Source organism: Pseudomonas sp. 5P_5.1_Bac1 (genome assembly GCF_025466015.1).
Classification (GTDB): Bacteria; Pseudomonadota; Gammaproteobacteria; order Pseudomonadales; family Pseudomonadaceae; genus Aquipseudomonas.
Map to the genome: position 1 here is coordinate 111,279 of NZ_JANLNX010000091.1, position 113,493 is coordinate 224,771.

Annotated in this window: 103 protein-coding genes, 2 tRNA genes and 3 pseudogenes (2 of these 108 running past the window's edge); 50 read left to right on the forward strand and 58 right to left on the reverse strand. The window is 62.5% G+C overall.

The window, feature by feature from the left end:
- From NTD82_RS18915 to NTD82_RS18925, 3 genes are all read left to right on the forward strand, one after another.
- Positions 1–216: the 3' portion of a nuclear transport factor 2 family protein gene (locus NTD82_RS18915; RefSeq protein ID WP_262129782.1), read on the forward strand. Its footprint begins 174 nt before the window's first position; 216 of the gene's 390 nt are visible here — the last part of the coding sequence; its start codon lies beyond the left edge, outside the window; the stop codon is at positions 214–216.
- A 54-nt stretch (positions 217–270) separates the two neighbouring features.
- Positions 271–1,590 (forward strand): alginate export family protein, encoded by a 1,320-nt coding sequence (locus NTD82_RS18920; RefSeq protein ID WP_262129783.1) that lies wholly within the window; start codon positions 271–273, stop codon positions 1,588–1,590.
- A 102-nt stretch (positions 1,591–1,692) separates the two neighbouring features.
- Positions 1,693–2,373: a CatB-related O-acetyltransferase gene (locus NTD82_RS18925; RefSeq protein ID WP_262129784.1), complete on the forward strand. Its 681-nt coding sequence runs from the start codon at positions 1,693–1,695 to the stop codon at positions 2,371–2,373.
- Positions 2,374–2,427: 54 nt separating this feature from the next.
- Here NTD82_RS18925 and NTD82_RS18930 read toward each other — a convergent pair whose 3' ends face one another.
- Positions 2,428–2,880, reverse strand: a complete 453-nt coding sequence (locus tag NTD82_RS18930; protein ID WP_262129785.1) for a DUF2846 domain-containing protein — start codon at positions 2,878–2,880, stop codon at positions 2,428–2,430.
- A gap of 244 nt (positions 2,881–3,124) precedes the next feature.
- Between NTD82_RS18930 and NTD82_RS18935 the strand changes: the two genes are divergently transcribed.
- From NTD82_RS18935 to NTD82_RS18950, 4 genes are read left to right on the forward strand one after another with little or no spacing between them, the layout of a single operon-like run.
- Positions 3,125–4,246 (forward strand): AAA family ATPase, encoded by a 1,122-nt coding sequence (locus NTD82_RS18935; RefSeq protein ID WP_262129786.1) that lies wholly within the window; start codon positions 3,125–3,127, stop codon positions 4,244–4,246.
- Positions 4,243–4,677 (forward strand): hypothetical protein, encoded by a 435-nt coding sequence (locus NTD82_RS18940; protein WP_262129788.1) that lies wholly within the window; start codon positions 4,243–4,245, stop codon positions 4,675–4,677. The genes NTD82_RS18935 and NTD82_RS18940 overlap by 4 nt, the downstream gene beginning before the upstream one ends.
- Positions 4,677–6,500, forward strand: a complete 1,824-nt coding sequence (locus NTD82_RS18945; protein ID WP_262129789.1) for a hypothetical protein — start codon at positions 4,677–4,679, stop codon at positions 6,498–6,500. The genes NTD82_RS18940 and NTD82_RS18945 overlap by 1 nt, the downstream gene beginning before the upstream one ends.
- Entirely contained in the window at positions 6,493–9,414 is a 2,922-nt protein-coding gene (locus tag NTD82_RS18950; protein ID WP_262129790.1) for a bpX6 domain-containing protein, read from the forward strand. The genes NTD82_RS18945 and NTD82_RS18950 overlap by 8 nt, the downstream gene beginning before the upstream one ends.
- Before the next feature lie 96 nt (positions 9,415–9,510).
- Here NTD82_RS18950 and NTD82_RS18955 read toward each other — a convergent pair whose 3' ends face one another.
- The 5 genes from NTD82_RS18955 to NTD82_RS18975 all read right to left on the reverse strand — a co-directional run bounded on the left by NTD82_RS18955 (position 9,511) and on the right by NTD82_RS18975 (position 15,912).
- Positions 9,511–10,635 carry a Fic family protein gene (locus NTD82_RS18955; RefSeq protein ID WP_262129791.1) on the reverse strand — a complete coding sequence of 375 codons (1,125 nt, stop codon included), beginning with the start codon at positions 10,633–10,635 and terminating at the stop codon, positions 9,511–9,513.
- A gap of 108 nt (positions 10,636–10,743) precedes the next feature.
- On the reverse strand, positions 10,744–13,176 hold the full coding sequence (locus NTD82_RS18960; protein ID WP_262129793.1) for a TonB-dependent siderophore receptor: 2,433 nt from the start codon (positions 13,174–13,176) through the stop codon (positions 10,744–10,746).
- A gap of 111 nt (positions 13,177–13,287) precedes the next feature.
- A complete protein-coding gene (locus NTD82_RS18965) occupies positions 13,288–14,232 on the reverse strand; it encodes a FecR domain-containing protein (protein WP_262129794.1) in 945 nt (314 codons plus the stop codon).
- Positions 14,229–14,732 carry a sigma-70 family RNA polymerase sigma factor gene (locus NTD82_RS18970; protein ID WP_262129796.1) on the reverse strand — a complete coding sequence of 168 codons (504 nt, stop codon included), beginning with the start codon at positions 14,730–14,732 and terminating at the stop codon, positions 14,229–14,231. Before NTD82_RS18970 ends, NTD82_RS18965 begins: the two co-directional genes overlap by 4 nt.
- A gap of 115 nt (positions 14,733–14,847) precedes the next feature.
- A complete protein-coding gene (locus NTD82_RS18975) occupies positions 14,848–15,912 on the reverse strand; it encodes a DNA topoisomerase IB (RefSeq protein ID WP_262129798.1) in 1,065 nt (354 codons plus the stop codon).
- A gap of 370 nt (positions 15,913–16,282) precedes the next feature.
- Between NTD82_RS18975 and NTD82_RS18980 the strand changes: the two genes are divergently transcribed.
- Positions 16,283–16,597, forward strand: a complete 315-nt coding sequence (locus NTD82_RS18980; protein ID WP_262129800.1) for a DUF3077 domain-containing protein — start codon at positions 16,283–16,285, stop codon at positions 16,595–16,597.
- A 388-nt stretch (positions 16,598–16,985) separates the two neighbouring features.
- On the opposite strand, the gene drt3b is transcribed toward NTD82_RS18980, so the two are convergent.
- The 8 genes from drt3b to NTD82_RS19020 form a co-directional block, all read right to left on the reverse strand.
- Positions 16,986–18,908: an antiviral reverse transcriptase Drt3b gene (drt3b, locus tag NTD82_RS18985; RefSeq protein ID WP_262129802.1), complete on the reverse strand. Its 1,923-nt coding sequence runs from the start codon at positions 18,906–18,908 to the stop codon at positions 16,986–16,988.
- Positions 18,901–20,187 carry an antiviral reverse transcriptase Drt3a gene (gene drt3a / locus NTD82_RS18990; protein WP_262129804.1) on the reverse strand — a complete coding sequence of 429 codons (1,287 nt, stop codon included), beginning with the start codon at positions 20,185–20,187 and terminating at the stop codon, positions 18,901–18,903. The genes drt3b and drt3a overlap by 8 nt, the downstream gene beginning before the upstream one ends.
- A gap of 221 nt (positions 20,188–20,408) precedes the next feature.
- Positions 20,409–20,484, reverse strand: a tRNA-Thr gene (locus NTD82_RS18995).
- A gap of 425 nt (positions 20,485–20,909) precedes the next feature.
- Entirely contained in the window at positions 20,910–22,154 is a 1,245-nt protein-coding gene (locus NTD82_RS19000) for an SAM-dependent methyltransferase (protein WP_262129807.1), read from the reverse strand.
- Between the two features lie 91 nt (positions 22,155–22,245).
- Positions 22,246–22,935, reverse strand: a complete 690-nt coding sequence (locus NTD82_RS19005) for an ABC transporter permease (RefSeq protein WP_095155776.1) — start codon at positions 22,933–22,935, stop codon at positions 22,246–22,248.
- The gene (locus NTD82_RS19010) at positions 22,932–23,627 is read right to left on the reverse strand and encodes an ABC transporter permease (protein ID WP_262129811.1); all 696 of its coding nucleotides are present in this window, start codon (positions 23,625–23,627) and stop codon (positions 22,932–22,934) included. The genes NTD82_RS19005 and NTD82_RS19010 overlap by 4 nt, the downstream gene beginning before the upstream one ends.
- Positions 23,628–23,682: 55 nt before the next feature.
- Positions 23,683–24,435, reverse strand: a complete 753-nt coding sequence (locus tag NTD82_RS19015) for an ABC transporter substrate-binding protein (protein WP_095155778.1) — start codon at positions 24,433–24,435, stop codon at positions 23,683–23,685.
- Between the two features lie 13 nt (positions 24,436–24,448).
- Positions 24,449–25,222, reverse strand: a complete 774-nt coding sequence (locus NTD82_RS19020; protein ID WP_095155779.1) for an ABC transporter ATP-binding protein — start codon at positions 25,220–25,222, stop codon at positions 24,449–24,451.
- Positions 25,223–25,334: 112 nt separating this feature from the next.
- On the opposite strand from NTD82_RS19020, the gene NTD82_RS19025 reads away from it, so the two are divergent.
- From NTD82_RS19025 to ycaC, 3 genes are all read left to right on the forward strand, one after another.
- Positions 25,335–25,613, forward strand: coding sequence for a hypothetical protein (locus NTD82_RS19025; RefSeq protein WP_262129814.1), 279 nt, complete (start codon positions 25,335–25,337; stop codon positions 25,611–25,613).
- 217 nt (positions 25,614–25,830) lie between these two features.
- On the forward strand, positions 25,831–27,225 hold the full coding sequence (gene gabP / locus NTD82_RS19030; protein WP_262129815.1) for a GABA permease: 1,395 nt from the start codon (positions 25,831–25,833) through the stop codon (positions 27,223–27,225).
- Between the two features lie 196 nt (positions 27,226–27,421).
- Entirely contained in the window at positions 27,422–28,051 is a 630-nt protein-coding gene (gene ycaC / locus NTD82_RS19035) for an isochorismate family cysteine hydrolase YcaC (RefSeq protein ID WP_175652878.1), read from the forward strand.
- A 103-nt stretch (positions 28,052–28,154) separates the two neighbouring features.
- Here the strand turns inward: ycaC and NTD82_RS19040 are convergent, their stop codons facing one another.
- Positions 28,155–28,586, reverse strand: coding sequence for a hypothetical protein (locus NTD82_RS19040; protein ID WP_262129817.1), 432 nt, complete (start codon positions 28,584–28,586; stop codon positions 28,155–28,157).
- A gap of 57 nt (positions 28,587–28,643) precedes the next feature.
- Positions 28,644–29,078 (reverse strand): hypothetical protein, encoded by a 435-nt coding sequence (locus NTD82_RS19045; protein ID WP_262129818.1) that lies wholly within the window; start codon positions 29,076–29,078, stop codon positions 28,644–28,646.
- A gap of 120 nt (positions 29,079–29,198) precedes the next feature.
- On the opposite strand from NTD82_RS19045, the gene NTD82_RS19050 reads away from it, so the two are divergent.
- On the forward strand, positions 29,199–29,741 hold the full coding sequence (locus NTD82_RS19050; protein ID WP_095155784.1) for a hypothetical protein: 543 nt from the start codon (positions 29,199–29,201) through the stop codon (positions 29,739–29,741).
- Positions 29,742–29,745: 4 nt separating this feature from the next.
- On the opposite strand, the gene ppk2 is transcribed toward NTD82_RS19050, so the two are convergent.
- The 5 genes from ppk2 to NTD82_RS19075 all read right to left on the reverse strand — a co-directional run bounded on the left by ppk2 (position 29,746) and on the right by NTD82_RS19075 (position 34,728).
- Positions 29,746–30,798, reverse strand: coding sequence for a polyphosphate kinase 2 (gene ppk2, locus NTD82_RS19055; RefSeq protein ID WP_175652875.1), 1,053 nt, complete (start codon positions 30,796–30,798; stop codon positions 29,746–29,748).
- A gap of 183 nt (positions 30,799–30,981) precedes the next feature.
- Positions 30,982–31,057: transfer RNA gene (locus tag NTD82_RS19060), tRNA-Phe, on the reverse strand.
- A 91-nt stretch (positions 31,058–31,148) separates the two neighbouring features.
- Positions 31,149–31,421: an oxidative damage protection protein gene (locus NTD82_RS19065; protein WP_095155786.1), complete on the reverse strand. Its 273-nt coding sequence runs from the start codon at positions 31,419–31,421 to the stop codon at positions 31,149–31,151.
- A complete protein-coding gene (mutY, locus tag NTD82_RS19070) occupies positions 31,418–32,485 on the reverse strand; it encodes an A/G-specific adenine glycosylase (protein WP_095155787.1) in 1,068 nt (355 codons plus the stop codon). Before mutY ends, NTD82_RS19065 begins: the two co-directional genes overlap by 4 nt.
- Positions 32,482–34,728 (reverse strand): AsmA family protein, encoded by a 2,247-nt coding sequence (locus NTD82_RS19075; RefSeq protein ID WP_262129820.1) that lies wholly within the window; start codon positions 34,726–34,728, stop codon positions 32,482–32,484. The genes mutY and NTD82_RS19075 overlap by 4 nt, the downstream gene beginning before the upstream one ends.
- Before the next feature lie 320 nt (positions 34,729–35,048).
- Between NTD82_RS19075 and NTD82_RS19080 the strand changes: the two genes are divergently transcribed.
- From NTD82_RS19080 to NTD82_RS19110, 7 genes are all read left to right on the forward strand, one after another.
- Positions 35,049–36,710, forward strand: a complete 1,662-nt coding sequence (locus tag NTD82_RS19080; RefSeq protein ID WP_262129944.1) for an OFA family MFS transporter — start codon at positions 35,049–35,051, stop codon at positions 36,708–36,710.
- A 234-nt stretch (positions 36,711–36,944) separates the two neighbouring features.
- Entirely contained in the window at positions 36,945–37,538 is a 594-nt protein-coding gene (gene hisB, locus NTD82_RS19085) for an imidazoleglycerol-phosphate dehydratase HisB (protein ID WP_110972331.1), read from the forward strand.
- Positions 37,538–38,176 (forward strand): imidazole glycerol phosphate synthase subunit HisH, encoded by a 639-nt coding sequence (gene hisH / locus NTD82_RS19090; protein WP_095155790.1) that lies wholly within the window; start codon positions 37,538–37,540, stop codon positions 38,174–38,176. Before hisB ends, hisH begins: the two co-directional genes overlap by 1 nt.
- Positions 38,176–38,436 carry a DUF2164 domain-containing protein gene (locus tag NTD82_RS19095; RefSeq protein WP_262129821.1) on the forward strand — a complete coding sequence of 87 codons (261 nt, stop codon included), beginning with the start codon at positions 38,176–38,178 and terminating at the stop codon, positions 38,434–38,436. Before hisH ends, NTD82_RS19095 begins: the two co-directional genes overlap by 1 nt.
- 41 nt (positions 38,437–38,477) lie before the next feature.
- Positions 38,478–39,215, forward strand: a complete 738-nt coding sequence (hisA, locus tag NTD82_RS19100) for a 1-(5-phosphoribosyl)-5-[(5-phosphoribosylamino)methylideneamino]imidazole-4-carboxamide isomerase (RefSeq protein ID WP_095155792.1) — start codon at positions 38,478–38,480, stop codon at positions 39,213–39,215.
- A 10-nt stretch (positions 39,216–39,225) separates the two neighbouring features.
- On the forward strand, positions 39,226–39,996 hold the full coding sequence (hisF, locus tag NTD82_RS19105; RefSeq protein ID WP_095155793.1) for an imidazole glycerol phosphate synthase subunit HisF: 771 nt from the start codon (positions 39,226–39,228) through the stop codon (positions 39,994–39,996).
- A 100-nt stretch (positions 39,997–40,096) separates the two neighbouring features.
- The gene (locus NTD82_RS19110) at positions 40,097–40,825 is read left to right on the forward strand and encodes a substrate-binding periplasmic protein (protein ID WP_262129822.1); all 729 of its coding nucleotides are present in this window, start codon (positions 40,097–40,099) and stop codon (positions 40,823–40,825) included.
- Here the strand turns inward: NTD82_RS19110 and NTD82_RS19115 are convergent.
- From NTD82_RS19115 to gpmI, 4 genes are all read right to left on the reverse strand, one after another.
- Entirely contained in the window at positions 40,816–41,583 is a 768-nt protein-coding gene (locus NTD82_RS19115; protein ID WP_262129823.1) for a divergent polysaccharide deacetylase family protein, read from the reverse strand. The genes NTD82_RS19110 and NTD82_RS19115 overlap by 10 nt on opposite strands.
- The gene (locus tag NTD82_RS19120) at positions 41,583–42,917 is read right to left on the reverse strand and encodes a S41 family peptidase (RefSeq protein ID WP_095155796.1); all 1,335 of its coding nucleotides are present in this window, start codon (positions 42,915–42,917) and stop codon (positions 41,583–41,585) included. The genes NTD82_RS19115 and NTD82_RS19120 overlap by 1 nt, the downstream gene beginning before the upstream one ends.
- Before the next feature lie 89 nt (positions 42,918–43,006).
- Positions 43,007–44,305, reverse strand: a complete 1,299-nt coding sequence (locus NTD82_RS19125; RefSeq protein ID WP_262129824.1) for a murein hydrolase activator EnvC family protein — start codon at positions 44,303–44,305, stop codon at positions 43,007–43,009.
- Positions 44,306–44,447: 142 nt separating this feature from the next.
- Entirely contained in the window at positions 44,448–45,983 is a 1,536-nt protein-coding gene (gene gpmI, locus NTD82_RS19130) for a 2,3-bisphosphoglycerate-independent phosphoglycerate mutase (protein ID WP_262129825.1), read from the reverse strand.
- Between the two features lie 205 nt (positions 45,984–46,188).
- Here gpmI and NTD82_RS19135 point away from each other — a divergent pair, with 205 nt between their 5' ends.
- Genes NTD82_RS19135 through secB form a run of 3 tightly spaced genes read left to right on the forward strand, consistent with a single transcriptional unit; the run spans position 46,189 to position 47,390 of the window.
- Complete coding sequence (locus NTD82_RS19135; protein ID WP_095155799.1) at positions 46,189–46,605, forward strand: rhodanese-like domain-containing protein; 417 nt, start codon at positions 46,189–46,191, stop codon at positions 46,603–46,605.
- A gap of 1 nt (position 46,606) precedes the next feature.
- Positions 46,607–46,861, forward strand: a complete 255-nt coding sequence (gene grxC, locus NTD82_RS19140; protein ID WP_095155800.1) for a glutaredoxin 3 — start codon at positions 46,607–46,609, stop codon at positions 46,859–46,861.
- Positions 46,862–46,901: 40 nt separating this feature from the next.
- Positions 46,902–47,390, forward strand: a complete 489-nt coding sequence (gene secB, locus NTD82_RS19145) for a protein-export chaperone SecB (RefSeq protein ID WP_095155801.1) — start codon at positions 46,902–46,904, stop codon at positions 47,388–47,390.
- 70 nt (positions 47,391–47,460) lie between these two features.
- Here the strand turns inward: secB and trmL are convergent, their stop codons facing one another.
- Positions 47,461–47,916: a tRNA (uridine(34)/cytosine(34)/5-carboxymethylaminomethyluridine(34)-2'-O)-methyltransferase TrmL gene (gene trmL / locus NTD82_RS19150; RefSeq protein ID WP_095155802.1), complete on the reverse strand. Its 456-nt coding sequence runs from the start codon at positions 47,914–47,916 to the stop codon at positions 47,461–47,463.
- Here trmL and NTD82_RS19155 point away from each other — a divergent pair.
- The gene (locus NTD82_RS19155; RefSeq protein ID WP_095155803.1) at positions 47,915–48,355 is read left to right on the forward strand and encodes a hypothetical protein; all 441 of its coding nucleotides are present in this window, start codon (positions 47,915–47,917) and stop codon (positions 48,353–48,355) included. The two genes, trmL and NTD82_RS19155, sit on opposite strands and share 2 nt — an antisense overlap.
- A 294-nt stretch (positions 48,356–48,649) precedes the next feature.
- Here the strand turns inward: NTD82_RS19155 and ntrC are convergent, their stop codons facing one another.
- From ntrC to glnA, 5 genes and pseudogenes are all read right to left on the reverse strand, one after another.
- Positions 48,650–50,086, reverse strand: coding sequence for a nitrogen regulation protein NR(I) (gene ntrC, locus NTD82_RS19160; protein ID WP_095155804.1), 1,437 nt, complete (start codon positions 50,084–50,086; stop codon positions 48,650–48,652).
- Positions 50,083–51,168: a nitrogen regulation protein NR(II) gene (glnL, locus tag NTD82_RS19165; RefSeq protein ID WP_095155805.1), complete on the reverse strand. Its 1,086-nt coding sequence runs from the start codon at positions 51,166–51,168 to the stop codon at positions 50,083–50,085. The genes ntrC and glnL overlap by 4 nt, the downstream gene beginning before the upstream one ends.
- A gap of 255 nt (positions 51,169–51,423) precedes the next feature.
- The gene (gene aroQ, locus NTD82_RS19170) at positions 51,424–51,951 is read right to left on the reverse strand and encodes a gamma subclass chorismate mutase AroQ (protein WP_262129945.1); all 528 of its coding nucleotides are present in this window, start codon (positions 51,949–51,951) and stop codon (positions 51,424–51,426) included.
- Positions 51,940–52,344: pseudogene (locus NTD82_RS19175) on the reverse strand (cupin domain-containing protein); the annotation flags it as partial. The gene aroQ and the pseudogene NTD82_RS19175, both read right to left, overlap by 12 nt.
- 225 nt (positions 52,345–52,569) lie before the next feature.
- Entirely contained in the window at positions 52,570–53,976 is a 1,407-nt protein-coding gene (gene glnA / locus NTD82_RS19180; RefSeq protein WP_095155806.1) for a type I glutamate--ammonia ligase, read from the reverse strand.
- 329 nt (positions 53,977–54,305) lie between these two features.
- Here glnA and thiI point away from each other — a divergent pair, with 329 nt between their 5' ends.
- Together thiI and typA are read left to right on the forward strand one after the other, a co-directional pair.
- Positions 54,306–55,760: a tRNA uracil 4-sulfurtransferase ThiI gene (gene thiI / locus NTD82_RS19185; protein ID WP_262129826.1), complete on the forward strand. Its 1,455-nt coding sequence runs from the start codon at positions 54,306–54,308 to the stop codon at positions 55,758–55,760.
- Between the two features lie 129 nt (positions 55,761–55,889).
- Entirely contained in the window at positions 55,890–57,713 is a 1,824-nt protein-coding gene (gene typA, locus NTD82_RS19190; RefSeq protein WP_262129827.1) for a translational GTPase TypA, read from the forward strand.
- 230 nt (positions 57,714–57,943) lie between these two features.
- Here typA and NTD82_RS19195 read toward each other — a convergent pair whose 3' ends face one another.
- On the reverse strand, positions 57,944–58,348 hold the full coding sequence (locus NTD82_RS19195) for a YkgJ family cysteine cluster protein (RefSeq protein ID WP_095155809.1): 405 nt from the start codon (positions 58,346–58,348) through the stop codon (positions 57,944–57,946).
- Positions 58,349–58,559: 211 nt separating this feature from the next.
- Between NTD82_RS19195 and NTD82_RS19200 the strand changes: the two genes are divergently transcribed.
- The 3 genes from NTD82_RS19200 to NTD82_RS19210 all read left to right on the forward strand — a co-directional run bounded on the left by NTD82_RS19200 (position 58,560) and on the right by NTD82_RS19210 (position 62,766).
- Positions 58,560–61,010, forward strand: coding sequence for a glycogen/starch/alpha-glucan phosphorylase (locus NTD82_RS19200; protein ID WP_262129828.1), 2,451 nt, complete (start codon positions 58,560–58,562; stop codon positions 61,008–61,010).
- 141 nt (positions 61,011–61,151) lie between these two features.
- Positions 61,152–62,162 carry a class 1 fructose-bisphosphatase gene (locus tag NTD82_RS19205; RefSeq protein WP_095155811.1) on the forward strand — a complete coding sequence of 337 codons (1,011 nt, stop codon included), beginning with the start codon at positions 61,152–61,154 and terminating at the stop codon, positions 62,160–62,162.
- Between the two features lie 7 nt (positions 62,163–62,169).
- Complete coding sequence (locus tag NTD82_RS19210) at positions 62,170–62,766, forward strand: DUF924 family protein (RefSeq protein ID WP_095155812.1); 597 nt, start codon at positions 62,170–62,172, stop codon at positions 62,764–62,766.
- A gap of 154 nt (positions 62,767–62,920) precedes the next feature.
- On the opposite strand, the gene NTD82_RS29420 is transcribed toward NTD82_RS19210, so the two are convergent.
- Both NTD82_RS29420 and NTD82_RS29425 read right to left on the reverse strand, forming a co-directional pair.
- Positions 62,921–63,751 carry a methyl-accepting chemotaxis protein gene (locus tag NTD82_RS29420; protein WP_410017070.1) on the reverse strand — a complete coding sequence of 277 codons (831 nt, stop codon included), beginning with the start codon at positions 63,749–63,751 and terminating at the stop codon, positions 62,921–62,923.
- Between the two features lie 24 nt (positions 63,752–63,775).
- A pseudogene (locus tag NTD82_RS29425) lies at positions 63,776–64,912 on the reverse strand (cache domain-containing protein); the annotation flags it as partial.
- Positions 64,913–65,037: 125 nt separating this feature from the next.
- On the opposite strand from NTD82_RS29425, the gene bamE reads away from it, so the two are divergent.
- Together bamE and NTD82_RS19225 are read left to right on the forward strand one after the other, a co-directional pair.
- Positions 65,038–65,292, forward strand: a complete 255-nt coding sequence (gene bamE, locus NTD82_RS19220) for an outer membrane protein assembly factor BamE (RefSeq protein WP_095155814.1) — start codon at positions 65,038–65,040, stop codon at positions 65,290–65,292.
- Entirely contained in the window at positions 65,289–65,864 is a 576-nt protein-coding gene (locus NTD82_RS19225) for a lipocalin family protein (protein WP_095155815.1), read from the forward strand. Before bamE ends, NTD82_RS19225 begins: the two co-directional genes overlap by 4 nt.
- Before the next feature lie 46 nt (positions 65,865–65,910).
- Here the strand turns inward: NTD82_RS19225 and NTD82_RS19230 are convergent, their stop codons facing one another.
- Positions 65,911–67,275: a formimidoylglutamate deiminase gene (locus NTD82_RS19230; protein WP_262129831.1), complete on the reverse strand. Its 1,365-nt coding sequence runs from the start codon at positions 67,273–67,275 to the stop codon at positions 65,911–65,913.
- Positions 67,276–67,418: 143 nt separating this feature from the next.
- On the opposite strand from NTD82_RS19230, the gene hutC reads away from it, so the two are divergent.
- The 17 genes from hutC (at position 67,419) to NTD82_RS19315 (ending at position 87,495) form a co-directional block, all read left to right on the forward strand.
- On the forward strand, positions 67,419–68,129 hold the full coding sequence (hutC, locus tag NTD82_RS19235; protein ID WP_177431605.1) for a histidine utilization repressor: 711 nt from the start codon (positions 67,419–67,421) through the stop codon (positions 68,127–68,129).
- Positions 68,126–68,704, forward strand: a complete 579-nt coding sequence (locus tag NTD82_RS19240) for a HutD family protein (RefSeq protein ID WP_262129832.1) — start codon at positions 68,126–68,128, stop codon at positions 68,702–68,704. Before hutC ends, NTD82_RS19240 begins: the two co-directional genes overlap by 4 nt.
- Before the next feature lie 321 nt (positions 68,705–69,025).
- The gene (gene hutU / locus NTD82_RS19245) at positions 69,026–70,705 is read left to right on the forward strand and encodes a urocanate hydratase (protein WP_262129833.1); all 1,680 of its coding nucleotides are present in this window, start codon (positions 69,026–69,028) and stop codon (positions 70,703–70,705) included.
- Positions 70,706–70,830: 125 nt separating this feature from the next.
- The gene (locus NTD82_RS19250; RefSeq protein ID WP_262129834.1) at positions 70,831–71,799 is read left to right on the forward strand and encodes an ABC transporter substrate-binding protein; all 969 of its coding nucleotides are present in this window, start codon (positions 70,831–70,833) and stop codon (positions 71,797–71,799) included.
- 30 nt (positions 71,800–71,829) lie between these two features.
- Positions 71,830–72,681 carry an ABC transporter permease gene (locus NTD82_RS19255; RefSeq protein ID WP_262129835.1) on the forward strand — a complete coding sequence of 284 codons (852 nt, stop codon included), beginning with the start codon at positions 71,830–71,832 and terminating at the stop codon, positions 72,679–72,681.
- Positions 72,678–73,508 (forward strand): glycine betaine/L-proline ABC transporter ATP-binding protein, encoded by an 831-nt coding sequence (locus NTD82_RS19260; protein ID WP_095155822.1) that lies wholly within the window; start codon positions 72,678–72,680, stop codon positions 73,506–73,508. The genes NTD82_RS19255 and NTD82_RS19260 overlap by 4 nt, the downstream gene beginning before the upstream one ends.
- An 8-nt stretch (positions 73,509–73,516) precedes the next feature.
- Positions 73,517–75,040 carry a histidine ammonia-lyase gene (gene hutH, locus NTD82_RS19265; protein ID WP_262129836.1) on the forward strand — a complete coding sequence of 508 codons (1,524 nt, stop codon included), beginning with the start codon at positions 73,517–73,519 and terminating at the stop codon, positions 75,038–75,040.
- Positions 75,041–75,061: 21 nt separating this feature from the next.
- Positions 75,062–76,597, forward strand: a complete 1,536-nt coding sequence (gene hutH / locus NTD82_RS19270; protein ID WP_262129837.1) for a histidine ammonia-lyase — start codon at positions 75,062–75,064, stop codon at positions 76,595–76,597.
- A 13-nt stretch (positions 76,598–76,610) separates the two neighbouring features.
- The gene (gene hutI, locus NTD82_RS19275) at positions 76,611–77,816 is read left to right on the forward strand and encodes an imidazolonepropionase (protein WP_262129838.1); all 1,206 of its coding nucleotides are present in this window, start codon (positions 76,611–76,613) and stop codon (positions 77,814–77,816) included.
- Positions 77,817–77,827: 11 nt separating this feature from the next.
- Positions 77,828–78,628, forward strand: a complete 801-nt coding sequence (hutG, locus tag NTD82_RS19280; protein WP_262129839.1) for an N-formylglutamate deformylase — start codon at positions 77,828–77,830, stop codon at positions 78,626–78,628.
- Between the two features lie 108 nt (positions 78,629–78,736).
- A complete protein-coding gene (gene pip / locus NTD82_RS19285; protein WP_262129840.1) occupies positions 78,737–79,708 on the forward strand; it encodes a prolyl aminopeptidase in 972 nt (323 codons plus the stop codon).
- On the forward strand, positions 79,705–80,142 hold the full coding sequence (dtd, locus tag NTD82_RS19290; protein WP_095155828.1) for a D-aminoacyl-tRNA deacylase: 438 nt from the start codon (positions 79,705–79,707) through the stop codon (positions 80,140–80,142). Before pip ends, dtd begins: the two co-directional genes overlap by 4 nt.
- Positions 80,143–80,406: 264 nt before the next feature.
- Positions 80,407–82,140 (forward strand): glucan biosynthesis protein G, encoded by a 1,734-nt coding sequence (locus tag NTD82_RS19295; protein WP_095156102.1) that lies wholly within the window; start codon positions 80,407–80,409, stop codon positions 82,138–82,140.
- Positions 82,133–84,706 (forward strand): glucans biosynthesis glucosyltransferase MdoH, encoded by a 2,574-nt coding sequence (gene mdoH / locus NTD82_RS19300; RefSeq protein ID WP_262129841.1) that lies wholly within the window; start codon positions 82,133–82,135, stop codon positions 84,704–84,706. The genes NTD82_RS19295 and mdoH overlap by 8 nt, the downstream gene beginning before the upstream one ends.
- Before the next feature lie 186 nt (positions 84,707–84,892).
- A complete protein-coding gene (locus tag NTD82_RS19305) occupies positions 84,893–85,693 on the forward strand; it encodes a transporter substrate-binding domain-containing protein (protein WP_262129842.1) in 801 nt (266 codons plus the stop codon).
- Positions 85,694–85,805: 112 nt separating this feature from the next.
- Positions 85,806–86,768: an amino acid ABC transporter permease gene (locus NTD82_RS19310; RefSeq protein WP_095155831.1), complete on the forward strand. Its 963-nt coding sequence runs from the start codon at positions 85,806–85,808 to the stop codon at positions 86,766–86,768.
- Positions 86,761–87,495: an amino acid ABC transporter ATP-binding protein gene (locus NTD82_RS19315; protein ID WP_110972339.1), complete on the forward strand. Its 735-nt coding sequence runs from the start codon at positions 86,761–86,763 to the stop codon at positions 87,493–87,495. The genes NTD82_RS19310 and NTD82_RS19315 overlap by 8 nt, the downstream gene beginning before the upstream one ends.
- A 292-nt stretch (positions 87,496–87,787) precedes the next feature.
- Here the strand turns inward: NTD82_RS19315 and NTD82_RS19320 are convergent, their stop codons facing one another.
- From NTD82_RS19320 to ubiE, 15 genes and pseudogenes are all read right to left on the reverse strand, one after another.
- The gene (locus NTD82_RS19320) at positions 87,788–88,510 is read right to left on the reverse strand and encodes a DUF6708 domain-containing protein (RefSeq protein ID WP_262129843.1); all 723 of its coding nucleotides are present in this window, start codon (positions 88,508–88,510) and stop codon (positions 87,788–87,790) included.
- A 44-nt stretch (positions 88,511–88,554) separates the two neighbouring features.
- Positions 88,555–91,737 carry a T6SS effector BTH_I2691 family protein gene (locus NTD82_RS19325; protein WP_262129844.1) on the reverse strand — a complete coding sequence of 1,061 codons (3,183 nt, stop codon included), beginning with the start codon at positions 91,735–91,737 and terminating at the stop codon, positions 88,555–88,557.
- Positions 91,734–92,678: a hypothetical protein gene (locus NTD82_RS19330; protein ID WP_262129845.1), complete on the reverse strand. Its 945-nt coding sequence runs from the start codon at positions 92,676–92,678 to the stop codon at positions 91,734–91,736. The genes NTD82_RS19325 and NTD82_RS19330 overlap by 4 nt, the downstream gene beginning before the upstream one ends.
- Entirely contained in the window at positions 92,675–94,744 is a 2,070-nt protein-coding gene (locus NTD82_RS19335) for a type VI secretion system Vgr family protein (protein WP_262129846.1), read from the reverse strand. The genes NTD82_RS19330 and NTD82_RS19335 overlap by 4 nt, the downstream gene beginning before the upstream one ends.
- A gap of 270 nt (positions 94,745–95,014) precedes the next feature.
- Entirely contained in the window at positions 95,015–95,887 is an 873-nt protein-coding gene (locus tag NTD82_RS29430; RefSeq protein ID WP_371864286.1) for a methyl-accepting chemotaxis protein, read from the reverse strand.
- Positions 95,870–96,931 (reverse strand): annotated as a pseudogene (locus NTD82_RS29435) (methyl-accepting chemotaxis protein); the annotation flags it as partial. The gene NTD82_RS29430 and the pseudogene NTD82_RS29435, both read right to left, overlap by 18 nt.
- 147 nt (positions 96,932–97,078) lie before the next feature.
- Positions 97,079–97,786, reverse strand: a complete 708-nt coding sequence (locus NTD82_RS19345) for a 16S rRNA (uracil(1498)-N(3))-methyltransferase (RefSeq protein WP_262129849.1) — start codon at positions 97,784–97,786, stop codon at positions 97,079–97,081.
- Positions 97,783–98,574 (reverse strand): twin-arginine translocase subunit TatC, encoded by a 792-nt coding sequence (gene tatC, locus NTD82_RS19350; protein ID WP_262129850.1) that lies wholly within the window; start codon positions 98,572–98,574, stop codon positions 97,783–97,785. Before tatC ends, NTD82_RS19345 begins: the two co-directional genes overlap by 4 nt.
- Positions 98,571–98,972: a Sec-independent protein translocase protein TatB gene (gene tatB, locus NTD82_RS19355; protein WP_262129851.1), complete on the reverse strand. Its 402-nt coding sequence runs from the start codon at positions 98,970–98,972 to the stop codon at positions 98,571–98,573. Before tatB ends, tatC begins: the two co-directional genes overlap by 4 nt.
- 4 nt (positions 98,973–98,976) lie before the next feature.
- Entirely contained in the window at positions 98,977–99,255 is a 279-nt protein-coding gene (locus tag NTD82_RS19360; protein ID WP_175652836.1) for a twin-arginine translocase TatA/TatE family subunit, read from the reverse strand.
- A 25-nt stretch (positions 99,256–99,280) separates the two neighbouring features.
- A complete protein-coding gene (locus tag NTD82_RS19365) occupies positions 99,281–99,616 on the reverse strand; it encodes a phosphoribosyl-ATP diphosphatase (RefSeq protein ID WP_095155840.1) in 336 nt (111 codons plus the stop codon).
- A 1-nt stretch (position 99,617) separates the two neighbouring features.
- The gene (gene hisI / locus NTD82_RS19370; protein WP_110972287.1) at positions 99,618–100,010 is read right to left on the reverse strand and encodes a phosphoribosyl-AMP cyclohydrolase; all 393 of its coding nucleotides are present in this window, start codon (positions 100,008–100,010) and stop codon (positions 99,618–99,620) included.
- A gap of 72 nt (positions 100,011–100,082) precedes the next feature.
- Complete coding sequence (ubiB, locus tag NTD82_RS19375; protein ID WP_262129852.1) at positions 100,083–101,687, reverse strand: ubiquinone biosynthesis regulatory protein kinase UbiB; 1,605 nt, start codon at positions 101,685–101,687, stop codon at positions 100,083–100,085.
- Positions 101,684–102,307, reverse strand: coding sequence for an SCP2 domain-containing protein (locus NTD82_RS19380; protein ID WP_095155843.1), 624 nt, complete (start codon positions 102,305–102,307; stop codon positions 101,684–101,686). Before NTD82_RS19380 ends, ubiB begins: the two co-directional genes overlap by 4 nt.
- Positions 102,307–103,077, reverse strand: a complete 771-nt coding sequence (gene ubiE / locus NTD82_RS19385) for a bifunctional demethylmenaquinone methyltransferase/2-methoxy-6-polyprenyl-1,4-benzoquinol methylase UbiE (protein ID WP_095155844.1) — start codon at positions 103,075–103,077, stop codon at positions 102,307–102,309. Before ubiE ends, NTD82_RS19380 begins: the two co-directional genes overlap by 1 nt.
- A 128-nt stretch (positions 103,078–103,205) precedes the next feature.
- Between ubiE and NTD82_RS19390 the strand changes: the two genes are divergently transcribed.
- From NTD82_RS19390 to NTD82_RS19400, 3 genes are all read left to right on the forward strand, one after another.
- Positions 103,206–103,481, forward strand: a complete 276-nt coding sequence (locus NTD82_RS19390; RefSeq protein ID WP_095155845.1) for a polyhydroxyalkanoic acid system family protein — start codon at positions 103,206–103,208, stop codon at positions 103,479–103,481.
- A 198-nt stretch (positions 103,482–103,679) separates the two neighbouring features.
- Positions 103,680–104,099: a phasin family protein gene (locus tag NTD82_RS19395; protein ID WP_095156108.1), complete on the forward strand. Its 420-nt coding sequence runs from the start codon at positions 103,680–103,682 to the stop codon at positions 104,097–104,099.
- Positions 104,100–104,109: 10 nt separating this feature from the next.
- The gene (locus tag NTD82_RS19400; RefSeq protein ID WP_262129853.1) at positions 104,110–104,931 is read left to right on the forward strand and encodes a phasin family protein; all 822 of its coding nucleotides are present in this window, start codon (positions 104,110–104,112) and stop codon (positions 104,929–104,931) included.
- 124 nt (positions 104,932–105,055) lie between these two features.
- Here NTD82_RS19400 and NTD82_RS19405 read toward each other — a convergent pair whose 3' ends face one another.
- The 8 genes from NTD82_RS19405 to NTD82_RS19440 all read right to left on the reverse strand — a co-directional run.
- On the reverse strand, positions 105,056–105,670 hold the full coding sequence (locus tag NTD82_RS19405; protein WP_095155847.1) for a TetR/AcrR family transcriptional regulator: 615 nt from the start codon (positions 105,668–105,670) through the stop codon (positions 105,056–105,058).
- 13 nt (positions 105,671–105,683) lie between these two features.
- Positions 105,684–107,366 (reverse strand): class II poly(R)-hydroxyalkanoic acid synthase, encoded by a 1,683-nt coding sequence (phaC, locus tag NTD82_RS19410; RefSeq protein ID WP_262129854.1) that lies wholly within the window; start codon positions 107,364–107,366, stop codon positions 105,684–105,686.
- A gap of 122 nt (positions 107,367–107,488) precedes the next feature.
- The gene (gene phaZ / locus NTD82_RS19415; RefSeq protein WP_262129855.1) at positions 107,489–108,340 is read right to left on the reverse strand and encodes a poly(3-hydroxyalkanoate) depolymerase; all 852 of its coding nucleotides are present in this window, start codon (positions 108,338–108,340) and stop codon (positions 107,489–107,491) included.
- Positions 108,341–108,398: 58 nt separating this feature from the next.
- A complete protein-coding gene (phaC, locus tag NTD82_RS19420; RefSeq protein WP_095155850.1) occupies positions 108,399–110,078 on the reverse strand; it encodes a class II poly(R)-hydroxyalkanoic acid synthase in 1,680 nt (559 codons plus the stop codon).
- 351 nt (positions 110,079–110,429) lie between these two features.
- Positions 110,430–110,807, reverse strand: a complete 378-nt coding sequence (locus NTD82_RS19425; RefSeq protein WP_262129857.1) for a DUF971 domain-containing protein — start codon at positions 110,805–110,807, stop codon at positions 110,430–110,432.
- Positions 110,808–110,896: 89 nt separating this feature from the next.
- Complete coding sequence (hslU, locus tag NTD82_RS19430) at positions 110,897–112,231, reverse strand: ATP-dependent protease ATPase subunit HslU (RefSeq protein ID WP_262129858.1); 1,335 nt, start codon at positions 112,229–112,231, stop codon at positions 110,897–110,899.
- Between the two features lie 75 nt (positions 112,232–112,306).
- On the reverse strand, positions 112,307–112,837 hold the full coding sequence (gene hslV / locus NTD82_RS19435; protein ID WP_095155853.1) for an ATP-dependent protease subunit HslV: 531 nt from the start codon (positions 112,835–112,837) through the stop codon (positions 112,307–112,309).
- A gap of 225 nt (positions 112,838–113,062) precedes the next feature.
- A protein-coding gene (locus NTD82_RS19440) for a dihydroorotase (RefSeq protein WP_262129859.1) crosses the window boundary here: on the reverse strand, positions 113,063–113,493 show its end. It continues 841 nt past the right edge of the window; 431 of the gene's 1,272 nt are visible here — the last part of the coding sequence; its start codon lies off the right edge, out of view; it ends in the stop codon at positions 113,063–113,065.

Below are 113,493 nucleotides of genomic sequence, written 5' to 3' on the forward strand. Positions count from 1 at the left end.
CTCACCGCCCTGGTGACCGACTCCCGCGGTGCCTCGATCCGCATCGACCGCCTCACCGCGCTGGGCGACAGCGCCGCCTACACCTGGGTCACCTGGCGCGTGCTGCCGCTGCAGGGCGAGGCGTTCGCGATGAAGAGCCTGTTCGTCTGGTCGCTGATCGAGGGTCAGTGGCGGGTGATCGCCGACATGTATGCCGAGGGTGAGATCCCCGCCTGAAGCCCTGTCGCCGGCTCCTGCGGGAGCCATTCTCCTTCCTGTTCCGAGACCGTCATGATGCGAAAACAACAACTCCAGGCATCCGTCCCGCTGCTGCTGGCTCTTTCACCCTGGGCGCAGGCGATGACCCTGTATCAGGACGCCGACAGTGAAATCTCCGCCAGGCTGCAAGGCGCTGCCGGCCTCTTCCACAGCCGCGAAAGCTACGGCCAGACCGGCGAGCGTGAGCCCGGTAGCGTCAACTGGCAGGAAACCACGCTGCAATACGGCATCGACTTCAAGCACCGCACGACTGGCCTTGGCGAACTCCATGGCGCCTTCGACTGGGTCAGCAGCGCCACCTTCGGCGATGGCGATGCCGCCGGCTGGACGGTCGGCGACGAGCGCACCACGAAAATCGAAAACGCCTGGCTCGGCTGGCGCTCCGCTGATCTTTTTCCGGCCTTGGGCGAGAACGGCGTGGAGCTTTCTGGCGGGCGCCAGAACGTGGTGGTGGGTGACGGCTTCCTGATTTCCGGCGACGCCCTGAACATCGGCCGCGGCATGCTCGACGGCGCGGTCAACCGCGGCGGGGCCTACTACCTCACCGGCCGCAAGGCCTTCGATCAGACCGCCGTCCTGCGGTTGGGCGGCGACCAGGGCTGGCGTGGCGACCTGATGTGGCTAAAGTCCGACAACCCGGCCCAGGCCAGCCCTGAACTGGCGGTCGCGACCCTCGAACACATCGCTGCGCCCGCCACCTTCGGCCTGACCGCCATCAAGGTCACCGACACCGACGAGGCCTTGGCCGAACTGCTCTACCCCGAGCGCAAGGGCATGAAGCTTTACAGCGTCCGCGCCCAGGGCAACGCCGGTGTCAGCGACCTGTTCCTCGCCGCTGAACACGCCTGGGAGCGCAAGGACGCCGGCAACGAAAACGCCTGGTACCTCGAAGCCGGCTGGACCTTCTCGCAACTGCCCGGCAAACCCGGCGTCAACTACCGCTACAGCCGCTTTTCCGAAGGCTACGACCCGCTGTTCTACGGCAATGGCCGGGCGCTGGGGACCTGGTTCCAGGGCGAAGTCGCGTCCAACTATGCCGGCCCGTTCAACAGCAACACCCGCGTGCACCATCTCGGCGTCAAGGCCGCCGTTAGCGATAGCGTCAACGTGGGTGCGCTGTTCTATACCTTCGACACCCTCGACCCGAGCCTGGGCAATCGCGACGGTCGCGAGCTGGATCTTTACGCGGAGTGGGCTATCGACTCGCACTGGAGCCTGCTGCCGCTGGTGGGCTACTACAAACCCCGGCGCAGCGCGGAAGACGGCGGGAGCCAGTTGGAAACGTCGCGGGGCAATCTCTATGGGCAGGTGTTGCTGGTGTGGAGTTACTGAGCGCAACTGACGGCCCCCGGCTGCATTTCCCGACCTGAGCGACTACCATTACGCCCCCTCGCCGTCAGGTTGGGGGACGTTGAACAACAACAGGAGTCGGGGATGCCCCTCACTGATTGGTACTGGAACCGCTGGATCCGCCGCCAGGGCTGCAAGCTGGGTACTCGCTTGTCGAAGTTCCACAAAAAGTCCGTGCTCACCCTCGAAGACGGTGTGCGCATGGGCAACGTGCAGATTGCCAGCCATGCGCTGTCCATCGGTGCCCACACCTACATTCGCGGCGAAGGTCAGTTGCAGTTCGTCGGTGCCATCGGGCGCTTTTGCTCCATCGGCAACGGCGTGGTCATCGGCCAGGAAAAACACAACCATCCCACCGACTGGCTGAGCACCCATCCCTTCCAGTACACCGACACCGACTGGGAATACGATGCGCCGATCGAAATGACCACCATTGGTCATGACGTCTGGATCGGCCACGAGGCGCTGATTCTCGAAGGCGTGCATATCGGCACCGGCGCCATCATCGCCACCCGCGCTCTGGTCACTCAGGATGTTCCGCCTTACGCGGTGGTTGCCGGCGTGCCGGCGAGGGTGATTCGCTATCGCTATCCCGAAGAGATGATCGAGCGCCTACTGGCGACCCAGTGGTGGGAGCGGGATTTCGAAGCACTGAAGAAACTGCCGCTGAACGATCCGGCGGCGTGTCTGGAGAAGCTGGAAGGGCTTTCGCCGGCGACCTATCGGCGGCTGGAATTGAGGCGCAAGGGTGGGCGTCGAGTGTGACAGTCCGAGCCTTCGGACCTTGATTCGAAGGCTCGGATTACCGCGTCGAAAACCTTACTTCGACGCGGCCAGCTTGCAGCAATCTTTCAGATCACGCTGCGCCTGGGCTTCGGAGATTTGCTCCAGGCCAGCGCCACCCACGAATGCACCCATCTTGATGTACTGGCGCAGGTAGTAGTTCTTACCCGGCTCGGTAACCAGGGTGAGGGTGTTGTCGCTGAACTCGGATTCAGTGCCGATAACGTGTTTGCCTGGGGCGAGGAAGCGGTGGAAGTACACGCCTTTCGCCGTTTCGCCGATGAGTTCGCCGTCAACCGTCAGCGATTTCTTCAGTGCTTGTCCGGTGAAGCTGTCGCGGTAAATGTACAGGCCAGACTTGTCTGCAGGTGGCGCGGAGAAGGTCTTGAGCTGGGCGTCTGCTTCAGTGGAACCCATCGGTACGGAGGCGCAACCGGTGAGGATGGCGAAACCCAGAGCAGTGCCGAGCAGCTTGATGCTGTTACGCATTGAAAATCCTTTTAAAGAAGAGAATGAAGGCGCCGGAGCAGTGAGTGCTCCGGCGATATCATTCTGCCATACCGTTTGTTTTTATCGTGTTGCTGCTGTGGTTTTTTCGAGGGTTCATGAGCGGCGTCAATAGTTCAGGGCTTGGTTATCTGGGCAATCAGGCGCTCTATCACGGCATCTTCCTTCTTGTGATTACGCCTTTTCCTGAGGCAAGATTCTTCGTTTCAGCTCAGGGAAGATGCTTATGTCCGCGTCATTGCACAGCGCTGCCGCACAGATTCGTCAGGCGGTGCGGGTCGCCACCGAGGGGTTGGTGGGGCGGGAGCAACTGGCCGAGCTGATCGTGCTGGCAGCCGTCGCGCAAGAGCACATTCTGGTGGTCGGTCCGCCCGGCACCGCCAAGAGTGCGGTGGTGCGCCGGGTGGCGCAGTGTATGGGCGGGCGCTATTTCGAATACCTGCTCGGGCGCTTCACCGAACCCTCCGAACTGTTCGGCACCGTGGACCTGAAAAAACTGCGCGAGGGCACGGTGGAGACCGATGTCAGCGGCATGCTGCCCGAAGCCGATATCGTCTTCCTCGACGAAGTTTTCCTCGGCTCCACCGCGATCCTCAATACGCTGCTCGGCGTGCTCAACGAACGCCGCTTCCGTCGCGGTCACACACAGATCCAATGCCCGCTGCGGGTGTGCGTCGGCACCGCCAACGGCCTGCCGGACGATGAAGCGCTGGCGGCCTTCGGTGATCGCTTCCTGCTGCACCTGTTCGTCGACGCGGTGCCAGACAACCAGCTCGAAGCGATGCTGTCCGGCGGCTGGCAGTCCGAGCAACGCCCGGTCCAGCAACTGCTGGGGTTGAGCCAGCTGGATGTGCTGGGCCATGCGCTGAAAGATGTCGACCTCGCGCAGGTTCGTCCCGCGCTGGCCCAGGCCATCCGCCGCCTGCGCGAGGCCGGGGTGCAGTTGTCGGACCGGCGCATCGTCAAGTCCCAGCGCCTGATCGCCGCCGCCGCGTTGCTCAGTGGTCGCACCGAAGCCAGCGAAGCGGACCTGTGGCCGCTGCTGTACGTGCTGCCGACCAAGGAGATTCAGCAGCACGGTCGCGAGGTCCTGCGCGATCTGTTCGCCCAGTCCAGCAACAGCCATTTGTTCAGTGCCGTGGAAGAGGCGACATTGCAGCCGATGTCGCGGCTCAGCCGTCTCCTGGAAACCGCCGAAGACTACCTCGCCCGCCGCGAGCCACCTGCCAGCGCGCAACTGGAAAACCTGCTGCGGGAAATCGACGCCAACTTCAACAGCCAGACCATGCCGGCCCAACTACAGGACGTTCGTGGACGCGTGACCCGCCTGCTGACCAGCACTGTATGAATGCCCCGCTGATGAGCTGGGGCTGGCGACCGCGCTCCGAAGCGGCCGCGCCCCAGGCGGCGGTGGGCTGGGGCGATGCGGCGCGGCGCCTGCATGCGCGTCTGGCGACGTTGCCCGAAGAACAGGCGGCGCGGCTGCAAGCCACGGCCAATCGCGATGTGCTAGTGGTGTGTGGCGCGGCCGAGGATTTGCCCTGGGTCGATGGCGTTGAATATGCCGCCACCGATGAGCGCGCGCCCGGCCTGTGGCTGCCCACCAGTTGGGAACCCGACGTGCCGCTGGACCTGCTCGGCCAGGCGCTGTCGCGCGCCTTTTCCCGCGCGCCGCTGTTGCTCTGGCGTGAGCCGCAGGCGGTGGTTCCCCTTGATCGACAACTGCCGCTGACGTCGCAGCATGTGCAGCGCATCGCCGCGCACTGGACGGGCCGCTGATGCAATTACCTGACTCCCTGCAACCGTGGCGGCAATGGCTGACCTGGTTCGCCCCCGAGCACCTGCCGTTGTTCGCCGATCTGCTCGGGCGCCTCAACCCGATCCTCGGTCCGTGGCGCGGCCTGCAACAAGGCGGTGTGCCCGAGCCCGACGGCCTGGGCGACCTGCAGCGTCGCGGTTCCTACGAGCGCCTGCTGTCCAGCGAATGGCTGCTGGCGGGCGAGGTGCCGGAAGAATTCCTGCGCCGGGCGGTCTCCGGTGAGCACATGTTTCTCGCCCCGCAGTACCAGGCGCGGCAGGCCAGTCGCCTGATCGTGGTGCTGTTCGATGCCGGTCCGCTGCAACTGGGCGCGGCGCGGCTGGTGCATCTGGCCTTGTTGATGCTGCTCGCGCGCCGTGCGCAAGAAGCGGGCGCCGAATTGCGTTGGGGCATTCTTCAGGACGCGCCACAGTTGCGGCCCTTCGATGGCGCGGCGCAGCTCAAGGCGTTGCTCGCCGCGCGCACCTGGAACGTGGTCAGCGAGGAACACTGGCAGGCCTGGCGTCACTGGCTCGGCGAACAGTCGCAACAGGCCGGCGAGTGCTGGCTGGTGGGACAGCGCCTGCCCGCCAGCGACCGCCAGTTCTGCTCCCACCGCGTGCACCTGCACCGTAGCCTCGACGGCCAAAGCCTGACGTTCGAATTGCTGGCGGGCAGCCAACGCCGGGTGTTGCTGCCGATCCCTGATGAGGGCTCGGCGCTGCAATTGCTCAAGGGCCAGTTCGAAGGCGAAGTGGTTGCCGCACCGGTCAAAGGCGCCGTGCCGCGCGTCGCCCAGACCCTCGCGCCGATCATCTCCAGCCACGGCGGCCACGTGGCGCTCAGGCTGCTCGACCAACCCGGCATGGTGGTCATCAAGCTGCCGGCGCATAACCAGAAAAAGGGGCTGGAAGTTCGCACTTCGGTCTGGAGCGGCAGCTCGTCGCCGCTGGGGATCACCTTCCTCGGGCGCTCCATTGGCGCGGTGTTGAGCGAGGGGGATCAACTGCGCTTCTGGCACATGAGCGGCCTGAAAGCAGTGGACAAACCAAGCCGCGACCAACTGCAACTGCCGCCCGGCACCGCCACGCTGCTGCCCACCGTCTGGATTCGCAACAGCACCGCCAGCCGCCTGCTTCTGCTGGACAGCAAAGGCCATCTGGCGAGTTGGTCCATCGCGGGCAAAACCGATGCCGGGCCCGACAACGGCAAGACCCGCTACCTGGCAGACGACGTGATGGCGATGGCCAAGGTCGACGAGGACGCCATGGCCTACGTGCGCCGCGACGGCAGCCAGTTGTATGCCAGCGCCGTAGGTGTTTCGGGTGTCGTGGGGCCGTTCATGGTGGGCCCGGCCAAGGACGTCACCCAAGTGCTGTTCATCGCCGGCTGGCCGTGGCGCGTGGGCTTCGGCGGCTGCGCGTTGTGCTCGGTCGAGAACGGCAGCGAGCGCTGGACGGTGATGACCGCCAGCAGCTTCCCCGTGCGTTCGGAGCGCATCGAACTGGCCCCCGGCTGGAGAGGCATCGGCCTTCGACAGCGCAAGGAAGAACACCATTGCGCCCTGGTGCTGCTGGGCCCGAACCAGCGCAGCGTCGCCCTCTACGAGGAAGGGGAGCAGCGGATGCTGTTCACCACCAGCGAAGAAATCGTGCGCTACAGCTACTGCCCGATGACCGAGCTGATCGCCGTCCTCACCAGCGCCCGCGAGCTGTTGGTGTACTCGCTGGCGCAAGGCAGATTGCGGCTGCAGGTGAGCTGCAACCAGACACCGGAAACCACAAGGATGCTGTCGGGTGCTTGATGACAACGTGGCGTTGATTCGCCGCCCGGTGTTGACCGGGCACCAATTGATCGACGGCCTGTGGCTGCCCCGCGAACGCTTCGATGAACACGCGGCGGCGCGGCTGATCCTGAGCCAGTGGCAGACCGGCGCCAGTGCCTGGCGCTTTGTCGATGGCGACCTGTTGCGCTTGCGCCGGCCGCTGTCGGTGCACTGCGAAACCCTGACCGGCTGGCCGCTGATTCGTCAGGGCCGCGCCCTGTGTTCCGCGCTGCTCAGCCCCGAAGAAATCCGCACGATGCCAACGGCGGACCTCTGGCTGGTACGCGGTAGCCACGTCGAGGCCCTGCACCTGCGCGACGCCGAAGTGCTGTCGCCGGAGCAGTGGATCGATATCAGCGGCTACACCCTGCTGGACACCTACGACTGCCGTAGCACGCTGGCGGAACCGGATCTCGATCTGCTGACGCCGTCTGCCGACACGAGGGAAATCTTCGGCGACGCGCTGGCGCCGGTCAGCCCGGAGCGGGAAGGGGTGATGAACGCCCTGCAGGCGCGGCAGCAGAACGCGCAGGCCGGGCCGAAAGCTACCGCCGAGGCAGCGGGTAAAGATGAGTGGCAGCGTCCTGATTCGACATCGTCCGTCTGGCCGAAGCTGGGGGTGGCCATTGCGATCATCCTCGCCTTGCGCTGGTTGAGCGGTGGCGGCGTCAGCTCAGCGTCGGCCAACGACACGGACACCTGGAACGCGATTCTCAAGATGATCGCCGCGACGCTCATCGGTGCAATCGTGGTGACGCTGCTGTTGGCGGCGGTGCGCGCGTTGCTGCAACGCCGGCACAGCGCACAGCCGGCGTCACGTCCCCAATCGCCGGGAACGGCAGACGCACCGGCCAAGCCTCCAGCGCTTCCAGGCCGCGCGCGCCCAACACAATCCCGCCCCGCCTTGTGGCGCCGCCTGCTGACCCGCCTCACCCTCAATTCGCGCTTGTCGGCCCTCTACGGCAAACGCCAGGCCGACTACATGCGGCGCATGCTCGAGATGTTCGAGAGCGGCGATTTCCAGGAAGCCTTGCGTCACGCCATCCCCCTCGGCGACGAGCAGGGCAGCCGCGAACAGGCGTTCGGCGCGCCCAAACGCCGCGACGACCTCAGCCTCAACGGCCAACGCGGGCCGGCGCGAAGCATGCTCATGGACGAGGGCATGGACGATCACCTGCGGAAAATCTACCGTCACTCGTTCGAGCGCCTGGACCGCGAAGGCCGGGTCGACGAAGCGGCCTTCGTCCTCGCCGAACTGCTCAAGGCCCGCCAGGAAGCCCTCGACTATCTGGAAACCCACGGCCGACACACCCAGGCCGCTGAGCTGGCCCTCGCCTGGGACATGGCGCCGGCGATGATCGTGCGCCTGCTGTGTGCGGCGGGTGACTGGCAGCGCGCGATTCTCGTGGCCCGCCGCGACGACGCCTTTGCCGACGCCGTGGCCCTGTTGCAGGAAAAGTGGCCGGAGAGCGCCGACCGCCTGCGCCTGGAATGGGCCGAAGCCCTCACCGGCAAAGGCCTCTGGCTGCAAGCCGTGGACGTAGTCTGGAGCCTGCCCGCCGAGCGCGAGCGCGCCGCGCAATGGCTGCTCAACGCCGAAGCGGCGGGCGGCCAGTTGGCGATTGGCGCGCTGGTCAAACGCGCGATCCTGTTGCCCGACACGCTCGACGCCTACAGCGACTGGGTCGAGCAACTGCGCGACGATCCCAAGCGCCACGCCGAACGCGCCGTGCTGGTCCGAGCCCTGCTGGAGCACAAAACCCGCGGCGGCGCGCTGGCGTGGCTGGCCGGCGCCATCGCCAATGCCGTTGTCGCCGACCAGGCGGGCGGCCACGGCCAACTGACCCAGGATCAACTCAAGGCCCTGATCAAAATGAGCAAGGACAACCTCCTGCTCACCGACCTGCCCAACAAAGCCCCGCCGCACTCAACAGTGGTGCCGCTGGACAGCGTCGACGCCGTGCAGGAATGGACCGCCCCGGAGCTGGGCAGCCGACCGATCTTCGACGCCGTCCCGCTCGACGACCAACGCTACCTGATCGCCCTCGGCGAAGCCGGCGCGGCGGTGATCGACGCCCACGGCAAAACGGTCTTCCACTTCCCTGTGCCTGCCCAGGCCATCGTCATCGGCCACAGCCGTCAGGTCGCGCTGGTGGTTGCCAGGCGCAGTGACGTCTGGCGCGTCAGCAAGCTCGACCTGGTCAACCGCAGCGCCCTTGACCTTGGCGTCCTGCGTTTCGACGTCTTCGCCCGCTCGTTCGACGGCACCGGCTGGACCATTGGCCGCGACCACCAGTTACGTGTGGTCGACGCCGACCGCGACTTCACCACCCTGTGGCATGTCAGCGACTTGCCGGGCCGCGTGCTGGCGCTCAAAGAGGATGAACACAACGAATCCATCTGGCTGCACGGTGCCGACGGTAGCGGCCACGTGTGGCATTACCGCCTGCCTGAGCGGCGGCTGGCGGGCAACGATCCGCTGCCGGGGCTGAAGCATGAAAACAGCTTCTTGCTGCTGACGGCCAACGGCGACGTTACCGAAGTGGGCCTCAAACTCAAGCCCGGTGCTGACGCCATTCTGGTGCTGGAGCTCAAAGGAAATCGCAAAGGCTACCGACTGCCCGGTTTCGAAGAAAACACCCCGACAGAAGACCCGCTCAACCTCTACCTTTCCGGCCCGTGGCTGGTGGCCTGCTATGCCCTTGCCGGCGAAGACACCCGCGTTTACTTCACCCACCGCGGCAGCGACCAACTCTGCGCCCGCCTCGACTGGCCGGCGGCGGATGTGCAGGTCCGGTGCGTGGGGAGTGACTGGATGCTGTTTGATGGGCAGGGACGGCTGAGCCATATCAGCGTGGCGGAGGGGTGGCAGAGGAATGTGGTGGTGAATTGACAGGATGGCTTGACGCGGAACCTGTAGGAGCGGCTAACAGCCGCTCCTACAGAATTGAGGCTCAACTCATGCGATAGCGCCTGACCGCTGAATAGCTCACCCTTCCACAACCCGATACCGCGTACTCCGCCCCCCGCCTTCCAGTTTTTCCAGCAACCCCTTCTCCAGCAAATCCGCCAGATGCCGCGTCGCCGTCGCTTTGCTCACCTTCGCCACCGCCTGATACTGCGCGGCGCTGATGCCGTGTTCGAAGCCCTTGGCGCCGCCGTCCAGCAGTCGATTGAGCACCTTCAACTGCTCCGCCGACAGCGGTGTCAAACGATGCGCCTGCCAGAACCGCGCTTTGTTCAGCACGCGATCAATGGTTCCCAACGCCTGATTCATGGCCGCCAACAGCGTTTGTAGAAACCACATCAGCCATTCAGTGATATTCACCGTACCCTTCTGACTCTGTTCCAGGATGCGGTAATAGCCTGCGCGGTTGTCGAGAATGCTGGCGGACATGGCGTAGAAGCGGATCGCCTGCTGTTCGCCCTGGGCCAGGGCCAGGTCGGTGAGGGCTCGGGTCAGCCGGCCGTTGCCGTCGTCGAAGGGATGCAACGTCACGAACCAGAAATGCGCCACGCCCGCGCGCAGCAGTGGATGCAGCGCGTGCGAGTCACCATTGAACCAGTCGAGGAAACGCTCCAGTTGCGTTTCCAGCCCTTCGCGCGGCGGGGCCTCGAAATGCACTGTGGGCCGGTCCAGTCTGCCGGATACCACTTGCATCGGCTCATCGCCGCGCAACTGGCCTACCCGCAGCGAGCGCTGCGCCAGTGAAGCGTCCTGGTTCGGAAACAGCAGGTTGTGCCAGTGCAGCAGGCGTTCCTGCGTCAGTGGCTGTTCCGGGTGTTGGATGGCATTCAGCATCAGCTCGGCAAGACCTTCGCTACGCGCGCTGGTCTGGCTTGTGTCTACCTCATCCACGCCCAGGCGCCGCGCCAGGGACGAACGCACCGACCCCGCATTCAGGGTTTCGCCCTCGATGGCGGATGAGGTGATGATGTTCTGCAACAACGCATCGAGCATGCTTTGCCGGCTCTGCTCGTCGCCCACCGCCCCCATCTTTCCAGCCAGCAAGCCTTGCTCATGCACGCACTGGCGCAGCAACTCGCCGAGCTGATCCGCCTGCCAGTGAAAGGCCGGCCATTGCGGTTGTTGCCAGATCCAATGGGGTGTCATGGGAAACCTCTGAGCCGAATACGGAATCTATTCGGCTCATTTTGTGAGCCGAATAAGAAGTGTATTCGGCTCACACGGAATCACAAGGCCGCTTTTTACGCGTCGAGATCAGAAATCCCAGCGAGTCGTCACCATCACATTGCGCGGGTCGCCGTAGTAGGCCGTGTTATAGAACCCGATGTTGGTGTAGTAGTACTTGTCGAACAGGTTGTTGACGTTCAGCGTCGCGGAGACGTGGTCGGTCACTTGGTACTTGGCCATCACATCCACCAGCCAGTAATCCTCTTGGACGAAGTCTTCGTAACGGCTCTTCGGCCCGTTGTACACGTTCTGCCAGGCCTTGCCCTGCCAGCGGGCGCCACCGCCGATCGTCAGGCGGTCCAGTGGACCCTGCAGTTTGTAGGTGGTGTACAGGCTGACCTGATCTTCCGGCTCCCAGGTCGACACCTTTTCGCCATGCTCGTCGCGGATGATCTTGTGGGTGTAGCCGGCCTGGATCTGCCAGCCAGGCGCCAGTTCGCCGGACACCTCGGCTTCGTAGCCTTTGGTCTTGGCCTTGATGCCGCGGTTGGCGTATCCGATGCCGGGGGTGGTCGGATTGGCGTTGTATTCGGCGTCTGGCTCGGCGCGATTGGTTTCGTGCACTTCGAAATAAGCCAGGCTGGTGTTGAGCTTGCCGCCGAAGAACTCGCCCTTGATCCCCACTTCGTAGTTTTTGCCTTCGTCCGGTTCCAGCAGCTTGTTGGCGCTGTCGCGGTTGTACACCTGCGGCATGAAGATGTTGGTGTAGCTGGCATAAGCGGTGAACGTGTTGTTCAGGTCGTACGTCACGCCGGCGTAAGGGACGAGCTTACCGGTCTCGGTGGAGTGGTTGTCGCCGGTCAGCCAGTAGTTGGCCACACGGCTGCCGAGGAACACGTTCAGGTCGTCCGTGACATTCAGGCGCGTGGTCAGATAGCCTGCGGTTTGTCGCGTGGTTTCATCGATGACTTTGGTCGGCGTGTTCCAGTTCGGCTCCGGGAAGTTGCCGTCGAAGCTCCAGAAGTCGACCACACGACCGTTGGCGTGGGTCGGGTTGCCGTAGTCCTTGCCGCTCCAGTGCGAGTTCGACGCCGAAGCACCCACCACCAATTCATGTTCGCGGCCGAGCAGGTTGAACGGTCCGCTGGCGTAGATATCGCCGGAATCAGCGCGGGTATCGCCGGTGAACTTATTGGCGTACAGCGTCGAGAGACCGGTCGCGGGGAACGGACCAAGCTGGATCGCCCCCATGGGCGCGTCGTACCCGGTGTATTGATGGGTGTACTGGCCTTTCAGCACCCAGCCATTGGCGAAGTTGTGCTCCAGGGTCGAGAACACGCTCTGGGTGTACTGCTCCCAGCTACTCCACTTGGCGCCATTGTTGTACGAGCGCGACACATCGATGCGGTTGCCGCTGCGGTCGAACAGCGGACGACTGCCCGACCAGCCCGAGCCTTTCGGGTCGCTGTTCTGATAGTCGAAACCCACCGTCAGCAGCGTGTTTTCGCCCAGGTCCGCCTCCACGGTGCCGAAGTACACGCTGGTCTTGCGCTCATAGCGGTCCATGAACGAATGCTTGTCCTGATACGCCATCACGGCGCGGCCGCGCACGTTGCCGCTGTCGGTCAGCGGGCCGCTGACATCGACCTGGGAGCGGTAGTTGTCCCAACTGCCGGCGCCGAGTTCTACGCTCGCCTTGAAATCCTGGGTCGGCTTTTTGCGGATCAGGTTGATCGTACCGCCGGGCGCGCCGGCGCCGGTCAACAGGCCGGTCGCGCCCTTGAGGATTTCCACGCGATCGTAGATCGCCATGTCGCTGAGGGTCTGGCCGGATGAATAGGCCGAGTTGCGCAGGGTCGGGATCCCGTCGTACTGGAAGTTCTCGATCGAGAAGCCGCGGGCGTAGTAGTTGGTGCGCTCGCTGTCGAAGGTCGACACGGTAATGCCCGGTGTGTGGCGCATCACGTCATCAATCGAGTTGAGTCCGAAATCATTCATATGCTGGCGCGTGATCACGGTGATCGACTGCGGCGTCTCCCGCGGCGTCAGCACCAGGCGCGTGGCCGTGGCGATGGTGCCGGGGGTGTACGAACCGCTGCCTTCGGTGATGGTGCCCAACTGGTTCGACGTCACCTCGGTGGCGCCCAGCTCCAGCGCCGCCGACGCCTGGCTCGCGACCAGCACATAACCGCCGTTGCCCTGGCGCTCGGCCCGCAGGCCGCTGTTGCCGAGCAGGCGCGCCAGGCCTTCATCGACGCTGTACGCACCGTCGAGCCCGTTGGTGGTGAGGTTGCGCGTCTGTTCGGTGTCGAACGAAATCGTCACCCCGGCCTGCACGCCGAACTGGGTCAGGGCGTTGCCCAGCGGGCCGGCGCTGATCTGATAAGTGCCCTGGCTTTGCGCCATCGCCTGGGCCGGCAACAGGGCCAGGCCGGGCAGCGTGGCGAGGGACGCACCCAGCACCGCGAGGCGAACCGCGCGGCTTATCTTGGTCGTGGTGGTGAGGGGTGACTGACGCATGGATGATCCTTCCGTTGTAATGGCAGAAACTCGCTGTGATCGCGGCGTATGTCATTGACGGATGAGAATCAAAATCAGCAAGGTCGCGGACAGACTATTTGCAACAGCGGCTCAAACCGCCTCGATGCTGACCCAATAGCGCGTCAGATAACGGACCTGCACCGGCAGCGTCCGCCCGAGGTTTTCCAGGATCGTATCGCTGTCGTCGACGCGGAACGCGCCGGAAATGCTCAAGTCCTGAACCGCTGCTGCGCAGCGCAGCACGCCGGGGCGATAGCGCTCCAGTTCCGCGATGAAGTCGCCCAGACGCCAGTCGTTCACGCTGAGCATGCCCTGCGTCCAGGCGCTGGCGCCGGAGGGCAGCGCGCTGACCGCCTCGACGTGCGCAAAATCGAAACTCGCCTGCTGCCCGGCGTTCAGCCGCGACACCCGGGCGGGATCGTCGAGCGGACGCAGCTCGACCGCGTCCTCCAGCACCCCGACCCGCGTTCGCCCGTCCAGTTGCCGCACGCAAAAGCGCGTGCCGAGGGCGCGCACGCTGCCGTCGTCGGTGTGCACGATGAACGGGCGTTGGGCCGGGTCCTTGGCGGTCTGGATCATGATCTCGCCGCGGAACAACCGCACCAGCCGCTGCTGCCCGTCAAAGCGGATATCCACCGCGGAATTCACGTTCAGGTGCAACTGCGAGCCGTCTTCCAGTTGCAGCGCGCGGCGCTCGCCGAAGCCGGTGCGCTGCTGCGCGAGCATCGCCCGGTACGGCACCTGCTCGCTGGCCAGCAACGTGCCGCCGACGGCGATGAGCATGCCGAGCACTTTCACCACATCCCGCCGCTGAGCCTGCGCCGCGCTCAAGCCGGAGAGGGCGGCGTGCGGAGAGACCTGCGTCCATTGTTGCTGCAGCAATTCCACCCGTGCCCACGCCGCGGCGTGCTGGGGGCTGGCCCGCAGCCACGCCTGCCAGGCCAGGGTTCGCGCGTCGTCGTGGGCGCCGTCATTGAGCTGCACGTACCAGGTGGCAGCGGCCTCGAGAATCTTGAGGTCCGGCGCGGTGCTCATTCGGGTTCGACCAGCAGCAGGCAGCGGGTCATGGCGCGGATCAGATGATTCTTCACCGTGGTCACCGACACATTGAAGCGCTCGGCGGCGGCCACGTAGGTCAGCCCTTCAAGCTGCACCGCGAGAAAAATCTCCCGCGTGCGGCTGCCCAGCTCATCGAGCATCGCGTCGATCGACATCAGCATCTCGATGATCGACAGCCGCACCTCCGGCGACACCTCCACCGGCTCGGGCCGCAGCGCCAGGGCTTGCAGATAGGCCTGCTCGATGGTGCGACGCCGCGACTTGTCGATCAGCAGCGAGTTGGCGATGGCGCTCAAATAACCGCGGGGCTCGCGGATCGGCTCGGCATTGCGCGCCGTCATCACCCGGATAAACGTGTCCTGCGCCAGGTCGGCCGCATCGGCGGTGTTGCCCAGGCGAACCCGCAACCAGCCCTTGAGCCAACCGTTGTGCTCGCTGTACAGCCGATGAAGCGCCGAATGATCAAGTGCCGACATGGGGAGGGTGCCAGGACGTTAATGGTAATCGGTCGCATTATCTTGGCGAGGGGTGTTGTGCGCAAGGGCTGAATTTCCTTGCGTCGAGGCGGACCGCACAAAGCGGACCGGCGGTTCATGAGGCGGACGGCGGCCCCTTCACCTCAGCCATCCCGGCCTGCTCCGCGCTGGCCGACAGCTTTTCGAGAAAGCGCATCAGCAGGCTCTCTTCAGCGCGCAGCCCCTTGCGCGGCGTGGCCTGGCGCAGGCTGGCCAGTTCTCCGGCATGAAACGCCTGAAACAGCGCCGGGTGGATATAGCACTTGCGACACACCGCCGGCGTATTGCGCAGCTCGGCGGCCACTTCCCCGACCATCGCCACCACATGCTTTTTCGCCGTGGTTTCAGGCTCCCATTCCAGCTCGCGCAGCAGCGTCAGTGCCAGGGCGCTGCCTGCCCAGGTGCGATAGTGCTTGGCGGTGAACTCGGCGCCGGTCAGCTCGCGCAGGTAACTGTTGATATCGCTCGACGTCACACTGTGGCGCTCGCCGTTTTCATCCAGGTACTGAAACAGTTGTTGCCCGGGCAGCTCCAGACAGCACTTGATGATGCGTGCCAGACGCCGGTCATTCACGCTCACCTCATGCTCGATACCGCTCTTGCCGCGAAAGTGAAAACGGATCGTGCTGCCGCTCACCTCGACATGACGATTGCGCAGCGTGGTCAGCCCGTAAGAGCGGTTCTGCTCGGCATACCGGGCGTTGCCGATGCGGATCAGCGTGTCATCGAGCAACTGGATCACCGTGGCCAGCACCTTTTCCCGGCTGTGCAGCGGCAGGGCGAGATGCTGCTGCAAGGTTTCCCGCAGGGCCGGCAGCGCCTTGCCGAAGGCCAGCAGGCTGGCGTACTTGTCCGCGTCGCGCACCTCGCGCCAGCGCGGGTGATAGCGGTACTGCTTGCGCCCCCGCGCATCCCGGCCGGTGGCCTGGAGATGACCGTTCGGGTCGGCGCAGATCCACACATCCGTGTAGGCCGGCGGCACCGCCAGCGCATTGATGCGCGCCACGACCTTCGCATCGCGGATGCGCTCGCCCTGGCTGTCGAAGTACGCGAACTTGCCGCGCAGCTTGCGCCGGCGGATGCCGGGCAGGGTGTCGTCCACGTAGTGCAGACCGGCGGGAAGGGCTTGGGGATCGCTCACGTCGAGGGCCTGTGGGGTTTGGTGGGTGATACTGGATTAGCCCGGTTTGTGGGGGATTTAGTTCCGCGTGTTTCAACGGGACGGTTCGGGGGCAGGGTGTTCTTGCCTCGCTGGGGGATGGGCTGTAGGCTTCCGCGGTCGCTGCGTATCAGCGATCGGGTTTGGTCGCCCGTTGAACAAGGTGCAAACAGACACATCCCCCATGCATTCCGGCGCTTTGGCGTCAGACGCGTGCTATGGCGGCTGTGTGCGGGAGGCATTCGTGCCTACCGGGTTTGCCTCTTGTCCCGGTCGACCAACCCGTTGCACAGTCGTCACCAATCTGTTTGGTCGCGGAACGGTGATGACTCCATTCGAGAGGAGTTTCGCCATGAATAAAATTGTTCCAGATCCCCCAAGTGCCGTCCTCGGCAAAACGGCCGCCCTCGTCTTTGGGCAATGCAACGCCGGCCATCCCCCCATGTTCACCGTCCGCGCCGACATAGACGCAGAAGACGCCTTGGTCCACGCCTCGCTACTCATGCAAGGCATCTACGACACCCTCCAGCAAACCTTTGAAAGCGCAGACCTGCCCATCAGCAACGGGCTTCTGCTCGCGCCGATGCATTCGGCGGAAATGGCGAAAGGGTTGGTGGATGCAGTGTTGGACGGGATTGAGATGAGGCGGTTGGGGGTGAGTAGTTAAAAGCGCTGTGTGAAGGAAGAAGGCTCACCGGGAGGTGGGCCTTTTTGTTTGCGGCATACAGCTTCTGTTAAACCCCGGTGGGAGAATGCGACGGGCCGGAAGGTTTCACTTTGGGGATGGCGAGTGTTAAAAGCGGTAGCGATTTGCTGATAGATGTTTTGGGCAACTACATCGAGCCTAAATAGGCTTCTCACGCAGATTGATGTATTTGTGCAGGAGAGGGCGAATATTAAAAAAGCTGGGTAGATTTTCATCGTACCCAGCTTCACTTGGAAAGGCTATGTGTGTGTGCGAAATAAATTCCGCTCAAGAACCTCGTACCGCTGCAGTTACGCACCGAAGCTCCAGTATTGAGTGGCACTTAACCAAGTGAGGAAATGCTAGCTAATCAATATGTAAATTTCAAGCCCTTTTTTTCAATAGCGTGCTGTAAATTGATTCGGTCGCTCCAGTTTACGAACCAAGTCTTCGAAAGTGAGTTCAAATAGTCATTGATGCGTCCTTTGTTAGGCGCTTCAAGATTGTTCAAAAGAACAGTAAGGATTGATTTTTTATATTGGTCGGATATATAGGGGCAGGCCATACAGTCCAGTAGCAAGTGAGCGGTATTGGATTCTATGGCTCGTTTATCGTTTGAGATTGCAGTCTGAATTTTTGAAAGAATATTTTCTTTTAGCTCTGTATAGTTGACATTGTCTTTTATGTAGTGCAGGAAGGTTACTGAATCAAAATAGCAGCTATTTGGTTCTGACCCAATTTTTCCATAAAGGGATATTAGTGTTTGTGGAGGCAGCAGATATTCGCTCCCGAGAGTCGATAATAGAGTAATCAAATTTAGCGACTCGACTTTGCAGTCGTCTTTCTCGTCATAGGCCATCAACTCTAAAAACAACATACTCTCGTCCAAAATTTTCTTTTTTAAACTATGTTCGTGGTCGTAAGATAAGTTTCTAGAAATTTCAAGGCATGCCGCAGAAATCTGAATTACTAAATACGTCACCCTTACCCGTGGGCTCATAGATAGAATAAAAAATGAAAGTTCAATGATTACATATAGTAAGTTGAATGCACTATCTCTTGTTTTAGGATCGTGGCTAAAGTTGACTGAGCGAAATTTCTTAATTTTTTTGCTTATTCGACTCAAAGCTATGCCAGCGACGCCCGAATAGTCGGTAGCGTTAGAAAATAAGATTTGCTTGAACTCTTGAATGATGCGATTTGCATTCTTCGACGGAGAGCCGGTGTAGTGGATGTATAGTTCACCTTGTTCGTTTTCTAATATCTTACTCTCAAAAAAAGCATCCATAAAACTACGTGTTTCACTTTTCGCCACAGTCAAAGATGTCATGAACGGCGTGGTGAATGTTACAGTTTTGCTCTCATTTATATGTAGTTTGTAGGTTTCTAAATTTTCTTTGAATTTTTTGAATATATATCTACACGTTTCTTCTTTTTTTGAAAAGACAAAGTAGTCGTCCACGTATCTTTTCACTGTATAGTCTCGATCTATCTCGAGGTCTTCAGTTGATAGAGCTAAAATTGTGTCGTTATCTATACGTTGGAGAATTATTTCAGAAAATATGCGAGAGGTCTCCGGACCAATAATTATTCCATTAGTCTCTCCGTGATTAGAGTTTCTAATTATTTCGTCAAAACGCCCTTCAAAAGACATGCCGCTATGGTTGTTCTTGGCGTATTTTTTATCTTTAACTGCCCAGGCAATGGAGTGCGTATAAATAGAGCTAAAGCATTTCGATATATCAAATCTAATAAGAAAATTAAATTTTTTCTCTATTCTGTGGTACTCATAAGACTCATAGAATTTATATAGGAAATTGTATTTGCTGTATGAAAAGTATGAGCTTGCGTACGGAAGGTTTGCGCTCTCAGAATTATCAAGCACTTTGCTTTCGGAGAACGGATCATCTTTGATATGAGGAAGATCACGATCATAGAAAAAACCAGCGATCTTTACCGGTGCCCGAAGAGAAATTTTGCTCCTTGAGCAAAGCGATGTAATTAAGACGTCGTATTGACTATAAAAGTCCACGAAGTCAAGTTGTGATATGGGGTGCGGTAGACTTAGACTTCGTGCGCCTAAAGAATCTTTTTTAATTTTGTATGGAAGTGGTATCTTCCAGTGGTTTTGTGTTTTCTGCCACTTTTCTAAAAGATCGATTATGTACGAATTTTTACTTTTGATATTAGTGTAGAAGCCTTCATTGCTGAAAATTACTGGAACTTCATAAGGGATCGTTTCCGTCAGCAGAACTCGAGTACAGTCGCCCCTGTTGATCCTTGTTTTAGGCATTTTTCCAGCACTCCTTAATCGCGCTAAGCTTTTCTTCACTCATTTTGTAAGTTATTTTATTTTTAAATCCAGAGATAAATGAGAGTCGACCTAGTTCCGATCTTTGAGTATTAATTAAAACGTTTGAAAGTGCTTTTCCGAAAGGTCCTTTCTTGCTGTGTACAGCTTTTCTCAAATAAGTTGTTAGAGCTAGTAGTGCGGGATCGTTGTGGTTCAAAAGTGGGTAGTTGTAATATATTCCGCTTCTTATCTTGAATTCGCCCTTGATATTAAATTCGCAGTTGCCGGTTAAAAAAAGCAAGCGATTTTTTAGTAGTGAGAAATTTGGCGTTTTTATATGGTCAAGTAGAGCCAAGGTTATTCTGGTTTTTATTCTTTTGACTTTTCGAGAGGCTAGCGTAACAACAACATTTTTCGAACTGGTGTTTCTTGGGATTTTTGGTATGTCTGAAAATTTAAAATTGTATCCTAAATAGTCAAGAGTGATGTCTTTATTGGGGTCAGGTAAGCAATCGCATTTCACTCGACATCTGCAGTTATTTACACAGACGCATTTGATCTCGCATCTACAGTTGATAGGTAGAAATTTGCTTTTCTTCCTATGAGTCTTTAATCCATCAGGGAGATGTTTGTAGATCTCAAGCTTGTGGGTTATTAAAAAGTCTTTGTGAAGGAAAATTATTATGTCATCCACATACCTGGCGTAATAATATACACCGGGTTGGTTTTTGATAATGTGATCAAATTTCCGCATGTGGATTTCAGAGAGGGTCGAACTTATATTTATCCCTCTAGGAATATGTAGTGGAAATACGGGGTTGCTTCGTAAAGCATTAATTATTTTTTTTGAGGTCGGAGAGAGAAGAGTCTCCTGAGTTATTGGAAGTAAGACTCTATTTAAGTCCATGCTTTCAAAAAAACTTTTTATATCAAGTCTAACTATGTACAGGGGGTTCGGTTCTTTCAGTAAAACAAAAACCTGTTTTGTAATCTCTCGTCGATTGGATTGCTTTACGCCGTAAATTCGCTTAAGGTTGTCATTAAGTTTTCTAAGTATAATAGTTTCTTTGAGCTGTCTTATTCTGACAATTTTTTTGTTTTTAAGAATGGAAGATGAAAGGCTTTTAAATGTGAAATTTGAACTGTCAATTTCATAGCTGGTATTCGTAAGTATTGAGTGTTCGTCTTGTCCGTTATTTTGTTTTTTTAATTTTCGAACATCTCGTTTGCTATGAAGAAATTTTTTTAGGTTTTCTGGGGAAAAATTTTGGTTAAGCATCTTCGATCCCTGAAGTTGTTAAGTCCTTGAATTTTTGTGTAGAAACTTGGTCGTTAGACATCAAGTGCCGAAGATATCACAGCGTGCCACTATTTTGGCATCCTAAGAAAACGAAGAAGGCGTGTGACGAGGAAGTGTTTCAGGTTGAGGGCGATTTTTGGACGTAAAAAAACCCGCTCATTGGCGGGTTTTGGTGCTTCTTAAAGCTAAGAAGCCATGTGTGGTGCCGGCACCAGGAATCGAACCCGGGACCTACTGATTACAAGTCAGTTGCTCTACCATCTGAGCTATACCGGCAGTAGGGCCGCTATTATAGCGATCGGTTTGGATCTGTAAACCACTTCCTTGCAATCCTGTTCAAAGCCCCGTATTTCGGGGCTTTTGGCGTTTCTGGCGGGGCGTTTTGTGGGGGGCTTGTGCCCTTGGAAACCTGGATGCCGGTGTCGTTGGGTTTTGCGATGGCTGAGCGGGCTTTCGCGAGCAAGCTCGCTCCTACGGGTTTTGGGTGGGGAGGGGAGCGCGGGGTTTGTGGATAAGCTGATCTGAAGCACTCCCGCCTAATTCGCTTTAACGCTTATGCACAAACCACATCGACCCCTTGCACCCCATGCAAGCACGCGACCGCGTCACAGTGTCGCGCGACCAAATGGCTGTTTTTGCTGGCCTTTAGCAGATGATCCGGAAAGCCTCAAGTGGAAAAATCCGACGCGGGGGGATTTTTTTCAAACCTTGGTTGTGAAGTTGCTCACAGAGTTATCCACAGGTTGTTCCGCCAGCAGCATGAGGTTGCGCGGGGTGAGGGGGTGGGGGCAGAAGGTGCCGAGGCGGACGTTGTAGCCCTGTTCGCGCAGGTAGAGCGCGCGGTCGAGGACGAGCCAGAGTTCCAGGGGGCGGCGGAAGAGGTTGCGCAGCAGTTCGAGGTTGCGCACTTCGGCCAGGCGTTTCCAGCCGGCAGCTTCCAGTGCGTCCCAGTCCGGGGCTTCCTTTATAGGCAGGTTTTTGAGGTCGGCGAGGTCGCGGCAGTAGTCGGCGAAGGGCTTTTGTAGCCAGGCGCTGGGCAGTGAGGGGGTGGGCAGGTAGTCGTCGGTTTGGCGCAGTTGCCGTTGCAGGAGGTCGAAGCCGAGGCGGCGGGCCATGGACTGGTCGCGCTGGCGGCGGACGCGGCTGCCGGCGGTGACGGTTTCGCTCAGGGGCAGGCCGAGGTCGTCGAGGTCGAGTTGCAAAGCGGAGGCGCGGGCGGCTGTGGATAACGGCTGGTAGTGCGGGCCGGCGGTGCGGTTGTAGCAGCACGGGGCGATGGCCAGTTGCGGGCAGCCGGCGGCGCTGGCGAGTTGCATCAGGCGTACGTGGAGGTCGCCGCAGGCGTGCAGGGCCACGGGGGTGTGGTCGGCGCGGAGGCGGGCGGCGGCGTCTGTGGCCATGACGTCCTGGAGGTGGTGGCTCGCCGGCAGGTGGTGGTGCTGGCTGAGGTGTTCTCCTGCGGCAACCAGCGCGGGGTCATATTCCAGGCAGGTGAGGTGTTGGTCCGGGTTCAGCAGGCGGCGGCCGAGGTGGCCTTTGCCGGCGCACCAGTCAAGCCAGTGGCTCGGACGGCGGGCGAAGTCGAGGTGGCTGGCGAAGGCTTCGATCTGTTGCCATTTGCGGCCGGGGACGTCGGTGCTGAGGCGCGGCGTCGCCGGGGTGAGGGCGATTGTGGATAAGTCGCCGAGGGCGGACAGTGTCTGGGCTTCGGCGGCCAGTTGTGGATAAGGCGCGGGGGCCGGGACGGTGTGGGGCTGGTTGTGGGCGGATTCGGCCTGTTCGAGGGTGCGGGTGCGTAGCCATTCGGCGAGCTGCGGGTGGGCGGTTTCCCACGGCAGGTGCCGGGTGGTGAAGGGGCGCGGGTGCCAGAGGGCGTGGTGCTGGCGGAGGAAGTGGTCCAGGGCCTGGAAGCGGGGGAGGAGTTGGTCGTTTTCCAGGTGGGACATGGGGGTGGCCTGGTGGTGAGGGCGGCGGCTTGGGGGGTGTTCGCGAGCAAGCTCGCTCCTACAGTGGGGGCGAGCTTGCCAGCGATGGGCGTCAGCGGCCTTGTGCGGCGTCCACCCGCAACCAGCGTTCCAGTCCTTTGAAGCCTTGCACCAGCACGAAGGAGATGACCAGGTAGAACACGCCCGCGGCGAAGAAAATCTCTACCGGCATGTAGGTCCGGGCGATGATGGTGCGGGCCATGCCGGTGATGTCCAGCAGGGTGACGGTGCTGGCCAGGGCGCTGGCCTTGAGCATCAGGATCACTTCGTTGCTGTACGCCGGCAGGCCGATGCGCGCAGCGCGCGGCAGCATGATGTGGAGCATGGCGGTGGCGCGGGACATGCCCAGCGCCCGCGCCGCTTCGATTTCGCCCCGCGGGATGGCCTGCAGCGAGCCGCGCAAAATCTCGGCGATGTAGGCGGCGGTGTGCAGGGTCATGGTCAGCGCGGTACACCAGAACGGGTCGCGCAGGTACGGCCACAGCGCGCTGGCCTTGACCGCCTCGAACTGCGCCAGGCCGTAGTAGACCAGGAACAGTTGCACCAGCAGCGGCGTCCCACGGAAGAAGAAGATGTAGCCGTAAGGCAGGGCGCGCACGTACCAGTGCCGTGACGAACGGGCGATGCCCAGCGGAATGGCGATGATCAGGCCGAGAATGACGGCGATGGCCAGCAGCTCAAGGGTGAGCGTGGCGCCTTGGGCCAGGCGTGGCAGCCACTTGATGATGACTTCCCAATTCATGAGTTGGCCCTCGCGAAGCCGCGTGCGGCGCGTTTTTCCATGAAGTGCATGCCTGTCATCGCAAGGACGGTCAGGCCGAGGTAGATGAAGGCCGCCACCAGGTAGAAGGTGAACGGTTCCTTGCTGGTGGTCACGCCGTTCTGCGCCTGACGCATGATTTCTTCCAGGCCGATCACCGAGACCAGCGCGGTGTCTTTCATCAGGATCATGAACAGGTTGCCCAGGCCGGGCAGGGCGATGCGCCACATCTGCGGCAGGATCAGCCGCGAGAAAATGCGCCCTTTCGACAGGCCGAGGGCCATGCCCGCTTCACGGTGTCCCTTGGGGATCGCCAGCAGTGCGCCGCGGAATACTTCCGTGGCGTAGGCGCCGAAGCACAGGCCGAGGGCGATGACCCCGGCGGCGAAGGCGCTGAGTTCCAGCCCGGGCAGGCCGAGCAGGTCGCCCAGTTGGCTCATCAGGGCGACGGAGCCGAAATAGATGAAAAGCACCCAGAGCAGTTCGGGTACGCCGCGCACGATGGTCGAGTAGGTGCCGCCGATCCAGCGCAGCGGTTTGAGCGGCGAGGTCTTGGCCAAGGCGCCGAGCAGGCCGAGCACCAGGCCCAGGCAAAGCGCCGAGAGCGCCAGTTTGACGGTCACCAGCGTGCCGGCCGCGAGTGCCGGGCCGAATCCGTGTAGATCAATATTCATGGGCAGGAGTGTTCAAGGGACCGGCACCGCGCAAGGCGGTACCGGTCGGGGCGAATCAATAGATGCTGAACGGGAAGTACTTGTCGTTGATCTTCTTGTACGTGCCGTCGGCGATGATTTCTTTCAGCGCGGCGTTCAGCTTCTCGCGCAGCGGGTCACCTTTGCGTACGGCGATGCCGATTTCGTCGCTTTCCACCACGGGCTCGCCCTTGAACTCGTAGTTCTTGCCGGCATCGGATTTCAGCCAGTCGTAGTTCACGTACTTGTCAGCCAGCAGCGCGTCGACGCGACCGGAGGTCAGGTCGAGGTAGGCGTTTTCCTGGGTGTCGTACAGCTTCAGGGTGATGTCGCTGCCGTAGGTGTCTTCCAGCCAGGTGCCGGACAGGGTGGCGCGCTGGGTGCCGATGGTCTTGCCCTTCAGGTAGGACTTGTCGGTTTTGAAGTCGACGTTTTTCGGCGCGATGAACTGCAGCTTGTTGGAGTAGTAGCGGTCGGTGAAATCAACGGCCTGCTTGCGCTCGTCGGTGATCGACAGCGAGGAGACGATGAAGTCGTACTTCTTGGCCAGCAGCGACGGGATGATGCCGTCCCAGTCGGAGGTGACCACTTCACACTCGACTTTCAGCTTGGCGCACAGGGCGTCGCCGATGTCTTTGTCGAAGCCGACGACTTGGCCGCTGGCGTCCTTGCTGTTGAACGGCGGGTAGGCCGCTTCGATGCCCATCTTCAGTTTTTCGGCGGCCATGGCATTGGCCGAGAACACCAGCGTGGCGGCAGCGGCCAGGAGGAATTTCTTGTAGTTCTGCATGCGTGTTGCTCCGTTAGCGGTTGCTGGACATGAATTGCTTACAACGCGCCGAGGTCGGGTTTTCGAAAACCTGCTGCGGCGATCCCTGCTCTTCGATCAGGCCCTGGTGAAGGAAGACGACTTCACTGGACACCTGGCGGGCAAAGCCCATTTCGTGGGTCACCAGGAGCATGGTCCGGCCTTCATCGGCCAGGGCCCGGATGACGTTGAGTACTTCCTGGACCATTTCCGGGTCCAGGGCGGAGGTGGGTTCGTCGAACAGGATGACCTTGGGTTTCATGGCCAGGGTGCGGGCGATGGCCGCGCGCTGTTGCTGGCCGCCCGAGAGTTCGGCGGGGTAGCTGTGGCGCTTGTTGTGGATGCCGACCTTGTCGAGCAGCGCTTCGGCGTGCTCGATGGCCTCGGCCTTGCTCTGGCCGAGCACGCGACGAGGGGCCTCGATGATGTTGTCGAGGATGCTCATGTGCGGCCACAGGTTGAAGTTCTGGAAGACGAAGCCGATTTCGCTGCGCAGACGGTTGATCTGCTTGTTGTCGGCAGCCACCAGTTCGCCGTTGCGCGCGGACTTGAGCTTGAGCGACTCGCCTGCCACCAGGATTTCGCCCTGGTGCGGGTTTTCCAGCAGGTTGATGCAGCGCAGTAGGGTGGACTTGCCGGAACCGGAGGAGCCGAGGATGGAGATCACGTCGCCGTCGCGGGCGGTGAGGGAAATGCCCTTGAGAATTTCCTGGTCGCCGTAGCGTTTATGCAGGTTGCGGATTTCCAGTGCGGGCGTGGCCTGGGCCATGTGCGGTCCTCATTGATTCGGTGCGTTCTGCTGTTGGCGGCCTTCCTGGCGAGGCGCCACGCTAGCATAGCGCCCGGATCACAGCCAACAAGGTCGAGCAGGGTGGTCGGCCATGGGAAAGGCGGGTGTCGCATCGCTGCAGTGGACTGTCGCGCTGCTGTCCGCCGTTTCGCTTCGCGGGGCCGGAGCCATGATGAAAAAAGGCGCGATGGTGCCAGTTTTGGCCGCTGCTGGAAAGCCGTATTTGGTCGCGGCGATGGTTGGTAACACCTGGCTGGGGGTCTGGTTGCGCTTTTTGGTTGCACCTTTTTTGCGCTGTGATTTTGCAAAGGTGTTACCTGTGATTGGTTATGGCCCACCCATTTCTAATTGTAAGTGGGTATTTCAGTAATCACGCAAAGTCGGGCATCTTTGGCGACCTTTCGGCCAGTGACTGGCTGAAAGCACCGCAAGCCTTATGAATCGTGGTTACAGAGTGTTTCGGAATGGGCGGTCATCAAGCTGGCCCGCTGATTGCTATCAAGCTGCCACGAACCGCAGGGCGCCTCACGAGGGCATTGCGGCTCCAAAACGCGGGAAGATCCCCCATTCTTTGCAAAGGTAGTTTTATGAGCGGTACGCACAATTCCAATGACCTCGCTCAGGGGCTCAAGCAACGGCATGTGACCATGCTGTCCATCGCAGGCGTGATCGGCGCCGGTCTGTTCGTCGGCTCCGGCCACGCTATCGCCGCCGCCGGTCCTGCCGTGCTGCTGGCTTACGCCGCCGCGGGCACGCTGGTCGTGCTGGTGATGCGCATGCTCGGCGAAATGGCCGTGGCCTCGCCGGATACAGGTTCTTTCTCCACTTATGCCGACCGTGCCATCGGTCACTGGGCCGGCTTCACCATCGGCTGGCTGTACTGGTGGTTCTGGGTGCTGGTCATCCCGCTTGAGGCCAACGCCGCCGCAACCATCCTTAATGCCTGGTTCCCCGACGTGGCGATCTGGGCCTTCACCCTGGTCATCACCCTGTTGCTGACCGCGACCAACCTGTTCAGCGTGAAGAACTACGGTGAATTCGAGTTCTGGTTCGCCCTGCTCAAGGTCGTGGCGATCATCGGCTTCATCATTCTCGGCCTGGCGGCGATCTTCGGTTTCATGCCGCACAGCCAGGTCAGCGGCGTCAGCCACCTGTTCGACACTCAGGGCTTCATGCCCAACGGCCTCGGCGCCGTGCTGGGCGCGATGCTGACCACCATGTTCTCGTTCATGGGCACCGAAATCGTCACCATCGCCGCCGCCGAATCGAAAGACCCGGGCCGGCAAATCAGCAAGGCGACCAACTCGGTGATCTGGCGGATCTTCCTGTTCTACCTCGTGTCGATCTTCATCGTCGTGGCCCTGGTGCCGTGGAATTCGGGCGAACTGGCCGAAGTCGGTTCGTACCAGACCGTGCTGCAACTGATGGGCGTGCCGCACGCCAAGTTGATCGTCGACATCGTTGTTCTGATCGCCGTGACCAGTTGCCTGAACTCGGCGCTGTACACCTCGTCGCGCATGCTGTTCTCCCTGAGCAAGCGCGGTGACGCGCCGGCCATGGCCCAGCGCACCACCTCCAGCGGCACGCCGCACTACGCGGTGCTGCTGTCGACCGCGGCGGCGTTCCTGACGGTGTTTGCCAACTATGTGGCCCCGGCGCAGGTATTCGAATTCCTGCTGGCCAGCTCGGGCGCGATCGCGCTGCTGGTGTACCTGGTGATTGCCGTGTCGCAACTGCGCATGCGCCGTCAGCGCATGGCGCGTGGCGAGAAAATCGACTTCAAGATGTGGGCGTTCCCGGTGCTGACCTGGGCGACCATCTTCTTCATCGTTGGTGTACTGACCCTGATGCTGATCCGTCCGGATCATCGGGCAGAAGTGATCTCCACCGCTCTGCTGAGCATTGCCGTGGTTGCGGCGGGCCTGCTGGTGGCACGCAAGCGCAAGGCCGAGAAGGCTGGGGCGTTGGTGCTGGATAACTGAAGTTGTTGAAGTGAAAGAAGGCCGCGCAATGCGGCCTTTTTTATTGCCCTGAAAAACTACATGGGTCTCGTTCTATTTGAGGAACGCTAAAGCCAGTTTTCACTATCTACCGCGCCAAAGGTTCTGAATTTAATCTTCTCCCATCAACGCGAAACACCCCCCCTTACGAAGATCAGAACCTTTAGGAGCAACGACCATGACCGCATTCAAATACAACCGCCTGAACAAAGATGACGCCGCTGTCCTGCTGGTGGACCACCAGGCTGGCCTGCTGTCCCTGGTGCGCGATATCGAGCCAGACCGCTTCAAGAACAACGTTCTGGCCCTGGCGGATCTGGCCAAGTTCTTCAACCTGCCAACCATCCTCACCACCAGCTTCGAACAAGGCCCCAACGGCCCGCTGGTGCCGGAACTGAAAGAACTGTTCCCGGATGCCCCGTACATCGCTCGCCCTGGCCAGATCAACGCCTGGGACAACGAGGACTTCGTGAAAGCGGTGAAAGCCACTGGCAAGAAGCAACTGATCATTGCTGGCGTGGTAACCGAGGTGTGCGTGGCGTTCCCGGCGCTGTCGGCCCTGGAAGAAGAATTTGAAGTGTTTGTGGTGACCGATGCTTCCGGCACCTTCAACGAGATGACCCGCGATGCCGCTTTGAACCGTGTGAGTTCGGCGGGTGCGCAACTGATGACCTGGTTCGGCGTGGCCTGTGAGCTGCACCGCGACTGGCGCAACGATGTCGAAGGGCTGGCGGCGCTGTGCTCGAATCACATTCCGGATTACCGGAATCTGATGACCAGCTACAACGCGCTGACTGCTGGCAAGTAAGAAACTAATTGGGGCCCATCGCGAGCAAGCTCGCTCCTACAGATTCCGTGTAGGAGCGAGCTTGCTCGCGATGAGGCCCCATAGTTTTAACTGACGGGCCTCTTCACTGCTCGCCAGCCACCTCAGCCTCTATCTGCTTCGCCGCCTGCTCGTACGCTTCAACGAACTCCGGGCTCTGGATCCAGGCGGTGGCCGTCTCCTGATCCGCCTCGTCCAGCCAGTCGCGATAGGCGCAGAGCACGCCATAGATGTAATCCGCCGCAGCGTCCTCGCCGTAGGTGGTGACCACCAACGAGAGCAGCGAGTCCGCAAGGAATACGCTGCACATCTCGGTCAGGCTGGTTGCCTGAGCCTCCTTCATCCCCTCGAACAACTCGTCGTAGAGGCCGGCGCCCATGGCCGTCTCGAAAAACTCGTCGACGGAGGGCGGGGCGGAATCCTTGTTCTTCGAGACATTGTTGCGTGTGACGCGGTTTTGCTTGGCCTTGGTGGCCGCACGTTTGGCGCGTTTTTGCTGTTTGGTGTTGGAGGCCATGGAGGAGCTCCTTATTGCCGAATCTGGCGCGAGCGGTGGTGGGGGCGGGCGGTTTCGTCAGCCGAACTTCTTCTGCTTCGACACCATCTCCGAGGCCGCCACATACGCGTCCTGGAACTCATCACTTTCCAGCCACGCCATGGCCGCTTCTTCCTCGGTGCCATCCAGCCAGTTGCGATACGCACAGAAGACTTTGCAGATGTAGTCGCTGGCGTCGTCTTCCTTGTGGCCCTTGAGCACGAGGGTCAGCAGCGGGTCGACCATGAACACGGCGATCATCGCTTCCAGGCTGGTGTCCTGCGCCGTTTTCATTTTTTCGAACATGGCGGTGTAGCTGCCCGAGTCCATGGCCTTCTTGAACACCTGCTCGACGCTGGCGCTGGACCCCTCGCCGCCGCTCTTCACCGTCTGGCCGCTACGCACCATGCGGTTTTCGCGGGCTTTGCTGGCGGCGCGTTTGGCGCGTTTCTGTTGCTTGGTGTTAGAGGCCATCGGTGTTCCTTTGTGCGAAGTCAGTCAAATTCCGCGTATTGAATCGCAGTTGACCGGGAAACCCAAGCCGCGAAGCAGTGTCACAGGCGGGTTATCGGACAAACAGGAAGGGAATCCCGCATGAAAACCATCGTTGTGCTTAGCCTCGCCGCCACCGTCTTGAGCGGCTGCGGCAACATTGCCGCAGTCAAATCCTTCAACACGCAGTTTGCTTCGCCTGCCAGTGGCGAGACGGCGCGTCTGCGGGTGATGTCTGACGGGATGGTGCGCGGTGTGCCGGGCCTTGCGTGTGTGGATTGGTACAGCCCCGGTGCGGGTGTGATCATCGTGCCGAACGAAACCTTCGCCCAGCGCAACAATGAGAAACTCGGCATGCCTGCTGGCAAGCCAGTGCCGGCGGGGTGGGCCACCAGCGAGGTGCGTGTGGCCGCGGGCAAGCCGCTGACCCTGACCTTCCTCGATGGCGGCCGGGCGGTGAGTTATGACCAGAAGAGTACGTGCCTGGGCATGTTCACCTTCACTCCGCAGGCCGGTGCCGATTACGAGCTGGAGCTGCGTGGTTATCGCGGCTGCGGGGTGGACTTCACGCGGATCGATGGCGCTACGCCGGAGCCGGTGAAAGCCACCAAGGCCGAGTATTGCAGCGCCATTGCCAACTTCTGAGGCGTCAGCCCGGCAGTAGCAGCGAGCTGACCCGGCTTTGCAGTTGGGTGTCTTCTTCGTCGCGCAGGTCTTCTTCCTGCTCCCGCGAGGCACGGCCCACCAGCAGCGGGTCGGGTTCGTGGGCGACGCGGAAGTCCTTGCCGGGATAGTCGAGGGCGTTGAGGAAGTGACGGATGCAGTTGATCCGCGCGCGCTTCTTGTCGTCCGACTTGATCACCGTCCACGGCGCATCGGCGGTGTCGGTGTGGAAGAACATGGCTTCCTTGGCCGCCGTGTACTCGCCCCACTTGTCCAGCGACTTGATGTCGATGGGCGACAGTTTCCAGTGCTTGAGCGGGTCGTCGCGACGGGAAATGAAGCGGCGCAGTTGCTCCTCGCGGTTTACCGAGAACCAGTACTTGAACAGCAGGATGCCGCTGTTGCACAGCATGCGCTCCAGCTCCGGGGCCTGGCGCATGAATTCCAGGTACTGCAGCGGGGTGCAGAAATCCATGACCCGCTCGACGCCGGCGCGGTTGTACCAGGAGCGGTCGAAGAAGACCATTTCACCCGAGGTCGGCAGGTGCTGGATGTAGCGCTGGAAATACCACTGGCCCTTTTCCTGCTCGGACGGTTTTTCCAGGGCGACGATCCGCGCGCCGCGCGGGTTCAGGTGTTCCATGAAGCGCTTGATGGTTCCGCCCTTGCCCGCAGCATCGCGGCCTTCGAACAGGACGACGACGCGCTGGCCGGTTTCCCTGACCCAGTTCTGCACTTTCAGCAGCTCGATCTGCAGCGAGTGCTTGGCCTTGTCGTATTCGGCGCGGCGCATGCGGGTGCTGTACGGATAGGTGTGCGGAAGCTTGGCCGACGAACTGTCTTCACTGGTGCCGTGCGGGGCGGTAGCGACTTCGAGGGCGGCCGGGGTGTCCGCAGCGATGTCGGTTTCGACGATCGGGGCGGGCTTGCGAGGGCGGCGATGCGGGCGAGAGGTATTGGCTTTGTGTGGCGTGGTCTGATGCTGGCCTGCCCCGGATAACGGCTCTGGAAGCGGGAGGGCGGGGGATTCTTCACTCATGGGAGGGGCCTTCTGTTCCTTCGAATGTCCACCTGCCACCTTACATATTTTGCGTGATGGCATATTGATGTCGGTCAATGCGCCAGCGGTTTGTAGCGTTTTTCGCGTGTCGTGGGCGTGCGCTTTTTCGAGCACAAACAAAAAACCCCTGAATCTTTCGATTCAGGGGTTTTTACGTTGTCTTGGTGCCCAGAGACGGAGTCGAACCGCCGACACGAGGATTTTCAATCCTCTGCTCTACCGACTGAGCTATCTGGGCAACGGGGCGCATTAAAAGGCTTTTTCAGGATTGCGTCAACAAAATTTTGAAAAATTTATTCAATTAATACCGACGCTTACGTTTTACGGGGTCATTCGGCCGGTGGAACGTAGCCTTCGGCCTTTGCGTACTCCTCGCCAGAGAAGAACTTGTCCATCTCGCCCTGGATGAACTTGCGGTCTTCGCCGTTCATCATGTTCAGGCGTTTCTCGTTGATGAGCAGGGTCTGGTGCTTCTGCCAGTCGGCCCAGGCCTTCTGCGAGATGTGCTCGTAGATGTCCTGGCCTTTCGGGCCCGGGTACGGTGGGCGTTCGAGGCCCGGCAATTCTTCGTGGTACTTGCGGCACATTACGGTGCGGGTCATGACGACTCTCCTGCAATCAATACGTCGGCCGCGCGTTTGAGCAGCTTCTTGACCGGGGCAGCGAGGCCCAGGCGCGGCGGGGTGGCGAGGTTATACCAGAGCCAGTCAGCCTCGGCCACGTGCGAGCCCTGTTGGCCGACGCGTACCAGCCACGGCTCGATGGCCAACTGGAAATGGCTGAAGGTGTGGGTCAGGCCGCTGAGTGCGTGGCGGGTTTCGATGTTGAGTTGGTGCTGGTCGGCCAGGTGTTCGAGGTCGTCCAGATCGTCCAGCTCCGGCAAGCTCCACAAACCGCCCCACAGCCCGCTGGAGGGCCTTCGGTAAAGCAGGATGGCGCCCTCGTCGTTGGCGAGCATCGGCATCAGCGTGCGCTTTTGTGGCAGGGCCTTGCGCGGCTTGGGCAGCGGGTAGCGGATCTCCTGGCCGAGCATGTGCGCTTCGCAACCACGCTCCAGCGGGCACAGCAGGCAACTGGGCTTGCTGCGGGTGCAGAGGGTGGCGCCGAGGTCCATCATCGCCTGGGTGTAGTGGTTGACTCGCGCGTGCGGGGTGAAGCGCTCGGCCGTCGCCCACAGTGCCTTGGCCACTTTCGGCTCGCCCGGATAACCCTCTTGCGCGGTATAGCGGGCCAGCACGCGCTTGACGTTGCCGTCGAGGATCGGCGCGCGCAGGCCCATGCTGATGCTGGCGATGGCGCCGGCAGTGGACAGGCCGATGCCCGGCAGATCGGTGAGTTTTTCCACGTCACGCGGGAATTCGCCGCCGTACTGCTCGACGACGATCCGGGCGGTCTTCTGCAGGTTGCGGGCGCGGGTGTAGTAGCCCAGCCCCGTCCACAAGTGCAGCACTTCGTCCTCGGGCGCCGCGGCCAGGGCCTGGACGTCCGGCAGGGCGTCCATAAAGCGGCTGAAGTAATTGAGCACGGTGCTGACCTGGGTCTGTTGCAACATGATCTCGGAGACCCACACCCGGTACGGGTTGATGCCCTGTTGCCAGGGCAGGTCGTGGCGACCATGGCGGTCGTACCAATCCAGCACGGCGCTGGAAAACTGCTCGGGGTTCATCGTTTGAACAGGCCTTTGAGTGCGTCTTTCAGCTCGGGACTGACCTTGTCGCCAAGCTTCTCGTCGAGTTTTTCATTGAGTTTTTCGTTGATGCGGTTGCCCAGCACCTGGCCGGCCAGCTTGCCGACGCCATCCTTGTCCACGCGGCAGGCGCGGGCGCCGAGTTCCAGCGGACCACGGCAGCGCAGCGGGAATTCCAGGCCGGCGAAGCGATCGTTGACCTGGCAGGCCGGATCCGGCATGTCGCGCTTGTCGCCTTCGACGATGACGCCAATGCGGTAGTCCATGCCCAGCACGCGCAGGTCGAGGTCGCCGTTGCCGTTGACGGTCAGGCCGGGGATGCGGATTTTCAGGTCCGGGTTGCTGGCCACGCCGTTGCGCAGCACCAGGTTGCCTTTGAGCTCCTGGAATGGCGTGTCCTTGCCGCGCGGCTCGCCGCTCAGGGTTTTGCGGTTGAGCGTGGCGATGCCTTGGCAGAGCTGCTGTTCGAGGTTGGCATCGACCAGCACGCCGTTGTTGATGACGAAGCTGGCGTTGCCGTTGAGGGTGTCGATCAGGCCCTTCTGGCTGTTGCCGCTGGCGGTCAGGTCGCTGTTGAGGCTGAGCAGGCCCTTGACCGGCGGGTTGTCGCCGTCGTGCTTGATGAAGTGTTCCACCGGCACGCGGTTGATCTTGCTGGTCAGGCCGATCTGCGGCACCTGTGGACGTACGTCGAGGGTGCCGTGGGTTTCGAAGTCGCCGTTGTAGAGGCCGCCGCGCAGGGTTTCGAGGGTGATCAGCCCGCCCTGGCCGTTGGCCTTGAGTTCAGCGTCCTGGATCGGCAGCTTGTTCAGGGTCAGCTCGCCGAAGTTCAGGCTGGCTTGCAGGTCCAGTTCGCGCAGGCGGTCCACCGGCAGCAGCTTGTCGCTGCTCCAGGCAACCTGGGTCGGTGCGTCGGGCAGCGGCGTGGTACCGGAGCCGGCGAGGGCGCTGACTTCGTTGCCCTTGACCTCGGCCTGGCGCGCGGCGGTGGCGCTGGCGGCCGCTTCGCTCTTGGCCAGCAGGTAGCGGTCGGCGTTGAACGTGTCGTTCTTCAACTGGATGCGCAGGGCTTTCTTGGCGAAGTCCTCCACGGCCAGGCGGCCGGTGAAGGTGCTGGCGTCGAGCTTCATCGCCAGGTCTTCCAGGGCCAGGCTGTTCTTGCTGCCTTGCAGGTGGCCGACCAGTTCGAAGCTGGTCAGGGTGGTCGGGTCGTTCATTGCCGGCAGCTCGACGCCGACGCTGTCGAGGAACTTGCGCAGGTCGAGCTGGGCGATGGACAGGCCGCCGCTAATCTTCGGCTCTTTATCCAGCTCGCGCACGCTCAGTTCGCCGAGGGCGCGCAACTGGTTGGCGGAGAGTTTCAGGCCATTCCATTCGGCGACGTTGGCGGCCAGATCGGCAAGCAACTGGCCTTGTGCGGAGAAGGTCACGCTCTTCTGTTTCAGCGGTTCGCCGGACAGTTCGCCGGTGAGCTTCATGTCTTCGAACTGGTAGCGCTTGAGGGCGCGGTCGAAGCGTCCTTCGCCGGCGAGTTCGATGCGGGCGCGCAGTACCGGCTGGCTGGAACTGAGGAAGGCGGTCATTTTCAGCGGGATGTTGATCCCTTCATGAATGGCTTCGGTGCTCAACTGGATGCTTTCGGCGCTGAAGCTCTGGCCGCTGCGGGCGTCGCTGTATTGCACCCGGGCGTTGTTCACGGTGAGGCTGTCGATATCCAGTTTCACCGGACGTTCGCTGGCGGCCGGTTTGCTCTCGGTCTGCGCCGGCGCCGTGGTGGCTGGTGCCGTTTCAGCGGGCGCGGCCGGGGCGTTGGCGGGCAGCGGCTTGCCGATATCTTCCCAGTTGCCGTGGCCGTTTTCGTCGCGGACCAGGCTCAGGTTCAGCCCTTCCACACGCACATCGCTCATCTGCACTTCGCGGCGCAGCAGCGGCAGTACGCGCACCGACAGGCCGAGCATTTGCAGGTCGGCGAAGGGTTCGGTGGGCTTGTTCAGCGTGGCAATGCTCGCCTCGTGCAGCTCCAGGCCAAGCCAGGGGAACAGGCTCCAGCCGATGTCGCCATTGAGGGTCAGCTCGACGTGAGCCTTGTCGCGAGCCAGTTGGCGGATCTCGTCTTTGTAGTCGTTGGGATCGAAGAGGTGGGTCAGGGCGAAGCCGCCGGCCACCACGATCAGCAACAGCCCGAGAACCACCAGTCCCAGGATTTTGCCAAACGCTTTCATGGGCGAGTCCTTGTAGTCCGATGTCTGAAAATTCAGCCGCAGAGTATAGCCCTGTGGCGTTGGCCGCCGCGATTGCTCTGCGGCGAGGAGATTTCGACGGCGCTTGTCGGTGAAAAGTGTCAGTTGCGGCGAAAAACGCGATATCAGTTTGATAATGATTAGCCAGCTAAATGCTACTCTTTTGAGGTTCCCGGGTCTTGCTGCGACGGATTGTCGCGACGAGGCCGGCTGCCCTCAAAAAACGACTCGTTGCCTGCGTGCGCCAAAGTCGAGGGGTGTCCGGTTCGGCCCGCGAGCCATACCTATCCACGAGGGCAATAATAATGAGCAGCATCACCGCGGGGGCCGTGGGCGGCACGCCCGGCTTCCTTTCCAAGGAGCGCATCGTCGCTCGACCCGGTTTCAATCGTTGGCTGGTTCCACCAGCCGCCCTGGCAATCCACCTCTGCATCGGCATGGCCTACGGCTTCTCGGTGTTCTGGCTGCCGCTGTCCAAGGCGATCGGCATCAGCGCCCCGGTGGCTTGCGCGCCGGACATGGGCTTCTTCGCGCAGATGGTGTCTTCCACCTGCGACTGGCCGATCTCCATGCTCGGCTGGATCTACACGCTGTTCTTCATTTTCCTCGGCTGCTCGGCGGCGATCTGGGGTGGCTGGCTTGAACATGCCGGGCCGCGCAAGGCCGGTGTGGTGTCGGCGCTGTGCTGGTGCGGCGGCCTGCTGATTTCCGCGTTCGGGGTCTACACCCATCAGATCTGGCTGATGTGGCTGGGCTCGGGGGTGATCGGTGGTATCGGTCTGGGGCTGGGCTACATCTCGCCGGTTTCGACCCTGATCAAGTGGTTCCCGGACAAACGCGGCATGGCCACCGGCATGGCGATCATGGGCTTCGGCGGCGGTGCGATGGTCGGCGCGCCGCTGGCCGCGGCACTGATGAACCACTTCGCCAGCCCTGAAGGCGTCGGCGTCTGGCAGAGCTTCGTGGTGATGGCGGTGATCTACTTCATCTTCATGATCGGCGGCGCGCTGTCTTACCGCGTACCGCCTACCGGGTGGAAACCGGAAGGCTGGGTCGCGCCGGTGAAGAAAGCCAGCAACGCGATGATCACTCACCGCCACGTGCACGTCAGCGTGGCGTGGAAGACCCCGCAATTTGCGCTGATCTGGCTGGTGCTGTGCCTGAACGTATCGGCCGGTATCGGCATCCTCGGCATGGCTTCGCCGCTGTTGCAGGAAGTGTTCGCCGGCAAGCTGCTGGGCAACAACCTGACCTTCAGCGAACTGGACGCCACCCAACTGGGCCAGATCGCGGCGATCGCCGCGGGCTTCACCGGCCTGCTCAGCCTGTTCAACATCGGCGGGCGCTTCTTCTGGGCGTCGTTCTCCGACTACATCGGCCGCAAGAACACCTATTTCGCCTTCTTCGCGCTGGGCTTCGCCCTGTATGCGCTGGTGCCGAACATGGGCCACCTGGGCAACATCGCCCTGTTCGTGGCGGCGTTCTGCATCATTCTGTCGATGTACGGCGGCGGTTTCGCCACGGTGCCGGCGTACCTGGCCGACCTGTTCGGCACGCAGATGGTCGGCGCGATCCACGGCCGGCTGCTGACCGCCTGGGCGGCGGCGGGCGTGCTGGGGCCGGTGCTGGTCAACTACCTGCGCGAGTACCAGTTGAAGATCGGGGTGGAGCGGGCCGCGGCCTACGACATCACCCTGTACATCCTCGCTGGCCTGCTGGTGCTGGGTTTCCTGTGCAACGCGCTGGTGCGCCCGGTGGCGGACAAGTACTTCATGACCGACGCGCAACTGGCTGCCGAGCAGGCGCTGGGCCACGACAAGGGCGCTGACAACAGCACCGTCCTCGAATGGCATGCCTCGCCGGGCAGCAAGCCGCTGGTGATCGCGGCGTGGCTGGCGGTGGGGATTCCGCTGGCGTGGGGTGTGTGGGCGACCTTGCAGAAGACCGCCGTACTGTTCCACTGATTCAGGTAATTCGGGGCCGCTTTGCGGTCCTTCGCGACGGTTCGGCGCCCCGACGAGCTCGCTCCTACAATCGGCTCAGGACGCGCAAATGTCCTCCGTAGGAGCGAGCTCGCTCGCGATGGCCCGAAAATCGGGCATCAAACCCCACCACCACACGTCATCTTCGTTTCAAGATGCGACGTTCTGGGCCTATAATGACCGCCTTTTTCGCCTAATGATTTTGCGGAGCTGGTGATGGTCGAACGTAAGGCATCCGTCGAGCGCGATACTCTGGAAACCCAGATCAAAGCCTCGATCAACCTGGATGGCACTGGCAAGGCCCGATTCGATATCGGCGTGCCTTTTCTCGAGCACATGCTGGATCAGATCGCCCGGCACGGGTTGATCGACCTGGACATCGAGTGCAAGGGCGACCTGCATATCGACGATCACCATACCGTCGAGGACGTCGGTATCACCCTCGGCCAGGCCTTCAACCAGGCCATCGGTGACAAGAAAGGCATCCGCCGCTACGGCCACGCCTACGTGCCGCTGGACGAAGCGCTGTCGCGGGTGGTCATCGATTTCTCCGGCCGTCCGGGCCTGCAGATGCACGTGCCGTACACCCGCGCGAGCGTCGGCAACTTCGACGTGGACCTGTTCCAGGAGTTCTTCCAGGGCTTCGTCAACCACGCCAACGTCACCCTGCACATCGACAACCTGCGCGGGCACAACACCCACCACCAGATCGAAACCGTGTTCAAGGCTTTCGGCCGCGCGCTGCGCATGGCCGTTGAGCTGGACGATCGCATGGCCGGGCAGATGCCTTCGACCAAGGGTTGCCTCTGATGCAGACCGTTGCCGTTATCGACTATGGCATGGGCAACCTGCACTCGGTGTCCAAGGCCCTGGAGCACGTGGGCGCCGGCAAGGTGCTGATCACCAGCGATGCCGCGGTGATTCGCGAGGCCGATCGCGTGGTGTTCCCCGGCGTCGGCGCGATGCGCGATTGCATGGCTGAAATCCGCCGCCTGGGCTTCGACGCCCTGGTCCGGGAAGTCAGCCAGGACCGTCCGTTCCTCGGCATCTGCGTCGGCATGCAGGCCCTGCTGGAGCACAGCGAGGAGAACGACGGTGTCGATGGCATCGGCCTGTTCCCCGGCAAAGTGCGCTTCTTCGGCAAAGACCTGCATGAAGACGGCGAGCACCTGAAAGTGCCGCACATGGGCTGGAACCAGGTCAGCCAAAGCGTCGACCACCCGCTCTGGCACGACATTCCCGACCAGGCGCGCTTCTACTTCGTGCACAGCTACTACATCGAGTCGGGCAAGCCGTCCCAGGTGGTCGGTCGCGGCCACTACGGTGTCGATTTCGCCGCGGCGCTGGCCGAAGGCTCGCGCTTCGCCACCCAGTTCCACCCGGAGAAGAGCCATACCCATGGCCTGCAATTGCTGCAGAACTTCGCTGGCTGGGATGGCCGCTGGTAATGAGCCGCTCCGGTAACAAGGCCCCCACGATCACCCTCACCCCCGAGCAGGAGCGTGAGGCGCTGAGCACCCTCAAGCGCTTTCTCGAAGACCGCTTCGAATTGCAATTGGGTTCGTTCGAGGTGGCCGAGGTGCTGGAGCTGTTCAGCAAGGAAATTGCGCCGCATTACTACAACAGGGCGATTTTCGATGTTCAGGCGCATCTCAAAGAGCGCTTCGAGAGCATCGAGAGCGACCTGTGGTCGCTCGAGAAGAACTGACTTCCCGGGCTCACTGTTTACCGAATAGACAGGTTTTCCAGATGCTGATTATCCCCGCTATCGATCTCAAGGACGGTGCTTGCGTACGTCTGCGCCAAGGCCGCATGGAAGATTCCACCGTATTCTCCGACGACCCGGTGAGCATGGCCGCCAAATGGGTTGAAGGTGGCTGCCGCCGTCTGCATCTGGTCGATCTGAACGGTGCCTTCGAAGGCCAGCCGGTCAACGGCGAAGTGGTTACCGCCATTGCCAAGCGCTACCCGAACCTGCCGATCCAGATCGGCGGCGGTATCCGTTCGCTGGAAACCATCGAGCACTACGTCAAGGCCGGCGTCAGCTACGTGATCATCGGCACCAAGGCGGTCAAGCAGCCTGAGTTCGTCGCCGAAGCCTGCCGCGCCTTCCCGGGCAAGGTCATCGTTGGCCTGGACGCCAAGGACGGTTTCGTCGCCACCGACGGCTGGGCTGAAGTCAGCTCGGTACAGGTCATCGACCTGGCCAAGCGCTTCGAAGCTGACGGCGTCTCCGCGATCGTCTACACCGACATCGCCAAGGACGGGATGATGCAGGGCTGCAACGTACCGTTCACCAAGGCCCTGGCCGAAGCCACGAAGATCCCGGTGATCGCTTCCGGCGGCATCCACAACCTGGGCGACATCAAAGCCCTGCTCGACGCCAAGGCCCCGGGAATCATCGGCGCCATCACCGGCCGGGCGATCTACGAAGGCACCCTGGATGTCGCCGAGGCGCAAGCCTTCTGCGACACCTACAAAGGCTGAGGAGAACGCCATGGCCCTGGCCAAACGCATCATCCCTTGCCTGGACGTGGACAACGGCCGGGTCGTGAAGGGCGTCAAGTTCGAGAACATCCGTGACGCCGGCGACCCGGTGGAAATCGCCCGTCGCTACGACGAGCAGGGTGCCGACGAAATCACCTTCCTCGACATCACCGCCAGCGTCGATGGTCGTGACACCACGCTGCACACCGTCGAGCGCATGGCCAGCCAGGTATTTATCCCGCTGACCGTGGGCGGCGGCGTGCGCACCGTACAGGACATCCGCAACCTGCTCAATGCCGGTGCCGACAAGGTGTCGATCAACACCGCGGCGGTGTTCAACCCGGAGTTCGTTGGCGAAGCGGCGGCGCATTTCGGTTCGCAGTGCATCGTCGTGGCGATCGACGCCAAGAAGGTTTCCGGCCCGGGCGAAGCGCCGCGCTGGGAGATCTTCACGCACGGCGGCCGCAAGCCCACCGGGCTGGACGCGGTGGAGTGGGCGAAGAAGATGGAAGGCCTGGGGGCTGGTGAAATTTTGCTCACCAGCATGGACCAGGACGGCATGAAGAGCGGCTTCGACCTCGGCGTCACCCGGGCCATCAGCGACGCGCTGGGTATCCCGGTAATCGCGTCCGGTGGCGTGGGCAACCTGCAGCACCTGGCTGACGGCATCCTTGAAGGTCATGCCAGCGCAGTATTGGCGGCGAGTATTTTCCACTTCGGCGAGTACACCGTGCCGGAGGCCAAGGCTTATATGGCGCAGCGCGGGATTGTTGTTCGCTGATATTTAGTAGCCCATCGCGAGCAAGCTCGCTCCTACAGGGTCCGAGCGACTAACTGTAGGAGCGAGCTTGCTCGCGATAGCTAATCTCCAGGCCTCTCGAATGCTCACTCGACTCCTGTTCCTCCTCTCCCTCGCAACCACAGCCCAGGCCACCGAACCTCTGGTCCTGCTCACCGAAAACTTCCCGCCCTACAACATGTCCACCGACGGCAAGAGCTTCGCGCGCGAGCCGGAAATCCAGGGCATCGCTGCCGATCTGGTGCGAGAGATGTTCCGCCGCGCCGACGTCTCTTACAGCATGACCCTGCGTTTCCCTTGGACGCGGGTTTATCAGCAGGCCAGGGACACCCCCAATCACGGCGTTTTCGTCATGGCTCGCCAGCCGGACCGCGAAAACCTGTTCAAGTGGGTCGGCCCGTTGGGCCCGGATGACTGGGTGCTGCTGGCGCGGGAAACCAGCGACATCCGGCTCGATAGCCTGGAACAGGCCAAGGGCCTGCGCATTGGCGCCTACAAAGGCGATGCCATTGCCGAGAGCCTGGCGAAGAGTGGCCTGAAGCCGGTGCTGGTCCTGCGCGATCAAGACAATGCCAAGAAGCTCTACAGCGGCGAAATCGATCTTTGGGCTACCGGCGACCCCGCTGGCCGCTACCTCGCCCGGCAGATCGGCATGACCGCGTTCAAGACGGTACTGCGCTTCAACGGTTCCCAGTTGTACCTGGCGCTGAACAAGCAGGTGCCGGATGAGGTGGTGAAAAAGCTGCAGGACAGCCTGGAGCAGATGCGCGAAGAAGGCTTCGTCGACGCGACCTTCGCCCGCTACCTGTAGATCCCGCCTTTGCCGTGCGCCGGCATGGCGCGGTTGCTGCGCTCGGCGATCATCTGGCGCAGCTCGATCAGATCAACGCCTTGGCCCTTGAGCCGCGGCAGTTCGCGTTCCAGCACCTCAAGCGTCTGTGGATAAGGGTGACCGATCACCACCGCGGTGCCCTGCCGGCGTGCCAGTTCCACCGCCAGGCGCAACTGCCCGGCAATGGCTTCGCTGGTGCGCACATCATCCAGGAACACATCCCGCGATACGCTGGCCAGCCCCTGCGTTTGCGCCTTGGCCGCCGCCACGGTGGCGGCGCTGGTGCGGCTGTCGACGAAGAACAGGTCGCGGCGTTGCAACTCGCCCATCAACCAGGCCATGGCTTCCGGTTGCGCGGTCATGCGGCTGCCCATGTGGTTGTTGAGGCCGGCGGCGTAAGGCACCCGCAGCAGAGCGGCATTCAGGCGTTTTTCCAGTTCCGGCAGCGGCGTGCCAGGATGCCAGGCGTAGGGGCCGGTCGCCGGGTCCATGGGCATATGCAGAATCACCGTGCGTCCGGCGTGGTGGGCCTGGCGGGCGAAGTCGGTGGCGTGGGGCGTGTCCGGCATGATCGCCAGGGTGACGGGGCCGGGGAGGGCGAGGGTGCGGGAATCGCGGTCAGGGCTTTGGCCGAGGTCATCAATGATGACGCTCAGATAAGCTCGCTGCGGCTGGGCCGGCGCCGCAAAGGCGGCGCCGGTCAGCAGGCAGAGCAGGGTAAAGAGGAACGCGCGCATCACTTGTCGCGGGTGATGCTCAGGCCCTTGAGCAGGCTGAGGGCCTGGCTGAGCTGGTAGTCATCGTCCTGCGGACGGGCCTTCTTGCCCGTCTTGCCCGCCGTCGCCTTGCTGGTCGAAGGCCGGTCGGCGCCACCGTTGCCGTTGCCAAGGTGGCCTTGCAGGTCGGCTTCCTTGAAGTTTTCGGTGTCCTGCTCGCTGGTGATCTTCGCCTGGCGCACTTCAATGTCCGGGACGATGCCCTGGGCCTGGATCGAGCGGCCGTTGGGCGTGTAGTACAGCGCGGTGGTGATCTTCAGCGCACGGTCGTTGTTCAGCGGCAGCACGGTTTGCACCGAGCCCTTGCCGAAGCTGTCGGTGCCCATCAGCACGCCGCGTTTCTGGTCTTGCAGGGCGCCGGCGACAATCTCCGAAGCCGAGGCGCTGCCGCCGTTGATCAGTACCACCAGCGGCACGCCTTCGCTGGCGTCGGCCGGGTCGGCGGAGAAGCGCAGCTCGGAGTTGGCGATGCGGCCCTTGGTGTAGACGATCAGGCCCTTGGTCAGGAAGTGGTCGGCCACTTCGACCGCCGATTGCAGGACGCCGCCAGGGTTGTTGCGCAGGTCGAGGACCACGCCGCTGAGCTTCTTGCCGTTGTCCTTGCGCAGCTTGGCCAGGGCCTTGCCGACTTCCTCGCCGGTCTTGACTTGGAACTGGGTGATGCGGATGTAGCCGTAGCCGTCTTCGAGCAGTTGGCTCTTGACGCTCTTGACCTGGATGACCGCGCGGGCAATGGTCACGTCGAATGGCGTGCCGCCGTCGCGGACCAGGGTCAGGGTGATCTTCTCGCCGATCTTGCCGCGCATCTTGTCGACGGCTTCGGTCATGGTCTGGCCGCGGGTCGGCTGGCCGTTGATCTTGACGATCAGGTCGCCGGCCTCGATGCCGGCGCGGGAGGCCGGGGTGTCGTCGATGGGCGAGACCACCTTGACGAAGCCGTCTTCCATGCCGACTTCGATGCCGAGGCCGCCGAATTCGCCGCTGGTGCTTTCCTGCAGCTCCTGGAAGTCTTCCGGGCCGAGGTAGGCGGAGTGCGGATCGAGGTTGCTGAGCATGCCCTTGATGGCATTTTCCAGCAGGGTCTTGTCATCCACCGGTTCGACATAGGCCGCCTTGATGCGGTCCAGGACCTCGGCGAAGGTGCGCAGCTCGTCCAGCGGCAGCGGAGCCTTGGCGGTGACCGTCGTCGGTGCGACCGCCGCCGGCTTGGCGGGCTCGGCCGCGAAGGCCAGGGACGCGCCACTGATCAGGGCAACGGCCAGGGCCAGCGAGGTAAGGCGAGGCGAATGCAGCATGTCGAACGAACTCCTGATCCTGTGTGTGCCCCGTATGGAGCATCGCGTCAGCCGCCAGGCGGCCAGCGCGTGAAATAGAGAGGCGAGGCCTATCCCTGGCCACGGCACCATTGCGTCGGGTCGGTCGGCCGACCCTGCTGGCGGATGGCGAAGTACAACGCCGGGGTGCTCTGACCACCGCTGTTGCCAACGGTGGAGATCGCCTCGCCGGCCTTGACGATGTCGCCGGCATCCTTGAGCAAGGTCTGGTTGTGACCGTACAGACTGAGGTAACCGTTACCGTGGTCGAGAATGACCAGAAGTCCGGCCCCGCGCAACCAGTCGGCGAACACCACGCGCCCGCCGTGCACTGCATGAACCTGGCTACCGGCCGATGCACTGATCATCACGCCGTCCCACTTGGCCCGGGCATCATCGCCCCGGGTTTCGCCGAAGCGCGCCAACAGTCGACCATTGACCGGCCAGGGAAGTTTGCCCTGTGCCGCAGAAAAAGCGCCGCCGTACACCGCGCCGTCGCTGGAAACCAGCGGGCCAGGCGTACTTTTCGGCTTTTTCGGGGTGTCATCCTTGGTGTCGCGGGTGGCCAGGGCGGCCTCCTGCTGGCGCTTCTTCTCGGCTTCCTGCGCCGCCAGCAGCGCGCGCTGGCGGGCTTCCTCGGCCTCGCGGGCCTGGCGGGCGAGGGTTTCTTCGATGGTCTTGAGCACGCGGCCCAGCTCGGCCTGGTCTTGCTGGCGGGCGGCGAGCTTCTGGTCGTTGTCTTTCAGGGTGCCGTTGAGCTTGGCGAGGATTTCCTGGCGCTCGGCGCGGGTCTTTTCCAGGTCCTGGCGCTGGGCGTCGAGGGTGCCTTGCTGGACCAGCAACTGCGCCTGCTGGTGGGCGATGTCTTTTTCGACATTGGCCAGTTGGCGCAGGGTTTCGTTGAAGGCACGCAACTGCGCCAGGCGGGCCTGGCTCAGGTAGTCGTAATAGGTCAGGGTGCGGGCGAATTTTTCCGGATTCTGCTGGTTGAGCAGCAGCTTCAGGTATTCCTCGCGGCCGTTGTTCTGGTAGGCGGAGCGGGCCTGGATAGCGATCAGGCGTTGTTGTTCGATGCGGGCGGACTGGAGGTTTTTCTTTTCAGTGTCGAGGCGCTCCAGTTCGCCCTCGGTCTTTTTTAGTTCTTTTTGCAGGTCCTCCACCTGCTTCTCCAGCTTGCCGATGTCAGTTTCGGTGCCGCGCAGGTCTTTCTGCACGCCGGATTTCTCCTCCTGCAGTTGCCCGAGTTTTTTCTTCAGCTCGGCGATGTCCTGGCGCGTGGCGTCCAGTTGTTGCTGGGTTTGCGCGCGCTCGTCGGCGAAGGCCGGGCCGAGCAGGCAGGTCAAGGCGATAAGGATCAGGGCGCGAAGCATGGAATGGCGATAACCAGGGATGGAGACTGGCCTAGTATGCCCGCCGTTGACGCCAAAAAAAACGCCCCGAAGCAACTGCTTTGGGGCGTTTGTCCGGAATTCCGCTGATCTTCGGGCCGCTTCGCGAGGCGGGCCCTCAGGTTCAGGCTTTGACGAGAATCGACGTCCCGGTCATTTCCTTCGGAATTTCCAGCCCCATCAGCGTCAGCATGGTCGGCGCCACGTCGGCCAGCACACCGCCTTCGCGGACCTTCAGGTCACGCTTGCCGTAATAGATGAACGGCACCGGCTCGGTGGTGTGCGCGGTGTGCGCCTGGCCGGTGCACTCGTCTTCCATCTGCTCGACGTTGCCGTGGTCGGCGGTGATCAGGGCTTCGCCACCGACCTTGTCCAGCGCCTCGACAATGCGACCGACGCAGCCGTCCAGCGCCTCGACGGCCTTGACCGCCGCGTCGAACACGCCGGTGTGACCGACCATGTCGCCGTTGGCGTAGTTGACCACGATCACGTCGTAGCGCTGCTGCTCGATGGCCTCGACGATGCGGTCGGTGACTTCCGGCGCGCTCATTTCCGGCTGCAGGTCATAGGTGGCGACCTTCGGCGACGGGATCAGGATGCGCTCTTCGCCTTCGAACGGCTCTTCGCGACCACCGGAGAAGAAGAAGGTGACGTGGGCATATTTCTCGGTTTCGGCGATGCGCAGTTGGGTCTTGCCGTTTTTCGCCAGGTACTCGCCCAGCACGTTTTCCAGGCTGCTAGGCGCGAAGGCGGCCGGCGCGGCGATTTTCGCCGAGTACTGGGTCAGGCCGATGTAGGCGGCCATTTTCGGCAGGCGGGCGCGGGGGAATTCGTTGAACTCGGGTTCGACGAACGCGCGGGACAGCTCGCGGGCGCGGTCGGCGCGGAAATTCATGAAGATCACGGCGTCGCCGTCTTCGACCTTCACGGCGTCGCCGATGCGGGTGGCTTTGACGAACTCGTCGCTCTCGCCACGGGCGTAGGCCGCTTCCAGGCCGGCAACGGCGCTGTCGGCGCTGAAGTCGGCGGCGCTGTCGACGATCAGGTTGTAGGCGGCGCTGACACGGTCCCAACGGTTATCGCGGTCCATGGCGAAGTAGCGGCCGATCAGGCTGGCGATGCGGCCTTTGCCCAGTCTGGCGAAGGCGGCGTCGAGCAGTTCGATGGAGGATTGCGCGCTTTTCGGCGGGGTGTCGCGGCCGTCGAGGAAGGCGTGCAGGTAGATGCGCTCGGCACCCTGCTGGGCGGCCAGTTCGGCCATGGCGACCAAGTGGTCCTGATGACTGTGGACGCCGCCGTCGGAGAGCAGGCCGAGGATGTGCACGGCCTTGCCGGCGCTGACCGCCTTGTCCACTGCGCCCGTGAGCACGGGGTTCTTGAAGAACTCGCCGTCGCGGATCGCCTTGGTCACCCGGGTGAAGTCCTGATACACGACCCGGCCGGCGCCGAGGTTCATGTGGCCGACTTCGGAGTTGCCCATCTGTCCGTCGGGCAGGCCGACATCCATGCCGGAGCCCGAGATCAAGCCATGCGGCTGGTTGGCGCGCAGGCGATCGTAGACGGGTGTGTTGGCGGCAAAGATGGCGTTGTACTCGGGGCTTTCGCTGTGACCGAAACCATCCAGGATGATCAGGACCAAAGGCTTGGGCGTGCTCGTCATCAAAATCTACTCACGGTTGTAGATGAGAAAGACCCGCATTTTAGGGCAAATTGGCCAGCCTTGACGAATTCCGCGTATTGGCGTCCCGACGGACAGTACCGGGAAGGTGAGAATTGCTGTCGACAACAGGGTCAAGCAGGCTTTGGCGGCCCATGGCTGCTGTGTATACTGGCCGACATTTTTAACGGCCCGGAACACCCTCCCAATGGTTGCTCACCTGATTGAATTCGCAACAAATCACTATCTGCTGGTTGCCATCTTCGCCGTTCTGCTGGTTCTGCTGATCGTCACCGAAGCACGCAAGGGCGGCCGCAGCCTGAGCAATGGCGAACTGACCGCACTGGTCAATGGCGACAAGGGCCTGGTGATCGACATCCGTTCGACCAAGGAATATTCCGCAGGCCACATCGTCGGCGCCGTGAACATCCCGCAGGACAAGTTCGCCGCCCGCATCGGCGAGCTGGAAAAGCACAAGGCGAACAAGACCCTGATCGTGGTCGACAACATGGGCCAGCACGCCGGCGCCATCTGCCGCGACCTGCTCAAGGCCGGTTTCACTGCCGCCAAGTTGTCCGGTGGTGTGTCGAGCTGGAAAGCCGACAACCTGCCGCTGGTGAAGTGACATGACCCAGGTCACCGTGTACTCCAGCGATTACTGCCCCTATTGCATCCGCGCCAAGCAGCTGCTGGCGAGCAAAGGGGTGGACTTCGAAGAAATCAAGGTCGACGGCAAGCCTCAGGTACGCGCGCAAATGGCCCAGAAAGCCGGCCGTACCTCGGTGCCGCAGATCTGGATCGGCGGCGCCCATGTCGGTGGTTGTGATGACCTCTATGCGCTGGAGCGCGCCGGCAAGCTGGATGCGCTGCTCAACGCTTGAATCCAAAACCCTCTAAAGACCCTGCAAAGAAGGATCTGCCATGACTGAGCAACAGACCAACGGCGCCTCGGCTGCCGAAGATAGCGCACCACAATTCTCCCTGCAGCGCATCTATGTGCGTGACCTGTCGTTCGAAGCGCCGAAAAGCCCGGCGATCTTCCGTCAGCAGTGGGAGCCGAGCGTTGCCCTGGACCTGAACACCAAGCAGAAAGGCCTGGAAGGCGACTTCCACGAAGTCGTGCTGACCCTGTCGGTTACCGTGAAAAACGGCGACGAAGTTGCCTTCATCGCTGAAGTGCAGCAGGCCGGTATCTTCCTGATCAAGAACCTCGACGGTGCGTCCTTGAGCCACACCCTCGGCGCGTTCTGCCCGAACATCCTGTTCCCGTACGCTCGCGAAGCGCTGGACAGCCTGGTGACCCGTGGTTCGTTCCCGGCCCTGATGCTGTCCCCGGTGAACTTCGACGCCCTGTACGCGCAAGAAATGCAGCGCATGCAGGAAGCTGGCGAGGCGCCTTCGCTGCAATAAGCGATGGTCTTGCTGGAATGAAAAAGCGCCTCTGAAGGCGCTTTTTTGTTTTGAGGCCGAACCGTCGCGATCAGACGAAACCTTGCTGCCGCCAGGCCTCGTAAACAGCCACGGCGACCGTATTGGACAGATTCAAACTCCGGCACCCCGGCCGCATCGGCAACCGCAGGCGCTGGCCGCTTTCCAGCGCATCCAGCACCTCCGCTGGCAGCCCGCGGCTCTCCGGCCCGAACAGGAACGCATCGCCCGGTTCGAAGGCGACTTCGTGAAACGGCTGCGAGCCCTTGGTGGTGAACGCAAACACGCGCGGCTGCCCCAGGCTTTCCAGGCACGACGCCAGGTCGCTATGGCGCTTGAGGGTGGCGTACTCGTGGTAATCCAGGCCGGCGCGCCGTAACCGCTTGTCGTCCAGTTCGAAGCCCAGCGGCTCGATCAGGTGCAGGTCGCAACCGCTGTTGGCGCAGAGCCTGATAATGTTGCCGGTATTCGGCGGAATTTCTGGTTGAAAAAGGATCACGTGAAACATGCACGGCTCCGAGTTTAAAGATGACGCGCATTCTACTCCTGACGAACCGGACCCGCGTTCGAAATCCTGGCCGCGGGTGCTGTTTTCCCTGGCGCTGTTCGGAATGCTGGTGGGCCTGATGATCGGTCGCCTGACCGCGCCCGAACCACGGGTGCTGGAGCGTGTGGAGGTGGTCGCTGGTGGGCTGGACCTGTGGTTCAACGAAGAACCCAAGCTGCACGGCGAAATGGTCGAGGGCACCGTGGCGGTGTTGTTCGAAGCGGAAGGGAAGAGCCAGAAGGGCCAGTTGACCTACGACGGTAAGCCGGTGAGCTGGCGGATACGCAAGAGTGATAAGGGGCTGCTGCTGAGCCTGGTGGCGGCCCGTCCACTGCAGGCCCGCTGGGCGGGTGAGTCAGTGGAGGACCGCTGGCGAGTGCAGGTGAGACTGCACGAATAAAAGAGGGGAATCCCCGGCCTGCCTGTACCAAGGTCCCCAAAACTGGAGATGTCTGTATTAATGCAGACGCCGTGCCAACTTTGCGAAACCCGCTGATCACAAGGGTTTCAGAACGTTTTCGCGGGTACGGCGGCCGATTCGCGGGGATTTTTGCCTTCAGGCGGTGCGCCGCGGGCTTTTTCGGTTCATCAATGGGGCATTCGTGCCTTCGCCCGGCTGAAACGACCGCGGGGCAGGCCCTCGTCACAGAAACTCTGTGGGAGGTGCCTGCCCCGCGTCGTGTTCAGCGGCGAATCAGGATTCTTCGTCGTCCCCGTCATCCGCGCCATCGACCTTCATGCCCAGCTCCTTGATCTTCCGGGTCAGGGTGTTGCGACCCCAGCCCAGCAGCACGGCGGCATCGCGACGGCGGCCAGCGGTGTGCTTGAGAGCCGTCTCGATCATGATCCGCTCGAAGCTCGGCACGGCGCTGTCGAGCAGGCTCGACTGGCCGCGGGACAACGCCTGGTCGGCCCATTGGCGCAGCGCCTGTTCCCAGTTGGTCACCGGCACCGCGTCCTGCGGCAGGCTCAGCAGCTCCGGCGGCAGGTCGCCGATGTGCACTTCACGGCCGGAGGCCATGACGGTGATCCAGCGGCAGGTGTTCTCCAGTTGCCGCACGTTGCCCGGCCACGGCAGGTTGCGGATGAACTCCTCGGTCTCTGCCTTGAGCAGCTTGGGCTCGACTGACAGCTCCTGAGCCGCGCGGCCCAGGAAGTGGCGGGCCAGGGTCGGGATGTCTTCGCGGCGGTCGGCCAGGCGCGGGATATGGATGCGGATCACGTTCAGGCGGTGGAACAAGTCTTCGCGGAACTTGCCGGCCTGGACCAGGGTTTCCAGGTTCTGGTGGGTCGCGGCGATGATGCGCACATCGACCTTGACCGGCACATGACCACCGACCCGGTAGAACTCGCCATCGGCCAGCACCCGCAGCAGGCGGGTCTGGGTGTCGGCGGGCATGTCACCGATTTCGTCGAGAAACAGGGTGCCGCCGTCGGCCTGTTCGAAGCGGCCGCGGCGCAGGTTGGCGGCGCCGGTGAAGGCGCCTTTTTCATGGCCGAACAGCTCCGATTCCATCAGGTCTTTCGGAATCGCCGCCATGTTCAGGGCAATGAAGGGTGCTGCCGCGCGCGGGCTGTGACGGTGCAGGGCGTGGGCTACCAGCTCTTTACCGGTCCCGGACTCGCCGTTGATCAGCACGGTGATGTTGGAATGGCTCAGGCGACCGATGGCGCGGAACACCTCCTGCATCGCCGGCGCTTCACCGATGATTTCCGGGGTGCGGGTCAGGGTGGGTGCCACGTCACCGCCCTGTTGTTCCTGGGCATGCTGGTTCGCGCGCTTGACCAGCGAGACGGCTTCGTCGACGTCGAACGGCTTGGGCAGGTACTCGAAGGCACCGCCCTGATACGAAGCCACCGCGCTGTCCAGGTCGGAGTGCGCGGTCATGATGATCACCGGGAGCCGCGGATGCTGCTCGCGAATCTGCGCCAGCAGGTCGAGGCCGCTGGCGCCCGGCATGCGGATATCGGAAATGATCACATCCGGCTGCTGGCGGGCCAGGCGGCTCATGACGCCATCGGCACTGTCGAAGCTTTGGGTGGTCATGCCTTCCTGTTGCAAGGCTTTTTCCAGGACCCAGCGGATGGAACGGTCGTCATCGACGATCCAGACAGTTTCACTACGGCTCATGAGGAAGCGGCTCCTTGTTCCAGTGGCAGGAAGATCGAGAAGGTGGTGTGGCCGGGATGGCTGTCACATTCGATCAGGCCCTGATGCTGGCTGATGATGTTCTGGGTGATGGCCAGGCCCAGCCCGGTGCCGTCCGGGCGGCCGCTGACCATGGGATAGAAGAGGGTGTCCTGGAGTTCCGCGGGGATGCCGGGGCCGTTGTCGATGATTTCGATCTTGGCCACCAGGCGATGGCGGATATGGCCGATGGTGAACTGGCGCATGGCGCGGCTGCGCAGGGTGATGCGGCCCAGGCGCAGTTCGTTCTGCGCGCTGATCGCCTGCATGGCGTTGCGCACGATGTTGAGCACGGCCTGGATCATCTGTTCGCGGTCGATCAGGACGTCCGGCAGGCTCGGGTCGTAGTCGCGCACCAAAGTGATGCCACCCTGGGTTTCGGCCTCGACCAGGCTGCAGACCCGTTCAAGCACTTCATGGACGTTGGTCAGCGCGAGCATCGGCAGCTTGTTCGAGCCGAGCATGCGGTCCACCAGGTTCCGCAGGCGGTCGGCTTCTTCGATGATGACGTTGGTGTAGTCCTTCAATCCTTCGTCGGGCAGCTCGCGGGCCAGCAACTGTGCTGCGCCGCGGATGCCGCCCAGCGGGTTCTTGATTTCGTGGGCCATGCCGCGCACGAGCATCTTGGTGGTTTCCTGCTTGGACAGTTGCGCTTCTTCCTTGGTGATGCGCAGCAGGCGGTCGCGCGGATGCACTTCGAGCAGCAGCAGGGTCCGGCCACTGTTGAGGATCGGTGTGACGGCGTAGTCGACGGTCAGGCTCTGGCCGGTCAGCGAGGTGAGCATGGCTTCGCGCTTGGTGAACGGATGCGCGTGCTCCACGGCCTGGCGCAGGGAGTGCAGTGCTTCGGTCGATTCGGTGAACAGCTCGCTGATGAACTGGCCATGGCTGCGCTGGCCGCTGATGGCCAGGAGCATTTCCGCCGCCGGATTCATGTACTCAAGGCGCAGTTCGGCGTTGAGCAGGATGGTGGCGGTGGTCAGGTTGTCCAGTAGTAATCGGTGCAGTGCATCGCTGATGGTCATGTGGCGTCTTTGACCTCTTTTGGCACATTTCGGGCCTGGTGCTAGCCAGGGACGCGGGCGCTGGTATTCCGCTGATGCGAGGAAAATGCAAAAAGCAAACCAAGGCTCCGAAAAGAAGCGGAATCCCCGGAGAATCACCTGAATCTGCCCGAAAAAGGCCTACAAACGCCTGAGCAGGAAGAATTTATGACCCAAATTGGTGTGAAGGGCGTAGGTGCATGCAATTGCACGCACCAATATAGAGCATAGGTGGGGTCAGGGTTGGGGGTTACACAATTGGGCGCTGGCGCGGATCAAGGCAAGGTTGCGTTGCGGGCCAAGCTTGCGCTGTTCGATCAGCCGGGAGGTCATTCGCGGGCAGTGGGCGGGTCGTGCAAGGTCCAGGGCGGCAAGGTTTTCCAGTAACTCGCCTTGCAAGGCGTCCAGGCGCGGGCGTAGCTGAGTGGCCAGGTCCATGCGTGGTATTGACGGCGCGCCGCCCTCGGCGAGCCAGCGTGTCAGCGCGCTGTATTGAAGCAGCTTGTTGGCTTCGATCTGGTCAGCGAAGAAATCATCGACTCGTTGTTCGCTCAGCCCGTGTTGCGCAGCCAGGGAGCGGGCGTTGGCGAGGACTTGGCGTTCACGGGCGGCGGCGTGTACGGGTTGGCCTGTGTCCCATTTGTTCAGTGCGACCGCTTCAGCGAGCTCAAGGCGTTGCTCGATGCTGTCGAGCAGCGCTTGCAGCGCTTCGGTTCCCGGCTCCTGAAATTCCTCGTCCGTTGTGGCGGCCAGCGACAGCGGCATGCTCTCGCTGCCCGCGTAGAACACCATCAGCTCGGCGGGCTGGCTGCCCGTTTTGCCGCGGTGAATGCCATCAACCATCTCCGCCACTGCATCACCGGCTTTCAGGCGTGTCTGCTGTGCGCCGCCTGGCGTTTCGACCAGCAGTTCACCCGATAACAGGTAGGCGGCATTGGGAATCGGGTGGCGGTGCCAGTCGAGGGTGGTGTGGGCCGGAATGCGTATTTTCAGCAGGGTCAGTTCCGGCTGGCCATCGGGATAGCGGGTATAGGGTGAGCCGTCCCATGCCTGGGTGCTGCGCAGGAGTACCCGGGATTCGATACCGGAGTGAGGGGTGGGTGCAGCGCAGGCAACGAGAGGGATAAGCAACGAAAGTAGCGCAAGGAAACGCATCATGCTGATCTCGGTAAAGGGCGAGACAGCATGGGCGAGGCCGGGCAGCGGAACGATCAGAGGGGGCTTATTTTGATGTCTGAAAAGAGCCTTTCAGCGCGAAGCCGTTTTCAATTTTGCAGCACGGCAGCCTCATCACGCGCGCAAAAAAAATGCCCCGGCAAGCCGGGGCATTTTGGGTGAGCGCCAAGGACGGCATTTTCATGCCGCCCTTGTGTCACGCTGGAATCAGCAGCTGTAGTACAGCTCGTATTCCAGTGGGTGTACGAAGGTACGAACCTTGATTTCTTCTTCGGATTTCAGAGCGATGTAGGCATCGATGAAGTCGTCGGAGAACACGCCGCCCTTGGTCAGGAACGCGCGGCCCTTGTCCAGCTCTTCCAGGGCTTCTTTCAGGCTGCCACAAACCTGTGGAATTTCCTTGGCCTCTTCAGGCGGCAGGTCATACAGGTTCTTGTCGGCGGCATCGCCAGGGTGGATCTTGTTCTGGATACCGTCCAGGCCGGCCATCAGCAGTGCTGCGAAGGCCAGGTACGGGTTGGCAGCCGGGTCCGGGAAGCGCGCTTCGATACGGCGGGCTTTCGGGCTGGAAACGTAAGGGATACGGATCGAAGCGGAACGGTTACGAGCCGAGTAGGCCAGCATTACCGGGGCTTCGAAGCCTGGAACCAGACGCTTGTAGGAGTTGGTCGAAGGGTTGGTGAAACCGTTCAGAGCCTTACCGTGCTTGATGATGCCGCCGATGAAGTACAGGGCGGTATCGGACAGGCCGGCATAGCCTTCGCCAGCGAAGGTGTTCTTGCCGTCTTTCCAGATCGACATGTGAACGTGCATGCCCGAGCCGTTGTCGCCATACAGAGGCTTCGGCATGAAGGTCGCGGTGCGGCCGTAGGCATCGGCAACGTTGTGCACGACGTACTTCAGGGTTTGAACTTCGTCGGCCTTCTTCACCAGGGTGTTGAACTTGACGCCGATTTCGTTCTGGCCGGCAGTCGCCACTTCGTGGTGGTGAACTTCGACGGTCTGACCCATTTCTTCCAGTGCGTTGCACATGGCAGTACGGATTTCGTGGTCATGGTCGAACGGCGGAACAGGGAAGTAGCCGCCTTTGACGCCTGGACGGTGGCCTTTGTTGCCGCCTTCGACGTCCTGGTCGGACATCCAGGAACCTTGCTCGGAGAAGATCTTGAACATCGAGCCGGAGATGTCGGACTTGAACTTCACTTCGTCGAAGATGAAGAACTCTGGCTCTGGACCGGCGAATACGGTGTCACCGATCAGGGTGCTTTTCAGGTGCTCTTCAGCGCGCTTGGCGATCGCACGTGGGTCGCGGTCGTAGCCTTGCATGCTCGAAGGTTCGATGATGTCGCAGACCAGGATCAGGGTCGGCTCTTCGGTGAACGGGTCGAGGACGGCAGTATCGTCAACCGGCATCAGGATCATGTCGGAGGCTTCGATGCCTTTCCAGCCAGCGATGGAGGAACCATCGAACATCTTGCCGACTTCGAAGAAGTCGTCATCCAGCGCATCACGGGCTGGCATGGTCACGTGGTGCTGAGTGCCTTTGGTGTCAGTGAAGCGCAGATCAATCCATTTAACGTCATGATCTTTGATGAGTTGAACCGACTTCGACATAGTGTCCTCCGGGTGGGGTAGAGCTTGCCTGTGCAGCCCTTTAATTTGGGTGATGCCGGGCGCGAATACTCGGCCAAGGCAACCTGCCTCACAAGGGAGCAAATTGCATGCCAGTGCCCCGAAGTGGAATTTTTGCCCCAATCTCAAGCGTTTCAGCCAGTCCTGGCGGATTTCCGGCTTTTTTGTGCACTCTTTAGGCGCGTAAATTTGTCGAGGTGACCCAAAACAGTGCAGCGAAAACCTTCTGTACAAAAGTTGGTCAAACCTTGAGCAATTTCCGCTATAATCCGCGCCCCCCTTTTTCGGCTGGCCACTCGCGCGCTGTTTTCATGAAACTAATCGTCAAAGTCTTCCCAGAAATCACCATCAAGAGCCGGCCGGTTCGCAAGCGTTTCATCCGTCAATTGGCCCGCAACATTCGCACCGTGCTCAAGGACCTCGATCCTGCGCTCGCGGTCGACGGTGTCTGGGACAACCTCGAGGTGGTGACCCGCATCGAAGACGAGAAGGTGCTGCGCGAGATGACCGAGCGCCTGAGCTGCACGCCGGGTATCGCGCATTTCCTGCAGGTTGATGAATACCCGCTGGGCGACTTCGACGATATCGTCGCCAAGTGCAAGGCGCACTTCGGCCACCTGCTGGCCGGCAAGCGCTTCGCCGTGCGCTGCAAGCGCGGCGGCCACCACGACTTCACCTCGATGGACGTCGACCGTTATGTTGGCAGCCAGTTGCGCCAGCAGTGCGGAGCCGCCGGCATCGACCTGCGCACCCCTGAAGTCCAGATGCGCATCGAGATTCGTGACAAGCGCCTGTACGTGATCCACAACCAGCACAAAGGCATCGGCGGTTACCCGCTGGGCGCGCTGGAGCAGACCCTGGTGCTGATGTCCGGTGGTTTCGACTCCACCGTCGCCGCCTACCAGATGATGCGTCGTGGCCTGATGACCCATTTCTGCTTCTTCAACCTGGGTGGCCGTGCGCACGAGCTGGGCGTGATGGAAGTTGCTCACTACCTCTGGAAGAAATACGGCAGCAGCCAGCGCGTGCTGTTCGTCAGCGTGCCGTTCGAGGAAGTGGTGGGCGAGATCCTCGGCAAGGTCGACAACAGTTATATGGGCGTGACCCTGAAGCGCATGATGCTGCGCGCCGCCAGCAACATCGCCGACCGCCTGCAGATCGATGCACTGGTGACCGGCGAGGCGATTTCCCAGGTGTCGAGCCAGACCCTGCCGAACCTCGCGGTGATCGACTCGGCCACCGAGAAGCTGGTACTGCGCCCGCTGCTGGCCAGCCACAAGCAAGACATCATCGACCAGGCCTACGAAATCGGCACCGCCGAATTCGCCAAGCACATGCCCGAGTATTGCGGCGTGATTTCGGTGAACCCGACTACCTGCGCCAAGCGTCACCGTGTCGACCACGAAGAGAAGCAGTTCGACATGGCCGTGCTGGAGCGCGCTCTGGAGCGTGCTCGCCTGGTCTCGATCGACAACGTGATCGATGAACTTGGCCAGGATATCCAGATCGAAGAAGTCAGCCAGGCGCTGGCCGGGCACGTGGTGATCGATATTCGTCACCCCGACGCCCAGGAAGACCAGCCCCTGGAACTGGACGGCATCGAGGTCCAGACCTTGCCGTTCTATGCCCTCAACAGTCGCTTCAAGGAACTGGATGCTACGCGCCAGTACCTGCTGTATTGCGACAAGGGTGTGATGAGCCGGCTGCACGCTCACCACTTGCTGAGTGAGGGACATGCCAATGTGCGCGTTTATCGTCCGACATAAGACGCCCGGGCTGTATGGCGGCAGTATCCGCCACCGCCCTCCCGACCGACGGGTCCGCTGAGCGCCGTTCATTCATATTCGCCACCTAGACTGGGTGGCAACCCGAATCCTCTGATCGAGATACACCACGTGATCGAAAATCTGCGCAACATCGCCATCATTGCCCACGTTGACCATGGTAAAACCACCCTGGTCGACAAACTCCTGCGTCAGTCCGGCACTCTGGAGCGTAACGAGCTCAACGACGAGCGCGTCATGGACTCCAACGACCAGGAAAAAGAGCGCGGCATTACCATTCTGGCGAAGAACACCGCCATCAACTGGAATGGCTACCACATCAACATCGTCGACACCCCCGGCCACGCCGACTTCGGCGGTGAAGTAGAGCGCGTGATGTCGATGGTCGACTCCGTTCTGCTGCTGGTCGACGCTCAAGACGGCCCTATGCCGCAAACCCGTTTCGTGACCAAGAAGGCCTTCGAAGCCGGTCTGAAGCCGATCGTCGTGATCAACAAGGTTGACCGTCCGGGCGCGCGTCCTGACTGGGTTCTGGACCAGATCTTCGACCTGTTCGACAACCTCGGTGCCACCGACGACCAACTGGACTTCCAGGTGGTGTACGCCTCGGCCCTGAACGGCATTGCCGGTCTGGACCACACCGCAATGGGCGAAGACATGACTGCCCTGTACCAGGCGGTCATCGACCACGTTCCAGCGCCAGCTGTTGACCGTGACGGCCCGTTCCAGATGCAGATCTCCGCTCTGGACTACAACAGCTTCCTGGGTGTTATCGGTGTTGGCCGTATTGCCCGTGGTCGCGTCAAGCCGAACACCCCGGTTGTTGCCATCGACGCTGACGGCAAGAAGCGTAACGGCCGTATCCTCAAGCTGATGGGCCACCACGGCCTGCACCGCGTCGACGTCGAAGAAGCCCTGGCTGGCGACATCGTCTGCATCAGCGGTTTCGACGAGCTGTTCATCTCCGACACCCTGTGCGCCCCTGATGCCGTTGAGGCGATGAAGCCGCTGACCGTCGACGAACCTACCGTTTCGATGACCTTCCAGGTCAACGACTCGCCGTTCTGCGGCAAGGAAGGCAAGTTCGTCACCAGCCGTAACATCAAAGACCGTCTGGACAAAGAGCTGCTGTACAACGTTGCCCTGCGCGTTGAAGAAACCGACTCCCCAGACAAGTTCAAGGTCTCGGGCCGTGGCGAGCTGCACCTCTCGGTACTGATCGAAACCATGCGTCGCGAAGGCTTCGAACTGGCCCTGGGCCGTCCGGAAGTGATCATCCGTGAAGTGGACGGCGTGAAGCAGGAACCGTTCGAAAACGTCACCATCGACATCCCTGAAGAGTCCCAGGGCAAGGTCATGGAAGAGATGGGCCTGCGTAAAGGCGACCTGACCAACATGGTCCCGGATGGCAAGGGCCGTGTACGCCTGGAATACAACATCCCGGCCCGTGGTCTGATCGGTTTCCGTAACCAGTTCCTGACCCTGACCAACGGTGCAGGCATCCTGACTTCGATCTTCGATCGCTACGACACCGTGAAGTCCGGCCACATGTCCGGCCGTCAGAACGGCGTACTGGTTTCGGTTGAAACCGGCAAAGCCCTTACCTACTCGCTGGAAACCCTGCAGGCGCGCGGCAAGCTGTTCGTCGAGCACGGTCAAGAGGTCTACAACGGCCAGATCGTCGGCCAGAACAGCCGCGACAACGACCTGGGCGTCAACCCTACCAAGGGCAAGAAGCTCGACAACATGCGTGCTTCGGGTAAAGACGAAGTCATCGCCTTGGTTCCGCCTGTTCGCTTCACCCTGGAACAGGCCCTGGAATACATCCAGGAAGACGAGCTGTGTGAAGTGACGCCTAAGTCCATCCGTCTTCGCAAGAAGATCCTGGACGAAAGCGAGCGTACCCGCGCTGCGAAGAAAGCCAAGGCCAACTAAGCCTGGCTTGAAATGAAAACGCCCCCGGTCGAAAGACCGGGGGCGTTTTTGTTTCCGCTGTTTATTGCCAGGCTCAGAGCACTGTAGGAGCGAGCTCGCTCGCGAAGGACCGCAAGGCGGTCCCAAAACCATTCAGCACGAGCCGCAGTCAATCCAGCATCTGATGTAACAGGATTTGGGACCGCTGTGCGGTCCTTCGCGAGCAAGCTCGCTCCTACAAGGAGTAGGGGTTAGCGCTGCATCGGCTTCGGCTTGTACGCGCAATACCCCGGGCGCGGCCCGATCTTGGGGTGGTTGCGGCAGGTGTCCGGGCGCTTGTCATAAATGGTGCACAGTCGGCTCTTGCGGTCCAGATAGAGGCAATCGTCGTTGCTCATCCGGGTCAGGGTGAAGATCCCCGACTTCTGACTGAAGCGCTCGACAATGCCGTCCTTCTGCAGGCGCTTGGCGATGTTCTTCGGCGGCTCGCCCAGTTCGAACTCATCGACCACGCCGATGCGGATCAAATCCTTCAACTTGACCTCCACCGGCAGGGTGCAGCAGGTGGACATGCAGCTACCGCACATGTGGCTGGCGTATTTCTGCCACGTCTCGAGACGGTCAAGCTCGGCGGCGGCGATCAGGGTCGGTTTCATCAGGGATCAGGCATATAGGTATAGGAAGGCGCGCGATCATACCGGAGTTGATCAATTTGTGAACAACCAATTGCGCGACAGCCGTCGGCCGGTCCCGCTCTTGCATCTCCTTTTCCCATGAAAGGTGCGAACCAGCGCCTACGCCCTGTGTCGAACCGTCTAGGCTGTCAAATCTCCATCCGCAATCGTCATATTTGCCCGAGGACGTCGCATGTCTCAGGAAACAAACAATCGTGACGCAGAGGTGGCCGCTTTTCGCACCGCTGTGCTGGACAAACTGACCTATGCGGTCGGCAAAGACCCCGAACACGCCTTTGACCATGACTGGTTCGAAGCCATCGCCCTGGCCGCCAGGGACCACATGGTCGATCACTGGATGGACCACACCCGCCAGATCTACCGCAAGAGCCAGAAGCGGGTCTATTACCTCTCCCTCGAATTCCTGATCGGCCGTCTGCTCTACGACAGCCTGAGCAACCTCGGCCTGTTGGACGTCGCCCGCGAGGCGCTGGAAGGCCTCGATGTCGACCTCGAGCGCATCCGCCTGCTGGAGCCGGATGCCGCCCTGGGCAACGGTGGCCTTGGCCGACTGGCGGCGTGCTTCATGGAAAGCATGTCAACCCTCGGCATCGCCGCCCACGGCTACGGCATTCGTTACGAGCACGGCCTGTTTCGTCAGGCGGTGGTGGATGGCTGGCAGCAGGAGCAGACCGAGAACTGGCTGGATTTCGGTAACCCCTGGGAGTTCGAGCGGGCCGAGGTGATCTACCCGATCAGCTTCGGCGGCCGGGTTGAAACCGTGCATAGCGGCGACGGCGAGCCGCGTCAGGTCTGGTGGCCGGCGGAAACGGTACGCGCGGTGGCGTATGACACGCCAGTGGTGGGCTGGCGCGGTTCCAGCGTCAACACCCTGCGCCTGTGGCGTGCGCGGGCGTTGGAGGAGCTGCACCTGGAACGCTTCAACGCCGGCGACCACCTCGGCGCCGTGGCTGAAGTCGCCCGGGCCGAGAGCATCTCCCGCGTGCTGTACCCGGCCGACAGCACCGAGGCCGGCCAGGAACTGCGCCTGCGCCAGGAATACTTCTTCGTTTCGGCCTCGCTGCAAGACCTGCTGCGCCGCCACCTGAACATGCACGACACCCTGCTCAACCTGCCCGAACAGGCGGCCATCCAGCTCAATGACACTCACCCTTCGATTGCCGTGGCCGAACTGATGCGGCTGCTGGTCGACCAGCACGAAGTGCCGTGGGATACCGCCTGGAAAGTGACCGTGGACACCCTGGCCTACACCAACCACACCTTGCTGCCGGAAGCGCTGGAAACCTGGCCGGTGGGGCTGATGGAGCGCATGCTGCCGCGGCACATGCAGATCATCTACCTGATCAACGCCTTCCATATCGACGCGCTGCGGGCCAAAGGCATCCACGATTTCGATGTGCTGCGCGCGGTATCGCTGATCGAGGAAGACAACGGCCGCCGGGTGCGCATGGGCAACCTGGCGTTTCTCGGCTCCCACAGCATCAACGGTGTGTCGGCGCTGCACACCAAGCTGATGCGCAGCACGGTGTTCGCCGAGCTGCACAAGCTCTACCCGGACCGCATCAACAACAAGACCAACGGCATCACCTTCCGCCGTTGGCTGTACCAGGCCAACCCGCGGCTCACTGGCATGCTGGTGGATGCCCTGGGCAAGGAGCTGCTGGACGACCCGGAAACCTTGCTGCGCGGGCTGGAACCGTTCGCCGACAAACCGGCGTTCCGCAAGAAATTCGCCGAGCAGCGCCTGCACAGCAAGCGCGTGCTGGCGAGCCTGATCCAGGAGCGGGTGGGGATTACCGTCAACCCCGAGGCGATGTTCGATGTGCAGGTCAAGCGCATCCATGAGTACAAGCGCCAGTTGCTCAACCTGATGCACACCGTGGCCCTGTACCAGGCGATTCGGGCCGAGCCGGGCACCGACTGGGTGCCGCGGGTGAAGATCTTCGCCGGCAAGGCGGCAGCCAGTTATCACCAGGCCAAGTTGATCATCAAGCTGGCCAACGACATCGCCAAGGTGGTCAACAACGACCCGACCGTGCGCGGCCTGCTCAAGGTGGTGTTCCTGCCCAACTACAACGTCAGCCTGGCGGAAAGCATCATCCCGGCGGCGGACCTCTCCGAGCAGATTTCCACTGCCGGCTACGAGGCGTCCGGCACCAGCAACATGAAGTTCGGCCTCAACGGCGCGCTGACCATCGGCACCCTCGACGGCGCCAACGTGGAAATGTGCGAGCAAGTGGGCGCCGAGCACATGTTCATCTTCGGTCTTACCGCCCAGCAGGTGGAGGCGCGCAAGCGCAGCGGCGATTTCGGCGCCGGGGCTGCGCTGGGTGCTTCGCACCGGCTCAACGATGTGCTGCAGGCGATCCGTGGCGGGGTGTTCTCGCCGGACGATCCGGCGCGTTATGTCGGGCTGGTGGACTCGCTGGTGACCTACGACCGCTTCCTGCTCTGCGCCGATTTCGACGCCTACTGGGAAGCCCAGCGGCGGGTCGACGAGCTCTGGCACGAGCCCAATCGCTGGTGGCGCTCGGCGGTGCTCAATACCGCGCGGATGGGCTGGTTCTCCTCGGACCGGACAATCCGCGAATACGCCCGTGAAATCTGGACCGCGCTGGAGTGACCCGCGCCAACCCGGCGGACGGCATGAACTCGCGGGCCGATGTGCCGTCTGATCGGGCAAGCATGTCCTGGTGCTCGCCCGCGCTTCACTCTCCCTGTAAACTGCGTGGGTTTTTCTCTCCCCATTCCTTCGGAGCTATACATGTCCCGCGTTACCCTGAGTCGCTATCTGATTGAGCAGACCCGTAGCAACAGCACCCCTGCCGATCTGCGCTTCCTCATCGAAGTGGTGGCGCGCGCATGCAAGGAAATCAGCCACAACGTGTCCAAAGGCGCCCTGGGCGGCGTGTTGGGCAGCATGGGCACTGAAAACGTGCAGGGCGAAGTCCAGAAGAAACTGGACGTGATTTCCAACGACATCCTGCTTGAAGCCAACGAATGGGGCGGCCACCTGGCCGGCATGGCGTCCGAAGAAATGGACAATGCCTACCAGATCCCCGGCAAATACCCGAAAGGCGCCTACCTGCTGGTCTTCGACCCGCTGGACGGCTCGTCGAACATCGACGTCAACGTTTCCGTCGGCACCATCTTCTCGGTACTGCGTTGCCCGAACGAGTACCTGAGCCAGAACGAAAGCCTGAACGAAAAGGCCTTCCTGCAGCCAGGCACTGAGCAGGTCGCCGCCGGCTACGCGATCTACGGTCCGCAGACCATGCTGATCCTGACCCTGGGCAACGGCGTCAAAGGCTTCACCCTGGACCGCGAACTGGGCAGCTTCGTCCTGACCCACGAGAACATCAAGGTTCCGGAAACCACCGCCGAATTCGCCATCAACATGTCCAACCAGCGCCACTGGGAAGCCCCGGTCAAGCGCTACGTCGGTGAGCTGCTGGACGGTGAGACCGGCCCGCTGAAGAAAAACTACAACATGCGCTGGATCGCCTCGATGGTTGCCGACGTGCACCGCATCCTGACCCGCGGCGGCCTGTTCATGTACCCGCGCGATGCTCGCGAGCCTTCCAAGCCGGGCAAACTGCGCCTGATGTACGAAGCCAACCCGATGTCCTTCATCATCGAACAGGCCGGCGGTGCTTCCACCGACGGCAAACAGCGCATCCTCGACATCCAGCCAGAGAGCCTGCACCAGCGCGTGGCGGTGTTCCTCGGTTCGAAAGAAGAAGTCGAGCGCGTCACCGGTTATCACCAGGAGTAAACAGGTCATGCTCGCACCTTGGCAGCCGTTGCTGGAGTGGTGGTTCGGTTGGGGCACCAGCCCGCAGGCCGTGGCTGACGAGAAGAGCACGCTGTGGTTCGGCAGGCAGCACGATGCCGAGGCGCAAGAGCGCTTCGGCGACCTGGTCGAGCAGGCGTTGGCCGGCGGTCTGGACGAGTGGCTGCAAAGCCCGCAGGGCTGGCTTGGCCTGGTCCTGTTGCTGGACCAGTTGCCGCGCATGATCCACCGCGACACGCCGCGCGCCTTCGATGGCGACCGGCGTGCCCAGGTGCTGGTGATGCAGGGTCTGGACCGCGCCTGGGACTATCAACTGCTGCCGATCCAGCGGGTGTTCATCCTGCTGGTGCTGGAGCATGCCGAAGTACTCGACTGGCAGAACATCAGCGTCGAGCGCTACCGGGCCTTGCTCTCGGGCCAGCCGGCCGAGCATCAGCGGTTGTTCGAAGGTTTCCTCGACTATGCCGAGCAGCACCAGCGGGTGATTGCCCGGTTCGGGCGCTTCCCGCACCGCAACCCGCTGCTGGGGCGGCCGAGTACCAGTGAGGAAATGGATTTTCTGCTGGAGCCTGGGTCCAGGTTCTGATCTGAATCCTGATGCCAGTCAGTTAGGCCAGTTGGGGCCTTCGCGACGGTTCGGCGCCCCGACAAGCTCGCGCCTACAGAATCGACACTGAACCTGTAGGAGCGAGCTTGTCGGGGCGCCGAACCGTCGCGAAGGGATTACCCCGAAGCCCGCCTTAAATCCTGAAACTCCCCACCAGATGCTTCAACCGCTCGACCTGCTGCTCAAGGTCGTTACAGGCACGCAACGTCGCCTGCAGGTTTTCCACCCCTTCCTGATTCAGCGTATTGATCTCGGTGATGTCGACATTGATCGACTCCACCACGGCAGTCTGTTCCTCGGTGGCGGTGGCGACCGACTGGTTCATGCCGTCGATCTCGCCGATGCGCTGGGTCACGCTGCCCAGTCGTTCGCCGGCCCGGTTGGCGATGCCGACGCTGTGCTGGCTGTGGTTCTGACTCTCGGTCATGGTGCTTACCGCCACCTGCGCGCCGGCCTGGAGTTCTTCGATGATGCGTTGCACCTGCTGCGCCGAGTCCTGGGTGCGGTGGGCCAGATTGCGCACTTCGTCGGCAACCACTGCAAAACCGCGCCCGGCCTCGCCCGCGCGCGCCGCCTCGATGGCGGCGTTCAGAGCGAGCAGGTTGGTCTGTTGGGAAATGCCGGCGATCACTTCGAGGATCTGGCCGATGTTCACCGTGTTGGCGTTCAGCGTCTCAATGTTGCCGCATGAATCGCTGATCCGCGCCGACAACTGGTTCATCACGTCGATGGTCTGGTTGACCACCTGCTGGCCGTCTTCGGCCAGGTTGCGCGCCTCGCTGGAGTGCTGCGAGGCGAGGGCGGCGTTCTGGGCGATTTCCTGGGCAGCGGCGCCCAGTTCGTTGATCGCTGCGGCAACGCTGTTGGTGCGGCTGGACTGCTGGTCGGCGTTGTGGATCGAGGCATTGGACGCGCTGACGACCCGCAGGGCGACTTCGTTGACCTGGCCGGTGGCCGAGGACACTTCGCGGATCGATTCGTGAATCCGCTCGACGAAGCGGTTGAACGACTGGCCCAGCGTGCCGAATTCGTCGTGGGCATGAATGCTCAGGCGCTTGGTCAGGTCGCCCTTGCCCTCGGCGATGTCGTGCATGGCCCGGCCCATCACGTGCAGCGGCTCCATCAGCACGCGGATCAGCAGGCCGAGCAGGCCGATGATGATCAGTACCGCGGCGATGGTCGCCACCACGGCGGTGCTGCGCAGTTCACTGAGCATGGCGAACGCCGCGTCCTGGTCGAGGACCAGCGCGACATACCAGTCCGCCGACGGCACGCCGTCGATGTGGGTGAAGCTGATGAATTGCCTGCGCCCGTCGATCTCGACTTCCTTCAGGCCTTTGCCGATGACCGGCGCGCCCTGTGGATAAGCTTCGCCGAGGGCCTTCAGGGCCAGCTCGTTCTTTGGATGGATCAGGATCTTGCCGTCACCGTTGACGATGAAGGCGTGGCCGTGGCCGTCGAAATTCAGCGAGTTGATGATGGCACTGATGGTGTCCAGCGCGGTGTCGGCGCCGGCCACACCGATGGGCTTGCCGGCCTGTTGCACCGGCGTGGCGATGGTCACCACCAGTTTGCCCATGGAGGCGGAAACATAGGGCTCGGTGATCACGGTCTGGCCGGCGCTGCTGGCGCTCTTGTACCAGCCGCGCACGCGCGGGTCGTAGTCGGCTGCGCGGTTGCCGACCGGTACTGATTGCATGCTGCCGTCCTGGCCGCCGAAATAGGTGAGGGCGAAGTTGCTGGCGTACACCGGCAGCGCCAGGCTGCGGCTCAGGGCGTCCTTGCCTGGGCCGTCGACGGCTACTTGCTGGGCAAAAGAGTTGAGCAACTGGATGCGGCTGTCCAGCCAGGTGCGGATGTTGCCCGCGGTGAGGCTGCCCAGTTCCTGCATCGAGGCTTCGGTGCTGGCGCGCAGCGATTGGCGCTGGCGGTAGTCGTTGAACAGGACGAAGCAGGTGAAGGCCACCACGACCACGAGGGCGGCGGCCAACAGGATCTTGTGGCTGAATTTCAGGTTTTTAGTCATCGCAAGGTCACGGCAATCTACGAAGGGGGCGCGGCGATCCGCCGCAGCGTCTGTTGTGTCGTCAGGTGTAGGAAAAAGATTAATCGGTTCCGCAATCATTCGACCAATGGCAAAGGATTACGCTGATCTGAAAGCCGGGCGCTTCGGGAACCGGAACGGGGTTTTTCCTTCTAAGCTCTCGACAGGCTGTAGTCCTGTCGCCTTTATTTTCAGGAGCACCCTTCATGTCGTTGCGTTCCCTCGCCTTGTTGTCCTTGTGCGTGTTGCTGGCTGCGTGCAGCAAGCTCAACCAGGAAAACTATTCCAAACTCAAAACCGGTATGGACAAGGCCCAGGTCGAAGCCCTGCTGGGGAGTCCAACCGAGTGTTCCGGCGCGTTGGGTGTTTCCAGTTGTACCTGGGGTGATGAAAAGACCTTCATCAGTGTCCAGTACGCAGGTGACAAAGTGTTGATGTACGCGGGGCAGGGTCTGAAATGAAACACGTCTATCCACTGCTGGCCTTGTGCGCGGCACTGACGTTGGGCGGTTGCGCCACGTCCGCGGCGGACGGCCCGCTGCCGCCGAAGACGGTGGGGCAGGTCGACCTCAAGCGTTACCAGGGCAAATGGTTCGAACTGGCGCGCTTGCCGATGTATTTCCAGCGTGATTGCGCCCAGTCCGAGGCGCACTACAACCTGCGCGCGGACGGCAGTGTCGGGGTGCTCAATCGTTGCCTGACCCTGCAAGGCGAGTGGCAGGAAGCCAGCGGCAGCGCCACACCGCAAGTGCCGGGCAAGACCGACAAGCTCTGGGTGGAATTCGACAACTGGTTCTCGCGGCTGCTGCCGGGCGTGACGAAAGGTGATTACTGGGTGCTGTACATCGGCGACGACTACCAGACCGCGCTGGTCGGCAATCCGGACCGCAAATACCTGTGGCTGCTGTCGCGCAAACCGACCGTGACGGCGGTGGAGCGGGAGAGCCTGCTGGCCAAGGCGCGGCAGCAGGGGTATGACACGACGCGGCTGATCTGGCGGGTTTCGGATCGGGATATGGCGCGTAAGCCTTGATCGATCTTCAGGGCCTCATCGCTTGTCAGCGATGAGGCCCTGAAATTCAACCCAGCAACTCCCTCAATACCCCGGCAAACGCCCGCGCACTGTCTTCCTGTCCGTCATGCCGGCCTTCGCGCACCACCCAGGCCCCGTTGACCATCACATCCCGCACCTGGCGATCCCCGCCAGCGAACAGCCAGCGGTTGAGGATGTTGTCGTCACTGGCCGTCGCCAGATACGGGTCCAGCCCATCCAGCACGATCCAGTCCGCCCGCTTGCCCACCGCCAGTTCGCCCACCGGTTGGCCCAGCGCCTGGGCGCCGCCGCTCAGTGCCGCGTCGAACAGGGTGCGTCCGATCATCGGCTGGTTGGCGCCATGCAGGCGGTTGCGCCGCTGGTCGCGCAGGCGTTGGCCGTATTCCAGCCAGCGCAGTTCTTCCACCACGCTCAGTGACACATGGCTGTCGGAACCGATGCCCAGGCGTCCGCCTTCGGCGAGGAAATCCACCGCCGGGAAGATACCGTCACCAAGGTTGGCTTCGGTGGTCAGGCACAGGCCGGCCACCGCGCCGCTGCGGGCCATGAGGCTGACTTCGTCGGCCTCGGCATGGGTGGCGTGGACCAGGCACCAGCACTGATCGACTTCGACGTTTTCATACAGCCACTGCAACGGCCGGCGTCCGCTCCAGGCCAGGCAGTCGTCGACTTCCTTCTTTTGTTCGGCGATATGGATGTGCACCGGGCAGGCGCTGTCGCTGGCCGCCATGACCGTGGCGATCTGCTCCGGCGTCACCGCGCGTAGTGAGTGGAAGCACAGACCCAGCGTTTGCGCGGGCTGGGCGGCCAGCAGCGGTTTCAGCCGGGATTGCAGGTCGAGGTACTGCTCGGTGCTGTTGATGAACCGCCGCTGACCCTCGTTGGGCGCCTGCCCGCCGAAGCCCGAGTAGCTGTAGAGAACTGGCAGCAGGGTCAGGCCGATACCGCTCTGCCGGGCCGCCGCGCTGATGCGCCGGGACAGCTCGGTCGGATCGGCGTAGACGCTGCCGTGCGGGTCGTGGTGGACGTAATGGAATTCGGCGACCGAGGTGTAGCCGGCCTTGAGCATCTCGATGTAGAGCTGGCGGGCGATGATTTCGAGCTGCTCGGGGCTGATCTTTCCTACCAGGCGGTACATCAGTTCGCGCCAGGTCCAGAAACTGTCGTTGGGATTGCCCGCCACTTCGGCGAGGCCGGCCATGGCGCGCTGGAAGGCGTGGGAGTGCAGGTTGGGCATCCCCGGCAGCAGCGGTCCGCCGAGCTTTTCGGCGCCGTCGGCCTCGGCATTGGCCTGCACCCGGGTCAGCAGACCGTCGGCGCCGACCTCGATTCGGACGTTTTCAGCCCAGCCACTGGGCAACAGAGCGCGTTCGGCAAAGAAGACGGACATCGACACGACACCTCGTTTTGTTTATTTGTATATACATATACAGACGTTTGCCTGCTGGGTAAACTCCGGCAAGCTACCGTTCATTCAATAGAACAAGGACTTTTCCTGTGCCGAAACCTCCTGTCTCCACGCTGGTTGCCCAGATGGGCGAGGGGCCGGCGCCGCTGTATGCCCGGGTCAAACAGATGATCGTCCAGCAGATCGAGAACGGCACCTGGCCGCCGCACCACCGGGTGCCGTCGGAGAGCGAGCTGGTCAGTGAGCTGGGCTTCAGTCGCATGACCATCAACCGTGCCCTGCGCGAACTCACCGCCGAAGGGCTGCTGGTGCGCATGCAGGGCGTCGGGACCTTCGTGGCTGAACCCAAGACCCGTTCGGCGCTGTTCGATGTGAACAACATCGCCGACGAAATCGCTGCCCGCGACCACCAGCACACCTGCCGGGTGGTGACCCTGACCGAAGAGGCCGCCGGCTCCGAGCGCGCCCTGGCGCTGGACATGCGCGAAGGCCAGCGGGTGTTCCATTCGCTGATCGTGCATTACGAAAACGGCGTGCCGGTGCAGATCGAAGACCGTTACGTCAACGCGCAGATCGCGCCCGACTACCTCCAGCAGGATTTCACCCGGCAGACGCCCTACGCCTATCTCTCCCAGGTCGCGCCGCTGACTGAGGGCGAACATGTGGTCGAGGCGATCCTCGCCGAGCCTGACGAGTGCAAGCTGCTGCAGATCGAACAAGGCGAGCCTTGCCTGCTGATTCGCCGCCGCACCTGGTCCGGTCGCCAACCGGTGACCGCCGCCCGTCTGATCCACCCCGGTTCCCGCCATCGTCTCGAAGGACGCTTCAGCAAATGACTGAGTTGACCCTGCTACGTGCCGCCGATTACCCGCGTATGCCCTGGAAGAATGGCGGTGGCAGCACCGAAGAAATCACCCGCGATGCCGGCGAAGGCCTGGACGGTTTCGGCTGGCGCCTGTCGATCGCCGATATCGAGGAGTCCGGTGGGTTCTCCAGTTTTGCCGGTTACCAGCGGATCATCAGCGTGTTGCAGGGTGACGGCATGGTCCTGCAGGTGGACGGCCAGCCCAGCCGCGCGCTGTTGCCGTTCGACGCCTATGTGTTCAGCGGCGAGAGCCAGGTCAGTTGCCGCCTGCTGGGCGGTCCGATCCGTGACTTCAACCTGATCTACGCGCCGCAGCGTTACCGCGCGCGCCTGCAGTGGTTCAGCGGTTACAGCCGGGTGTTCAGCTCGGCCAGCACGGTGTTGCTGTTCAGTGCCCAGTCCGCGCTGGACGTCGGCATCAGCGGCCATCCGCTGCAAACCCTTGGTCTGTACGACTGCCTTTACCTGCACGACAACACCCAATTGCGCGAGCTCGATATCACCGGTCGTTGCTGCCTGATCGAACTCATCCCTGTTTCCGTGTAACGCACCACGCCCGCACATTCTGTTACCGAATGCCCCAAGGTGGCGCAATGCCGCCTTGGTCCTCGCACCGCCTTCCGCTGTCCTCCCACCTTCTTTGCAAGATTTCTGCGCCTTGATCCACAAGGCTTTGAAGCCCCTCCGGGATTTTTTTCATCAAGCGTTTTGCGGACTTGGCAATTCAATTGCATATGCTTGTATGTACAAGTAAAGATGTGTGCGTATGAGTGGATAGGCCATCCCCTCCACGCTGTTCGTAAAACGGTTATCACCGCTGGCCCACTGCCTGGGTTGGGATTGGATAGATGCTCGAGGAGCCCTTTCGTGACTGACAACAACCTGAACAAATTCCGTGATGTCGAAATCCGTGCACCCCGCGGCAACAAGCTGACCGCCAAAAGCTGGCTGACCGAAGCGCCGCTGCGCATGTTGATGAACAACCTCGACCCGGAAGTGGCGGAGAACCCGAAGGAACTGGTGGTGTACGGCGGCATCGGCCGCGCCGCGCGCAACTGGGCGTGCTACGACAAGATCGTCGAGAGCCTGACCAACCTGAATGACGACGAAACCCTGCTGGTGCAATCGGGCAAGCCGGTCGGCGTGTTCAAGACCCACGCCAATGCGCCGCGTGTACTGATCGCCAACTCCAACCTGGTGCCGCACTGGGCCACGTGGGAACACTTCAACGAACTGGATGCCAAGGGCTTGGCGATGTACGGCCAGATGACCGCCGGTAGCTGGATCTACATCGGCAGCCAGGGCATCGTTCAGGGCACCTACGAAACCTTCGTCGAAGCCGGTCGCCAACACTACAACGGCAGCCTCAAGGGCAAGTGGGTACTGACCGCCGGCCTCGGCGGCATGGGCGGCGCCCAGCCACTGGCCGCGACCCTGGCTGGCGCCTCTTCGCTGAACATCGAATGCCAGCAGAGCCGCATCGACTTCCGCCTGAGCAGCCGCTACGTCGACGAACAGGCCAACGACCTCGATGACGCCCTGGCGCGCATTGCCAAGTACACCGCCGAAGGCAAAGCCATCTCCATCGCGTTGCTGGGCAACGCCGCCGAGATCCTGCCGGAACTGGTCAAGCGCGGCGTGCGCCCGGACATGGTCACCGACCAGACCAGCGCCCACGACCCGCTCAACGGCTACCTGCCCGCCGGCTGGAGCTGGGACGAATACCGCGACCGCGCCAAGACCGAGCCGGCCGCGGTGGTCAAGGCCGCCAAGCAATCCATGGCCGTGCACGTCCAGGCCATGCTCGACTTCCAGAAGCAGGGCATCCCGACCTTCGACTACGGCAACAACATCCGCCAGATGGCCAAGGAAGAGGGCGTCGCCAATGCCTTCGACTTCCCCGGCTTCGTGCCGGCCTACATCCGTCCGCTGTTTTGCCGTGGCATCGGGCCGTTCCGCTGGGCCGCGCTGTCGGGTAACGCCGAAGACATCTACAGGACCGACGCCAAGGTCAAGGAACTGATCCCGGACGACGCCCACCTGCACAACTGGCTGGACATGGCGCGCGAGCGCATCAGCTTCCAGGGTCTGCCGGCGCGTATCTGCTGGGTTGGCCTGGGCCTGCGCGCCAAGCTTGGCCTGGCGTTCAACGAAATGGTCCGTCGCGGCGAGCTGTCCGCGCCTATCGTTATCGGTCGCGACCATCTGGACTCCGGCTCGGTATCGAGCCCGAACCGTGAAACCGAGTCGATGAAAGACGGCTCCGACGCCGTGTCCGACTGGCCGCTGCTCAACGCCCTGCTGAACACCGCCAGCGGCGCGACCTGGGTTTCGCTGCATCACGGTGGTGGCGTGGGCATGGGCTTCTCGCAGCACTCGGGCATGGTGATCGTCTGCGACGGCACCGACGAGGCCGCCGAGCGTATCGCCCGCGTACTGACCAACGACCCGGGCACCGGCGTGATGCGTCACGCCGATGCCGGTTACGACATTGCTATCGAGTGTGCCAAAGAGCAGGGCCTGAACCTGCCGATGATCACCGGCTGATCCGCGTCGCGGGGGTCTCTACCGGTGGCCCCCGCCGCGGCGTTTCATGGAAGGGACGACCGGACGCCTGGCTGAAAGGCCGCTGAACTGCCGATATCCACTTTCCTGTTTGGGAGCGTCATGCAATGAAAACCAACAAGACCCTGCTTGCGTCGCTGTGTGCCCTTGGCCTGTTGAGTCTCTCGGGCGGCAGCCAGGCCGCGGGCTGGTGCGAATCCGGCAAACCGGTGAAGTTCGCCGGGCTGAACTGGGAAAGCGGCATGCTGCTGACCGACGTCATGCAGTTCGTGCTGAAAAACGGCTACGGCTGCGAAACCGACAGCCTGCCGGGCAACTCCATCACCATGGAAAACGCCCTGGGCACCAACGATATCCAGGTGTTCGCCGAGGAGTGGGTGGGCCGCAGCGAGGTCTGGAAGAAGGCCGAGACCGCCGGCAAGGTGGTCGGCGTCGGCGCGCCGGTGGTGGGTGCGGTGGAAGGCTGGTACGTGCCGCGCTACGTGATCGAGGGCGATGCCAAGCGCAAGCTCGAAGCCAAGGCGCCTGACCTCAAGGCCATCGCTGACCTGGGCCGCTACGCGTCGGTCTTCAAAGACCCGGAAGAACCCGGCAAAGGCCGCTTCTACAATTGCCCGGCGGGCTGGACCTGCGAGCTGGACAACAGCGAAATGCTCAAGGACTACGGCCTCGAGTCGAGCTACACCAATTTCCGTCCGGGCACCGGCCCGGCGCTGGATGCGGCGGTGCTGTCGAGCTACAAGCGTGGCGAGCCGATCCTCTTCTACTACTGGACGCCAACCCCGCTGATGGGCCAGGTGGACCTGGTCAAGCTGGACGAGAAACCCGGCGTCGACAAGACCGTGACCATCAAGGTCGGCCTGTCCAAGGCCTTCCACGAGCAGGCGCCGGAACTGGTCGCGGTGCTGGAAAAGGTCAACCTGCCGATCGACCTGCTGAACCAGAATCTGGCGCGCATGACCAAAGAGCGGATCGAGTCGCCGAAGCTGGCGAAAGCCTTCCTCAAGGAACATCCTGAAATCTGGCATGCGTGGGTCAGCGAAGAGGCGGCGAAGAAAATCGACGCAGCGCTCTGAGCTACTCCTTCTACCTGACGAGTGAACCCTATGTTCCCCGAAAACTTTACCTTCTCCATCGCCGACTGGGTCAACGGCTGGGTCGATGCGCTGGTGACCAACTACGGTGATGTGTTCCGGCAGATCTCCGACACCCTGCTCTGGGCCATCGTCAACCTCGAAGGCCTGCTGCGCGCCACGCCGTGGTGGCTGATGCTGGCTGTCGTCGGCGCCATCGCCTGGCACGCGACCCGGCGCATCCTGCCGACCGTGGTGATCGTCGGCCTGCTGTTCCTGGTGGGGGCGGTGGGGCTCTGGGACAAACTGATGCAGACCCTGGCGCTGATGCTGGTGGCGACGCTGATCTCGGTGCTGATCGGCATCCCGCTGGGGATCCTGTCAGCCCGCAGCAACCGCCTGCGCGCGGTGCTGATGCCGCTGCTGGACATCATGCAGACCATGCCCAGCTTCGTGTACCTGATCCCGGTGCTGATGCTGTTCGGCCTGGGCAAGGTGCCGGCGATCTTCGCCACGGTGATCTACGCCGCGCCGCCGCTGATCCGCCTGACCGACCTGGGGATTCGCCAGGTCGACGGCGAAGTCATGGAGGCGATCAACGCCTTCGGTGCCAACCGCTGGCAGCAACTGTTCGGCGTGCAACTGCCGCTGGCCCTGCCAAGCATCATGGCCGGGATCAACCAGACCACCATGATGGCCCTGTCGATGGTGGTGATCGCCTCGATGATCGGTGCCCGTGGACTGGGTGAAGACGTGCTGGTGGGCATCCAGACCCTGAACGTCGGCCGCGGCCTGGAAGCGGGCCTGGCAATCGTGATTCTCGCGGTGGTGATCGACCGTATTACCCAGGCCTACGGCCGGGCGCGGCATGAGGTGAGCAAATGAGTACCCAGGCGATGAACAAGATCGAAGTGAAGAACGTCTTCAAGATCTTCGGCCAGCGCGCCGACGAAGCGCTGCAACTGATCCGCGAGTCTCACAGTAAAGAACAGGTTCTGTCGAAAACCGGTTGCGTGGTGGGGGTCAATGACCTGTCGCTGTCCATCGGCGCTGGAGAAATCTTCGTCATCATGGGCCTGTCCGGTTCCGGCAAATCGACCCTGGTGCGCCACTTCAACCGCCTGATCGACCCCACCAGCGGGGCGATCCTGGTGGATGGCGAAGACATCATGCAGTACGACATGGAAGCCCTGCGCCAGTTTCGCCGGCGCAAGATCAGCATGGTCTTCCAGAGCTTCGGCCTGCTGCCGCACAAGACCGTGCTCGACAACGTCGCCTACGGCTTGAAGGTCCGCGGCGAAAGCAAGCAACTGTGCGCCGAGCGCGCCCAGCACTGGATCACCACCGTGGGCCTGAAGGGCTACGAGAAATCCTGGCCGCACCAGCTTTCCGGTGGCATGCGCCAGCGCGTCGGCCTGGCCCGCGCGCTGGCGGCGGACACCGACATCATCCTCATGGACGAAGCGTTCAGCGCCCTCGATCCGCTGATCCGCGCCGAAATGCAGGACCAGCTCCTGGAGCTGCAAAAGACCCTGCACAAGACCATCGTGTTCATCACCCATGACCTTGATGAAGCCGTGCGCATCGGCAACCGCATCGCGATCCTCAAGGACGGCCGTCTGATCCAGGTCGGCACGCCGCGAGAAATCCTCCACAACCCGGCGGACGAATACGTCGACCGTTTCGTCCAGCGCCGCGCCGCCACCGTATGAGGGCTGACATGCAGCAACCTGAGAATGTCGTGATCGCCGACGCGCCGCTGCGTTGGCAGGACATCGTCGCCGTGGCCCGCTACGGCGCGCGCCTGTCGCTGTCCGACAGCGCCTGGGCGCGGATCGAGAATGCCCAGGCCATCGTCCAGCGCATCGTCGCAAGCGGCGAGCGCGCCTATGGCGTCAACACCGGCCTCGGTGCGCTGTGCAACGTTGCGCTGCAAGGCGAGCAACTGAGCCGGCTGTCGAGCAACACCCTGCTCAGTCATGCCTGTGGCGTCGGCCCGGTACTGCCGGACGAACAGACCCGGGCGATCATCTGCGCCGCCATCACCAACTACAGCCACGGCAAGTCCGGCATCCAGCGCCCGGTGGTCGAAGCACTGCTGGCGCTGCTGGAACGCGGCATCACCCCGCAAGTGCCGTCCCAGGGGTCGGTGGGCTACCTGACCCACATGGCCCATGTCGGCATCTGCCTGCTGGGCGTGGGCAAGGTCAGCTATCGCGGGCGTATTGTCGAGGCCGCCGAGGCGTTGGCCGAGGAAGGACTGAACCCCGTGGTGCTCGGTGCGAAGGACGGCCTGTGCCTGGTCAACGGCACGCCGTGCATGACCGGCCTGAGCTGTCTGGCGCTGGCCGATGCCACGCACCTGCTGCAATGGGCCGACGTCATCTCGGCCATGAGCTTCGAAGCCCTGCGCGGGCAGATCGCCGCGTTCGACGCCGAAATCATCGCGCTCAAGCCGCACCCCGGCATGCAGCAGGTCGGCAGCAACCTGCGGGCCTTGCTCGAGGGCAGCGAAGTGATCGCCAGCAGCAAGGGCATCCGCACCCAGGACGCCCTGAGCATCCGCTCGATTCCGCAGGTCCACGGCGCCGCCCGCGACCAGTTGGCCCACGCGGCGAAGCAGATCGAGACCGAGCTCAATTCCGCCACTGACAACCCGTTGCTGCTGGGCACGCCGGACAACTTCCGGGTCATGTCCCAGGCCAACCCGCACGGCCAGTCCGTGGCCATGGCCGCCGACCTGCTGGCGATCGCGATCGCCGAAACCGGTTCGATCGCCGAGCGTCGCCTGGACCGTCTGGTCAACCCGCACGTCAGCGGGTTGCCGGCGTTCCTGGTCGCAGAGCCGGGGGTCAACTCCGGGATGATGATCGTGCAGTACGTCGCCGCCTCGCTGTGCGCGGAGAACCGCCAGTTGGCGCAACCGGCGGTGCTCGACAACTACGTGACCTCGGGCCTGCAGGAAGATCACCTGAGCCTCGGCACCAGCGCCGCGCTCAAGCTGCACCGCGCCCTGGAAAACTGCACGCAGATCCTCGCCATCGAGTACCTGCTGGCGGGCCAGGCCTTCGAATTTCTCAAGGAGCAGCGCTTCGGCGCCGGCACCGGACGCGCCTGGCAGTTGCTGCGCGAACAGGTTCCGGCCTATCAGCAGGACCGTTGGCTGGCACCGGACATCGCCAGCGCGGCCGCGTTGCTCAAACAGCCGCAGTTGCCGCAGCGCGTGCTGCCGGCGCTGCTCTGAACCACGACAAGGAGCCAGAACATGAACCTCTTCACTTTGAATCCCGGCCAGGTCAGCCTCGCCGAATTGCGTGGTATCTACAAAACCCCGGTGCGCCTGAGCCTGGCCGCCAGTGCCGGCGCGCAGATCGACGCCAGCGTCGCCTGCGTCGAGCAGATCATCGCCGAGGACCGCACCGCCTACGGCATCAACACCGGCTTCGGCCTGCTGGCGTCGACCCGCATCGCCACCCACGACCTGGAAAACCTCCAGCGTTCGCTGGTGTTGTCCCATGCCGCCGGCATCGGCCAGCCGCTGGATGACGCCATGGTGCGGTTGATCATGGTGCTCAAGATCAACAGCCTCAGCCGTGGTTTCTCCGGCATTCGCCGCACCGTGATCGACGCGCTGATCGCCCTGGTCAACGCCGAGGTGTATCCGCATATCCCGCTCAAGGGCTCGGTCGGCGCGTCCGGCGACCTCGCGCCGCTGGCGCATATGTCGCTGGTGCTGCTGGGCGAGGGCAAGGCCCGCTACAAGGGCGAGTGGCTGTCGGCCGTGGACGCGCTGGCAGTTGCGGGCCTGAAGCCGCTGACGCTGGCGGCCAAAGAAGGGCTGGCGCTGCTCAATGGCACCCAGGCCTCGACGGCTTACGCGCTGCGCGGCCTGTTCGAAGCCGAAGACCTGTTCGCCGCGGCCATCGCCTGCGGCGGCCTGACCGTCGAAGCGGTGCTGGGCTCCCGTTCGCCGTTCGATGCGCGCATCCATGCCGCACGCGGCCAGCGCGGCCAGATCGACGCGGCCGCCTGCTACCGCGATCTGCTGACCGACGGCACCGAGGTTTCCGCTTCCCACGAAAACTGCGGCAAGGTCCAGGACCCGTACTCCCTGCGCTGCCAGCCCCAGGTCATGGGCGCCTGCCTGACCCAACTGCGCCAGGCCGCCGAAGTGCTCGCGGTGGAAGCCAACGCCGTTTCCGATAACCCGTTGGTATTCGCCGAACAGGGTGACGTGATTTCCGGCGGCAACTTCCACGCCGAGCCGGTGGCCATGGCCGCCGACAACATGGCCCTGGCGATTGCCGAGATCGGTTCGCTGAGCGAACGGCGCATCTCGCTGATGATGGACAAGCACATGTCGCAACTGCCGCCTTTCCTGGTGGAGAACGGCGGGGTCAACTCCGGCTTCATGATCGCCCAGGTCACTGCGGCGGCGCTGGCCAGCGAAAACAAGGCGCTGTCCCACCCGCACAGCGTGGACAGCCTGCCCACCTCGGCCAACCAGGAAGACCACGTCTCGATGGCGCCGGCTGCCGGCAAACGGCTGTGGGAAATGGCCGAGAACACCCGCGGCGTCCTCGCCATCGAATGGCTGGGCGCCTGTCAGGGCCTGGACCTGCGCGCCGGCCTGAAGACCTCGGCCAAGCTGGAAGAAGCGCGCAAGACCCTGCGTGACCGCGTTCCGCACTACGACAAGGACCGCTTCTTCGCCCCCGACATCGAGATTGCCGTGGAACTGCTCGCCGAAGGCCGGCTGACCGGTCTGCTGCCTGTCGGCATCCTGCCGAGCCTGACCTGACGGAGACTTGTGGATGAAGACCCTCTGGCACAACTGCCATGTGGCAAGCATGGCCCAAGGCGTCTACTCGATCATCGAGGGCGCGGCCATCATCACCGCCGACGGACGCATCGAGTGGATCGGTCCGCGTCAGTCGCTGCCGGACCTGGGTGTCGAGCAGCGGGTCGACCTGGGCGGCGCCTGGGTCACCCCGGGCCTGATCGACTGCCACACCCATGCCGTGTTCGGTGGTAACCGCAGCGGTGAGTTCGAGCAACGCCTGCAAGGTGTCAGCTATGCCGAAATCGCCGCCCAGGGCGGCGGCATCGCCAGCACCGTGCGCGCGACCCGCGCGGCCAGCGAGGATGAGCTGTACAGCAGCGCTCTGCGCCGGGTGCGGGCATTGATGCGCGATGGCGTGACCACGTTGGAAATCAAGTCCGGCTACGGCCTGGACCTGGACAGCGAGCGCAAGCTGCTCAAGGTCATCCGGCGCCTTGGCGAAAGCCTGCCGCTGACCGTGCGCGCCACTTGCCTCGCCGCCCACGCCTTACCGCCGGAATATGCCGGGCGCAGTGATGACTACATCGAGCACATCTGCGAAGTGATGCTTCCGGCGCTGGCCGCCGAGGGGCTGGTGGATGCGGTGGACGCTTTCTGCGAGTACCTGGCGTTTTCCCCGGCGCAGGTCGAGCGGGTGTTCATCAAGGCGCAGGCGCTGGGGCTGCCGGTGAAGCTGCATGCCGAGCAGTTGTCGTCCTTGGCCGGGTCCAGCCTGGCGGCGCGTTATCAGGCGCTGTCGGCGGATCACCTGGAATTCATGACCGAAGACGACGCCATCGCCATGGCCGCCGCTGGCACCGTCGCGGTGCTGCTGCCCGGTGCTTTCTATTTCCTGCGGGAAACCCAACTGCCGCCGATGGACGCTCTGCGCAAGCACGGCGTGAAGATCGCCATCGCCAGCGACCTCAACCCCGGCACCTCGCCGGCGTTGTCGTTGCGGCTGATGCTGAACATGGCCTGCACCCTGTTCCGCATGACCCCGGAAGAAGCGCTCGCGGGCGTCACCCTGCACGCCGCCACGGCGCTGGGCCTGGGCGACAGCCACGGCTCGCTGGAGGTCGGCAAGGTCGCCGACTTCGTTGCGTGGGATATCGAGCGGCCAGCCGACCTCTGCTACTGGCTGGGCGGTGATCTGGACAAGCGCGTGGTACGCCACGGCGTTGAACTGACTGACTGAGGCAAGCAACGATGGACAAGGTTTTGAGTTTTCATCAGGGCACGCTGCCGCTGCTGATCAGCATGCCGCATGCCGGCCTGCGTCTGGCCCCGGCGGTCGAGCGCGGACTGGTTGATCCGGCGCGCAGCCTGCCGGACACCGACTGGCACATCCCCCGCCTGTACGACTTCGCCCGCGAACTGGGCGCCAGCATCGTTGCTGCCGAGTACTCGCGTTTCGTTATCGACCTCAACCGGCCGGAGGACGACCAACCTTTATATACCGGCGCGACCACCGGCCTGTTCCCCGCGACCCTGTTCGACGGCCAGCCGCTGTTCAAAGAGGCGCAGGTGCCGTCGAGCGCCGAGCGCGCCCAGTATCTCGAAGGGATCTGGCGTCCGTATCACGACACGCTGCGCCAGGAACTGGCGCGGCTGAAGGCGCAGTTCGGTTATGCGCTGCTCTGGGACGCTCATTCGATCCGCTCCCATGTGCCGCACCTGTTCGACGGCAAGCTGCCGGACTTCAACCTTGGCACCTTCAATGGCGCCAGTTGTGATCCGCAACTGGCCGAGCGGCTGCAAGCGGTGTGCGGCGAGGCCCAGGGCTACAGCCATGTGCTGAACGGGCGCTTCAAGGGCGGGCACATCACCCGGCATTACGGTGATCCGGCCAATGACATCCATGCGGTGCAACTGGAACTGGCGCAGAGCACGTATATGGAAGAGGTGGAGCCGTTCAGGTATCGGGAGGATCTGGCGCAGCCGACCCAGGTGGTGTTGCGGCAGATGCTGGAAGAAGTTCTGGCCTGGGGGCAGCGACGTTATTGCTGACTTCACCACACAGATACCTGAAGAACACTTGACCCAACAGGGCATGCTCAAAGCGTAATTCGGGTTTATGATGCCCAACGGCAGAATAATTCCCACACGGAGTGCGTAATGCAGACCTTGTACCCGCAGATCAAACCCTACGCCCGGCACGATCTGGCCGTCGAATCACCGCATGTCCTGTACGTCGATGAAAGCGGTTCGCCGGAAGGTCTGCCGGTGGTGTTCATTCACGGTGGTCCCGGCGCCGGCTGCGATGCCCAGAGCCGCTGCTATTTCGACCCCAACGTCTACCGCATCATCACGTTCGATCAGCGTGGTTGCGGCCGCTCCACGCCCCACGCCAGCCTGGAAAACAACACCACCTGGCACCTGGTCGAAGACCTCGAACGCATTCGCAAGCACCTGGGTATCGACAAATGGGTGCTGTTCGGCGGTTCCTGGGGCTCGACCCTGGCGCTGGCCTACGCCCAGACCCACCCCGAGCGCGTCCATGGCCTGATCCTGCGCGGCATCTTCCTGTGCCGTCCGCAGGAAATCGACTGGTTCTACCAGGCCGGCGCCAGCCGCTTGTTCCCTGACTACTGGCAGGACTACATCGCGCCGATTCCGGTGGAAGAGCGCGGCAATCTGGTCCAGGCCTTCCACAAGCGCCTTACCGGCAGCGATCAGATTGCCCAGATGCACGCCGCCAAGGCCTGGTCCACCTGGGAAGGTCGCACCGCCACGCTGCGCCCGAACCCGTTGGTGGTCGACCGCTTCTCCGAGCCCCAGCGCGCGCTGTCGATCGCCCGGATCGAATGCCACTACTTCATGAACAACGCCTTCCTCGAAGAAAACCAGTTGATCCGCGACATGGAGAAGATCGCCCACTTGCCGGCGGTGATCGTGCACGGTCGCTACGACGTGATCTGCCCGCTGGACAACGCCTGGGAACTGCACCAGGCCTGGCCGAACAGCGAGCTGAAGGTCATTCGCGACGCCGGTCATGCCGCCTCCGAACCGGGTATCACCGATGCCCTGGTGCGCGCCGCCGACCAGATGTCCCGGCGTCTGCTGGACCTGCCACTGGACGAAGCATGAAGGGGCTGCTGCAACGCGTGCGTGGCGCGCGGGTAGAAGTGGAGGGCGAAATCGTCGGCTCCGTGGACCAGGGCCTGCTGGTGCTGGTCGCGGTGGAGCCGGGCGACACCCCGGCCCACGCCGACAAGCTGCTGCACAAGTTGCTCAACTACCGGGTCTTCAGTGACCCGCAGGGCAAGATGAATCTGTCCCTCAAGGACATCGACGGCGGCCTGCTGCTGGTGTCCCAGTTCACCCTGGCCGCCGACACCCAGAGCGGCCTGCGCCCGAGCTTCTCCACCGCCGCGCCACCGGCCCTCGGCGCCGAGTTATTCGACTACCTGTTGGCCCAGGCCAAGGCCAAACATGGCACCGTCGCCAGCGGCCGTTTCGGGGCCGATATGCAGGTGCATCTGGTCAATGATGGCCCCGTAACATTTATGTTACAAATATGAAGACAAAAAACCCCCTGTTTGCAGGAAAACAAGGGGTTTTACAGCAAAAATAGTTGGCTGGCCCTGATGCGTTGTAACGCAGCCTGCTAGATAATCGCGCGCTACGTGGGCCGACGTTCGACGGCCTGTTTCACTCTGATTCGAGAACTGTCCGGAACCGTATGGGGAATCATTAAGCCCTTTCGGAGTCCGAACAGTGCTCGCCAACCCGGCATGTGTAGCTGGCCGTTGGTTCTCTAGATCTGTTTTCGGCGAGGGTTGCTCGTGATTGTAAGTCCCTGTAATGCACCAAGAATGCCTGCCAGCCGGCTGCGCAAGGCCCTGCTCGCAGGTTCGGCGCTGGTGTGCCTGCTCAGTGCCGGCCAGCTCTGGGCGTTCAACCTTGACGACGTAGCGGCCAAGGCGAAAGACCTGGCCGGGCAGAAGTACGAAGCACCAAAGAGCAACCTGCCGGCGGTCTTCCGCGACATGAAGTTCGCCGATTACCAGAAGATCCGCTTCCTGTCCGACAAGGCCGAATGGGCCAACGACAAGACCCCCTTCAAGCTGTCCTTCTATCACCAGGGCATGCACTTCGACACGCCGGTGAAGATCAACGAAGTCACCGCCACCAGCGTCGATGAAATCAAGTACGACCCAACCCGCTTCGATTTCGGCGACCTGAAGTTCGACGCCAAGGCCACCGAGCAGCTCGGTTATGCCGGTTTCCGCGTGCTGTTCCCGATCAACAAGGCGGACAAGCAGGACGAAATCATGACCCTGCTCGGCGCCAGCTACTTCCGCGTCGTCGGCAAGGGCCAGGTGTATGGCCTGTCGGCCCGTGGCCTGGCCATCGACACCGCGCTGCCGTCCGGCGAAGAATTCCCGCGCTTCACCGAGTTCTGGGTCGAGCGCCCGAAAGCCAACGACAAGCACCTGGTGATCTACGCGCTGCTCGACTCGCCGCGTTCCACCGGCGCCTACAAGCTGATCCTGCGTCCGGGCAGCGACACCATCGTCGACGTGCAGTCCAAGGTGTTCCTGCGTGATCACGTCAGCCGCCTGGGCATCGCCCCGCTGACCAGCATGTACCTGTTCGGCAGCAACCAGCCGTCGCGCGTGCCGAACTACCGTCCAGCGCTGCATGACTCCGAAGGCCTGTCGATCCACGCCGGTAACGGCGAGTGGCTGTGGCGTCCGCTGAACAACCCGAAACACCTGGCCGTGAGCAACTTCAGCGTGGAAAACCCGCGCGGCTTCGGTCTGCTGCAGCGCAACCGCAACTTCAGCTTCTATGAAGACCTGGACGACAACTACCAGAAGCGCCCAAGCACCTGGATCGAGCCTCGCGGCGACTGGGGCAAAGGCACCGTCGACCTGGTGGAAATCCCGACCGCCGATGAAACCAACGACAACATCGTTGCGTTCTGGAGCCCGGAAAAGCTGCCTGAGCCAGGCACCCCGGTCGAATACGAATACCGCTTGCACTGGACCATGGACGAGTCGGCCTACCATTCGCCGAACCTCGGCTGGGTCAAGCAGACCCTGCGTTCCACCGGTGACGTCAAACAGTCCAACCTGATCCGCCAGCCGGATGGCAGCGTGGCCTTCCTGGTCGACTTCGAAGGCCCGGTCCTTGCGGCCCTGCCGGAAGACGCGGCGGTTCGCAGCCAGGTCAGCCTGGGCGACAACGCCGAGCTGGTCGAGAACAACCTGCGCTACAACCCTGAAATCAAGGGCTGGCGCCTGACCCTGCGGATGAAGGTCAAGGATCCGGGCAAGGCCGTCGAAATGCGCGCCGCGCTGGTTCGCGACGTCCCGGTCGAGCCGGCCAAACCCGAGAAGCAGGAAAAACAGGAAAAACCTGCCAAGCAGGACAAGGCCGCCGCTAAAGCCGCGAAGGCCGAGCAACCTGCCGAGCAGCCTGCCGCTGAAGCGGCGCCCACTACTGGGGCACCGGCGACCACCGAACAGGTGTTGACCGAGACCTGGAGCTATCAGTTGCCAGCCGATGAGTAACTCTTCAGTACGGCCAGAATCGCTTGCCGAGTACCTGGCCCATCTACCCCTGAGCGACGAGCAGCGGGCGGAACTCGCCAACTGCAACTCGTTCAGCGAGTTGCACCAGCGCCTGTCTGCGCAGCCGAGCGTTGTCGATGCCGAGCCCGCCCAGGGTTCGGTCGGCAGCCGCCTGAGCCTGCTCAGCGCCACCGATATGGAAGAGGCCGAGATGCTCGGTCTCGACGCCAGCGGCCGGGTCTGCCTCAAGGCGACCCCGCCGATCCGCCGCACCCGGGTGATCCCCGAGCCATGGCGGACCAACATCCTGGTCCGTGGCTGGCGCCGCCTGACCGGCCGCACCAACGCCCCGGCCCCGGAGCAACGCGAGCTGCCCAAGGCTCGCTGGCGCTGGGTCGGCTCGATGCGCCGCTACATCCTGCTGGCACTGATGATCGGCCAGACCATCGTCGCCGGCTGGTACATGAAAGGCATCCTGCCGTATCAGGGCTGGTCGTTCGTCGACCTCGACGAAGTCCTGCACCAGCCACTGCTGCAGACCGCTGCGCAGGTCTGGCCGTATGCCTTGCAGACGTCCATCCTGATTCTGTTCGGCATCCTCTTCTGCTGGGTGTCGGCGGGTTTCTGGACCGCCCTGATGGGCTTCCTCGAACTGCTCACCGGGCGCGACAAATACCGCATCTCCGGCAGCAGTGCCGGCAACGAGCCGATCGAGGCGGGCGCGCGTACCGCGCTGGTCATGCCGATCTGCAACGAAGACGTGCCACGGGTGTTCGCCGGCCTGCGCGCGACCTTCGAGTCGGTCGCCGCCACCGGTAACCTCGACCGTTTCGACTTCTTCATCCTCAGCGACACCAACGACCCCGACATCGCCGTGGCCGAGCAACAGGCCTGGCTGGAAGTCTGCCGTGAGGCCAAGGGCTTCGGGCGGATCTTCTACCGTCGCCGCCGTCGCCGCGTGAAGCGCAAGAGCGGTAACCTCGACGACTTCTGCCGCCGCTGGGGCAGCGACTACCGCTACATGGTGGTTCTCGACGCCGACAGCGTGATGAGCGGCGACTGCCTCTCCAGCCTGGTTCGGCTGATGGAAGCCAACCCGGACGCCGGCATCATCCAGACCGCGCCGAAAGCCTCGGGCATGGACACCCTGTATGCGCGCATGCAGCAGTTCGCCACCCGCGTCTACGGTCCGCTGTTCACCGCCGGCCTGCACTTCTGGCAACTGGGTGAGTCGCACTACTGGGGGCACAACGCGATCATCCGCATGAAGCCCTTCATCGAGCACTGCGCCCTGGCGCCGTTGCCGGGCAAGGGCGCGTTCGCCGGTGCGATCCTCTCCCACGACTTCGTCGAAGCCGCGCTGATGCGCCGCGCCGGCTGGGGCGTGTGGATTGCCTACGACCTGCCGGGCAGCTACGAAGAATTGCCGCCGAACCTGCTTGATGAACTCAAGCGCGACCGGCGCTGGTGCCACGGCAACCTGATGAACTTCCGCCTGTTCCTGGTCAAGGGCATGCACCCGGTGCACCGCGCGGTGTTCCTCACCGGGGTGATGTCCTACCTGTCGGCGCCGTTGTGGTTCTTCTTCCTGGTGCTGTCCACCGCGTTGCTGGCGACCAACACCCTGATGGAGCCGCAGTACTTCCTCGAGCCACGGCAGTTGTACCCGCTGTGGCCGCAGTGGCACCCGGAAAAAGCCATCGCGCTGTTCTCGACCACCATCGTGCTGCTGTTCCTGCCCAAGCTGCTCAGCGTCATTCTGATCTGGGCCAAGGGCGCGACGGAGTTCGGCGGGCGGATCAAGGTCACCCTGTCGATGCTGCTGGAGATGCTCTTCTCCATGCTGTTGGCGCCGGTGCGGATGATTTTCCACACCCGTTTCGTCCTCGCCGCGTTCCTCGGCTGGGCCGCGACCTGGAACTCACCGCAACGTGACGACGACTCCACGCCGTGGAGCGAAGCGGTCCGCCGCCATGGTCCGCAGACCCTGCTGGGCGTGGCCTGGGCATTGCTGGTGGCCTGGCTGAACCCGAGCTTCCTGTGGTGGCTGGTGCCGATCGTGGGCTCGTTGACCCTGTCGATCCCGGTGTCGGTGATTTCCAGCCGGGTCAACCTGGGCCTGCGCGCCAAGGACGAGAAGCTGTTCCTCATCCCCGAGGAATACGCGACGCCGCCTGAGCTGTTGGCCACCGACCAGTACACCCACGAAAACCGCTGGCACGCGCTGCACGACGGTTTCGTCCGGGCCGTGGTCGATCCGCAGCAGAACGCGCTGGCCTGTGCCCTGGCCACCGCTCGCCATGGTGTCGCCGAGCCGATCGAGGCGCTGCGCGCCGAGCGTATTGCCAAGGCATTGCAGGTCGGACCGTCGGGTCTGGACGGCAATACCCGCCTGGCACTGCTCAGCGATCCGGTCGCCCTGTCCCGTCTGCACGACCGCGTCTGGGCCGAGCACAACAGTGCCTGGCTGGACGTCTGGCGTCAGTCGATCGACAACGATCCGCACTCGCCGCTGTTGCCTCTGCATCCCGAAGAGGCAGCCCAGCCAACGCTGGCCAATGCCTGATCCCCACGCGGGGCGACATTCGTCGCCCCGCGCTGTTTTTCTGGTACCAATAAGTAACAAAGTCGTCATGGGGCTAGGTCCCATGCCGCTCATGCGTTAGCATCCCGCCCCGACTATCGCGCGACGTCTGTAGGACTTTTCGCGCAACAATAAAATTAAGCGTTTTCTTGTTGGGGGAACCTGGTGATGTTCAAAAAGTACCTGTCGATGCTGCTGGTCGGCGTCGCCGCCACTGTCGCGGTCAGCACCGCACAAGCCGGCGCAATCGATGACGCGGTCAAGCGCGGCACCCTGCGGGTGGGCATGGACCCAACCTACATGCCGTTCGAAATGACCAACAAGCGTGGCGAGATCATCGGCTTCGAAGTAGACATCATCAAGGCCATGGCCAAGTCCATGGGCGTCAAGCTGGAGATGGTTTCCACCGCCTATGACGGCATCATCCCGGCACTGATGACCAACAAGTTCGACATCATCACCAGCGGCATGACCCTGACCCAGGAACGCAACCTGAAGCTGAACTTCAGCGAGCCCTTCATCGTTGTTGGCCAGACCCTGCTGATCCGCAAGGAACTGGAAGGCAAGATCAAGTCCTATAAAGACCTCAACAGCCCTGAATACCGCCTGACCTCCAAGCTGGGCACCACCGGTGAGATGGTCGCCAAGAAATTGATCGCCAAGGCCCAGTACCACGGCTACGACAACGAACAGGAAGGCGTACTGGACGTGGTCAACGGCAAGGCTGATGCCTTCGTCTACGACGCACCCTACAACGTGGTGGCCGTGACCAAGGTCGGCGCCGGCAAGCTGGTCTACCTCGACGAACCGTTCACCTACGAGCCGCTGGCCTTCGGTCTGAAGAAAGGCGACTACGACAGCATCAACTTCATCAACAACTTCCTGCACCAGATCAAGCACGACGGCACCTACGATCGAATCCACGACAAGTGGTTCAAGAAGACCGAATGGCTGAAGGACATGGAATAAAAGACAGCGACTAGCCGCGAGCTACAAGCTGCAAGCAAAGCGGGTCGCTGATGACCCGCTTTTTTCTTGCGGCCTGTAGCTTGCGGCTTTTGGCTTCATGGGGAATCCCAACGTGATCAAACACAAGAAATCCCAGTGGCCCTGGCACGGGCTGACCGCGCTGGTCCTGGTCGGACTGGCGATAAGTCTGTATTTCGCCACCTCGATGATTTCCTACGAGTGGCGCTGGAACCGCATCCCGCAGTACTTCGCCTACCAGGCCGAGGAAGCGCATCGCGCCGCCGGCTACGGCACGGTGCAGGAGATCGTGCGCAAGGGCGACAGCGCACGGGTGACCCTGCGTGACGAAGACGGCGCCGAACAGGTGCTGGACGTCGACCAGGCCAGCCTGCAGCTGGCCAAGGGCGACGACGTTGCCGAGGGCGACCTGATCGGCCTGACGCACCACTGGGCGGCCGGCCCGCTGGCTTGGGGGTTGTGGACCACGGTATGGATTTCCGTGGCGTCCGGCGTCATCGGTCTGCTGATCGGTCTGTTCGCGGGGCTGTGCCGCCTCTCCAGCAACCCGACCCTGCGTGACCTGTCCACGGTGTATGTCGAACTGGTACGCGGCACGCCGTTGCTGGTGCAGATCTTCATCTTCTATTTCTTCATCGGCACCGTGCTCAACCTCTCCCGCGAGTTCGCCGGGGTTGCCGCGCTGGCGCTGTTCACCGGCGCGTACGTGGCTGAAATCGTCCGCGCCGGCGTGCAGTCCATCGCCCGGGGGCAGGGCGAGGCCGCGCGGTCCCTGGGCCTGAGCGCCGCCCAGTCGATGCGCCATGTGGTTCTGCCGCAAGCGTTCAAACGCGTGCTGCCGCCACTGGCCGGGCAGTTCATCAGCCTGGTCAAGGACACGTCGCTGGTCTCGGTGATCGCCATCACCGAACTGACCAAGAGCGGCCGCGAGGCGATCACCACCTCGTTCTCGACCTTCGAGATCTGGTTCTGCGTCGCCGGGCTGTACCTGCTGATCAACCTGCCGCTGTCGCATTTCGCCAGCCGGCTCGAGCGGAGGCTTGCGCAAAGTGATTGAAGTCCGTGATCTGGTAAAAGTCTTCGACACCCGCGGCCAGGTGGTGCGGGCTGTGGATAACGTCAGCACCAACGTCGCCCGCGGCGAAGTGCTGGTGGTGCTCGGCCCGTCCGGCTCCGGCAAATCGACCTTCCTGCGCTGCCTGAACGGCCTGGAGTCGTTCGATGCCGGCAGCGTCGCCATCGATGGCCTGCAACTGGCCGACCCGAAGACCGACGTCAACGCCTACCGTCGTGAAGTCGGCATGGTGTTCCAGCATTTCAACCTGTTCCCGCACATGACCGTGCTGGAGAACCTGTGCCTGGCGCAGAAAGTCGTGCGCAAGCGCGGCAAGGCCGAGCGCGAAGCCAAGGCGCGGGCACTGCTGGAGAAAGTGGGGATCGGGCAGAAGGCCAACGAATACCCGTCGCGGCTCTCGGGCGGGCAGCAGCAGCGCGTGGCGATTGCTCGGGCGCTGGCGATGGACCCGAAAGTCATGCTGTTCGACGAGCCCACCTCGGCGCTGGACCCGGAAATGGTCGGCGAGGTGCTGGACGTGATGAAGACCCTGGCCCAGGAAGGCATGACCATGGTCTGCGTGACCCACGAAATGGGCTTTGCCCGTGAAGTGGCGGATCGGGTGCTGTTCTTCGATCACGGCAAACTGCTGGAGGATTCGCCGCCAGAAGAATTCTTCACCACGCCGAAGGACCTGCGGGCCCAGGCGTTCTTGCGTCAGGTCCTGTAATTCTCGCGACGGTTCGGCGTTCCGACAAGCTCGCTCCTACAGTCAGTTACGCAGTCTCTGTAGGAGCGAACTTGCTCGCGATTCAGATCCGGAACCGCGACAGCTCAACGCTGGACGCCGCCGTCTCCTCACTCGCCGCGCTGGTCTGATCCGACACGTCGCGCACGGTCGTGAAGTCGGCATGGTGTTCCAGCACTTCAACCTGTTCCCAGGCGTGCCCGGCACGGCAGCGGGCAGGGTGTTGCTCAGCAGCATGGCGCGCATCTTGCGCTGGGCCGGTTTGCGGAACTGCTCATGGCGCGGTCCTCGACTCCAGATCCATATCGGCAGGCCACTCGACCTTCGGCGCCAGCAGCATGGCGACGTTGCACCACAGCACATCGTTATGGTCCCAAGGCGGCTCCGGCGGCGGTAGTGCATAGGGGCCTTGTTGCATGTAGGTGCAGACATAGGCCCATGCGTGTGCATCGGCACCCATGGCGGTCAGTGGGAAGCGGTCGATGACTTCGTTCGTACCGGGTTTGACGATGGACAGTTCGACACCGAACTGGATGATGGCCCCGCCTTGGGCGGTGAAGTGAGTTCTTCTCCAGCGTTCGGCCCGGACCTGTGACCAGTCGTAGGCAACGGGTACCACCCGCCACTCTTCGAATGGATTCCACCAGCGGTATTTGAAGTTGTAGGCGTAGAGGCGTTGGCGGGCGCGGTTGAAGCGGAGTGGTAAATCGCGGGGAGGGTACACATCAACTTTCACGCAAAAGAAAAGAGACCAGACGCCAACGAGAACTCCGAGAACTAATAGACCCCACAACTCAAAGCCCACGGCCTGCTCAATTGAAAAAAAATCTGCCAATAGAGTGACCAGATATATACACATTACTGGCGCAAACCAAATCACGACCCCTCTGATGAGGGCCGGAGAACGAGACAGCTCCAAAAAAATATCATTTTGATGATTGGGCGTATCTAATCCTAGCGTTGGGGCTACATTTGGCAGCTCATCAGGGGTAGGCAAGTCTTCCTGCCAGCCAGGACAAGGTGGGTTTAGTCTTGACCTTTTCATGCGAGTCCCAGCCTTGCTTGGCCTTTGATCTTGTCCTCCTTAACAATTAGCCGAGCAAATCCCGACTTATCACTCTTATCAGGCCAATAAGACACCTCAAGCTGAAAGGCTTGAACCTCAAGATAGCCGAAGAAGCTGATGGCCCCACGGATCTCCAGGGCTTGGGCATTGTGGGTAATGACAGGGGCTGTTGTTTCAGGGTGATACCCAGGCGTCTTCCATGCAGCGGGAGGCGGTAACGGGCCATTCACGCCACCACTACGACCGCTCGCGATAGTTTCTCCCAAACTCTGGTTTGGCCGGTATACCTGCAACGCCCATTCGTAACTTGAAACATCAGATTTATACCCGGGCAGGACGAGTTTGTAGTCCAGAAAAAGCCCAGCCGGGATTGCATCACCCATGGGAGCCCCACCGATCTGCTCGGCTTTTACAGTCATCCCTGCATCCGCAGTTAAGCCCAACAACGCGGCGTTTAAGACACCAATTGCCGAATCCATGTCTTCATGGGCTGTCCAACGGCGATGCCCTTCTGGCAGGCCCCAAAGGGAACATCGTGCCCAGAGTGCCCAGAGTTCGAGAGGTTGTGACTCTTGTCTTTTCGCCCAGACTGCCACTTCTAGCGCAGCAAGACCTAGCAGTACAGATGCTGCGAGTGGCCCTAGTGCAAATGCTGCTGGGGCGAAAGTGCCCCAAATCCCGGCCAGACTTGAAACTGCCGCCAAACCGGCTGCTGCCCGGTATATGTAAGCTGCTGTTTTATCTCCGTTTTCCTTCGTTCGGCCCGCCGCAAACGCATACTGCAACCCCTCCAACGCACTCGCCAATGCCACCAGCGCCCCCCCGTACTGCACGATCCGCGCTCCCACCCCAACGGTCTTTCCAGCGGACCCTGTCGGCATGCTCAGATCAGGCCGCACCATCTGGATCGCCCCACCGACAACCTCGACACCTGCCCCCATCACTCCAAACGATGCCGACATGACCGCCGCCGCGGCTTCGGGATGCTTTTGACCCACGGTATCGAGCAGGTTTTCATAACTGCGGCGCAGGCTGTCCTGCTGGAACCACAGGCTGATCAGGCCCAGCCCCATGGTGCTGGCGCCGGGTGCGCCAGCAACTGCGGCGTTGCGCATGTTGCGCATCGACTCCCGCGCCAGCTGGGCGGAGACGTCGGCATTGAGGGTCACATGGCGCGCAAGGTTGCCCATGGAACCCTGAAGGGCCTCGGTACCAATGGTGACACTGCGCAAGGCGTCGCCAATGCCGTCGCCGACCCCGGCGCTCAGCTTGTTCAGCCGGGGCTTCAAGGCGTCGGCGCTTTCCATCGTCCAGAGCGTGACTTCGACCAGCTTTCCTGGCGTGCCCGGCACGGCAGCGGACAGGGTGTTGCTCAGCAGCATGGCGCGCACCTTGCGTTGGGCCGGTTTGCGGAACTGCTGGTCGAGCCGGGCCATGAAGCGATCGGTGCTTTCCTGGAGCACCTCGTTGAGCAGCGAAAGATATTCGCCCACCTTGAGGGACACCGTGATCCGCGTGACCTCCACACCGTAGTAGCGCAACAGGGCCCCGCGGTGCAGGTACCCGAGCAATGCCCGGGTGTTCTCCGATAGCTGGTTGCCGAGACGACTGCTGGCCGTCGCTCCAGCGGACAGCAGTTGGCCGATGGCGTCCTGTACGGGCCCCGTCATGAGGTCCTTGGCTTGCTGGGTGGTGATGAAGGTCTTGATGCCGTGATAGACCCGGGTGAACTCGTCACCCGCAAGGGCATCGTGCAGTTCCCCGAACAGTGACCTGTTCCTCGCGGTCAGGGCCTGGTACAGCAGGCTGTCGCGGTTCTCCAGCAGGGTCTTCCAGAGGCGCAGGGTAGGGCCCAGTGGGCCGTCCACGCTGCGTTCGGTCGGGCCACCGGCCAGGCAGGTCTGCATCATGCGGATGAACAGCGCTGTCGAGCGCTGGTCGGTAACGCTGTAATCATGCAGGGCCGCCCGTTGATAGGCCGCGCCCTGGTACTGGCGCTCGTAGTGTTCGGCGACGTCGTCGATGACTCGTTGCCAGCCGGTGAGCGTGTGCTGGTAGTTCGCTTCGAAAGTCGCACGGGCCTGCTCGTTGTAGCGTTCTTCCAGCCGCTTCCTTGCCTTCGCTTGCCTGATCGAGGCAAGGCGCGCGGTTTCCGCCTCGACATCAAGCATGGGCAAATCCGGATTGAACATCGGATTGTTGTTGCGCTCGCGCCGTGACCTGTCTTCGTCCTTGACGCGCTGCTCCGCCTGGAATTTCGCCATTTCGAGCTGATGCCCACGAATCGCGAGCAAGGCCTGGGAGGTGAAATACTTGAAGCTGCGCTGCGGTTCGGCACACCACTGCTGCATGGCCTGGTGGCGAATCAGACGCTGGGCATTGAGCTCCTGGACCATGCCGATGGGGTCGGGCAGCACCAGGGCCAGTACGCCGTTGGCGAGTTCGTGCTTCTGGATCATATTGCGCAGATGCCCCTTCAGGGCGCGCAAGCGGTGCTGGCGGCCGTAGAAGCCATGCACGCTGCGGAAATCACCGGGGATGTTTTGTGCGTATTCGAGCACCTGCTGAAGCTGCGGGTCGTTTTCGCTCATGGCGATGCCGACGCTGGCGGGGTCGTTGCGCGCGGCCTTGAGGTCGAGTCGGTGGAAGCGCTCGTCGAGGTTCACACCGTCGACCGCGCCGCCACGCAGGTAGCTATCCAGAACCGCCTTGGGCCAGGGATCGTTGGCGATGGCCAGCCAGGCGGTGGAGTACTTGCGGGTGTCGATGTTGATGAAGGCGGCAGGCATGTCGTGATCCTCCCGGATGCAGGCCTCGCATAGCGGGCGAGGCTCTTCACGCGGCATCTGGTACGGACGGAACTGGCTCAGCGCCCCTTCGGGCGAAATCTCGTAGGCCTGCCACTCCCGGCGGTCGAGCAGTACATACAGATACCCCTGGCGCAGGATGCGCGGCTGATCGAGGTGCATGGGCACGGCCTCGACCTCGGAGCCGCGGGTCAAGGGCAGCAAGCGGGTTTTCCAGGGCTGCGGGGCATAGGCGGCGCGCAGGGGCAGGATGGGCAGGCCGCTACGCTGACAGGTGCTGCAGATGCCGGTGGGGACCGGGCACGCTTCGTTGGTGGCGATATCGGCAGCGACGCTGAAGCTGATACTCATGAGTAGTCCTTCGCCTGGGGTAGGTCGGCAGTGATGCGCTTCCATTTGGCTTCGCTGTAGTGGCTGGCGAAGTGGCTTTGCAGGTCGACGGCGCCTGCCCGCGCTTGGGCGATGAGTTGCTGGATGTCCGGGTGCCGGGGCAGATGGGGGTGGATGAATACCTGATGCAAGCAGAGAGCGATGATGTCGCGGCTATTATCGAGCCCCAATCTGTAGGCCTCGCGGACCAGGCGAAAGGCGTGGACGGCGGCCTGGGGCGGCAGGATGGACGCGCCTTTCCAGCGCCACGGGGCGAAGCCGAGAGGAAGTTGCAGCGTATGGCGCCAGGCATCCAGGAATTCGCTGACCACAGGCGCCATTCGCTGAGTGTCCCGGGCGGACAGAGGAAGAACAGAGTCGACCGGATGGTTTGTGCCGTGCACAAGGATGTAACCCTTCCAACTGGTGGGACACAGCCAGATCCTGATCGGGTTCAGCAGGTCACCTGCCGCAGTACCCATCGAGCCGGACAGCAACTCCAGCCTCAGCGGCTCGAACCAAGCCGAGCATTGCTCGTCGCCCGATGCCGTGGTGTGGCACCGGGTCGCGATATGCGCGGCGATGACATCGGGCGGCTGAGGGCTGAGGAGCCAGCCGCAGATGTAGCGTTTGTAATAGCTGAGATCCCAGGAGGAGTAGCCGGCGCTGAGTTCGAGATAGTGCAGCGCCGCCGATTCGCCCGGCTTGGCCAGTTGGATCAGGGCAGGACACGCTTCGGGAGCATGTGAAAGGTCCGGCCGCAGCACGCGCGTGACGGCAGCGTCGCCCAGCGAACGGCTCAGCGACGGCACGCTGAGAGGATGTTCCAGCGCACAGTCAGCCAGTCCGTCCACCAACAGGTAGAGGTAATCCTCAGGCGCACGGAAGTGCTCGGCAAAATGCGTGACGGGTTCGGCGGTCATCTGTTTTTCCCCACGCAATCGGCTTGCTGCGCGTTCAGGACCTGGCTGTCGAGCGTCAGGCTGTTACCGCCCCCTCCGCCTGTCTTGGTCACGGGCCCCGTGAGCGTGAGCGCGATGCCATCCAGCGTGATGCCCGCACTGTCGATACGCAGCGTGCCGCCGGGGCCCTTGATGACAAACGCGTCGGCAGCGTGAATTTCATACACCTTGGTGTGCTGCGTAATGCTCTGGCCGGCCTGCACCGTGACATCCCCTTGCACCTGCTGATCCAGATGCCCGCCAATCTCCACCCGCTGATTCGCCGCGGTCTTGTCCAGGCGGTCATTGCCGACCTGTTCGGTACGGTCCTGGCCCGTGGTGATGGTGTGATGGCGACCAATGCTCAGCTCGTCGTCCTGGCCGATCTGATGCCGCCTGTTCACGCCGATGACCACTTGCTCGTGATTGCCCACCGTGTCCTTGCGGTCGTGGGCGATGGTCAGGGTTTCGTCGTTCTCGACCTGCTCGCTGCGGTCATGGCCGACGAAGGTGGTCTCGTCGTTCTTGACGATGTTGTTCTGGTCTTTCTGCGCATGGATGAACACCTCTTCCTGCCCGGCCTCATCCTCGAAACGCAGCTCGTTGAAGCCATTGCCCTTGTGGGTCTGGCTCTTGAGGGTCATGCGGGTCTTGTGCTTCGGCAGTTCGTAGGGCGGCCGCTGCAGGGCATTGAAGCCTCGGCCGGTGATGACAGGCTGGTCCGGGTCTCCGTCGAAGTTGCTGACGATCACTTCCTGGCCAATACGCGGTATCGCCATATGGCCCCAAAGCGCGCCGGCGATGTTCTGCGATACGCGGATCCAGCAGGAGCTGTGTTCGTCCTCGTTATCCTCGCGGTCCCACGGGAACTGCACCTTCACCCGGCCGAATTCGTCGCAGTAGATTTCTTCACCCGGCGGACCGACCACTTTCGCCGGCTGCGGCCCATCGATGCGTGGTTTGGGCAAGGCCTCGGCGCGCCATTCGGCATCGTCCGGCACCAGGATAGCGACGCAGTTGTAGTGGGTGCCCTGGGCAGCGTCGGCGCTGTCCTCGCCCTGGCTGACGTATTGCTTGCCGTGGTGCTCCAGACGTATTGGGCGCCAGCCGCGATTCAGGTCTTCGCGCGGGTGGCCGACGAGGTCGAAATAGATGCCCGGCACCAGCCGCGCGTCGTCACCTTCGGTGATGACCTGACAGGCCTCGCCGCGCAGTCCACGCAGACGGTCGCGGGTGAAGGCTTCGCCCGATTCTCCCTTGTAACGGCCGGGATAGTCGTAACGCTCGTAGCTTTTGGCCTGGTGCGCCAGGTCGGTGGCTTCGCGCCGGGTCTGCTGGTTGTACAGCGGGTTCTTGAAGCTGTAGTCGCGCTGGGTCTGGCGGGCACTGCGCACGTTTTCGGTGTAGGTGAAGCTGTGCAGCGCCGGGCCCGGCCGGTCGCCGCCGGGCCTGGGGTTGTATTCAACCGGCGGGCCGGGCTGCTTGCCGAAGATCCACAGGCGGTCGCAATGGACCAGGCGATGGCCTTCGGCGCTGTGCAGGAAACCGTAGAAAAAACCTTCCTCGCGCATGATGCGTTCGACGAAGTGGTAGTCGGTGTCACCCGCCTGTACGCAGTATTCCCGCGTTTCATGGGCGTTGGTGATGCGTTGTTCGTAGTCCAGGGCGAGGGCGTGCTTCTTGAGCATCGCGGTGGCGATGTCGGGCACGGTGAGGGTCTGGAAAATGCGCCAGTCCGAAGCCAGTCGCAGGCGAGCCAGGCGCGGCTCGACGATGGCGCGGTAGCGGGTGCGGCGAAAGCCAGTCTCGCCTTGCTGGAACGAACTGACCGAGCCGTGCACATAGCGCACGGGCTGGCCGCCTTGCCAGAGGGTGAGCAGCGCCGGACGGTCGAGGACCTGGCCGAAGTCGACGGCAGGGTTGGCGCAGCTCAGGTCTACGTCGAGGCGGAAGGTTTCGGAGAGGCCTTCAGTGAGGTGGAATTCGACGACCTCGAAGTCATCGGGGCCGGCGGTGAAGGTGAAGCGCAGGTCGGATTGGGCGGGCATGCAGTGTTCTCTGCAACTACGCACCCATCGCGAGAATCAGCGCCGGGTCGCATGTGGATGAGGTATCCACACAGGGCGCCAGGCCAGAAGGTTGCCGGCCGCGGACCAAGGGGATTTCCATGGAAATGATTCCGTGGAAATCCTGAACCCGGTCCGGCATCGTTGATATAGGAATATTCCTAATTACGGCGGTGAAACTGCGGAGCTTTGGAAGCCTGTTCTGTCAGAGCGGCTTTAGCCGCGAAGGACCGCAACGCGGTCCCGGCGATTTCAGATCCGGAACCGCGCCACCAACGATTGCAAATGCGTCCCCAGCCGCGCCAGCTCAACGCTGGACGCCGCCGTCTCTTCGCTCGCCGCGCTGGTCTGATCCGACACGTCGCGCACGCTCATCACACTGCGATTGATTTCTTCCGCCACGGCGCTCTGCTGCTCTGCCGCCGCCGCAATTTGCTGGTTCATCGACTGGATCGACGACACCGTGCGGGTAATGGTTTCCAGCGAAACCCCGGCACTGCGGGTCAGTTCGACGCTGCTTTCGGTCAGGCCGCGGCTGTTGTCCATGACACTGGCGACCTGCTGGGTGCCGCTCTGCAAGCCGGCGATCAGCTCTTCGATTTCCTCGGTGGACTGCTGAGTGCGCTGCGCCAGGCTGCGCACTTCGTCGGCGACCACGGCGAATCCACGCCCGGCCTCGCCCGCACGCGCCGCTTCGATGGCGGCGTTGAGGGCCAGGAGGTTGGTCTGCTGGGCCACCGACTTGATCACATCAAGCACGCTGCCGATCTTCTCGCTCTCGGATTTGAGCTTGTTCATCGCCTCGCTGGAGTTACCGACTTCCTTGGCCAGACGCTCGATCTGGGCGATCACTTCGGACACTACCCGATCACCCTCGCGGGCCTGCTGGTCGGCCATCAGCGCCGCCTCGGAGGCTTCCTCGGCATTGCGCGCGACTTCATGCACGGTCGCGGCCATTTCGTTCATGGCGGTGGCAACCTGGTCGGTCTCGACTTTCTGGCTGTTGACCCCGGCACTGGTTTGCTCGGTGACGGCGGAGAGTTCTTCGGCGGCGCTGGCAATCTGGGTGACACCGTCGCTGATGCCACCGATCAGCTCACGCAGGCTGACGGTCATGCGCTGCATGCTGCGCTGCAATTGGCCCATTTCGTCGCGGCGCTGGTCGATGAGGTCGTGGCTGAGGTCGCCACCGGCGATGCGGTCCACGGCGGTCAGGGTGTGGCGCAGCGGAACGATGATCTGCCGGGTGATGGCCCAGGACGCGATCACGCCGAACAGCATCGCCAGCACGGTGGCGAGGGCCAGGGTCGACTTGGCGTTCTTCGATTCGGCATTGCGCAACTGGGTCTGCGACTTGGTCAGGTCCATGCTCAGGTTGAGCAGCTTGGTGCCCTGTTCGCCCATCTGCCGCAGGGCCAGGTCGCTGGCTTCCTGGGCGGTGCCGAACTGCACTACGGCGCCGCGATACACGCTTAGCGATTCGGCGGCGCTGCCCAGATCGGCGTGGTGCTCGCTCGGTACTTTGCCCGGCAGGGCCTTGAGCAGGGTAACCGCCTGGTCGATGGCGGCGAGGGCGGTTTGCTGGAACTCCGGTTTGGCGCTGTAGGTGTAGCCACGCACCTGGAAGCGCGCTTGCTGCAGCAGCTTCGACACTTCAACGGCGTTGTTGAACAGCACGGCGTCGCCGCTTTGCAGCAGCGCCTGCTCGACCTGGGCAATCAGCCCCGCCGCCTTGTCGGCGCTGGCGCCGAGTGCGGAGCGGGCGGCCTCGCGGGCGTCGGCGGCGGCCTTCAGGTCAGCGAAATAACGTTGGTATGCCTGCACGGCTTCGCGCTGCTGTTCCAGGCGCTTGCTGTCTTCGCCTTCGCGGACGCGCTTGCTGACGTTCTGCAGTACACCGTCCAGCGATGCCAGGGCGTTTTCCACCAGGGTGGTCGACGCGGCATCGCGGTTGTGTTCGTAGGCTTGGCGGGCAATGCGCAGAACCTGGGTGCCCTGGTACACCTCGGAAATTTCGCCGAGCTTGTCACCACGGTTGATCACGCCTTCGAGGCCCAGCCAACCGGTGAGAGTGATCACCAGGGTCAGCAGCAAAACGATGCTGAAGCCGATGCCCAGTTTGAGATTGACGCTCACATTACCCAGGTGCTGGGCCATCCAACGGTACATGGTGTGACTCCACTTCGATCGATCAGGCAGGTTCTTTATTCTGGTGTTCCTGCATCGGCGCGGGGTCGCAAAACTGTAGGTGGCAAAAGCGTCTAAACCGGGGCTGAAGGGTTAGCCAATGGTCTTATATAAAGTGTGGGGATTACCTTAGAACAGCCGCGCGAGCAGGGCCGTGACCGCGGTTTCCACCCGGAGAATCCGATCGCCCAGTTGCACCGGTGCCAGCCCGGCTTTGCCGAGCAGGTCGATCTCGTAAGGAATCCAGCCACCCTCCGGACCGATCGCCAGGGTCACCGCTTCGTCCACGCCGCGAGGGCAGGGCGGATGGTTGCCGGGATGGCCGACCAGGCCAAGCGTGCCCTGGGCGATGGCGGGCAAGCGGTCTTCGACGAAGGGCTTGAAGCGCTTCTCGATAATGACCTCGGGCAGCACCGTGTCCCGTGCTTGTTCAAGGCCAAGGATGAGGTTCTCGCGGATCGCCGCGGGTTCGAGGAAGGGGGTTTGCCAGAAGCTCTTTTCCACCCGGTAGCTATTGACCAGCACCAGCTTCGTCACGCCCATGGTGGCGACGGTCTGGAACACCCGGCGGAGCATTTTCGGCCGCGGCAGGGCGAGCACGAGGGTCAGCGGCAGCTTGGCCGGTGGCGGCTGGTCGAAGCTCAGCGAGAGTTCCGCCTCATGGCCTTCCAGCCGTTCGACCGTGGCCTGGCCCATCAGGCCGCCGAGGCGGCCGACGCGCAGGCTGTCACCCACCGCGACGCGGTGGATTTCCTGCATGTGGGTAAAGCGGCGGTCGCTCAGGACCGCCCGGTCGGCCGCGATGAAGTCGGCCTCTTCGAGCAGCAGCAGGTTCACTGTTGGGTCGCTGGCGGCTGGTCGTCAGGGGTGTCGTTGCGTTCGTCATGCTCCTGGCTGCGCTTGCGGATCAAGCTGCCGAACAGCACGCCAATTTCAAACAGCATCCACATCGGTACGGCCAGCAGGGTCTGCGAGAAAATGTCTGGCGGGGTCAGGATCATGCCGACCACGAAGCAGCCGATGATCACGTACGGACGGATCTTGCGCAGGTACTGCACATCGACCACGCCGATCCACACCAGCAGCACCACCGCGACAGGAATCTCGAAGGCGACGCCGAACGCGAAGAACAGCGTCATGACGAAGTCCAGGTAACTGGCGATGTCCGTCATCATCGACACGCCTTCGGGGGTCGCGCTGGCGAAGAAACCGAAGATCAGCGGGAACACCAGGAAATAGGCGAAGGCCATGCCGGCGTAGAACAGGAAGATGCTCGAAACCAGCAGCGGAATGGCGATGCGCTTTTCATGGCGGTACAGGCCCGGCGCGATGAAGCCCCAAATCTGGTGCAGGATGAACGGGATCGCCAGGAACAGCGAAACGATCATGGTCAGCTTGAACGGCGTCAGGAACGGCGAGGCCACGTCGGTGGCGATCATCGTCGCGTTGGCCGGCAGGTGCGCGCGCAGCGGCGCCGAAACCAGGGTGTAGATCTGCTGGGCGAAGGAAAACAGGCCGATGAAGATCAGAAAGACCGCCGCGACGCAGCGCAGCAGGCGAGTACGCAGTTCGGTCAGGTGCGAGACCAGCGGCATGGGCTGGTCGTGTTCCGGAATTTCGCTCATGGGGCTCGCGGCGGTTGGGTCGGTTCGGTGGACGCCGGTTGGGGCGCGTCGGCGGGTGCCGTGGGCGCCGCGGGGGCTTCGGAAATTACGGCGGCGGTGGCGGGAGCCACGGGCTCGCTGCCCGGCGTGGTGGACGGATCGGGCGTCACGCTGCTCGGGTTGAGGATGCGTCGGGCTTCCTGCTCCAGAGAGAGGATGTGCTCGTTGTGCAGTTGCCGACGGATATCGTCAGCGCCGATCTCGCGCTCTACTTCCTGCTTGATCGCGTTGAAGCTGCGCTTGAGGCGCCCGACCCACAGGCCGGCGGTGCGCGCCGCGCCAGGCAGGCGCTCGGGGCCGAGCACCACAAGGGCGACCAGACCGACGAGCAGCAACTCACTGAAGCTGATCCCGAACATGTGTTCACTCTTTCCTTGCAGGTTCAGCGTCCTGAACCTTCTGCGCCTGGCCGTCGATGGTGTGCGGCTGGTTCAGCGGGGTGCCCTGCGGTTGTACTGGTTGGGAAGGTTGCGCGGTTTGCACGGTCGGCTCGGCGGGCTTGTCTTCTTCGTTCATGGCCTTGCGAAAGCCCTTGATCGACTCGCCCAGGTCGCCGCCGAAGTTCTTCAGTTTCTTGGTACCGAATACCAGTACCACGACGACCAGCAGAACAATCCAGTGTTTCCAGTCAAAAATACCCATGGTGCAGTTCCTCGAATGAATTCAGTTAGGCCGATGGCTGGCGGGCCGCCTTTTCGTCGTGGCCGGACAGTCCGAAACGGCGCTCCAGCTCGTCCAGCACGGCTTGCGGGTGCTGGCCCAACGCGGAGAGCATGACCATGCTATGGAACCACAGGTCGGCGGTTTCATAGATGACATCGCTGTAATCTCCGCTGACGGCGGCGTCCTTGGCGGCGATGATGGTTTCCACCGACTCTTCGCCGACCTTCTCCAGGATCTTGTTCAGGCCCTTGTGGTGCAGGCTGGCGACGTAGGAGCTGTCGGGGGCCGCGCCTTTGCGCGATTCCAGCACTTCGGCCAGGCGGGTCAGGGTGTCGCTCATGTCAGTGTCCTGCGCTGTAGATGGCATTCGGGTCTTTGAGGACCGGATCGACGGTTTTCCACTGGCCGTCCTCGAAGACGCGATAGAAGCAGCTTTCGCGGCCGGTATGGCAGGCGATGTGCCCCAGTTGCTCGACCATCAGGATGATCACGTCGGCGTCGCAGTCCAGGCGCATTTCATGCAGCTTCTGCACGTGGCCGGACTCCTCGCCCTTGCGCCACAGTTTGCCACGGGAGCGCGACCAGTAGATGGCGCGCTGCTCGGCGGCGGTCAGGGCCAGCGATTCGCGGTTCATCCAGGCCATCATCAGCACGCGTCCGGTCTTGTGGTCCTGGGCGATGGCCGGCACCAGGCCGTCGCTGTTCCAGTTGATCTCGTCCAGCCAGTCTTTCATCTTCGACTCCAAAAAAGGCCACGGCCCCACGCCGATGCCGCCCGCTAGTGTGCCAGCCGTTCAACCGGCTGGCTATCGACGCACCACCAGGTAAAGGCCCGCCGCCAGCATCAGCCAGGCCGGCCAGGCGCTGGTCGCGGCGAGGTTCTCTGCACCGGCGGCAAGGGTCGCGCCACCGGCCAGCAAGCCGGCGCCGAGCAGGCGCAGGGCCCAGTGGTCGTGCTGTTTCCAGGGCGCGGGAGGGTCGTTGAGGTGGGGTTGCGACATGCGTTCGAGCAGGTCGCGGGTCATGTTGGCGAGGTGCGGCACTTGCTCGACCTGGCTGTGCAGGTTCTGCAGCAGGGTCTTGGGGCTCACCCGCTCGCGCATCCAGCGTTCGAGGAACGGCTGGGCGGTGCTCCACAGGTCCAGGTCGGGATAGAGCTGGCGGCCCAGGCCTTCAATGTTCAGCAGGGTTTTCTGCAACAGAACGAGCTGCGGCTGGACTTCCATGTTGAAGCGCCGCGCGGTCTGGAACAGGCGCATCAGCACCTGTCCAAAGGAGATGTCCTTGAGCGGCTTCTCGAAGATTGGCTCGCACACGGTGCGGATCGCCGCCTCGAATTCGTTGAGCTTGGTCTGCGCCGGCACCCAGCCGGAATCGATGTGCAACTGCGCCACGCGACGGTAGTCGCGCTTGAAGAAGGCGAACAGGTTGCGCGCCAGGTAATCCTGGTCCTCGGGGGTGAGGCTGCCGACGATGCCGCAGTCGATGGCGATGTACTGCGGGCTCCACGGCTTCACGGTGCTGACGAAGATGTTGCCGGGGTGCATGTCGGCGTGGAAGAAGCTGTCGCGGAACACCTGGGTGAAGAAAATCTCCACACCGCGCTCGGCGAGCATCTTCATGTCGGTGCGCTGGTCGGCGAGGGTGGCAAGGTCGGTGACCTGAATACCGTAGATCCGCTCCATCACCAGCACCTTGGGCCGGCACCAGTCCCAGTAGACCTGGGGCACGTACATCATCTCCGAGCCTTCGAAGTTGCGCTTGAGCTGGCTGGCGTTGGCCGCCTCGCGGAGCAGGTCGAGTTCGTCGTAGATGGTTTTTTCGTAATCGCTGACCACTTCCACCGGGTGCAGCAGGCGGGCGTCGGCGGAGACCCGCTCGGCGCCGCGGGCAATCAGGAACAGCCAGGCCAGGTCCTGGGCGATCACCGGCTTGAGGCCGGGCCGCACCACCTTGACCACCACTTCTTCACCGCTCTTGAGGCGGGCGGCGTGGACCTGGGCCACCGAAGCCGAGGCCAGCGGTTCGACGTCGAAGCGGGCGAACACTTCGCCGACCTTGGCGCCGAGCTGTTCTTCGATCAGCGCCACGGCTTTCTGCGAATCGAACGGCGGCACGCGGTCCTGCAGCAGCATCAGTTCGTCGGCGATGTCCGCCGGCAACAGGTCGCGGCGGGTGGAGAGCAACTGGCCGAACTTGATGAAGATCGGCCCGAGGTCCTGCAGCGCCAGGCGCAGGCGCGCGCCACGGCTCAGGTCGAGCTGTTTGCGCGGCAGCCAGCGCCACGGCATGAACAGCCGCAAGGCGGCCAGCCACCAGGGCAGGGGCAGGTCGAACAGCAGGTCATCGAGACGGTAGCGGATCACGACGCGCTGGATGCGCAACAGACGGCGGACGGCAAGCAGCTTCATGCGTTATCGCTGGATTCAAGGGATCGGGCAAGGCGCTCGATGCGCGCCTCGAGGCGTTCAATGTCGAGCTTGAGGGTGTCGAGTTCGCCGAAGCGGGCTTCGGCTTCACGCTGGCCAACCAGCGTGCGGGATTCTTCGGCCAGGTATTCGGAGGCGGTCTGGCTCAGGCTGGTCAGGCTCTGGCGGGTCCACTTCGCGCTGTTGCGCAGGTGGCCGCTGAGCAACTGGGTTGCCACCGGACCGAGCCAGCGGGAGACTTCGTACTCCCAGTCCAGCTCCAGGTCCTGCAGCACGCCAACCAGATCCAGCAACACCGCGCTGTCGCCTTCCAGCTCGACCTGCGGGCTGTGCAGCACGGCGGTCTTGTCCTGGCTCAGGGCCAGTTGCACCAGGCTGGTGGCCGGGGCGCGGAGGGTGCAGTCGGCCGGGTTGAGCCACTGGCTGGCCAGCAGCAGGCCTTCATCGCTGGGCAGGATGAACAACTGCAAGGCGGGCTGGCGGCAGTCGATGGCAATGACTTTGCCATCGAGTGGCGCCAACCGCGGCAATGCGGTGCTGTCCAGGCGCAGGACACGGTTGAGGCCGTGTTCGACGCTGGCGAGAAGGCCGGCCAGCAGCATCAGGGCTTGATACCGCGGTGCAGGGCGACGATGCCGTTGGTCATGTTGTGGTAGGTGACGCGGTCGAAGCCGGCGTCGACCATCATGGCCTTGAGGGTTTCCTGGTCGGGGTGCATGCGGATCGATTCGGCCAGGTAACGGTAGCTTTCCGAGTCGTTGGTGATCAGCTTGCCGGCCAGCGGCATGAAGGCGAAGGAGTACGCGTCGTAGACCTTGGACATGAAGGTGCTGGTCGGCTTGGAGAATTCCAGCACCAGCAGGCGGCCGCCCGGCTTGAGGACGCGCAGCATCGAGCGCAGGGCATCTTCTTTATGGGTGACGTTGCGCAGGCCGAAGGCGATGGTCACGCAGTCGAAATGGTTGTCCGGGAAAGGCAGTTTTTCCGCGTCGGCCTGGACGAACTCGACGTTGCCGGCCACGCCCAGATCGAGCAGGCGGTCACGGCCGACCTTGAGCATCGAGGCGTTGATGTCGGCCAGTACGACCTGGCCGGTGGGGCCGACCAGATGGGAGAACTTGCGGGTCAGGTCACCGGTACCGCCGGCGATATCCAGCACCCGATTGCCGCTGCGCACACCGGACAGCTCGATGGCAAAGCGCTTCCACAGGCGGTGCATGCCGACGGAAAGCACGTCGTTCATCAGGTCGTATTTGGCGGCTACGGAGTGGAAAACCTCGGCGACTTTGTCGGCCTTCTGGCTTTCGGGCACGCTCTTGTAGCCGAAATGGGTGGTGGGTTCGGCGTTGTCGCCGTTGCGCTGGTCGTTCATATCGCTTCACCGGGAAAAATTACTGGCCATTCTAGGGCGTGCGGCTGGATTTGTCTTTGGCGGGGTGTGTCGCGGCGCGGGGCGTAGGCATAATGCGCGAGTATGCCCTTGCAGCCAGGATCAAGTGAATGACCCAGATCAGCGTTGAACGTAAACACAGCCTCGGCCGCGATGCCGCCCGTCAGAAGGCTGAGGCCCTGGTGGAAAAACTGTCCAGCCAGTACGACCTCAAGGCTGAATGGAAAGGCGACCGGGTCGAGGTCAAGCGCAGCGGTGCCAACGGCAGTGTCGAGATCGGCGACGACAGCATTCGCGTCGAACTGAAACTGGGCATGATGCTGTCGATGATGGGCGGCACCATCAAGGCCGAAATCGAACGCGCCCTCGACAAGGCGCTCGCCTGACGGTTCGCGAGCGGCAAGCTACAAAACGCTGCGGCCCTGCCCGCAGCCTCACCTCCATCACAGCCCCTTGCAGCTTGAAACTTGCAGCTTGCCGCTGCCGTTAGGGTGTGAATTCTAATTTTTCTCCTTACTTTTACGCTCAGGCCCCCGATTCCGTGGGCAGTTCTTCCATTCCGTCACGAGTGCGAGGTGCAGAGCATGGCCAAAGTGATCCTGAAGAAAAAAGACGATATTCAAAACAGCCTGACTGACGTCCGCGGCTACGCGCGCAAAATCTGGCTGGCCGGTCTGGGTGCCTACACCCGGGTAGGCCAGGAGAGCGCCGGCTACGTCAAGGACCTGATCAAGGCGGGTGAAGTGGTCGAGAAGCGTGGCAAGAAACGCCTCGATCACGAGCTCGATGCCGCCAACGGCGAGATCGATTCAGCGAAGCAAGAACTTCGCAGTGTGAAGGGCAAAGTCGAAGTCCAACTGGACAAAATCGAAAAGGCTTTCGACACACGGGTGGCCAGCGCCTTGAATCGCATCGGCATTCCGTCTAAACATGACGTGGAGGCACTTTCTGCCAAGCTCGATGAGCTGACGGCGTTGCTCGAACGTGTCACGGCAAAAAAATAAGGAGAGCGGGATGGCTGGCAAGAAAAATACTGAAAAAGAAGGCAGCTCCTGGATTGGGGGAATCGAGAAGTACTCCCGCAAAATCTGGCTGGCTGGTCTGGGTATCTACTCGAAGATCGACCAGGAAGGCGCCAAGACGTTCGACGACCTGGTCAAGGAAGGCGAGAAGGCCGAGAAGCAGGCGAAGAAGGGCGTTGACGCCGTGAAAGACGGCGCCAAGGACAGCGCTAAATCCGCGACCTCGCGCGTTACCGATGCGAAGGACCGTGCGCTGGGCAAATGGAGCGAGCTGGAAGGCGCATTCGACAAGCGCCTGAACAGCGCCATCTCGCGTCTCGGCGTGCCGAGCCGCAATGAGATCAAGGCGTTGCACAGCAAGGTCGACACGCTGACCAAGCAGATCGAGAAGCTTACCGGTGCATCGGTCACGCCGATTTCCGCGAAGTCCTCGACCGCGAGCAAGGCTGCGGCCAAACCGCTGGCCAAGGCTGCACCGAAAGCGGCTGCCAAGCCTGCGGCGAAAACCGCTGCGGCCAAGCCGGCTGCCAAGACTGCAGCGGCCAAGCCTGCAGCAGCCAAGACCGCTGCCGCAAAACCTGCGGCGGCAAAACCGGCTGCCAAACCTGCGGCGAAACCCGCGGCCAAGCCGGCAGCAGCCAAGCCTGCTGCGGCGAAAAAGCCAGCGGTGAAAAAGGCAGCGGCGCCGAAACCGGCCGCCAAGCCGGCTGCTCCGGCGGCCAGCGCTGCCCCGGTGGCACACGCCGCTCCGGCTGCCAGCGCCGCACCAGCAGCGCCGGCGCCTTCGGCTCCGACCCCAACCAGCCAGACCTGATCACAGGCGGCTGCAAGCAAAACGCCCGGCTTAGTGCCGGGCGTTTTACTTTGTGCTGTGGGGCCTCATCACTGGCTTGCCAGCGATCAGCATAGGTATCTATGCAGCGATAAGGCCCCCAACTTCACCCCTCCAGATACCTCAACGCCAGCTGCTCCGCCGCATGCCGTGACGGCGGTTCCAGGTGCGGCGCCACCAGCATCATGACCTGATACACCACGATCCCCACTTCCGCATCCTTGGCCAGCACGCGCTGGTAATCCAGCGAGAACAGCAGCGTCAGGGTGATCTGCTCCACCAGTTGCCCCAGCGCGCGGGTGTCGCTTGTTATCTGTCCTTGTGCCTTGAGGCTGGCCAGCAACGCGGCGAGGGTGCGTTTCAGGGCGTTGAGCAGGCTGCGCATGTCGCGGGCCAGTTTCGGCAGGCGGCCGGTCAGGTTCGACAGGTCCTGGAACAGGAAGCGGTACTGCGCCATGCGCTCGACGATCAGGTGCAGGAACAGCCAGTAGTCCTCGGCGTCCAGGCGCACTTCGAGCGGTGGGTCGAGCAGCGGCGTCAGTTCCTCCGCGAAGCGTTCGAACAACCCCAGCACCAGCGGCTCCTTGCCGTGGAAGTGGTAGTACAGGTTGCCGGGGCTGATGCCCAGCTCGTTGGCGATTTCCAGTGTCGAGACGTTCGGCTCGCCCTGCCGGTTGAACAGGTGCAGGGCGCATTCGAGGATACGGTCGCGGGTCTTCATCCAGTCCTCGTGTTCAACGCACCAGCACGTATTTGCCGGGTGCGGGGTCCATGGCCGGGTAGCTGGCGCTGCCCAGGGTTGCATCGGTTTCGCGTTGGGCGCCGGAGCGCTCCTGAATCCACGCCAGCCACAACGGCCACCAACTGCCATCGGCTTTTTCGGCGTCGTAGTACCAGGCACGCGGGTCGCTGCTCAGTTTCGGGTTGTGCACGTAGTGCGACTTGGGATTGCCCGGCGGGTTGAGGATGCTCTGCACATGTCCGCTGTTGGACAGCACGAAACGGCGGTCGCCCCCCAGCAGCAGGGTCGAGCGGTACACCGCGTCCCAGGGCGTGATGTGGTCGTTGTTGCCGGCCACGTGGAAGCTGTCGACGGTGATCTTCTGCAGGTCGATCGGCGTGCCGCAGACTTCCAGCCCGGCCGGGCGGGTCAGCGGGTTGTACTTGAAGAAGTCCAGCAGGTCGCCGTGCAGGGCCGCCGGCAGGCGGGCGCTGTCGTTGTTCCAGTAGAGGATGTCGAACGGCGCTGGCGCCTTGCCGAGCAGGTAGTTGTTGACGAAGTAGTTCCAGATCAGGTCGTTGGGCCGCATCCAGGCGAACACCCGGCTCATCTCGCCACCGTCGAGCACGCCCTGCTGATAGGAGCGGCGTTTGGCCGCTTCGAGGGTTTGCTCGTCGGCGAACAGGCTGGCCGGGCTGTCCAACTGGCTGTCGAGCAGGCTGACCAGGTAAGTCGCGCTGTGCACCCGGCGCAGTTGCCGCTTGGCTTGCAGATGGCCCTGCAGCGCGGCCATGGTCAGGCCGCCGGCACAGGCGCCCATCAGGTTGACGTCGCGGCTGCCGGTAATCGAACGGCAGACGTTCATGGCTTCCTCGACCGCGGCCACATAACTCGACAGGCCCCATTCGCGATGCCGCGGATCGGGGTTGCGCCAACTGACGGCGAAGGTCTGCAGGCCGTTCTTGAGCATGTACTGGATGAAGCTGTTGGCCGGGCTCAGGTCGAAGATGTAGAACTTGTTGATCTGCGGTGGCACCACCAGGATGGGTCGGGCGTACTGTTTTTCGCTCATCGGGCTGTACTGGATCAGTTCCAGCAGTTCGTTGCGAAACACCACCGCGCCGGGGGTGACGGCGAGGTTGCGGCCCACCTCGAAGGCATCCCGGGCAACCTGGCGCGGCATGCCGTTGTTGTGGCGCAGGTCGTCGAGCAGGTGGCTAACACCGCGTACCAGGCTCAGCCCGCCGGAATTGAACAGCTCCTTGATCGCCAGTGGATTGAGCAGGGTGTTGCTCGGCGACACGGCGTCGTTGAGCAGCGAGAACAGGAAATGCGCGCGGGCGCGGTCGTCCTCGTTCAACTGGCTTTCGTCGATCCACAGGCGGGTCTGTTTCTGCCAGCTCAGGTAGGCCTGCAGGCCGCGTCTGTAGAACGGGTTATGGTCCCAGGCCGGATCGCTGAAGCGGGTGTCGCGGGGGTTGGGCTGGTGCGGGGTATCGCCCAGCAGCACCCGGCCCAACTGGCCGCCCAGCGCCAGCAGATGGCTGGCGGTGTGGAGCGGGTGGCGCAGCCCATGGCGGCTGACGTTGCGCAGGGTCGAGAGCAGGTCGCGGCCGCGCAGGCCGGTGATCGCACTCTGCACGTTGATATAGGCGGCGGGGGTTGGCGCCACCGCATTCACGGGTTTGTCTTTCATCCGGCAACACTCCGTCGTCGAGCCATCAAGAACTGAACCTAAGTAACGAGCGGCCCCCACCTCGACCAGCGCACTTGCATGCTTCGGCGATCCTGCCGAAGGTGCAAGCGATGAGGGGCGGTTCAGGCGCTCGGGGCGGGCCGAGGGTGCATGACGGCGCGTTGGCGCTCCTGCTGCAGGAACTTCATGATGATCGGCGCCACAGCCTCGGCACGAGTAATCAGGAATAAATGACCATCGTCGATTATGTGTAGCTGGGCATTGGGGATTCGCCAAGCCAGCAGGCGCATATTGATCAACGGAATCAGCGGGTCGTCGTCGCCGGCCAGCACCAGGGTCGGCTGCTGGATCTTGTGCAGCCAGTGGACGCTGGTCCAGCCGAGGCCGGCAAACAGTTGCCAGTAATAGCCGAGCTTGCCCGAGGAACGCACCTTGGACGCGTGGGACAGCGCCAGGTCAGGGTCACGGCGGAAGGCGCCGCCGTAGATTTCCGGGGCGATGCGGATCACGTGGGAGGGCTGCACGTAGCGTCGCGGGCTGGCCATCAACCACAACACCTTCGGCTTGCCCGGGACCATCACCGCACCGGCGGCGGTGGCCGCCAGCACCAGTTTCTTGCAGCGCTCGGGGTAATCGTGAGCGAACTGCTGGGCCAGGGCGCCGCCCCAGGACACGCCGATGACATTGACCTGGCCGTAGTCCAGGTAATCGAGCATGCGCGCGGTCAGTTTGGCCAGGCCGGGAAAACGGTAGGGATGGCGCGGCGTCGACGAACCGCCCACGCCGGGGACATCGAAGGCGATGACTTCAAGATCGGGATCCAGCGCCTGGACGAACGGAAACACCAGTTCCAGGTTGGCGCCGATGCCATTGAACACCAGCAAGGGCGTCAAGTGCGGCTTGCCGGGGCGAACCGCGGTACGGATGGTCTGGCCATCCAGGTCGACGGTTCGGAAGATGTACGGTTGCGGCATGCGCGGGCCCTGTTAGCGGTAAAGCGCCGCCCGCACGAGGCGGGCGGCGCGACAGATTTCAACGTTCGTGAACATAGGTGCCCGGCGCTGCTTCGCCTGCCGGGTAGGCTTTGTTGCCGAGAGTGGTCGGCGACTTCTTCAGTTCGCCGGAGCGCTCGGCCAGCCAGGTCTGCCAGTACAGCCACCAGGAGTCGGTGTGCTTGCTGGAGTTTTCCTGCCAGTGGTCGGCCTCGGCCGGCATCTCGCTGCTGGTCATGTAGCGCGCCTTGGGGTTGCCCGGCGGGTTGAGGATGCTCTGGATGTGCCCGCTGTTGGACAGCAGGAACTCGACGTTGCCGCCGAACAGTTGCGCCGACTTGTAGCAGGACTTCCACGGGGTGATGTGGTCGTTGGTGCCGGCCACGCAGAAGATGTCGGTGGTGACCTGTTTGAGGTCGATCGGCGTGCCGCAGACTTCCAGGGCGTCGGCGCGCACCAGCGGGTTGTTCTTGAACATCTCGATCAGGTCGCCGTGGAAGGCGGCCGGCAGGCGCGTGGTGTCGTTGTTCCAGAACAGGATGTCGAACACCGGCGGCTCGTTGCCCAGCAGGTAGTTGTTGACCCAGTAGTTCCAGATCAGGTCGTTGGGCCTCATCCAGGCGAACACCTTGGCCATGTCGCGGCCTTCCAGCACCCCGGCCTGGTAGGAATGGCGCTTGGCGGCTTCGAGGGTCTGCTCGTCGACGAACAGCGCGACCTGGGTGTCGAGGGTGGTGTCGAGCACGCTCACCAGCAAGGTCATGGCGTTGACCTTCTTCTCGCCCAGCGCGGCGTAATGGCCGACCAGCGCGGTGCAGGTGATGCCGCCGGAGCAGGCGCCGAGCATGTTCAGATCTTTGCTGCCGGTGATCGCCAGCACCACATCCACGGCTTCTTTTAGCGCGTCGATGTAGGTGGACAGGCCCCACTCACGCTGGGCCTTGGTCGGGTTGCGCCAACTGACGATGAAGGTCTGCACGGTGGAGCGCAGGCAGAAGCGCGCCAGGCTCTTTTCCGGGCTGAGGTCGAAGACGTAGAACTTGTTGATTTGTGGCGGCACCACCAGCAGCGGCTTCTCGTGCACCTGCTCGGTGATTGGGCTGTACTGGATCAGCTCCAGCACGTCGTTGCGATAGACCACCGAGCCTTCGCTGGTGCCGAGGTTCTTGCCGACCTCGAAGGCGTCCATGTTCACTTGGCTGGGCATGCCGCCGTTGTGCACCATGTCCTTGGCCAGGTTGGAGAGGCCGTCGAGCAGGCTCTTGCCGCCGGTTTCGAAGAAGCGTTTGACCGCTGCCGGGTTGGCCGCGCTGTTGGTCGGCGCCATGGCTTCGGTCATCAGGTTGATGACGAAGTGGGCGCGGCTGATGTCGGTGGGTGAAAGGTTGCTGTCGCCGATCCAGTCGTGCAGTTCCTTGCGCCAGGCCAGGTAGGTCTGCAGGTAGCGGCGGTACAGCGGGTTCTGGCTCCAGGCCGGATCGTTGAAGCGCCGGTCGTCGCCTTCCGGCTGCAGGCTGGACTTGCCGAAGATCACGTCCTTCAGCTCCATGCCGAAGTGCGCGACGTGCTTGGCACTGTGCAGCGGTTGCCGGATGGCCTGGCGAAGCACCATCCGAGCAGAAGTCAGCAAATCCTTGCGGCGCAAGCCTATGACCGGGTTCAGACCCAGGGTGTTCTCCGAGGCTTGGCGCTGCAGGTCATCGTTATTCTTGTTACTCATCTACGACGCTCCGTTGTCCTGAGACGAGTACCGGCTCGGCTGTTGGCGTTACACAGACGAAGCCCCGGTACTGCTGCTCGGGTGACCAGTGATAACGAATTGCGGTCTTGCGGCCGGATGTGAGCGACGATGAGCCGTGCGGGTTTTTCTGCGTGAGAAGACTGCCTGCTTTCGCTCGCGACCTCTACATACCAGCCCGTTCCCTGCCCTGTTGCCGATGCAGAGAACTTGCCAGATCCATTGGTTACCCGACTTTCCAGTTATGCGCAAGCCGGCCAGTCGCTGGCCGGTGCCAGAGGCATTCAAGCAGATCGAATTAGAAAATGCGCTCTAAAACAGGAGAGTGCCGGACTAGAGCATCAGCTTGATGACAGATTCGGAGGGGTCGCGGGATTTGCCGGCTTCGGCGAGTTCCTGCAGGTAGTCGGACCAGAGTGCTTCCTGGCGCAGGCAGAGCTGTTCGAGGTATTCCCAGGTGAACAGGCCGCTGTCATGGCCGTCGTCGAAGCTCAGTTTCAGTGCGTACTGACCGGCTGGTTCGACCTTGCTCAAGCCAACGTTGATCTTGCCAAATTGCAGGATGGGATTGCCGTGGCCCTGGACCTCGGCGGAGGGGGAATGTACCCGCAGGAATTCGGCGGGCAGGTTGTAGACCTCATCGGGACCGTAGGTCAGGGACAGGGTCTTCGAGGCTTTGCGAAGGTTGATGGCGGTAGGCAAACGGGACATGACGGGCTCCTTGGCGACAGGCCCAAACTACAAGCTGCAAGCGGATCACGTCCAGCTTGCAGCTTGGGGCTTGAAACGCGCGGCTGTCCTTAGAGGATGTAGCGCGACAGGTCTTCGTTCTGCGCCAGCTCGCCGAGGTGGCTGTTGACGTACTCGGCGTCGATGCGGATCGGCGTTTCGCTATGGGCGCTGGCCAGGTCGCCGGCGCTGAACGATACCTCTTCGAGCAGACGCTCAAGCAGGGTGTGCAGGCGACGGGCACCGATGTTCTCGGTCTTCTCGTTGACCTGCCAGGCGATCTCGGCCAGGCGCTTGATGCCTTCGGCGGCGAACTCGATGTTCAGGCCTTCGGTCTTCAGCAACTCGCGGTACTGCTCGGTGAGCGAGGCGTGCGGTTCGCTGAGGATGCGCTCGAAGTCTTCCGGGGTCAGCGCCTTGAGTTCGACGCGGATCGGCAGGCGGCCTTGCAGCTCGGGCACCAGGTCGCTCGGCTTGCTCAGGTGGAAAGCGCCGGAAGCGATGAACAAGATGTGGTCGGTCTTGACCATGCCCAGCTTGGTATTGACGGTGCAGCCCTCGATCAGCGGCAGCAGGTCGCGCTGCACGCCTTCGCGGGACACATCGGCGCCGCCGACATTGCCGCGCTTGGCCACCTTGTCGATTTCGTCGATGAACACGATGCCGTGCTGCTCGACCGCTTCGAGGGCCTTGGCCTTGAGCTCTTCCTCGTTGACCAGGCGCCCGGCTTCTTCGTCACGCACCAGCTTGAGCGCTTCCTTGACCTTGAGCTTGCGGCTCTTGCGCTTGCCCTTGCCCATGTTGGCGAACAGGCTCTGCAACTGGTTGGTCATCTCTTCCATGCCCGGCGGGGCGGAAATATCGACGCCCGCGGACTCGGCGATTTCGATCTCGATTTCCTTGTCGTCCAGCTGACCTTCGCGCAGGCGCTTGCGGAACAACTGGCGGGTGTTCGAATCGGCTGGCGCCGGATCATCGTTGAAGCCAGCCCGCGCCGGAGGCAGCAGGGCGTCGAGGATACGGTCTTCGGCGGCGTCTTCGGCGCGGTGGCGGACGCGGATGATTTCCTGCTCGCGGAGCATCTTGATCGCGGCATCGGCGAGGTCACGGATGATCGACTCGACGTCGCGGCCGACATAGCCGACTTCGGTGAACTTGGTCGCTTCGACCTTGATGAACGGCGCATTGGCCAGCTTGGCCAGGCGACGGGCGATCTCGGTTTTGCCGACACCGGTCGGGCCGATCATCAGGATGTTCTTCGGGGTCACTTCGACGCGCAGTTCGGCGGGCAGTTGCATGCGGCGCCAGCGGTTGCGCAGGGCAATGGCGACGGCGCGCTTGGCGTCGTCCTGGCCAATGATGTGACGGTTGAGTTCGTGAACGATCTCGCGGGGGGTCATGGACATGGTAGTGGTCGTCCCTTGGCGGTGAAATCAGCGTGGAAAAGCCCGGTGGTCGTCACCGGGCGCCAGAACAGCTGATTACTCGGCCAGGTCCTGCTCCTCGATGGTCAGGTTGTGGTTGGTGAACACGCAGATGTCACCGGCGATATTCAGGGCGGTCTCGGTGATTTCCCGGGCCGACAGATCGGTCTTGTTCAGCAGGGCGCGGGCCGCGGCCTGGGCGAAGCCGCCACCGGAGCCCATGGCGATCAGGCCGTCCTCGGGTTCGACCACGTCACCGTTGCCGGTGATGATCAACGAGGCGTCCTTGTTGGCGACCGCGAGCATGGCTTCCAGGCGGCTCAGGGAACGGTCGGTACGCCATTCCTTGGCCAGCTCGACGGCGGCGCGAATCAGGTGACCCTGGTGTTTTTCCAGTTGGCCTTCGAAGCGTTCGAACAGGGTGAAGGCGTCGGCGGTGGCGCCGGCGAAACCGGCGATGACCTGGCCGTGGTACAGGCGGCGCACCTTCTTGGCGTTGCCTTTCATCACGGTGTTGCCGAGGGAAACCTGGCCGTCGCCGCCCATGACGACTTTGCCGTGGCGACGAACTGAAACGATGGTGGTCAAGGGAGAGTCTCCACGCAGCGGGGCGAAAATGCCTGTGCAGACTCATATGGGGGTGGGGGGAAATATTTCAACCGTGGGAGACGGGCGGTTGGACCTTGGTCGCACTTCGTGCTTCGCACAAACCCCGTAGGAGCGAGCTTGCTCGCGATAGCGTTAGCAAAGATGCCGGCACGCTGCGCGATCGCGAGCAAGCTCGCTCCTACAGGGGGTGGGGGGAGGGGGCAATCAGCCCTCGTGGCTGATATGCCCATCCACCACGGTGAAGCGCACCGCGCCCGGCAGGCAGTGGCCGATGAACGGGCAGTTGTCGCCTTTGGAGCGCCATTGCTCGCCCGCCACGGTGGAGGCTTGCGGGTCGAACAGCACCAGGTCCGCAGCCGCGCCGACGCGCAGTTCGCCCGCCGGCAGGCGCAGCGCCGCGGCAGGACCAGCGGACAGACGCTGGAGCAAGGTCGGCAGGTCGAGCAGGCCGTCTTCCACCAGGGTCATGGCCAGCGGCAGCAGCAGTTCGACACTGCTGATACCCGGCTCGGTAGCGCCGAACGGCGCCAGCTTGGCGTCGCGCTCATGGGGCTGGTGATGGCTGGAAATCGCCTGGATCACCCCGGACTTCACCGCTTCGCGCAGGCCGTCGCGGTCGGCGCGGGTGCGCAGCG

Coding starts and splice junctions, on each gene's coding strand:
- mdoH (WP_262129841.1), top strand. CDS start 82,133: ATGAGTAACTCTTCAGTACGGCCAGAATCGCTTGCCGAGTACCTGGCC.
- NTD82_RS19405 (WP_095155847.1), bottom strand. CDS start 105,670: ATGAAGACCCGCGACCGTATCCTCGAATGCGCCCTGCACCTGTTCAAC.
- NTD82_RS19005 (WP_095155776.1), bottom strand. CDS start 22,935: ATGAATTGGGAAGTCATCATCAAGTGGCTGCCACGCCTGGCCCAAGGC.
- hisI (WP_110972287.1), bottom strand. CDS start 100,010: ATGAAAGACTGGCTGGACGAGATCAACTGGAACAGCGACGGCCTGGTG.
- mutY (WP_095155787.1), bottom strand. CDS start 32,485: ATGAACCCCGAGCAGTTTTCCAGCGCCGTGCTGGATTGGTACGACCGC.
- hutH (WP_262129836.1), top strand. CDS start 73,517: ATGCAGCAACCTGAGAATGTCGTGATCGCCGACGCGCCGCTGCGTTGG.
- NTD82_RS19210 (WP_095155812.1), top strand. CDS start 62,170: ATGCTCGCACCTTGGCAGCCGTTGCTGGAGTGGTGGTTCGGTTGGGGC.
- NTD82_RS19045 (WP_262129818.1), bottom strand. CDS start 29,078: ATGGCCTCTAACACCAAGCAACAGAAACGCGCCAAACGCGCCGCCAGC.
- NTD82_RS19135 (WP_095155799.1), top strand. CDS start 46,189: ATGGTTGCTCACCTGATTGAATTCGCAACAAATCACTATCTGCTGGTT.
- NTD82_RS18955 (WP_262129791.1), bottom strand. CDS start 10,635: ATGACACCCCATTGGATCTGGCAACAACCGCAATGGCCGGCCTTTCAC.
- NTD82_RS19015 (WP_095155778.1), bottom strand. CDS start 24,435: ATGCAGAACTACAAGAAATTCCTCCTGGCCGCTGCCGCCACGCTGGTG.
- NTD82_RS18930 (WP_262129785.1), bottom strand. CDS start 2,880: ATGCGTAACAGCATCAAGCTGCTCGGCACTGCTCTGGGTTTCGCCATC.
- hutC (WP_177431605.1), top strand. CDS start 67,419: ATGGGCGAGGGGCCGGCGCCGCTGTATGCCCGGGTCAAACAGATGATC.
- NTD82_RS19195 (WP_095155809.1), bottom strand. CDS start 58,348: ATGAAACCGACCCTGATCGCCGCCGCCGAGCTTGACCGTCTCGAGACG.
- NTD82_RS19260 (WP_095155822.1), top strand. CDS start 72,678: ATGAGTACCCAGGCGATGAACAAGATCGAAGTGAAGAACGTCTTCAAG.
- hslU (WP_262129858.1), bottom strand. CDS start 112,231: ATGTCCATGACCCCCCGCGAGATCGTTCACGAACTCAACCGTCACATC.
- bamE (WP_095155814.1), top strand. CDS start 65,038: ATGTCGTTGCGTTCCCTCGCCTTGTTGTCCTTGTGCGTGTTGCTGGCT.
- ubiB (WP_262129852.1), bottom strand. CDS start 101,687: ATGAAGCTGCTTGCCGTCCGCCGTCTGTTGCGCATCCAGCGCGTCGTG.
- ppk2 (WP_175652875.1), bottom strand. CDS start 30,798: ATGAGTGAAGAATCCCCCGCCCTCCCGCTTCCAGAGCCGTTATCCGGG.
- NTD82_RS19155 (WP_095155803.1), top strand. CDS start 47,915: ATGCACGGCTCCGAGTTTAAAGATGACGCGCATTCTACTCCTGACGAA.
- NTD82_RS19075 (WP_262129820.1), bottom strand. CDS start 34,728: ATGAAAGCGTTTGGCAAAATCCTGGGACTGGTGGTTCTCGGGCTGTTG.
- NTD82_RS19120 (WP_095155796.1), bottom strand. CDS start 42,917: ATGCTGCATTCGCCTCGCCTTACCTCGCTGGCCCTGGCCGTTGCCCTG.
- gabP (WP_262129815.1), top strand. CDS start 25,831: ATGAGCGGTACGCACAATTCCAATGACCTCGCTCAGGGGCTCAAGCAA.
- NTD82_RS18925 (WP_262129784.1), top strand. CDS start 1,693: ATGCCCCTCACTGATTGGTACTGGAACCGCTGGATCCGCCGCCAGGGC.
- NTD82_RS19000 (WP_262129807.1), bottom strand. CDS start 22,154: ATGTCCCACCTGGAAAACGACCAACTCCTCCCCCGCTTCCAGGCCCTG.
- NTD82_RS19380 (WP_095155843.1), bottom strand. CDS start 102,307: ATGCTGCTGGCCGGCCTTCTCGCCAGCGTCGAACACGGCCTCAACCGT.
- hutG (WP_262129839.1), top strand. CDS start 77,828: ATGGACAAGGTTTTGAGTTTTCATCAGGGCACGCTGCCGCTGCTGATC.
- NTD82_RS19400 (WP_262129853.1), top strand. CDS start 104,110: ATGGCTGGCAAGAAAAATACTGAAAAAGAAGGCAGCTCCTGGATTGGG.
- NTD82_RS19305 (WP_262129842.1), top strand. CDS start 84,893: ATGTTCAAAAAGTACCTGTCGATGCTGCTGGTCGGCGTCGCCGCCACT.
- phaC (WP_262129854.1), bottom strand. CDS start 107,366: ATGAAAGACAAACCCGTGAATGCGGTGGCGCCAACCCCCGCCGCCTAT.
- NTD82_RS19200 (WP_262129828.1), top strand. CDS start 58,560: ATGTCTCAGGAAACAAACAATCGTGACGCAGAGGTGGCCGCTTTTCGC.
- NTD82_RS19225 (WP_095155815.1), top strand. CDS start 65,289: ATGAAACACGTCTATCCACTGCTGGCCTTGTGCGCGGCACTGACGTTG.
- NTD82_RS18970 (WP_262129796.1), bottom strand. CDS start 14,732: ATGTCGGCACTTGATCATTCGGCGCTTCATCGGCTGTACAGCGAGCAC.
- NTD82_RS19125 (WP_262129824.1), bottom strand. CDS start 44,305: ATGCTTCGCGCCCTGATCCTTATCGCCTTGACCTGCCTGCTCGGCCCG.
- NTD82_RS19240 (WP_262129832.1), top strand. CDS start 68,126: ATGACTGAGTTGACCCTGCTACGTGCCGCCGATTACCCGCGTATGCCC.
- NTD82_RS19110 (WP_262129822.1), top strand. CDS start 40,097: ATGCTCACTCGACTCCTGTTCCTCCTCTCCCTCGCAACCACAGCCCAG.
- NTD82_RS18940 (WP_262129788.1), top strand. CDS start 4,243: ATGAATGCCCCGCTGATGAGCTGGGGCTGGCGACCGCGCTCCGAAGCG.
- drt3b (WP_262129802.1), bottom strand. CDS start 18,908: ATGCCTAAAACAAGGATCAACAGGGGCGACTGTACTCGAGTTCTGCTG.
- NTD82_RS19115 (WP_262129823.1), bottom strand. CDS start 41,583: ATGCGCGCGTTCCTCTTTACCCTGCTCTGCCTGCTGACCGGCGCCGCC.
- tatC (WP_262129850.1), bottom strand. CDS start 98,574: ATGAGCGAAATTCCGGAACACGACCAGCCCATGCCGCTGGTCTCGCAC.
- NTD82_RS19025 (WP_262129814.1), top strand. CDS start 25,335: ATGGGAAAGGCGGGTGTCGCATCGCTGCAGTGGACTGTCGCGCTGCTG.
- ycaC (WP_175652878.1), top strand. CDS start 27,422: ATGACCGCATTCAAATACAACCGCCTGAACAAAGATGACGCCGCTGTC.
- NTD82_RS19020 (WP_095155779.1), bottom strand. CDS start 25,222: ATGGCCCAGGCCACGCCCGCACTGGAAATCCGCAACCTGCATAAACGC.
- ubiE (WP_095155844.1), bottom strand. CDS start 103,077: ATGAACGACCAGCGCAACGGCGACAACGCCGAACCCACCACCCATTTC.
- glnL (WP_095155805.1), bottom strand. CDS start 51,168: ATGACCATCAGCGATGCACTGCACCGATTACTACTGGACAACCTGACC.
- hutI (WP_262129838.1), top strand. CDS start 76,611: ATGAAGACCCTCTGGCACAACTGCCATGTGGCAAGCATGGCCCAAGGC.
- NTD82_RS19010 (WP_262129811.1), bottom strand. CDS start 23,627: ATGAATATTGATCTACACGGATTCGGCCCGGCACTCGCGGCCGGCACG.
- NTD82_RS19065 (WP_095155786.1), bottom strand. CDS start 31,421: ATGACCCGCACCGTAATGTGCCGCAAGTACCACGAAGAATTGCCGGGC.
- NTD82_RS19425 (WP_262129857.1), bottom strand. CDS start 110,807: ATGTCCCGTTTGCCTACCGCCATCAACCTTCGCAAAGCCTCGAAGACC.
- NTD82_RS19230 (WP_262129831.1), bottom strand. CDS start 67,275: ATGTCCGTCTTCTTTGCCGAACGCGCTCTGTTGCCCAGTGGCTGGGCT.
- NTD82_RS29430 (WP_371864286.1), bottom strand. CDS start 95,887: ATGCAGCGCATGACCGTCAGCCTGCGTGAGCTGATCGGTGGCATCAGC.
- phaZ (WP_262129855.1), bottom strand. CDS start 108,340: ATGCCGCAACCGTACATCTTCCGAACCGTCGACCTGGATGGCCAGACC.
- NTD82_RS19360 (WP_175652836.1), bottom strand. CDS start 99,255: ATGGGTATTTTTGACTGGAAACACTGGATTGTTCTGCTGGTCGTCGTG.
- NTD82_RS19205 (WP_095155811.1), top strand. CDS start 61,152: ATGTCCCGCGTTACCCTGAGTCGCTATCTGATTGAGCAGACCCGTAGC.
- NTD82_RS19335 (WP_262129846.1), bottom strand. CDS start 94,744: ATGCCCGCCCAATCCGACCTGCGCTTCACCTTCACCGCCGGCCCCGAT.
- ntrC (WP_095155804.1), bottom strand. CDS start 50,086: ATGAGCCGTAGTGAAACTGTCTGGATCGTCGATGACGACCGTTCCATC.
- hisB (WP_110972331.1), top strand. CDS start 36,945: ATGGTCGAACGTAAGGCATCCGTCGAGCGCGATACTCTGGAAACCCAG.
- hisA (WP_095155792.1), top strand. CDS start 38,478: ATGCTGATTATCCCCGCTATCGATCTCAAGGACGGTGCTTGCGTACGT.
- NTD82_RS18935 (WP_262129786.1), top strand. CDS start 3,125: ATGTCCGCGTCATTGCACAGCGCTGCCGCACAGATTCGTCAGGCGGTG.
- aroQ (WP_262129945.1), bottom strand. CDS start 51,951: ATGCCGCTGTCGCTGGCCGCCACAACGGACGAGGAATTTCAGGAGCCG.
- phaC (WP_095155850.1), bottom strand. CDS start 110,078: ATGAGTAACAAGAATAACGATGACCTGCAGCGCCAAGCCTCGGAGAAC.
- NTD82_RS19255 (WP_262129835.1), top strand. CDS start 71,830: ATGTTCCCCGAAAACTTTACCTTCTCCATCGCCGACTGGGTCAACGGC.
- NTD82_RS19395 (WP_095156108.1), top strand. CDS start 103,680: ATGGCCAAAGTGATCCTGAAGAAAAAAGACGATATTCAAAACAGCCTG.
- grxC (WP_095155800.1), top strand. CDS start 46,607: ATGACCCAGGTCACCGTGTACTCCAGCGATTACTGCCCCTATTGCATC.
- NTD82_RS18965 (WP_262129794.1), bottom strand. CDS start 14,232: ATGAGCACCGCGCCGGACCTCAAGATTCTCGAGGCCGCTGCCACCTGG.
- NTD82_RS19325 (WP_262129844.1), bottom strand. CDS start 91,737: ATGAGTATCAGCTTCAGCGTCGCTGCCGATATCGCCACCAACGAAGCG.
- glnA (WP_095155806.1), bottom strand. CDS start 53,976: ATGTCGAAGTCGGTTCAACTCATCAAAGATCATGACGTTAAATGGATT.
- NTD82_RS19250 (WP_262129834.1), top strand. CDS start 70,831: ATGAAAACCAACAAGACCCTGCTTGCGTCGCTGTGTGCCCTTGGCCTG.
- gpmI (WP_262129825.1), bottom strand. CDS start 45,983: ATGACGAGCACGCCCAAGCCTTTGGTCCTGATCATCCTGGATGGTTTC.
- thiI (WP_262129826.1), top strand. CDS start 54,306: ATGAAACTAATCGTCAAAGTCTTCCCAGAAATCACCATCAAGAGCCGG.
- NTD82_RS18960 (WP_262129793.1), bottom strand. CDS start 13,176: ATGCGTCAGTCACCCCTCACCACCACGACCAAGATAAGCCGCGCGGTT.
- NTD82_RS19040 (WP_262129817.1), bottom strand. CDS start 28,586: ATGGCCTCCAACACCAAACAGCAAAAACGCGCCAAACGTGCGGCCACC.
- NTD82_RS18945 (WP_262129789.1), top strand. CDS start 4,677: ATGCAATTACCTGACTCCCTGCAACCGTGGCGGCAATGGCTGACCTGG.
- hutH (WP_262129837.1), top strand. CDS start 75,062: ATGAACCTCTTCACTTTGAATCCCGGCCAGGTCAGCCTCGCCGAATTG.
- NTD82_RS19365 (WP_095155840.1), bottom strand. CDS start 99,616: ATGAGCGACACCCTGACCCGCCTGGCCGAAGTGCTGGAATCGCGCAAA.
- hisF (WP_095155793.1), top strand. CDS start 39,226: ATGGCCCTGGCCAAACGCATCATCCCTTGCCTGGACGTGGACAACGGC.
- NTD82_RS19050 (WP_095155784.1), top strand. CDS start 29,199: ATGAAAACCATCGTTGTGCTTAGCCTCGCCGCCACCGTCTTGAGCGGC.
- pip (WP_262129840.1), top strand. CDS start 78,737: ATGCAGACCTTGTACCCGCAGATCAAACCCTACGCCCGGCACGATCTG.
- NTD82_RS19390 (WP_095155845.1), top strand. CDS start 103,206: ATGACCCAGATCAGCGTTGAACGTAAACACAGCCTCGGCCGCGATGCC.
- drt3a (WP_262129804.1), bottom strand. CDS start 20,187: ATGCTTAACCAAAATTTTTCCCCAGAAAACCTAAAAAAATTTCTTCAT.
- tatB (WP_262129851.1), bottom strand. CDS start 98,972: ATGTTCGGGATCAGCTTCAGTGAGTTGCTGCTCGTCGGTCTGGTCGCC.
- trmL (WP_095155802.1), bottom strand. CDS start 47,916: ATGTTTCACGTGATCCTTTTTCAACCAGAAATTCCGCCGAATACCGGC.
- secB (WP_095155801.1), top strand. CDS start 46,902: ATGACTGAGCAACAGACCAACGGCGCCTCGGCTGCCGAAGATAGCGCA.
- hisH (WP_095155790.1), top strand. CDS start 37,538: ATGCAGACCGTTGCCGTTATCGACTATGGCATGGGCAACCTGCACTCG.
- NTD82_RS18920 (WP_262129783.1), top strand. CDS start 271: ATGATGCGAAAACAACAACTCCAGGCATCCGTCCCGCTGCTGCTGGCT.
- NTD82_RS19330 (WP_262129845.1), bottom strand. CDS start 92,678: ATGACCGCCGAACCCGTCACGCATTTTGCCGAGCACTTCCGTGCGCCT.
- dtd (WP_095155828.1), top strand. CDS start 79,705: ATGAAGGGGCTGCTGCAACGCGTGCGTGGCGCGCGGGTAGAAGTGGAG.
- NTD82_RS18980 (WP_262129800.1), top strand. CDS start 16,283: ATGAATAAAATTGTTCCAGATCCCCCAAGTGCCGTCCTCGGCAAAACG.
- NTD82_RS19095 (WP_262129821.1), top strand. CDS start 38,176: ATGAGCCGCTCCGGTAACAAGGCCCCCACGATCACCCTCACCCCCGAG.